The organism is Paraglaciecola psychrophila 170, from assembly GCF_000347635.1.
GTDB lineage: Bacteria > Pseudomonadota > Gammaproteobacteria > Enterobacterales > Alteromonadaceae > Paraglaciecola > Paraglaciecola psychrophila.
On record NC_020514.1, the window covers coordinates 1,384,116 to 1,499,458 of the forward strand.

Annotated in this window: 97 protein-coding genes and 4 pseudogenes (2 of these 101 cut by a window edge); 54 read left to right on the plus strand and 47 right to left on the minus strand. The window is 40.4% G+C overall.

Annotated features, from left to right (window positions below; translation table 11 throughout):
* The 3 genes and pseudogenes from C427_RS05995 to C427_RS06005 form a co-directional block, all read right to left on the minus strand.
* On the minus strand, positions 1-165 hold the 5' end (the start) of the coding sequence (locus C427_RS05995) for a YceH family protein (protein WP_007642054.1). 525 nt of this gene lie to the left of the window's left edge; 165 of the gene's 690 nt are visible here — the first part of the coding sequence; its start codon is at positions 163-165; the stop codon falls past the left edge of the window.
* 21 nt (positions 166-186) lie between these two features.
* Positions 187-1,505, minus strand: a pseudogene (locus tag C427_RS06000) (ABC1 kinase family protein).
* Between the two features lie 50 nt (positions 1,506-1,555).
* On the minus strand, positions 1,556-2,041 hold the full coding sequence (locus C427_RS06005) for a MarR family winged helix-turn-helix transcriptional regulator (RefSeq protein WP_007642056.1): 486 nt from the start codon (positions 2,039-2,041) through the stop codon (positions 1,556-1,558).
* A gap of 601 nt (positions 2,042-2,642) precedes the next feature.
* On the opposite strand from C427_RS06005, the gene proB reads away from it, so the two are divergent.
* Together proB and C427_RS06015 are read left to right on the plus strand one after the other, a co-directional pair.
* Entirely contained in the window at positions 2,643-3,749 is a 1,107-nt protein-coding gene (gene proB / locus C427_RS06010) for a glutamate 5-kinase (protein WP_007642057.1), read from the plus strand.
* Positions 3,746-4,993: a glutamate-5-semialdehyde dehydrogenase gene (locus tag C427_RS06015; protein WP_007642063.1), complete on the plus strand. Its 1,248-nt coding sequence runs from the start codon at positions 3,746-3,748 to the stop codon at positions 4,991-4,993. The genes proB and C427_RS06015 overlap by 4 nt, the downstream gene beginning before the upstream one ends.
* A 105-nt stretch (positions 4,994-5,098) precedes the next feature.
* On the opposite strand, the gene C427_RS06020 is transcribed toward C427_RS06015, so the two are convergent.
* Positions 5,099-6,433, minus strand: coding sequence for a M28 family metallopeptidase (locus C427_RS06020; protein ID WP_085949643.1), 1,335 nt, complete (start codon positions 6,431-6,433; stop codon positions 5,099-5,101).
* Between the two features lie 152 nt (positions 6,434-6,585).
* Between C427_RS06020 and C427_RS06025 the strand changes: the two genes are divergently transcribed.
* Positions 6,586-7,482, plus strand: coding sequence for a histone deacetylase family protein (locus tag C427_RS06025; protein WP_007642067.1), 897 nt, complete (start codon positions 6,586-6,588; stop codon positions 7,480-7,482).
* Positions 7,483-7,843: 361 nt separating this feature from the next.
* A complete protein-coding gene (locus tag C427_RS28745) occupies positions 7,844-8,041 on the plus strand; it encodes an SCO family protein (protein WP_226991258.1) in 198 nt (65 codons plus the stop codon).
* Positions 8,042-8,312: 271 nt separating this feature from the next.
* Here C427_RS28745 and C427_RS06030 read toward each other — a convergent pair whose 3' ends face one another.
* Positions 8,313-8,534 carry a hypothetical protein gene (locus C427_RS06030; RefSeq protein WP_007642073.1) on the minus strand — a complete coding sequence of 74 codons (222 nt, stop codon included), beginning with the start codon at positions 8,532-8,534 and terminating at the stop codon, positions 8,313-8,315.
* 124 nt (positions 8,535-8,658) lie between these two features.
* Between C427_RS06030 and C427_RS06035 the strand changes: the two genes are divergently transcribed.
* Complete coding sequence (locus tag C427_RS06035; protein WP_007642075.1) at positions 8,659-9,564, plus strand: WYL domain-containing protein; 906 nt, start codon at positions 8,659-8,661, stop codon at positions 9,562-9,564.
* Positions 9,565-9,586: 22 nt separating this feature from the next.
* On the opposite strand, the gene C427_RS06040 is transcribed toward C427_RS06035, so the two are convergent.
* On the minus strand, positions 9,587-10,138 hold the full coding sequence (locus tag C427_RS06040) for an AAA family ATPase (protein WP_007642077.1): 552 nt from the start codon (positions 10,136-10,138) through the stop codon (positions 9,587-9,589).
* Between the two features lie 277 nt (positions 10,139-10,415).
* Between C427_RS06040 and serA the strand changes: the two genes are divergently transcribed.
* On the plus strand, positions 10,416-11,645 hold the full coding sequence (gene serA, locus C427_RS06045; protein ID WP_007642079.1) for a phosphoglycerate dehydrogenase: 1,230 nt from the start codon (positions 10,416-10,418) through the stop codon (positions 11,643-11,645).
* A gap of 102 nt (positions 11,646-11,747) precedes the next feature.
* Here the strand turns inward: serA and C427_RS06050 are convergent, their stop codons facing one another.
* The 3 genes from C427_RS06050 to C427_RS26265 form a co-directional block, all read right to left on the minus strand.
* On the minus strand, positions 11,748-12,851 hold the full coding sequence (locus C427_RS06050; RefSeq protein WP_007642081.1) for a sensor histidine kinase: 1,104 nt from the start codon (positions 12,849-12,851) through the stop codon (positions 11,748-11,750).
* Between the two features lie 419 nt (positions 12,852-13,270).
* Positions 13,271-13,999, minus strand: a complete 729-nt coding sequence (locus C427_RS06060) for a 16S rRNA (uracil(1498)-N(3))-methyltransferase (RefSeq protein ID WP_034900144.1) — start codon at positions 13,997-13,999, stop codon at positions 13,271-13,273.
* A 137-nt stretch (positions 14,000-14,136) separates the two neighbouring features.
* Entirely contained in the window at positions 14,137-14,307 is a 171-nt protein-coding gene (locus tag C427_RS26265) for a hypothetical protein (RefSeq protein WP_015430573.1), read from the minus strand.
* Between the two features lie 383 nt (positions 14,308-14,690).
* Between C427_RS26265 and C427_RS06065 the strand changes: the two genes are divergently transcribed.
* On the plus strand, positions 14,691-15,440 hold the full coding sequence (locus C427_RS06065) for a mechanosensitive ion channel family protein (RefSeq protein ID WP_015430574.1): 750 nt from the start codon (positions 14,691-14,693) through the stop codon (positions 15,438-15,440).
* 79 nt (positions 15,441-15,519) lie between these two features.
* Here C427_RS06065 and C427_RS06070 read toward each other — a convergent pair whose 3' ends face one another.
* The 3 genes from C427_RS06070 to C427_RS06080 form a co-directional block, all read right to left on the minus strand.
* Positions 15,520-16,320 (minus strand): M48 family metallopeptidase, encoded by an 801-nt coding sequence (locus tag C427_RS06070; protein WP_187292380.1) that lies wholly within the window; start codon positions 16,318-16,320, stop codon positions 15,520-15,522.
* 557 nt (positions 16,321-16,877) lie between these two features.
* Positions 16,878-18,008, minus strand: a complete 1,131-nt coding sequence (locus C427_RS06075) for a FecR family protein (RefSeq protein WP_007642090.1) — start codon at positions 18,006-18,008, stop codon at positions 16,878-16,880.
* Entirely contained in the window at positions 17,995-18,534 is a 540-nt protein-coding gene (locus C427_RS06080) for an RNA polymerase sigma factor (RefSeq protein ID WP_007642092.1), read from the minus strand. The genes C427_RS06075 and C427_RS06080 overlap by 14 nt, the downstream gene beginning before the upstream one ends.
* 277 nt (positions 18,535-18,811) lie before the next feature.
* Between C427_RS06080 and C427_RS06085 the strand changes: the two genes are divergently transcribed.
* Together C427_RS06085 and C427_RS06090 are read left to right on the plus strand one after the other, a co-directional pair.
* Positions 18,812-21,439: a TonB-dependent receptor domain-containing protein gene (locus C427_RS06085; RefSeq protein WP_007642094.1), complete on the plus strand. Its 2,628-nt coding sequence runs from the start codon at positions 18,812-18,814 to the stop codon at positions 21,437-21,439.
* A gap of 113 nt (positions 21,440-21,552) precedes the next feature.
* Positions 21,553-22,959 (plus strand): amidohydrolase, encoded by a 1,407-nt coding sequence (locus C427_RS06090; RefSeq protein WP_226991259.1) that lies wholly within the window; start codon positions 21,553-21,555, stop codon positions 22,957-22,959.
* An 815-nt stretch (positions 22,960-23,774) separates the two neighbouring features.
* On the opposite strand, the gene C427_RS06095 is transcribed toward C427_RS06090, so the two are convergent.
* The 3 genes and pseudogenes from C427_RS06095 to C427_RS06105 form a co-directional block, all read right to left on the minus strand.
* Positions 23,775-24,689 (minus strand): LysR family transcriptional regulator, encoded by a 915-nt coding sequence (locus C427_RS06095; RefSeq protein ID WP_007642104.1) that lies wholly within the window; start codon positions 24,687-24,689, stop codon positions 23,775-23,777.
* A 765-nt stretch (positions 24,690-25,454) separates the two neighbouring features.
* Positions 25,455-25,911: pseudogene (locus tag C427_RS06100) on the minus strand (VOC family protein).
* Between the two features lie 13 nt (positions 25,912-25,924).
* On the minus strand, positions 25,925-27,076 hold the full coding sequence (locus C427_RS06105) for an alkene reductase (RefSeq protein WP_007642107.1): 1,152 nt from the start codon (positions 27,074-27,076) through the stop codon (positions 25,925-25,927).
* 96 nt (positions 27,077-27,172) lie between these two features.
* On the opposite strand from C427_RS06105, the gene C427_RS06110 reads away from it, so the two are divergent.
* Positions 27,173-28,096 (plus strand): LysR family transcriptional regulator, encoded by a 924-nt coding sequence (locus C427_RS06110; protein WP_007642108.1) that lies wholly within the window; start codon positions 27,173-27,175, stop codon positions 28,094-28,096.
* Positions 28,097-28,120: 24 nt separating this feature from the next.
* On the opposite strand, the gene C427_RS06115 is transcribed toward C427_RS06110, so the two are convergent.
* Positions 28,121-28,429, minus strand: coding sequence for a hypothetical protein (locus C427_RS06115; RefSeq protein ID WP_148285889.1), 309 nt, complete (start codon positions 28,427-28,429; stop codon positions 28,121-28,123).
* Positions 28,430-28,665: 236 nt separating this feature from the next.
* Between C427_RS06115 and C427_RS28750 the strand changes: the two are divergent.
* Positions 28,666-28,956: pseudogene (locus tag C427_RS28750) on the plus strand (IS5/IS1182 family transposase); the annotation flags it as partial.
* Positions 28,957-29,670: 714 nt separating this feature from the next.
* Here the strand turns inward: C427_RS28750 and metK are convergent.
* Positions 29,671-30,816, minus strand: a complete 1,146-nt coding sequence (metK, locus tag C427_RS06130) for a methionine adenosyltransferase (RefSeq protein WP_007642112.1) — start codon at positions 30,814-30,816, stop codon at positions 29,671-29,673.
* Positions 30,817-31,084: 268 nt separating this feature from the next.
* Here metK and tkt point away from each other — a divergent pair, with 268 nt between their 5' ends.
* The 7 genes from tkt to C427_RS06165 all read left to right on the plus strand — a co-directional run bounded on the left by tkt (position 31,085) and on the right by C427_RS06165 (position 39,055).
* A complete protein-coding gene (gene tkt / locus C427_RS06135) occupies positions 31,085-33,082 on the plus strand; it encodes a transketolase (RefSeq protein ID WP_007642113.1) in 1,998 nt (665 codons plus the stop codon).
* 109 nt (positions 33,083-33,191) lie between these two features.
* The gene (gene epd / locus C427_RS06140) at positions 33,192-34,202 is read left to right on the plus strand and encodes an erythrose-4-phosphate dehydrogenase (protein ID WP_007642114.1); all 1,011 of its coding nucleotides are present in this window, start codon (positions 33,192-33,194) and stop codon (positions 34,200-34,202) included.
* A gap of 44 nt (positions 34,203-34,246) precedes the next feature.
* Positions 34,247-35,410 (plus strand): phosphoglycerate kinase, encoded by a 1,164-nt coding sequence (locus tag C427_RS06145; protein WP_007642115.1) that lies wholly within the window; start codon positions 34,247-34,249, stop codon positions 35,408-35,410.
* Between the two features lie 94 nt (positions 35,411-35,504).
* Positions 35,505-36,404, plus strand: coding sequence for a fructose bisphosphate aldolase (locus C427_RS06150; protein WP_007642116.1), 900 nt, complete (start codon positions 35,505-35,507; stop codon positions 36,402-36,404).
* 115 nt (positions 36,405-36,519) lie between these two features.
* On the plus strand, positions 36,520-36,858 hold the full coding sequence (locus tag C427_RS06155; RefSeq protein ID WP_007642117.1) for a hypothetical protein: 339 nt from the start codon (positions 36,520-36,522) through the stop codon (positions 36,856-36,858).
* Between the two features lie 215 nt (positions 36,859-37,073).
* The gene (locus tag C427_RS06160) at positions 37,074-38,117 is read left to right on the plus strand and encodes a methyltransferase domain-containing protein (protein ID WP_007642119.1); all 1,044 of its coding nucleotides are present in this window, start codon (positions 37,074-37,076) and stop codon (positions 38,115-38,117) included.
* Positions 38,117-39,055: a radical SAM protein gene (locus tag C427_RS06165; RefSeq protein WP_007642121.1), complete on the plus strand. Its 939-nt coding sequence runs from the start codon at positions 38,117-38,119 to the stop codon at positions 39,053-39,055. The genes C427_RS06160 and C427_RS06165 overlap by 1 nt, the downstream gene beginning before the upstream one ends.
* Before the next feature lie 24 nt (positions 39,056-39,079).
* Here the strand turns inward: C427_RS06165 and ppx are convergent, their stop codons facing one another.
* From ppx to C427_RS06180, 3 genes are all read right to left on the minus strand, one after another.
* On the minus strand, positions 39,080-40,621 hold the full coding sequence (gene ppx / locus C427_RS06170; RefSeq protein WP_007642123.1) for an exopolyphosphatase: 1,542 nt from the start codon (positions 40,619-40,621) through the stop codon (positions 39,080-39,082).
* Positions 40,614-42,695: a polyphosphate kinase 1 gene (gene ppk1 / locus C427_RS06175; RefSeq protein WP_007642125.1), complete on the minus strand. Its 2,082-nt coding sequence runs from the start codon at positions 42,693-42,695 to the stop codon at positions 40,614-40,616. Before ppk1 ends, ppx begins: the two co-directional genes overlap by 8 nt.
* A gap of 76 nt (positions 42,696-42,771) precedes the next feature.
* Positions 42,772-43,275 (minus strand): glycine cleavage system transcriptional repressor, encoded by a 504-nt coding sequence (locus C427_RS06180; protein WP_007642126.1) that lies wholly within the window; start codon positions 43,273-43,275, stop codon positions 42,772-42,774.
* 280 nt (positions 43,276-43,555) lie between these two features.
* Between C427_RS06180 and C427_RS06185 the strand changes: the two genes are divergently transcribed.
* The 24 genes and pseudogenes from C427_RS06185 to C427_RS06285 all read left to right on the plus strand — a co-directional run bounded on the left by C427_RS06185 (position 43,556) and on the right by C427_RS06285 (position 70,055).
* On the plus strand, positions 43,556-44,233 hold the full coding sequence (locus tag C427_RS06185; protein WP_007642128.1) for a TIGR00153 family protein: 678 nt from the start codon (positions 43,556-43,558) through the stop codon (positions 44,231-44,233).
* Positions 44,234-44,243: 10 nt separating this feature from the next.
* On the plus strand, positions 44,244-45,512 hold the full coding sequence (locus C427_RS06190) for an inorganic phosphate transporter (RefSeq protein WP_007642130.1): 1,269 nt from the start codon (positions 44,244-44,246) through the stop codon (positions 45,510-45,512).
* A gap of 430 nt (positions 45,513-45,942) precedes the next feature.
* The gene (locus tag C427_RS06195) at positions 45,943-46,995 is read left to right on the plus strand and encodes an OprO/OprP family phosphate-selective porin (protein ID WP_007642132.1); all 1,053 of its coding nucleotides are present in this window, start codon (positions 45,943-45,945) and stop codon (positions 46,993-46,995) included.
* 289 nt (positions 46,996-47,284) lie between these two features.
* Positions 47,285-50,089 (plus strand): hypothetical protein, encoded by a 2,805-nt coding sequence (locus C427_RS06200; RefSeq protein WP_007642133.1) that lies wholly within the window; start codon positions 47,285-47,287, stop codon positions 50,087-50,089.
* A 162-nt stretch (positions 50,090-50,251) separates the two neighbouring features.
* Positions 50,252-52,915, plus strand: coding sequence for a TonB-dependent receptor domain-containing protein (locus tag C427_RS06205; RefSeq protein ID WP_007642134.1), 2,664 nt, complete (start codon positions 50,252-50,254; stop codon positions 52,913-52,915).
* 328 nt (positions 52,916-53,243) lie between these two features.
* On the plus strand, positions 53,244-54,011 hold the full coding sequence (locus C427_RS06210; protein WP_007642137.1) for a DUF3450 domain-containing protein: 768 nt from the start codon (positions 53,244-53,246) through the stop codon (positions 54,009-54,011).
* Positions 54,012-54,024: 13 nt separating this feature from the next.
* Positions 54,025-55,434 carry a MotA/TolQ/ExbB proton channel family protein gene (locus tag C427_RS06215; RefSeq protein WP_007642139.1) on the plus strand — a complete coding sequence of 470 codons (1,410 nt, stop codon included), beginning with the start codon at positions 54,025-54,027 and terminating at the stop codon, positions 55,432-55,434.
* 6 nt (positions 55,435-55,440) lie between these two features.
* Positions 55,441-55,965 (plus strand): MotA/TolQ/ExbB proton channel family protein, encoded by a 525-nt coding sequence (locus tag C427_RS06220; protein WP_007642141.1) that lies wholly within the window; start codon positions 55,441-55,443, stop codon positions 55,963-55,965.
* Between the two features lie 56 nt (positions 55,966-56,021).
* A complete protein-coding gene (locus C427_RS06225; protein ID WP_007642143.1) occupies positions 56,022-56,429 on the plus strand; it encodes an ExbD/TolR family protein in 408 nt (135 codons plus the stop codon).
* Between the two features lie 120 nt (positions 56,430-56,549).
* Positions 56,550-57,095: an energy transducer TonB gene (locus tag C427_RS06230; protein ID WP_007642145.1), complete on the plus strand. Its 546-nt coding sequence runs from the start codon at positions 56,550-56,552 to the stop codon at positions 57,093-57,095.
* A gap of 1 nt (position 57,096) precedes the next feature.
* Positions 57,097-58,420 (plus strand): annotated as a pseudogene (locus C427_RS28755) (tetratricopeptide repeat protein).
* Between the two features lie 460 nt (positions 58,421-58,880).
* On the plus strand, positions 58,881-59,792 hold the full coding sequence (locus C427_RS06240; protein ID WP_007642148.1) for a hydrogen peroxide-inducible genes activator: 912 nt from the start codon (positions 58,881-58,883) through the stop codon (positions 59,790-59,792).
* Positions 59,793-59,963: 171 nt separating this feature from the next.
* Positions 59,964-60,107 (plus strand): hypothetical protein, encoded by a 144-nt coding sequence (locus C427_RS26270; RefSeq protein WP_007642149.1) that lies wholly within the window; start codon positions 59,964-59,966, stop codon positions 60,105-60,107.
* A gap of 224 nt (positions 60,108-60,331) precedes the next feature.
* Positions 60,332-61,042, plus strand: coding sequence for a hypothetical protein (locus tag C427_RS06245; RefSeq protein WP_007642151.1), 711 nt, complete (start codon positions 60,332-60,334; stop codon positions 61,040-61,042).
* Positions 61,043-61,202: 160 nt separating this feature from the next.
* Positions 61,203-62,327 (plus strand): beta-ketoacyl-ACP synthase III, encoded by a 1,125-nt coding sequence (locus tag C427_RS06250; RefSeq protein ID WP_007642153.1) that lies wholly within the window; start codon positions 61,203-61,205, stop codon positions 62,325-62,327.
* A 14-nt stretch (positions 62,328-62,341) separates the two neighbouring features.
* On the plus strand, positions 62,342-64,360 hold the full coding sequence (gene prsK / locus C427_RS06255; protein WP_007642154.1) for an XrtA/PEP-CTERM system histidine kinase PrsK: 2,019 nt from the start codon (positions 62,342-62,344) through the stop codon (positions 64,358-64,360).
* 24 nt (positions 64,361-64,384) lie between these two features.
* Positions 64,385-65,743: a PEP-CTERM-box response regulator transcription factor gene (prsR, locus tag C427_RS06260; RefSeq protein WP_007642155.1), complete on the plus strand. Its 1,359-nt coding sequence runs from the start codon at positions 64,385-64,387 to the stop codon at positions 65,741-65,743.
* Positions 65,744-65,773: 30 nt separating this feature from the next.
* Positions 65,774-66,160, plus strand: a complete 387-nt coding sequence (locus C427_RS06265; protein ID WP_007642156.1) for a CidA/LrgA family protein — start codon at positions 65,774-65,776, stop codon at positions 66,158-66,160.
* Complete coding sequence (locus C427_RS06270; RefSeq protein ID WP_148285890.1) at positions 66,117-66,878, plus strand: LrgB family protein; 762 nt, start codon at positions 66,117-66,119, stop codon at positions 66,876-66,878. The genes C427_RS06265 and C427_RS06270 overlap by 44 nt, the downstream gene beginning before the upstream one ends.
* 81 nt (positions 66,879-66,959) lie before the next feature.
* On the plus strand, positions 66,960-67,796 hold the full coding sequence (locus C427_RS27185) for a PKD domain-containing protein (protein WP_015430579.1): 837 nt from the start codon (positions 66,960-66,962) through the stop codon (positions 67,794-67,796).
* Between the two features lie 72 nt (positions 67,797-67,868).
* Positions 67,869-68,045 carry a hypothetical protein gene (locus C427_RS27190; protein ID WP_007642158.1) on the plus strand — a complete coding sequence of 59 codons (177 nt, stop codon included), beginning with the start codon at positions 67,869-67,871 and terminating at the stop codon, positions 68,043-68,045.
* Positions 68,046-68,093: 48 nt separating this feature from the next.
* Positions 68,094-68,678: an Lcl C-terminal domain-containing protein gene (locus C427_RS27195; RefSeq protein ID WP_015430580.1), complete on the plus strand. Its 585-nt coding sequence runs from the start codon at positions 68,094-68,096 to the stop codon at positions 68,676-68,678.
* A gap of 289 nt (positions 68,679-68,967) precedes the next feature.
* Positions 68,968-69,183 (plus strand): Lcl C-terminal domain-containing protein, encoded by a 216-nt coding sequence (locus tag C427_RS28760; protein WP_007642159.1) that lies wholly within the window; start codon positions 68,968-68,970, stop codon positions 69,181-69,183.
* Positions 69,184-69,272: 89 nt separating this feature from the next.
* On the plus strand, positions 69,273-70,055 hold the full coding sequence (locus C427_RS06285; protein ID WP_007642160.1) for a YggN family protein: 783 nt from the start codon (positions 69,273-69,275) through the stop codon (positions 70,053-70,055).
* A 47-nt stretch (positions 70,056-70,102) separates the two neighbouring features.
* Here the strand turns inward: C427_RS06285 and hemW are convergent, their stop codons facing one another.
* Positions 70,103-71,263: a radical SAM family heme chaperone HemW gene (hemW, locus tag C427_RS06290; protein WP_007642167.1), complete on the minus strand. Its 1,161-nt coding sequence runs from the start codon at positions 71,261-71,263 to the stop codon at positions 70,103-70,105.
* A gap of 4 nt (positions 71,264-71,267) precedes the next feature.
* Positions 71,268-71,870 carry an XTP/dITP diphosphatase gene (locus tag C427_RS06295; RefSeq protein ID WP_007642169.1) on the minus strand — a complete coding sequence of 201 codons (603 nt, stop codon included), beginning with the start codon at positions 71,868-71,870 and terminating at the stop codon, positions 71,268-71,270.
* 139 nt (positions 71,871-72,009) lie between these two features.
* On the opposite strand from C427_RS06295, the gene C427_RS06300 reads away from it, so the two are divergent.
* On the plus strand, positions 72,010-73,056 hold the full coding sequence (locus C427_RS06300) for an energy transducer TonB (RefSeq protein ID WP_007642171.1): 1,047 nt from the start codon (positions 72,010-72,012) through the stop codon (positions 73,054-73,056).
* Between the two features lie 24 nt (positions 73,057-73,080).
* On the opposite strand, the gene srmB is transcribed toward C427_RS06300, so the two are convergent.
* Positions 73,081-74,343, minus strand: coding sequence for an ATP-dependent RNA helicase SrmB (srmB, locus tag C427_RS06305; protein WP_007642173.1), 1,263 nt, complete (start codon positions 74,341-74,343; stop codon positions 73,081-73,083).
* A 225-nt stretch (positions 74,344-74,568) separates the two neighbouring features.
* On the opposite strand from srmB, the gene cyoE reads away from it, so the two are divergent.
* Positions 74,569-75,468: a heme o synthase gene (cyoE, locus tag C427_RS06310; RefSeq protein ID WP_226991261.1), complete on the plus strand. Its 900-nt coding sequence runs from the start codon at positions 74,569-74,571 to the stop codon at positions 75,466-75,468.
* A 60-nt stretch (positions 75,469-75,528) separates the two neighbouring features.
* Here the strand turns inward: cyoE and C427_RS27200 are convergent, their stop codons facing one another.
* A complete protein-coding gene (locus tag C427_RS27200; RefSeq protein WP_007642180.1) occupies positions 75,529-75,681 on the minus strand; it encodes a hypothetical protein in 153 nt (50 codons plus the stop codon).
* A 213-nt stretch (positions 75,682-75,894) separates the two neighbouring features.
* Between C427_RS27200 and C427_RS06315 the strand changes: the two genes are divergently transcribed.
* Complete coding sequence (locus tag C427_RS06315; RefSeq protein ID WP_007642181.1) at positions 75,895-76,452, plus strand: hypothetical protein; 558 nt, start codon at positions 75,895-75,897, stop codon at positions 76,450-76,452.
* Between the two features lie 102 nt (positions 76,453-76,554).
* On the opposite strand, the gene C427_RS06320 is transcribed toward C427_RS06315, so the two are convergent.
* The 5 genes from C427_RS06320 to C427_RS06340 are packed head-to-tail and all read right to left on the minus strand — an operon-like array spanning position 76,555 to position 81,469.
* Positions 76,555-76,899, minus strand: a complete 345-nt coding sequence (locus C427_RS06320; protein WP_007642182.1) for a cytochrome C oxidase subunit IV family protein — start codon at positions 76,897-76,899, stop codon at positions 76,555-76,557.
* A gap of 53 nt (positions 76,900-76,952) precedes the next feature.
* Positions 76,953-77,627, minus strand: a complete 675-nt coding sequence (locus C427_RS06325; RefSeq protein WP_007642183.1) for a heme-copper oxidase subunit III family protein — start codon at positions 77,625-77,627, stop codon at positions 76,953-76,955.
* A gap of 20 nt (positions 77,628-77,647) precedes the next feature.
* Positions 77,648-78,316: a cytochrome c oxidase subunit 3 gene (locus C427_RS06330; protein ID WP_007642184.1), complete on the minus strand. Its 669-nt coding sequence runs from the start codon at positions 78,314-78,316 to the stop codon at positions 77,648-77,650.
* Complete coding sequence (locus C427_RS06335) at positions 78,313-80,040, minus strand: cytochrome c oxidase subunit I (protein WP_007642185.1); 1,728 nt, start codon at positions 80,038-80,040, stop codon at positions 78,313-78,315. Before C427_RS06335 ends, C427_RS06330 begins: the two co-directional genes overlap by 4 nt.
* Before the next feature lie 31 nt (positions 80,041-80,071).
* Positions 80,072-81,469 (minus strand): c-type cytochrome, encoded by a 1,398-nt coding sequence (locus C427_RS06340; RefSeq protein ID WP_007642191.1) that lies wholly within the window; start codon positions 81,467-81,469, stop codon positions 80,072-80,074.
* A 784-nt stretch (positions 81,470-82,253) separates the two neighbouring features.
* Here C427_RS06340 and C427_RS06345 point away from each other — a divergent pair.
* On the plus strand, positions 82,254-85,466 hold the full coding sequence (locus tag C427_RS06345) for a DEAD/DEAH box helicase (RefSeq protein WP_007642192.1): 3,213 nt from the start codon (positions 82,254-82,256) through the stop codon (positions 85,464-85,466).
* A 138-nt stretch (positions 85,467-85,604) separates the two neighbouring features.
* On the opposite strand, the gene C427_RS06350 is transcribed toward C427_RS06345, so the two are convergent.
* The 5 genes from C427_RS06350 to C427_RS06370 form a co-directional block, all read right to left on the minus strand.
* Complete coding sequence (locus C427_RS06350; protein ID WP_015430581.1) at positions 85,605-88,469, minus strand: TonB-dependent receptor domain-containing protein; 2,865 nt, start codon at positions 88,467-88,469, stop codon at positions 85,605-85,607.
* A gap of 5 nt (positions 88,470-88,474) precedes the next feature.
* Positions 88,475-88,717 (minus strand): STN domain-containing protein, encoded by a 243-nt coding sequence (locus C427_RS06355; RefSeq protein ID WP_041250444.1) that lies wholly within the window; start codon positions 88,715-88,717, stop codon positions 88,475-88,477.
* 231 nt (positions 88,718-88,948) lie between these two features.
* Positions 88,949-89,920 (minus strand): FecR family protein, encoded by a 972-nt coding sequence (locus tag C427_RS06360; protein ID WP_007642196.1) that lies wholly within the window; start codon positions 89,918-89,920, stop codon positions 88,949-88,951.
* Positions 89,917-90,477: an RNA polymerase sigma factor gene (locus C427_RS06365; protein ID WP_226991263.1), complete on the minus strand. Its 561-nt coding sequence runs from the start codon at positions 90,475-90,477 to the stop codon at positions 89,917-89,919. The genes C427_RS06360 and C427_RS06365 overlap by 4 nt, the downstream gene beginning before the upstream one ends.
* Positions 90,478-90,661: 184 nt before the next feature.
* A complete protein-coding gene (locus tag C427_RS06370; RefSeq protein ID WP_007642200.1) occupies positions 90,662-91,558 on the minus strand; it encodes an IS982 family transposase in 897 nt (298 codons plus the stop codon).
* Between the two features lie 571 nt (positions 91,559-92,129).
* On the opposite strand from C427_RS06370, the gene C427_RS06375 reads away from it, so the two are divergent.
* Positions 92,130-92,633, plus strand: a complete 504-nt coding sequence (locus C427_RS06375; protein ID WP_007642202.1) for a fasciclin domain-containing protein — start codon at positions 92,130-92,132, stop codon at positions 92,631-92,633.
* 250 nt (positions 92,634-92,883) lie between these two features.
* On the opposite strand, the gene C427_RS27205 is transcribed toward C427_RS06375, so the two are convergent.
* Complete coding sequence (locus C427_RS27205; protein ID WP_081588958.1) at positions 92,884-93,045, minus strand: LytTR family transcriptional regulator DNA-binding domain-containing protein; 162 nt, start codon at positions 93,043-93,045, stop codon at positions 92,884-92,886.
* A gap of 49 nt (positions 93,046-93,094) precedes the next feature.
* The gene (locus C427_RS27210; RefSeq protein ID WP_007634779.1) at positions 93,095-93,496 is read right to left on the minus strand and encodes a hypothetical protein; all 402 of its coding nucleotides are present in this window, start codon (positions 93,494-93,496) and stop codon (positions 93,095-93,097) included.
* Positions 93,497-94,060: 564 nt separating this feature from the next.
* Here C427_RS27210 and C427_RS06385 point away from each other — a divergent pair.
* Together C427_RS06385 and C427_RS06390 are read left to right on the plus strand one after the other, a co-directional pair.
* Positions 94,061-96,052, plus strand: a complete 1,992-nt coding sequence (locus tag C427_RS06385; RefSeq protein ID WP_187292407.1) for an alpha-amylase — start codon at positions 94,061-94,063, stop codon at positions 96,050-96,052.
* A gap of 142 nt (positions 96,053-96,194) precedes the next feature.
* Entirely contained in the window at positions 96,195-97,469 is a 1,275-nt protein-coding gene (locus C427_RS06390; RefSeq protein WP_007634787.1) for a Xaa-Pro dipeptidase, read from the plus strand.
* 210 nt (positions 97,470-97,679) lie between these two features.
* Here the strand turns inward: C427_RS06390 and C427_RS06395 are convergent, their stop codons facing one another.
* The 6 genes from C427_RS06395 to C427_RS06415 all read right to left on the minus strand — a co-directional run bounded on the left by C427_RS06395 (position 97,680) and on the right by C427_RS06415 (position 102,961).
* On the minus strand, positions 97,680-97,886 hold the full coding sequence (locus C427_RS06395) for a hypothetical protein (RefSeq protein WP_007634789.1): 207 nt from the start codon (positions 97,884-97,886) through the stop codon (positions 97,680-97,682).
* Positions 97,887-98,041: 155 nt separating this feature from the next.
* Positions 98,042-98,704, minus strand: coding sequence for a DUF6624 domain-containing protein (locus tag C427_RS06400; RefSeq protein ID WP_226991032.1), 663 nt, complete (start codon positions 98,702-98,704; stop codon positions 98,042-98,044).
* 119 nt (positions 98,705-98,823) lie between these two features.
* Positions 98,824-99,081, minus strand: coding sequence for an alpha/beta hydrolase family protein (locus C427_RS28135; RefSeq protein ID WP_201765510.1), 258 nt, complete (start codon positions 99,079-99,081; stop codon positions 98,824-98,826).
* A gap of 1 nt (position 99,082) precedes the next feature.
* A complete protein-coding gene (locus tag C427_RS28140; protein ID WP_201765511.1) occupies positions 99,083-100,990 on the minus strand; it encodes a prolyl oligopeptidase family serine peptidase in 1,908 nt (635 codons plus the stop codon).
* A 58-nt stretch (positions 100,991-101,048) separates the two neighbouring features.
* A complete protein-coding gene (locus tag C427_RS06410) occupies positions 101,049-101,705 on the minus strand; it encodes a dUTP diphosphatase (protein ID WP_007634799.1) in 657 nt (218 codons plus the stop codon).
* 32 nt (positions 101,706-101,737) lie between these two features.
* A complete protein-coding gene (locus C427_RS06415) occupies positions 101,738-102,961 on the minus strand; it encodes a multifunctional CCA addition/repair protein (protein ID WP_015430588.1) in 1,224 nt (407 codons plus the stop codon).
* A 178-nt stretch (positions 102,962-103,139) separates the two neighbouring features.
* On the opposite strand from C427_RS06415, the gene C427_RS06420 reads away from it, so the two are divergent.
* Positions 103,140-104,051, plus strand: a complete 912-nt coding sequence (locus tag C427_RS06420; protein WP_007634803.1) for an ExeA family protein — start codon at positions 103,140-103,142, stop codon at positions 104,049-104,051.
* Positions 104,044-105,066, plus strand: a complete 1,023-nt coding sequence (locus C427_RS06425; RefSeq protein ID WP_007634805.1) for a general secretion pathway protein GspB — start codon at positions 104,044-104,046, stop codon at positions 105,064-105,066. The genes C427_RS06420 and C427_RS06425 overlap by 8 nt, the downstream gene beginning before the upstream one ends.
* Positions 105,067-105,143: 77 nt before the next feature.
* Here the strand turns inward: C427_RS06425 and C427_RS06430 are convergent, their stop codons facing one another.
* Positions 105,144-106,319 (minus strand): HD-GYP domain-containing protein, encoded by a 1,176-nt coding sequence (locus C427_RS06430; protein ID WP_007634807.1) that lies wholly within the window; start codon positions 106,317-106,319, stop codon positions 105,144-105,146.
* A gap of 479 nt (positions 106,320-106,798) precedes the next feature.
* Here C427_RS06430 and C427_RS06435 point away from each other — a divergent pair, with 479 nt between their 5' ends.
* The 3 genes from C427_RS06435 (at position 106,799) to C427_RS06440 (ending at position 109,317) form a co-directional block, all read left to right on the plus strand.
* A complete protein-coding gene (locus C427_RS06435) occupies positions 106,799-106,987 on the plus strand; it encodes an AAA family ATPase (RefSeq protein ID WP_007634814.1) in 189 nt (62 codons plus the stop codon).
* 210 nt (positions 106,988-107,197) lie between these two features.
* Positions 107,198-107,335, plus strand: coding sequence for a hypothetical protein (locus tag C427_RS26275; RefSeq protein WP_007634816.1), 138 nt, complete (start codon positions 107,198-107,200; stop codon positions 107,333-107,335).
* Between the two features lie 224 nt (positions 107,336-107,559).
* The gene (locus C427_RS06440; protein WP_007634820.1) at positions 107,560-109,317 is read left to right on the plus strand and encodes a monovalent cation:proton antiporter-2 (CPA2) family protein; all 1,758 of its coding nucleotides are present in this window, start codon (positions 107,560-107,562) and stop codon (positions 109,315-109,317) included.
* Positions 109,318-109,898: 581 nt separating this feature from the next.
* Here the strand turns inward: C427_RS06440 and C427_RS06445 are convergent.
* The 4 genes from C427_RS06445 to leuC all read right to left on the minus strand — a co-directional run.
* The gene (locus C427_RS06445) at positions 109,899-111,233 is read right to left on the minus strand and encodes a M20/M25/M40 family metallo-hydrolase (protein WP_226991033.1); all 1,335 of its coding nucleotides are present in this window, start codon (positions 111,231-111,233) and stop codon (positions 109,899-109,901) included.
* 301 nt (positions 111,234-111,534) lie between these two features.
* Positions 111,535-113,064: an alpha/beta hydrolase-fold protein gene (locus tag C427_RS06450; RefSeq protein WP_007634827.1), complete on the minus strand. Its 1,530-nt coding sequence runs from the start codon at positions 113,062-113,064 to the stop codon at positions 111,535-111,537.
* 602 nt (positions 113,065-113,666) lie between these two features.
* Complete coding sequence (gene leuD, locus C427_RS06455) at positions 113,667-114,278, minus strand: 3-isopropylmalate dehydratase small subunit (RefSeq protein WP_007634830.1); 612 nt, start codon at positions 114,276-114,278, stop codon at positions 113,667-113,669.
* Between the two features lie 29 nt (positions 114,279-114,307).
* Positions 114,308-115,343, minus strand: partial view of a 3-isopropylmalate dehydratase large subunit gene (gene leuC, locus C427_RS06460; RefSeq protein WP_007634831.1) — the 3' portion only. Its footprint extends 404 nt past the window's final position; 1,036 of the gene's 1,440 nt are visible here — the last part of the coding sequence; its start codon lies off the right edge, out of view; its stop codon occupies positions 114,308-114,310.

Here is a 115,343-nt window from a genome sequence, read left to right on the forward strand (position 1 = left end):
TACCTCTGACTCACTCAGGTTCATCACTGGGTCCCGATTACTTTTTTGGTTGCAACCTAATATTAAACTATTCAGAGATAGTGGATATTGTTCAGGTGTAGTGACTTCTTTTTCGAGTAATACACCGATAAGCCGAGCCTGAATTGAGGAGAGTTGAATAAGCATCTGTGTCCTTAGAACCGCTAATTAAGCTTTATTATATGCTGAGAATAGGTTTTGCATATCTACTTTAGCTTTTAATTTTATTGCCAATAAAAATAATCCACCCAACTTACGATGCAAAAATATCGCGTTAGCCGAAGGTGTGTGTGCGTACTCTTTTTCTAACCCCAATTGCATGCCTTGTTGTTGTAACCGGGAAGACAAGTCAGAGGCAGCAAAGTCATAAGGTGATTCGCCATACAGGGGCTCGCAGGCCATATAAGCTAAATCAGTAATATTTTGCTGAACCTTTTCAGGCAAGTCCTGCCTGATTAGACCGATATCTAAGATTGCCTGACGAATTTTGGTTTTGTCATGCTCACTGGCTCCCTGCATAAGCTGACGATAACTGTTGGCCATCTGTGATGTGTAAACTCGGGTTGCTCCAAAATCTAATAAGACAATTTTCAGGGTGTCTTGATCATATTGGTAATTAGCAAAGTTAGGGTCAGTTTGTACCAATTGGAAGTCAAATAGTTCTTTAAAAAAAGACGCATTAGGTGGCTCATAACTTGATCTCGTGTTGCTTGCGGCGCATTGACCAACTGCTCTATCGGTGTGCCATCAACAAAACTCATAGCAAGAATAGTGTCAGAACTGAATTCGTTATCTAAAACCGGCATAATAAAGGCATCGTCATTTTCAATCACTGCTGCATATCGCTCTAAATATTGACCTTCAAGTGCATAATCTGCCTCATCGTGAAGTTGTTTTTTAGCTTCGGACAATAACGGTTTAATATCCAGTCCCTTAGGAAGTAAGCCCGTCATTTTTATTAAAGTCGCCACGTTATCTACATCGCTATTGATGCTTTGTTTAATACCTGGATATTGAATTTTAACCGCTAGACGTTTCAGATCTTGGGTGATGACTTTATGTACTTGACCTATAGATGCTGCAGCGATAGGTTGCAGTGGGAATTGGATAAATTTTTTCTGCCAGCTTTCGCCCCATTCTGCTTTCAATAAACTAATGAGCTCTTTTTCCGGCATAGATTTGGCGTCTGAACGCAGCCGAGCTAGTAAATCTGCCAACTCCGCAGGCAACATATCGCCCGCATCCATTGATATCATTTGACCTACTTTCATTGCCGCACCACGCATTTGCGCAAGTTGGTCTGCCACCCTCATTGCATTACTAGGCGTCAGTAATAGGTCCTTAATTTTAGGCCGATTACCTTTAACTAATTCACTGACACCTTCCGCTAGGATGTTTCCAGCCACTCGTCCTGCTAAAGAACTGAGTTTACCCAAACGACTCAATCGTCCTTTTGGTATGGAGGCTGTATCTGTCTTTTTCTGCATGAGTAGATAATCCTATAAACGCACTTATACGTTGGTCTGAGTGTTCTAGATTACTCTGGCTTGGTTATTTCCTCTATAGCGCCTACTTCTAACATTGGCGATGCATCTAACTTTTCAGCATCCATCATGGAGGCGATACGCTGCATAGTTGACATTAACTGGGTTTGCTCCCAGTCTTCAAGTTTTTCAAAACGATCAATAAAATGTGTTTGTAGTGGTCGTGGCGCATCTTTGATTACTGCCTTTCCTTGTTCAGTAAGATATAATCCCACTTTACGTTTATCTGTTACTGAGCGCTCTCTAATCACATAGGCACGTGCCTCGAGTCGATCTAAAATACTCGTCACCGTGGCTGAGCTAAGATTAATACTTTGGGCGATATCCTTAACCATATAACCGTCATGTTTATCAATTTCTTTAAGAACAATAAGCTGAGGACTGGTAAGCCCACTTTCTTTAGATAGTTTTTTTGAATAAAGATCGATAGCTCTTATAACCTTTCTTAATGAAACCAATAACTCTTCATACTTTTGCATAACACTTACCTCTAAACATCTTTGAATGGCACTTATAAAAACACTAAACCGGCGCTAAATAATGGCGCTAATGTATGAGTAATTAACCTGAAGTTCAATTTTTTATTAGATGCCAAACTTTATAAATACACTTTAAAAGTTCAATACTATCTAATTATTACGCCTTTGTACTATCTTATATCGATAATTAACTGGATTATCGATGATTAAATAGTTAGTATTCTAATCATTAGTTCACTGCGTAATTTTAATCAACTATTAATTCGGATTGAAATGAAGCTTTGAAACTAATCAAAAACATCAGTAGCTATCAAAAGTCCAGAAATAGGGCAACAACTTTTCTCGGTTGTGGTTGTGTATTTTTGCTTTGAATTGCCGATGAATTTGTAAACAGTTTTAGTACGCAAGGCTAAAAGCATATTGTCTAATAGACAAATCAACTGTCAGTAACATTGGCGGTACTCAAGTAATAGGCTAGTAACCTACCTCTAAACAGAAAAACTCTAGCGTTAGGGCTTTTCAACATAAAAAATTATTAAAAATGGCACTTATGCCTATCAATATTCACGCGTTGAACAACGCAAGGTAAGTAATTATTCACATGAATAAATTAGAATGGAAACGTATTGTCATAAAAGTCGGAAGTGCATTGATTGCGCCTCATGGAAAGGGCTGTAGTAGCCAATATCTAATTAGTATTGCGCAATTTATTATGAGCTGTCGTGCTCAAGGCATCGAGGTGGTGTTGGTGTCATCAGGTTCGGTAGCCGCAGGATCACATTTGTTCCCTGATGAGTTACAACAAACTATTCCAATTAAAAAGGCTATGGCTGCTGCGGGTCAAGCAGAGATGATGGCGACATGGGATAAATTGTTTGATTTCTCAACAGCTCAAATGCTCCTAACTCGTTGCGATTTGCGTGATAGAGAGCGCTATGTGAGTGTCAGAGAGACAATATTCACTTTGTTAGAGCATGATGTGCTGCCGATTATTAACGAAAATGACACCATCGTGACCGACAAATTGAAAGTAGGGGATAATGATAATTTATCTGCGATTGTCGCTGCGGCTGCTGACGCGGATGCCTTGATTATTTGTTCAGATATTAACGGTCTGTATAACAAAAATCCAAATAAACACGATGATGCTGTTCTGATCCCGAATATTTCAGAGATTAATGCAGATATTTTCGCTATGGCAGATGGAGCAACAAGCGCTGTTGGGACAGGTGGCATGATAACTAAGGTAGAAGCGGCTCAAAAAGCGACGTTGCATGGTATTGATACCTATATAATAAATGGTTTTACTGGATCGTCATTTACCAAGTTGCTGAACGGCGAAAATCCAGGAACGCATTTTTCCTCAGATCCCTCGCCAATGAAAGAGCATTTACATTGGATGACACACACATCGACGGCCCAAGGTGAAGTAATAGTCGAGGATGACTTTACTGCCAAATTAGACGCACACAGTGAACAACTAACTAGCGATGACTTAGTCGAGGTTAAAGGAGAATTTGCTGTAGGTGATACGATATTAGTACGTAGAAATGACGGTACAAAGTTGGCAAAAGCCAAATCTAACTACAGTAGTTGTTTGTTGAATTTTATCACTAACCAAGAAGATAAAAACTTTGCTAGTGATTTTCAGGAGCAAACGGGACCTATTATTTCAGACAAGAACGTTGCTCTGTTGGAGGCCCCATGAGCATCATAAAAACGTTAACTTTAGGCGCAGTAAAAGCCTCAAAAATATTAGCTATTTTAGAAGAGTCAGTTAAAAATCAAGTCTTGATGGCTATGGCGGTTGCGCTGCGCGAGAACAAACAAAATATCCTTGATGCGAACGAGCAAGATTTGACTCAGGCGAGACAAAATAGTTTGAGTAGTTCTATGATCGATAGGCTCACCTTAAATGATGAAAGAATTCAAGCAATGGCATCGGGAATCGAAGTCATTGCGGGTTTAGCTGACCCTGTTGGGGCTGAACGAGTTGTAAGCGAACGTCCTAATGGATTACAAATTCGCAAGATGCGTGTGCCTCTTGGTGTTGTTTGTATGATTTTTGAAGCTCGCCCTAATGTCACGGCAGATGCAGGCGCGTTGTGCTTTAAATCAGGCAATGCAGTTATTTTACGTGGTGGTAAAGAGGCTTTGGTCTCTAGCTTAGCCATCGCCCAAGTTCTACAAGATGTGTTAGTAAAATTTGATTTACCTAAAGAGCTTATTACGGTCGTACCGGATCCTAGCCGTGACTTGATGTTTGAGTTGATGCAGCAACGCGACAGTATCGATGTAATCATCCCAAGAGGTGGCGAAGGGCTGATTAATTTTGTGACCGACAACAGTAAAATACCCGTCATTCAACATTTTAAAGGTGTATGCCATCTTTACATAGACAAAGAAGCGGATCTGAACGTGGCGATGGATTTGTTAGTGAATGGTAAAACCCACAGAACGGGTGTCTGTAATGCGATTGAAGGCCTGTTGGTGGATACCTCAATTGCTCCTGAATTTTTACCGAGAGTGGCTGAAAAACTGAGAGATAAACAGGTTAAAGTGAATGCCTGTGCAGATGCCTGTCAATATTTTAGCCATGGCACTGTTCTAGCTTTAGAAGATTTCGGTCAGGAATACTTGGACTTAGAGATAGCAGTTCGAATTGTTGATGGTGCTGAAGAAGCTATGGCGCACATTGACAGGTTTGGTAGTCATCATACCGAGGTTATCTGTACTAAAAATGAATTAACTGCGAGACGTTTTCAACGTTCCGTAGATGCGTCTGTTGTGATGGTTAATGCATCTTCACGTTTTTCTGATGGCAGTGAGCTTGGATTGGGTGCTGAAATCGGTATCGCAACAACCAAGCTACACGCATACGGCCCCATGGGTGTTGAATCACTCACGACTGAGAAATACTTGGTTATGGGTAATGGTCAAATACGTGCTTAGTTTAAAAAAGACAGACTTAAAATAAATACTTAGTATAAAAAAACAGAGCGAATTAATCACCGCTCTGCTTTTTCTTAGTCAGACTTATATTTTATTATTCGTTAATTACTCGCCAAAAGCGCCTGCAGCGCCGGGAAACACGACAGGACTCTCAAACCCTTCTTCGCTGATACTCGCAACACCAAAAAAGTAATTGTCTATTACCACATTTTCTAAAGTGTACTTGGTCACATTGCCTACAAACTTGCTGTATTGCCATTGTGGTGCGTCGGTGTAGCGCCAATAAATTTTATACCCAGCAAGCTGCTTGTTTTGTTTTTTGTCTAGCGCCGCCCAGCTCAACGTAGTGCTAGGTTGAACTGCACCTTTTATTGTCACCTTTGCTGGTGGAGAAGGCGCCCACGCCATACCTGCTAACGATACCGCATTTAGTGCAGTGAGCTTAGCGGCATAATCAAAATTAACACCGTCAATCGTATCACCATATGTGACACCATTTTCGACCCGCAAATCTTGATGTTGACGGTCATAATGTTCATTGGTTTCCATAATGCGAACACCTGGATAACCTAAATCGTTGAAGGGGCGGTGATGACCACCGCGGCCGAACCTGTCTAAGCGATACACGACCATAGTATTTAAGTTAGGGATATATCGGTCAGCCATTAGATCGATGTATCGGGCTAAGTTGCGACTAGGTGAGTCCACTTCGCCACCTGTATATCTGCGGTTACGTGCTTCAGCATCCGTTTCGGTGTAGCGGGTGCCTTCGGCAAAAATACGAGCCGTGGTATTGTTGATAACGCCATTGATACCCGCAATATTGCCAATCATGTCATTATTTAAAACTGCTTTTAAACGCCATCCTTCCTTTTGCGCTGTTTCAGCTAATATTTTTCCGCCAAAAAGCCCCTGTTCTTCCCCAGCCAAAGCTGCGTAAACAATGCTACCGTTAAACTTGTACTGGCTGAGTATTCGGGCCGCTTCTAACGTGCCTGCGACGCCAGAGGCATTATCGTTTGCACCGGGTGAATCATCGGTGAAGTTCATAACATCTGAAATACGCGAGTCAATATCGCCAGACATCATGACGTAGCGATTAGGATCAGTACTACCGGTTTGCACTGCAATCACACTTATTACTTCTGTCGCATCTGGAATACGTTTTTCACCTTGAATGGTTTGTGACTGGAAATACACTTTTAGACAGCCACCACATGCTTTAGAAATATTATCAAATTCAGATTTGATCCAGCGTCTTGCCGCACCAATTCCCCGAGTGTCTGATTTTGTGTCGGACAAAGTATGCCGAGTGCCAAAGTTAACTAATTTACGGATGTCATTTTCAATTCGCTTTGCATTAATTTGTTGTTGAATGTCATGTAATTGCCCTTGATCTTTGTATCTTAAATCTTCTGCTTGTGAGGTAAATGCTAAGATACAAAGTAAATGGGCAAATAACGTGGGTAGAATATTTTTCACAATCTGTTCCTGAATGATTTATTTTTTATTTGTGGCTACTTTAACGTATTTTGACCTGATATTGTTTATTTTTAGTATTCATTATCTCAAAACTACAATTGGCTAACATTATGATCCCACTGGTATTTCATCCTATTTATAGTCAACTAGATTTGCCAGTACGGCATCGTTTTCCTGTTGAAAAGTATCAAGGGATCCGTGATGGATTAGCTGCGATGGGGGTTGCAAATGACAACTTTCACATACCAACTCCCATTTCTCCAAAAGATTTGCGGCAAGTCTTTAATCCGCAGTATGTGCAACAACTAGTAGATGGAACTCTGGATGGTAAAGCTATGCGGCGTATCGGTTTTCCTTGGTCTGCACAACTTATTCAGCGCACATTAACGGCTGTAGGCGGCACAGTTTTAACGGCCAGACTAGCTTTAGAACATGGTAAAGCATTAAATTTGACCGGTGGTTATCACCATGCATTTGCGAACTATGGTTCGGGTTTTTGTCTATTTAACGATTTGTATTTGGCCGCTTTGTCTATGTTAAAAAGTCCTAATATTGATAAAGTACTTATTTTCGACTGTGATGTGCATCAAGGTGACGGGACTGCGAAATTAGCTGAAAATAACACCCAAATTTATACCGTTTCTCTGCATGCAGAGAAAAACTTCCCATACCGTAAGCAGCACTCAAACATGGACTTCAACTTACTCAAAGGCACACAAGATAGTGAATATTTAGATACAGTTGACAGTGCTTTGCATTTGGCCATTAATACTTACCAACCTGACGCCGTCATTTATGATGCTGGGGTAGACATTCACATCGATGATGACTTAGGACATCTGCACATTACTACTGAGGGCGTATATCAAAGAGACTGCTTAGTCTTTGATACCTGCAAGCACAAAGGATTACCTATCGCAGCAGTAATTGGGGGAGGTTATCAACGAAATATAAAAGCTTTAGTAGACGTGCATCTTCAACTATATAAAGCCGCTGGTGTGATGTAGATCCAACTTCCACAATATTTGCACATTAATCCTTTATTTTGTTTGCTATCTTTTTAACTAGATTATCGATTAATAGATCGAATTGTTGTTGGCAATTAATGTAACAAGGAAGACGAGGTTATCACGCTTCAATACTACCAATCTCAAGCAAATAATACTCTCTAGTGTTTTATTTTTGTTGGCCGCTACAGTAGCTCACGCATCTGACAATTTACCTTACTACAATAGCCCAGAATTTACACCTCATTGGTTAGGGAGCAAGAGTCCAACATTTGAAGATTTTCATCGTATTCCATCCTTTAGTTTAATGGATCAGGATGGGAAAGAAGTCACTGAAAAAACTTTCTAAAATAAAATTTACGTGGCAAGCTTTTTCTTCAGTTCTTGCCCTGGCATTTGCCCTTCGATCAGAACTAAACTAAACAAGGTCCAAGAAAAATTTCTTAAGGATGCTGATGTTAAAACTCTTCAACATTCCATTAGACCCAATACAGATACGGTTGCTACACTAAAAAATACGCTAACGATAATGGCATCATCAGTGGAAAATGGCATTTAGCCACGGGTGATAGAGAAACTATTTATTCATTGGCTAAAAGTGCTTATTGACCAAAATCGACATATTCGTGGCATATACAATGGACTAAATAGTGCGTCTATAACCTATTTAATCTCAGATGTTGAGACCCTTAAAGCAGAAATGCAAACCATGGTAAATGAATGAAAGGTTCAAGATTGAATGGTACTTAATTTAAACAGTACGCTAATTAAAACAATGCCTAGGTGAATCATTTACTGCATGACATTGATCACGTACTCTCAGATTCACGTTAATAATTAGAATTCGGTGTGTTGTCTGGGTCTATTTCACCTGATACTTCATCTGGGTCCACATCATTGATTAAGAGCGTTTCGCGCACTGCTTCTATGTGCTTTAACACTGCCTGATAGCGATCACCATACTCATACTTAGTCACTTCAATAGCTTTTGGCATATAGCTAAAGGCAATCTTTAGTGCCATAAGCGCTTCTTTGTCTAATTTGTTAGTCATATTCTGTCTCGAGGTATCAAGTTGATGTTTTTTATAGACGTATACGTAGATGTAATCATAATGATTGTATTGAGTGAGAAACTCACTTATTCTTTTATGATCTAGTCATTGTGAGTCTATCCTGATGGAATACCAGATTAATTTAAATGAATTGCAAATACAAAAGAAGTTAGCAGAGTTAACCCATGCACAAGCAGACCGTTTGGCATTTATTGATTTTAGTTTGCAGTTTTTTGGTCATGTTGCTCGAACAGATTTGATCCAACGTTTTAAAACTGGGTTGGCTGCTAGTACCCGGGACTTTAGTACTTATAAACAGCTTGCTCCACATAATCTCATTCTGCGACATCAAACTAAGAGTTATCATCGGACGAATGACTTTCAATCAGTATTTAAGCATGATCCACAGGTGATTTTAACGTCACTCAGCCGTGGTTTTGGCAACGGTATTTCGACTGGTATACAGCCGTCTGAGCAATGTTTTGATGCGGTTAGGCTGATACATCCAAATGTTGTCATAATTGCCAGTATCATGCGGGCTATTCATAACAAACAAGCCATTAAGTGTGGTTATGTGTCTGTCTCGTCTGGTGAAACAGAGCGTGCATTAGTGCCTCACTCAATTATCAACAATGGTCATCGTTGGCATGTGCGCGCTTATGATCGTAAGAGCAATCGTTTTCGAGATTTTGTGGCTACCCGTTTTACTTTTGTAGATGAGCTTCAAGGACCTGTGCATGTGCATGAAGCCAGTCCGTATGATCAGCAATGGCAACAAATTGTAAAGATTGTGCTGGTTCCCCATCCTAAAATTATGCAGTCAAAGGCGATTGAGATGGATTACAATATGTCGGATGGCATGCTCTCGATGCAACTACGAGCCGCAGTTGCTGCTTATGTATTAAGACAATGGCAGGTGGATTGTTCAGCGACTCAAACCGAGCACCATCAAGGTTGCCAGTTGTCATTGGCTAACCCTGAGGTACTCGAATTAATTGAAAATACTTCTTTAGCACTAGGAGCGGGTTAGGTCCATATGATTGTGAATTGGTTTAGCGAAATGTTATGACACTATCAATGGTGTGCTGGATAATGTGCAACGTTGGTTTTTCTGATATTGAAAGTATCGACAAGCCTGGATATTGGGATAAGCGCTTGAAAATATAGCTGATTTCTTGATTAGCATATTTGTGATGTGCATCTTTTACTTTAGACCCTCTGGAGAATAAAGTATCGGCCTCATCGAAGAATAATATCCAGTTTTCTGTTTCAGCCTGTGCAACCAGTTTTGACAGGTGTTTCTCGGTTTCTTCAACGTATCTATCGACCAATCGTTGACAGTCAATAAAACAGACTGGCTGTTTAGTATGGTAAGCAAGTTGATTTAGTTGCATGACCTTATCAGCTGTGTGTTTTCCGTAAAAAACCAGCTTTGTGTCGATTTTTTTTGCTGATTTGTCTGATGCCACTTTTAATTTATTGGTGTCGTCTTGGTTTATGGCTGCGTCGCGTGTTGTTGCAACAGGCTGAGATAAGATATGGATGAACGAAGTTGAGCCATTGTGATATTCACTAAATACGGTTTTGTAGTCTGTGATTGCCACTATCATTCTCCTAGATTTATGGTTGTTTAGTGCAATTTAAGATTATTAATTTAACTATAGTCAATCCACAACTTTGCAATACGCGCTAAATTTGCACGCGTTATGGTTGGTGATGAATTGAGCCATTAAACATTTTGTGCATAAACAATAACTATAAATCCGCTTTTTTAATATGGTTTTAGTCATAATTGCCTTTCTAAACAGTCTGATTTCTGGTACTTTTCTCCTCTAAATAGACGTCCAGATGTCTCTAATTCAACCGCCAAGTGGAAATCTCATGAGCAAAGTGTCGTTGCCAAAAGAAAAAATCAAAATATTACTACTTGAAGGTCTTCATCAAAGTACCTTAGATACCCTTCATGCTAATGGGTATGAGAACATTGAGTATCTGAAAACATCACTTCCAGAAGATGAATTGATTGCCAAAATTAAAGATGTACATTTTGTGGGTATTCGTTCAAGAACGCAGCTGAATGAAAATGTTATTGCCGCGGCTAATAAATTAGTGGCAGTAGGTTGTTTTTGTATTGGTACAAATCAGGTCGACCTAGTCGCTACGCAGATACGAGGCATACCCGTTTTTAATGCGCCTTTTTCAAATACTCGTTCAGTAGCAGAGTTGGCACTGGCTCAAATTATTTTATTGTTGCGTGGTGTGCCAGCCAGAAATGCCAAGGCACATAAGGGCATTTGGGATAAAAGCGCGGTTGGCTCTTTTGAGGCGCGTGGCAAAACCCTAGGTATCATTGGTTACGGCCACATTGGTACTCAATTAAGCATTTTGGCTGAGCATCTTGGGATGAGAGTACAGTTTTTTGATATTGAAAATAAACTAGTCTTGGGTAACTCAACACAAACTAAAACCTTAAAACAATTATTAAATACTTCTGATGTTGTGACCCTTCACGTACCTGAGACAGCACAAACTCAAAACATGATCGGCGCCAAAGAGTTATCCATGATGAAAGATGGTGCAATTTTAATCAATGCTGCCAGAGGTACCATTATTGATATAGATGCCTTGGTCAATGCGCTGAAGAGTGGGAAATTATCGGGTGCCGCTATCGATGTATTCCCGGTAGAGCCAAAGTCGAATAATGAACCTTTTGAATCCCCATTGACTCAATTCGATAATGTGATTTTAACACCACATGTAGGTGGAAGTACTCAAGAAGCCCAACAGAATATTGGCATCGAAGTAGCTGGCAAATTAGCCAAGTACAGTGATAATGGTTCGACTTTGTCGGCAGTGAATTTCCCTGAAGTATCCTTACCTGAACAAACTGATCGCTCACGTTTATTACATATTCATAAAAATGCGCCGGGTGTGTTAACACAAATTAACCAAGCTTTTGCTCAAAAAGGTTTGAATATTGCGGCGCAGTATCTTCAAACCAATGAAAATATTGGTTATGTAGTGATTGATGTTGAAACTGACGATGCAGAAGAAGCATTTGAGCAGTTGCAAAAGATTGATGGCACCATCAAGACAAGAATTCTGCATTGATCGAATGTTAGTTTTTCAGCACTAATATTTAAAAACACCTGCTAAATTAGCGGGTGTTTTTCATTTTGGGCGACATAACTTTGATTCTATAAATAGCAGGAATTACACAGGAAAAGCAATCGTAAACTCTACCCCTTTGCCTATTTCAGAGCGACAGTCTATGGTTCCTCGAAGCACTTTCATCACAATGTTATTACAGATATGCATACCTAGCCCGCAGTTTTCTGTATCTCTGGCTAAGGTAAAGAACGGTTTATAAACATTTTCAATCGTTTGCGTAGCCATACCGATACCATTGTCTTGGTATATGAATACAAGTTTTTTGTTGTTTGCTGAGTCACATTCGATATTAGCTTTAATCGTTATTCGCCCATCTGTACCGGGAGCAAAGGCATGATGAGCCGAGTTCATAATTAAATTAATCAGCAGTTGGCATAATGCCCCAGGATTACTTTCAATCGTTAAGTCGGCAGGAATATCTAAGCAAAACTTATGTGGGGTGAGTTTAAGCCTAGGCTTAAGTGAGAGTAAAACCTCGCACACATAATCGCATAGCACGAACGAACGCATATCTTGACTATGTTGGTCGACTGATAGACGTTTAAACGTTTTGATTAACTCATTTGTCCTGAGTATATTGCGCTCAATAATTTGCGACGCTTCAGTAGATTCTTTTAGGTAATTGATAAGTTCAGAACGTTTAAGTTGATCATCTTGTAACTTTTCGAAACAGTTGTGTTGAATTTCACTTAGAAAGCTCGCAGCGGTTACCGTCACGCCAATAGGTGAACTTATTTCATGTGTTAAGCTAGACATCATGATGCCTAGAGCTGCCATACTTTCCATTTCTAGCAGCTGACTTTGTACTTTGGCACGCTGCTCAATAGCTTTTTTTGGTAAGATATTTATTTCTTCAGTTGTCTCTTTCTGCAACATACATTCTTGATGTAGGGCTACTTTTTTTTGTAATTCCTTCGCTTTATTTTTGGAATGATATAACAGGGCACCAGCACTCTGAATTGCCCGTTGTAACAATGATAATTCCGCTGCATCGGCATTTCTTGCGGTGTTAAACAAAGCACTAAATACTCCGCTAATTGAACCATCCTTGGATACAATTGGGGCCAACCAATTAGCAACAATACCTAATTTTTTTGCTTCTATATGCAAAGTTTGCCAAGCTCTGAATAAATAAATATCAGGCACAATACTGTGATTGCCTTGTTTAGTATTTTTACTGCAATCAGACTGAGGACTGTTTAAAAGAGATTTGATAATCTATTGTATAAAACATGGATGTGGATCCGTGCTTTTATTAAGAGTTCGGAAGACTGCTTTTTTACTATCAAATATTAATACCTGGCAATGACAGCTACCTAAAATTGTTTCTAAACAATCGGTTATTGTATTTAAACCATGGTCTAAGGGCTTACCATTTAATATGTTTTCCAGCGCACAAGCGCGCGCATCGTCCAGTATGCGCTGTGATGCTAACGCAATATTTCTGGTATTGTCTTCGTTGGAGATGAGTTGTAAAGGTTACATAGATTTTTATTATTTTTATTAGAACTACACTAATTAAATAATCCATCATATTTTGAGCAGTTGTAAAGATATCAGACTTTTTATAGATCTCCATGTATTGCCTGCAAAGCAGATATGGCAGTGATTGCAGCCGTTTCAGTGCGTAACACTCTTGGTCCCAGTTGGATAGTCTGAAATCCATTCTGTTCAGTTTGGTATATTTCTTGGTCTGAAAAACCACCTTCTGGGCCAATTAACAATCTGGCTCCAGCAGGAGGGATAGACACATGTCTAAATGCTTTTTCAGCCCTGGGGTGTAAAGTAAGACGGACTTGGTTAGTGGACGAGCTTATCCAGTCTGCAAATAAACGCGGTGTATGCAATGTTGGTAATACATTTCTGCCACACTGCTCACAAGCTGCAATTGCTAATTTTTGCCATTGCTCATGTTTTTTAGACCATCTGTCTTGACTGAGTTTCACACCACAGCGTTCGGTAATAAGTGGGGTGATTTCAGAGACGCCTAACTCCACTGATTTCTGGATCACCCATTCCATTCTGTCGCCTCGAGAAATTCCTTGGCCTAGATGGATACTAAGGGGGGATTCTATGCTAATTGAAATCTTAGAGTCTATGTGGACTACAACCTTACGTTTTGCCACTTCAAAGAGCTGGGCACTATATTCGTTCCCATCACCATTAAATAACACCACTGCTTGCCCTGCTTTAGCGCGTAAAACATTCGCCACGTGATTAGTTGCATCATCAGTCAAAGTGACATATGAATCAGTCGATAACTCGAAAGGATAATAAATTCTGATGATACGCATGTTGTTACTCGGTGAGGATTTTTGTAAATGGTATCAACAGTGTGAAAATTAAAGAAGGGATAATATTAGTGAATGACAAGCATAAGTGTATTAAGACTCTGCGGTTGGTTCAGTCCCGCCTAACTTGTAATTATTGCTTAGTTAATTTCGATCACTTCCGACGTGTCAATAGTTTGAGACGGAGTTCGCTGCTGGGCAATGGAATCAGCACCTTTTCTAGCAAACTTAGTGTTCTTCCCATTTTCTCTGGACATTGAAAAAGCGAAGAGTAAAACCAACGAGATAACTAATAAACTGACAAGTAACATTTTCAATTCCTTTAAAAATATTAGAACACTTAAGATAGACGAGTTTCATTATAGCATTAATTGTTTTTATATTTAAAACAATTGAATTAACCGATGGTACTGTGCTTAAACCTCATCTACACGAAACATAAACTAAGTAAATGACAGATTTATGAATTGCTTTAATTGAATCTAAAATTATTAAACTAGACTGTTGTCTTATTGATAAATAAAACCTTTGTATTATTGTATTATTGTAATGGAGAACTTCATCACCGTAGTCGAATTTGGTCGTAATATTTAATTATTAAAAAAGTTGGAGATAAAAATGTTTGGATTTGACACCGAAAAAATAGTCTCAGTTGATGGATACCTATGTTATCCCATGGGGAATTAATATTGTTATGGCGATCGTCATATACATTATTGGTAAGTTTATTGTTGGCATTTTAGTGAATGTCTTTGGCAAAGTGATGGCTCGTTCTGAGTATGACGAGATGCTGATTGATTTTGTCAAAGCTATCCTTAACGCCATTTTAATGCTGTTTGTTATAGTCGCTTCACTAGATGAACTGGGGGTGAATACCACCTCAATGGTGGCTATCCTAGGCGCTGCAGGCTTAGCTATTGGTTTGTCTTTACAAGGTTCATTACAGAATTTTGCGTCAGGTGTTATGTTGCTAGTATTTAGACCGTTTAAAGCCGGTGATTTTATCGATGCGGGTGGCGAAATGGGTACTGTTAAGACTATTAGTATTTTTACTACCATGATGACAACAGGTGATAATAAACAAATTATTGTTCCTAACGGTAAGATATACGGTGGCAACATCACTAACTTTTCAGCTAATGATACTCGCCGCGTAGATATGGTGGTGGGCATCGGTTACGACAGTGATTTGAAAAAAGCTAAACAGATCTTAAATGAAATGGTAGCAGCAGATGAGCGCATATTAAAAGATCCAGAGCCAAAAGTTGCGGTTTCTGAGTTGGCTGACAGTAGTGTTAATTTTGTGGTGAGACCTTGGGTTGCCTCGGCAGATTACTGGGCAGTGAAGTTTGATTTTACTGAAGCGGTTAAGTTACGTTTTGACGCTGAAGGTATTTCAATTCCATTCCCACAAATGGACGTACATGTTCACAAAAACGACTAAGCTTTAATAGTTATAGAAATGCCGCTCTAGTATTAAATAGCGCGGCATTTTTTTGTCTGTAATTGGTCTATAAATAGAGCTAAATTGTACATTCGGGTTTGTTTTTTGCCATGCGATATTGTTCCATTGCTTTGGGCATATTCTGAACTAGATTTTTGATCCGCGTAGCGGGGAGAGGGTGCGTGGATAGTAATTCTGGTTGACGGTTATCGCCACTGGCTTTAGCCATATTCTGCCATAAGTTGATTGACTGCTGAGGATCAAAGCCTGCGTTTGCCATTAAGTCTAATCCAATGAGATCCGCTTCTGATTCGTGCGTGCGACCGAATGGTAATTGAACGCCAACTTGCACTCCTAAACCCAAGCCCGCCATGATCATATTGCTACTAGATATTTCATTAGCTTTTAACAACTGATTAGTGACTTCCATTCCCATACCGATCAGAGCACTACTCGACATTCTCTCATTACCGTGTTCAGCAATAACATGACCTACTTCATGGCCAATAACAGCAGCAAGCTGATGTTGATTTTGGCTAAGCTCAATTAACCCGGTGTATACACCTATTTTACCCCCTGGTAAGGCAAACGCATTAATTTGCGGTGAGTCAAATACAACTAGCTCCCATTCTCCTGAAAACACTGATTTAGGTACATGCCGTGTTATGGCGTCGGCAATACACTTCACATATTGATTAGAAACTGACTGGCTGGAAACCTTTTGTTCTGTTTTCATACTGGTAAAAGCCTGCTCGCCCATTCCTGCTAACTGTGAGCTTGAATAAAGTTTGAGTTGATTTCGGCCCAGTGGTGATTTAGCGCATGATGATAGCAAGGTCGAGACAATAATCATTAAGCACAAGTATTGAGTACATCGCATGGAATTTTTTCTATAAGTCTAATAATCAAATAATCATACCTTGATTTGAGCAATCGATTCAGTATCTGTTTAGTTAAATTTATTTAGTAGCAGACAAGGTTTCAAGTTGAAATCTACAATCTGCACGTTTTATATTGTTGTTTTAATACTTTTATCGTTGATTTTATTATCTATATGTACCCACTCAAGCCAAGCTTACCAGTAAGATAATAATCAATTTGTTACAGTGTTTTATGTTTTTTTAAGTAAAAGTGAGGGCATTAATTTTAAAATATTTGTAGGCACGTGAGCTGCTAAAGAAGCAGTGGATAGGGTCCTAAATAATGCTCATTGTAATAGCTAGGTCAGATTTTCAGGAGTCAATCCTGACTGGTTGTTTATTGGGTTAATCAGAGTTTTTTGTCCGAGTTTATTAAAGTTTGAAACTGTTGACTTAGGACGTGAAGCCGTCGTTAGCCGTTAGAGTTATGTTAGTGTATTTTTTACCCAAACCTATCATTAGCAACGTTCACTATCAGACAGGGTTGTGCTAACAAACGTCTACCTGACACCTTGTTCTATAATAAGTCAATGCTAACTTTATTAAGGCCTTGTTTTTGAATTTTTGCTTTGCCAGAACTTTTTAAGAATTCAAGTAATGAATTTGGATCGTTACTTTCAAATATACCCGAAATTGGTAGGCGAGATAAAACCTCAGACTCAATTGATATTTGAAGGAGGTTGTAGCGATTAAACTCAAAGATTACATCTTTTAGAATATCATTTTTAAATATTAATTTGCGTTGTTTCCATGATGTTTTGTTATCTAAGTCGGCGTTAATATCAGTAGTGATGACACCATTGGGTTGAACTGACGCTTCTTGACCGACAGACACAATAAGAGTTTTTGTCGAATTAAAATCTAAATCGCTGTTATCTGCTAACCTCAATGTATCTTTTTTGATAACAAGTTTTTCATTGTTAGTCGCTTGGTTGGTCAAGGCTACTTCACCAGTAATAACGGTAAGTTCTATTTTTCCTCGATTGTTTCTAACGTTAAATTCTGTTCCTAACGCTTGAAACATCACCCCGCCAACCCATACTCTAAAGGGTTTTTCAGGATTATGAGCTACTTTAAATATTGCTTCACCTTGGTATAAATATATATTTCTAAAATGCGAATTATAGTCAATATCTATATTAGTTAAGGTATTTAAATAAACAATTGAGCCATCACTTAATGTGACGCTTCTTTGCTCACCTAATACGGTTGTATACTTGTTTGAGGTGTCTGAGTTGACGATGTTAACGTTATTTTCGGATGAATAATTTAAATCGTACAAGCTGAACAAGCTAAGTGCCACACTTGCCGCTAGAGCTATCCATACTTTGCTCATTCTTTTTTTATGAGTGTTTTTTTCTATTAACGAAGTGTTTTCCCCGACGTTATCTAGGGACAAAACATCAAAAGTTGGCACGTTTATTTTCTCAATTAATGTGTTTAATGATATTTTTTTATCGATATCAATACCTTCTAACATATCAAAAATAGCACAAGCATGTAAAAACTCTTCAACGTGTACAGGGCTTTTAAGTAACCAAAGAGTTAATTCATTTTTTTGTTTGGTACTAAGCTCGCCATCATCATGTAATACCGCCCAATGACTTGCTTGTTCAATGATATGGTTATTCTCGTTAGTATTGTTCATGATGGTCGCCCATGCTGTGTGCTTTTCGACATTCAGCAACAGCTCTTGTTAAATATTTTCTTACTGTATGAATGGAAATCCCGAGTTTATTCGCAATCTCCATATGCTTTAAGCCATCTCGTTTTCTCATCAGCAAAACTGTTTGATACATAAGGGGAAGCTCTTTAATAATTTTATCTAGATCTATGATCGCCTTTGCAGTTTCGTAGTCCATATGAGGTTCATCAGTTGAAGGGATATCTTCTACTTCTTCAAAAGGGTAAGTCTTCTTTTCAGCACTACGATCACTTTTAATTCGCGTCTCGTAGACAAGGTTTGCTGCAATACGAAAAAGATAAGCCTTTGGCTGTTCAATTAAATCAGTTCGTTCCACTCGAATAAGCCTGAGATAAGCTTCTTGTGATAGGTCTTGGGCTTGTTGTTTATTGGAAGAACGGCGAAGTAGAAAGGCAAACAATTCTTTATATGAACTATCGTATAGCCCTTTAATAAAACTGCTGTGTTTATTTATGGTCTGTTTAGTCATCAATTCTTATTTCATCAAAATATTTATAGACAAATTTATTATTGTGTTGGTTTTAGAATTAGGCTTCTTGTTTTCAAATGGGCTCAATCGGCTACATAATAGCTATATACAATAAGAGTCTTGTTAGATAAAAGTTAGGTACAAAAAATAAATAGAAATTAAATTTGTACCTAAAAATGATTTGTTGTAACTCTTCTATTAATGAGTGAATAAAACATCAAACTAAATCGATATTAAATAAAGATAAGACAAATTGCATAGCTTTAGGAGACTTAACATGAAAAAACAAGCACCAATGTGGAAAAAGAAGCCGATATTATTGTCTATTTTATTATCTTTTACAGGTAATCTCACCGTTGCAATGGAAGCCAGTGCTCAAGCACCAGAAAATCAAATTACAGTCAAAGTTGAAGCAGTCACCCTTGATGATGCATTGCAAAGTGTCGCTAAACAGTTTGGAAAACAAATTGTGTTTTTTTCCGATATAGCTAAAGGAATAAAAGCACAACCATTTATCGGCCTCCATACCGAGCAAGAAGCATTGAATATACTGCTTAAAAATACTGAGCTTCAATTTCGCTATATTAATGACAAAACGATAGCGATTGAAAAGATTGAAAGTAAAAAAAATCTAAAGGCGTCAGTGAAGCCTTTCAGTAGCGAACAGCAAAATGCATCTGACGAAAATAGTGAGAATGTATCAACATCGAATAACCAGAATGTTAATGCAAATAAGAAAGTATTAGAAAAAATTATTGTTACCGCCCAGCGTCGAACTCAAAATCTACAAGAAGTGCCAATTTCAGTTTCAGTGATTAAAGGTGATTTGCTAGATAGCATAAGTGCAAATGGTGGCGATATTCGTTTTATGTCCGCGCGAATACCTAGTTTGAAAATTGAATCTTCATTTGGGCGTTCTTTTCCTCGTTTTTATATGCGCGGTTTAGGTAATCAAGATTTTGATTTAAACGCTTCTCAACCAGTGTCATTAATTTATGATGGTGTTGTTCAGGAAAATCCTATTTTAAAAGGGTTTCCAGTCTTTGACGTTGAAAGCATTGAGGCTTTACGTGGTCCACAAGGGACGTTGTTTGGTCGTAATACCCCTGCGGGCTTAGTTAAATTCACATCTAAACGTCCTACCCAAGACTTTGAAGGATATTTTACAACGTCAATTGGTTCTTTAAACACTTGGTCTACTCAAGCCGCTATTAGTGGAGGCATAACGGATACAGTATCAGTACGTTTATCGTTATTAAACCAAACGCGCGATGATTGGATTGATACAAAAGCACCAGGATTCGAGCAGAAAAATATTTTAGGCGGTTATGAAGACCGTGCAGTCAAATTTCAAGTTTTGTATGAGCCTACTGAAAATTTTTCAGCGCTACTTAATTATCATGCCCGTGACTTAGATGGTACACCGACAGTATTCCGCGCTAGTGCAATAAAACCAGGAACTAACGACTTTCAAGCTGGTTTTGACCGTGATGTTATTTATCACGACGCAGCTCAAAGAGCTACCCAGACTGTTAAAGTCGATGGTGGAAGTTTGAAGATGGAATATGTGGGAACTGATCATACGTATACCTCTGTTACTGGTTACGAATCAGTTGAAATGTTCTCTAGAGCTGATGTTGACGGCGGTTATCGAGTGAGTAGTTTTGGTGATCCTTCCGGTTATATGGGCGAATTAGGTACAGTGCCGCGCTTCTCTGTAGAAAGTGCTGATGGTATTCCAGACCACAGTCAGATAACACAGGAATTCCGTCTTGCCTCAAACGAGTTAGGTCAATTTGATTATCAAGCCGGTTTTTTCCTTTACGCTGAAGATTTAGACATAGATACGTTGCAGTACAATGAAGATGGCAACATTAAGCGTTATTTAACCCAAAAACAAAAAACTGATGCTTGGGCCTTATTTGCTTCTGGAGATTATGATCTTACTGAAGAAGTGAAAATAACAGGTGGTATTCGTTATTCAAAAGATAAAAAAGATTATGTAGCACAACGTATAGTTTCAACAGGGAGTGATGGCCTTTTTTTTGACCCGTTTTATGCAAACCCTGAAGATTCTGCTGTCAGCTGGGATTTAAGTGCGAGTTATAAATATACAAACGATATAAATTTATATACCCGAATGTCTAAAGGATTTAGAGCACCGAGTATTCAAGGCCGTATTGTTAGTGGAAATAATCCTACGCTGAGTATTGCTGATTCAGAAACTATCCATTCTATTGAGGTCGGTACCAAGTCTGATTTATTAGATGGTGCTGCACGTGTTAATTTTGATGTTTTCTACTTTCAAATGAATGATCAACAAATGACAGCACAATCTTCATTTGATGAAGGTGCGGCTAAAGAATTATTGAACTTAGATAAAACTGTAGGTTATGGTTTTGAAGTTGATACTGAATACGCTGTCACAGCTGACTTATTAGTGTCATTAGGTCTGAGCTATAACAATACTGAAATTAAAGATAGTCAGGTGGCGATTTCAACATGTGACTTTTGTATCGTCCGTAATACAGTTAATGAAGATGGCTTAATTGGTGTGGATGGTTTGTCCTTACCTCGTGCTCCAGAGTGGATTGGCAATTTTACTCTGCGCTATAGTAAACCATTAGGTGATGGTGAATTTTATGTTTATACCGATTGGTCATACGCCAGTTCAGTACAATTTTCACTAATTGACGCAGTTGAAATGAAACAAGACCCATATCTTGAAGGTGGTATACGTGCTGGTTATAACTGGTATGTAAACGAGTATAAGCTAGAAGTCGCTGCTTTTGGTCGTAATATTACTGATGAAAGGTCGTTAATAGGAGGGTTAACGATTAATAACCTCGCGGGCATTGTGAATGATGGTAGGTTTTGGGGAGCTGAATTTAAAATTAACTTTTAAACATAGGCTTAGCCACTTACTCCCTGCTTTTATTGATGATTTCTGGTACTTATCACTATGCTAAGTACCAGAATCATATGGGTTTTTTAACGAATTAATGAAGGCTTAATAAGATGAGATTGAACTGCTTCAGCATATATTCACCTATAATTGCATTGTTTATATCAACCATGTCTTTTGCCGGACAAACGGTTGATATTCTGCTCATTAATGCACACTTACTCACTATGGACGCAAAATTAACCCAGTACCCTCGAGGTTTTATTGCTATAAAAGGAAACGAGATTGTTGGGTTAGGGCCACAGGCACAAGCAAAGCAATTCTCTGCTGATAAAACATTGGATCTTGATGGTGATTTAGTTCTTCCCGGATTTATTAATACACATACACATGTTTCAATGACCCTTTTTCGTTCCCTCGGTGATGATGTAAATGACCGTCTACATAGTTATATTTTCCCATTAGAAAAAGAGTTTGTTTCACGCGAAATGGTCTATCTAGGCGCGGAGTTAGGTAATTTAGAAATGTTAAAAGGAGGTGTGACGACTTTCGCGGATATGTATTATTTTGAAGATGAAGTGGCTAAAGCCGTTGACCAAATTGGCTTGAGAGCTGTACTTGGTCAGACAGTCATAAAATATCCGCAAGCAGACGCTAAAAACGCCACGGAAGGGATTGCTTATGCAGAAAGTTTCATCAAGAAATACCTACATCACCCCCGCATTACCCCCGCTTTTGCACCTCATGCACCTTATACAAACAGTACCGAAGATTTACAAAAAATAGCTAAGTTAGCATTGTTTTATAATGTTCCGGTGTTGACACATTTGGCTGAATCTAAGAAAGAGCAAGCTGAAATAGCTCAACGGTCTGATGGTTTATCACCTATTGCTTATTTAGATAAAATTGGTGTGTTAAATAATAATTTAATCGGTGCGCATGTCATTTTGGCTAATGAAAATGATATTACATTATTAAAAACACATCACGTAGGTGTCGCTCATAATATTAGCGCTAATATTAAATCAGCTAAGGGTGTTGCGCCTATAGTTGAAATGCTAAAACAGGGTGTTGATGTAGGTTTAGGTACTGACGGCCCGATGTCAGGTAATACCATTAGTTTAATTGATGAACTTAATCAAGTCGCAAAAATTCATAAACTGTGGAACAAAGATCGTAGTGTTATGGCAGCCGTTGATGTAATTAAGATGGCAACTATTGGTGGCGCTAAGGTGCTGAATCTTGATGATAAAGTAGGCTCTTTAGAAATAGGTAAATTAGCTGACATTATTGTTTTTGATACTAAATCACCCAATATGACTCCGATATATAACCCTTACTCAGTCTTAGTTTATTCCGCTTATGCCACTGACGTTAAACATAGTATTGTTGACGGTCAGTTACTAATGGAAAACCGTAAGGCACTGACCGTCGATGAACATGATGTAATAAAACGAGCCAATGAATTTAGTGAGAAAGTGAAAGCGTCACTAATTAGCCAAGGGAAATCAATTTTGTAAACATTACTGCTTTTTTCTTGTTGCAATTATGTGTAAATGACATGGGCATATACGTCATATCTGGTGCCACAAAACTACAGTAAATGTCCTGGCAATAAACTCAGGCTTGTCTATGGTTATTGAAAGATAAATTTAAGCGCGGTAGATGCGGCATGCACAGATATATCTAAATCTAAACACACCTTAACCATTTAAATAGAAACCATATGATTACTCCGAGCCATTTTTTCAAGATGATGTTATCAACGTTCCAAAAATTTCAAACATCATAGATATAAGCACTTTTTATAATAATGGTAAGTTCATTCATGGCCATATCTTGGTTGATATTTCGACGTAATATGGGTAAGAGTTTACGGTTGATTTTCGTAGGTATTCTATTATTTAAGATGCGTTATAGTGTCTCAATTTTTATGCTAAGGGTAATAAATAGGATAATATAGAGCGTAATAAGTATCGCAGCGGCGGATTAGATTTTTATAGTTGCGGTTATCACTGTCAATGACAACACTAGCTAGCCTGACTGCGATGCTCATAGGATTAACTGTCATAAGTGCAGGTAAGTATAGGCATCACTAGACTAATACTGTTAAGAAGAAACGTATCTTGTCCTTTCAACATCTAGTGCGACGTGTAGTAAAAAATACCTGCTTTAAATCACACAAACAGCACTTAATTAATGCTATCGAAAAACTTCAGCAAGGTATCTTGATGGCATGTGTCGAAGTTTAATCATTTAGGGGGGCTCTTTCTCAGGTTAGACGTTAGATAGGTAGAGGTGGAAATACTGCCAAGTTAATTTTTCAGTTTTTCCCTTATAGTGTTAATGCGCTTTTTCTTATCTCTTGCCTTATCCATTTTCTGAAGGGATCGTGGTGCGTACGTTCATGCCAGATCTGAGACATTTCTACCGCTGGAATATCGATCGGACATTGATAGGTGACTAAATTATCGTCAAATTGAAGCGCCAGAGCCGCAACCGGCGACATACAAACAAATAATATATCGTGCCTGTCTTTTAAAAAAAACTGTGGTGAAAGAAAGCTAGAATAGCCAGCTACAACTCGCCTACCTTTTCCAATTGACGATAAAGCTTTATCTACTCCTGCTAGCAAATCATCATTTCGCATGACGATAACATGATCACATTTGGCAAATGAATCAACAGTCATCATGTCTTCAATATTATTATTATCTTTATGCGCCAGTACAACAAATTCTATATTGCATAATTTTTGAACATAAAAGCTATCTGGGATACTCCGAAAGGAACCTGCAATGGCAATATCACAAGTGCCTTTTTCAAGTTCTTTGGCAGGCAAGGTACCAAGGGTATTAAACATCGATATTTGAGCATTTGGTGCTGAAATAGATAATGAGCCTATTACCTCAGGAATAATGAATGCCTCAGATATTTCAGTACCGTAAATACTGACTTTATCATTGCATCCATGCCAGTCATCAGAACTCATAGAAGAATATAAAGACTCGAAAGACTTCACTAATCGAATGATTTCAGGCGCATAGGCTTCCGCTTTCGACGTTATCGATAGTCCTCTTGGCGCCCTTTCGAATAAAGGGTCGCCGAATTCAGACCTTAACTTACTGAGTCTATGACTTAATGTTGGTTGGCTGAGTGACATACGCTCAGACGCCCTAGACAAGTTTCTTTCTTCATATAAAATTGAAAAAAGATGCAGCAAATTCATGTCTTTATCTTTTAAATTCATCTTTATTCTTCTTCAACTAATTCTTATTTTCATATAATAACAAATATTTGAATTTATACCGGTAATGAAAAAGGTTAAACGCTAAGAGCTAAGTGTTCACTTCTGTACCTTTGCAGTAAGCTTATACCCATCTATTTGACTTACCTTTATTATTTTCAAAGGCAATACTTTCAATAAATGCGTTTATATGAGCCTGTTCAGATTTTACTTCAATGTCCCTATTGTAAATAACGCTATTAATCACCCTCATTTAACTGCATATTTGTAGTCTGCTATGAATTAATCAAAATCTGCATCTCGGCTATCTGAAAAAATATGAATAGTTGTTAGAAACGCGGATGGATTTTGTTTATACGGCTATACGCACCTACTATCTGTCCATACATTTTGTGTGGTGTCTCTGTATTAGAGGACGCTTATGACTACGTTTTCCAATTGGATAGACACCACATCTAGTCGCTGATTACCGCCTTGTAAGCTAGGAACACCTCTGATTAAGGGGCCACTTCTTCTCCCAAGGCTTCTAATTCATCTGCCTGCATAAGTGTGTTATGCAGGCACTGCCTCAAAATAGCCATCACGCATAATTTTAGTGCGAACCAATATATCAGTATAAAACTTATGTGCTCGCTTTAAATTACTGACTTTAATACTGAAGTCATCTATTCCTTTGATGTCAGAGGTAACGGGGTTAACACTTTTAGCGTGCCATTGGTCATGGTATTAAGGCTGATAAATCAAGCTATTCCTATTGTTATACGTGAGCTACCAAGCCCCAATATTTTTCATTTCTTTCCAAGGAGAAATTGGCTCCAATGACTTATTCTTTTGGATAAGCTCAATAGAAATTCCATCTGGCGATTTGATGAACGCCATATGTCCATCTCTTGGCGGGCGGTTAATCGTAACACCCTTGTTCATCAATTCCTGGCACGTGTCATAGATATTGTCGACACGGTAGGCTAGGTGTCCAAAATTACGTCCACCATCAAGATTTTCAGGTTCACCATTTTCAGTTGGCCAGTTGTAAGTAAGCTCAAGTAACGGTGTTTTTAACGTCCGAGAGAGTTCAACATCGCCAGGTGCTGAAAGAAAAATTAAAGAAAACCTTCCCCCTTCATTCTCTATTCTATTTGTTTCGACCATACCAAGTTTGGTACAAAAAAAAGTCCAGTGTTTCCTCAAGGTTTGAAACTCGAAGCATTGTGTGTAGGTATTCCATGGTTATTTCCTATTTAAAGTGAGTCTTCTGTTTGATTCAATGTCGGATAGTCGGTGTAGCCTTTGTGGTCACCACCATAAAATGTTGTTGGGTCAGGTTGATTAAACGGTCCGTTTTGAGCGATACGTTTTGGTAAATCGGGGTTAGCGAGAAACGCACGACCAAATGTTACAGCATCAGCTTTACCAGTAGATATCCACTGTTGGGCTTCTTCGTAAGTAAATTGTCCATTTACTATTAAAGCGCCATCAAACAATGCTCGTATTGAATGCACAATATCGTCTCCTGAGCCAATTAAACCTACTTCATTTCCATGTGAGTTGGGCCTTACAATATGTAAATAAGCTAAACCTTTTCCAGAAAGCGATTTTGCTGCCGCTGTATAAAGTGCCATCGGCTCACTATCGTAACTGCCACCTGCTCCACCAATAGGTGTTAATCGGACACCAATTCTAGATGCGGGAATGACCTGAATAAGTGCGTCAACTACTTCGTTAAGAAGTCTAATACGGTTTTCAATCGACCCACCGTATTCATCCTCACGTTTATTCACAGAGTCGCGCATAAATTGGTCGATAAGGTATCCATTTGCCGCATGAAATTCGATACCATCGAAGCCAGCTTCTTTAGACATCTGAGCCGCATGTTGATAGTCCTTTATCACATTTTTGATATCCGCTTTTGTCATTGACCGAGCTTCAGGGTGAGGTACTGTAGGTCCTTGTGAATGATAGTCACCTACAAAAGCATCCCCGACAGGTGTCCAATTACTTGCAGAGACGGGTTGTCCTCCATCGGGTTGAAATACGTTATGTGATACTGCACCTACATGCCAAAGCTGATTGAAAATGTGCCCACCTGCACCGTGAATTGCATCAGTAACAAGTTTCCAACTGTTTACTTGGTCTTCAGTGAAAATTCCTGGAGTCCATGCATAACCTTGCCCTTGTGAACTTATTTGAGTGGCTTCAGATATAATCAATCCCGCGCTTGCTCGTTGCGTGTAATAGAGCGCATGCAAGGGCGTTTGTGCATGAGAATGAGCAAGTGAGCGCGAACGTGTCAGGGGCGCCATGAAAATACGATTAGGTAAAGAAAGATCGCCGATTTTTACTGGCGTCAGAAGTGTTGCCTCATTAGCAGTTGTATTAAGTTGGGATTTCATTGCTTTTCTATTTATCTAAGATTATTAATTTAATCTATTGTGAGACGCATCTAGGTATTTGTATAATCATGGTTTTAGATAGAAGGCATCCAAAAAATGAATATCAAAAGTAAAGATCTTAACTCCCTTCATTTATTTGCCATTTTATATGAGGAGAGAAGTTTAACACGTGCGTCAGCCAGAATGGCATTAAGTCAGCCAGCTTTGAGTCATAGACTTAATAAACTCAGAGAAGAGTTTGGTGATCCGATGTTTGTAAGGGCATCGAGAGGTTTAACTTTGACGCCATTTGCAAAAAAATATGCAAATCAGATAATGGGGGTTGTATCAAATGTAGAAGCATTTTATCAAACTATGCAACCCCCTGATTTTTTACAACAACGAGACAAGGTAACTATTTACGGAACTGAAATAGTAGAAGCTCTTTTGATGCCATCAGTGCTTAATATTATCGCTAGCGAAGCGCCTAATGTAAAAATCATTATGTTCAATACTAGTGGGCGATTACCTTTGAAGGAGTTAGAAAATGGGACATGTGATATTGCAATTGCAGGCTTCTTTGAAAATATTCCAACTAGCTTCTACCAAGAAAAAATAATGGAATATGAATTTGTTGTGTTAGCCAACAAGCAAAACGAACACATTGGATCAGAGCTCACTCTTGCTGCATTTCTTCAATGTAGGCATGTAATGGTTACTTTGACAGGAGCATTGAATGGGAGCATTGATACTGCTCTGGAGTCTTTAGGTGAAAAGCGAAGGGTGCTTGCTGGCTACTCGAGCTTTCTAGCCCCGCAGATTCTCTTAAGGAAACAGAAAAATATACTGTTTGTTTGTGCAAGGCCTTTGGCAGTATTAGCCGTTCAGAATAACAAAGACCTTATAATATATAATAGTCCTGCAGCATTACCTAAGATTGAATTAATCCAAGTATGGCATGAAAGAACTCATAACGACCAATTACGGAAGTTATTAAGGGAAAACTTAAAAAATATCGCATCGAAAGCCAGTTGGAAATAATTAAACGAATAGTGAGAAATATTCTTATTTATCTAGCATGTAATCTAAGTCTAGAAAACCTAGGTTAAATGATTGTAATATGTCATGAGTAGGATTTGTAAAGATATTATTAATAAGCACAAATAGATAAAACGTCATAATGTCGCCGTTGCTTACTAAAGTGATACGTTGGGCGTTGCGAAAACTATTGATCACCTTCGGGTCTAAGTTCTGGGTTTTTATGATCAAACAAGCATAATGTTGTCGCCGATTAAATCGCTGCTCCACTATCATTATATGGTCAGCTAAACCATAGAGCAAACGTGATAGCACACCATATTTTACCCCAATCAAGAACATAAACTCCCTTACTTCACGACGTGCTTGATGATTTTGTTACTGAAGATAACTCTGTTCGAGTTGAGGTTATATTGATAGATAATTTAGAACTTAAAATATGTGAATTTAAACGTGTGATTACCAAGAGCAAAGACCGTTCAGGTTATCATCCAGCCATCCTGTTAAAACTCACTATCTATGATTATCTCAATCGTATTTAATCTTCTCACCGCTTAGAAAAGAGTCATCGCAACGTTGAACTGATGTGGGTGTTGGGTCGATTAATGCCAGACTTTAAAACGATTGCTCATTTTAGAAAGGAAAATGTCAAAGGCATAGATGCTCTATGTCGTCAGTTTGTAGAGATGGGTTGTCAGATGATTATATTCTATGTTCCACTCTTCGCTATTGATGGAGGCAAGTTTAAGGCGGTCAATAACAAGGACAGTAATGTCAGTCGTAACAGTACTGTATTCGGGAAATACGCTGTTGAACATTTATTCGGTGACCTTAAATGTGGACGAGTGCGACGCTCTGCGTAATGACACGTAAACGTAATTTGTTAACCAAAATGAGTATCGATGTGCTGACATACAACTTGATAAGCGTGATATCGACAATAGGATTGACAGGATTGATATGGGCTATGCTGGGCCAGGGTAGTTATCCTTTTGAATGACGTATAAAGCATTAGAAACAGCCACAATTACCATCCAAAAGTCTATTCAAGCTCTAATCTTCAATCTCAAATAAATATTCAACACATCAACTCCCACGCTAATGATGTGAATGAAGCTACCTTAAATTGGTATTCAAAATAGATTTGTCAGAGCCTAAGTCCATCACTGCCTTTTAAGACTAGACTTTAGTGTCAGTAAAGTGTTTAAAGCTACCCTTCTGATGCGAACTAGTTTGGAATTTTAAAGTTTTAAAGTTTTAAAATTATGATGTTTAGAATTTTAGAGTCATAAGATAGGTGTTTAGTTACAATCTTTAATCTGAATAGCTCACTTTTTGATGGCATCACCTATGCCTGTGAATAACAATTTGCAGCGTTTAGTTGCGTTATCAGCAGGTTGACTGAAGAAAATAAAGTCGCCACACAGTGACGATTTTTTCAGTGTCAGGGGGCCGGTGTACTATGAGCTAGCTAGATGCCAACCATAGTTTGTGAAAATGCAACACCCCAAATTCATTACTTTAAAAATACTAAAATACAGCCCCATTTTGAGGCTATTTTGATCTGAGCTGACTCTCTAGATACTTGCTTTGAGGCGTTCAGCAACATCTGTTTTTTCCCAAGGAAATTCTTCTCTGCCAAAGTGTCCGTATGCTGCGGTGGCTTGATAGATGGGTCGCTCTAAGTCGAGCATTTTGAGTAGTCCGTAGGGTCTAAGTTCGAAGTTGTCACGAACCAACTTAACCAATAATGCATCTGAAACTTTTCCTGTGCCAAAGGTATCAATATTGATGGATGTTGGCTCTGCTACACCGATGGCGTAAGACAACTGGATTTCGCATCTGTCGGCTAATCCAGCTGCGACTATATTTTTTGCAACGTAACGTCCAGCATATGCCGCTGATCTATCCACTTTTGAAGGATCTTTGCCAGAAAATGCGCCACCGCCATGTCTTGCCATACCGCCGTAGGTATCAACAATTATTTTACGACCGGTCAAGCCACAGTCGCCCATGGGGCCGCCAATAACAAACCGACCTGTGGGGTTAATAAAATATTTGGTTTTGTTGCTAAGCCATTTTTCAGGTAATACTGGCTTAATAATTTCTTCCATCACGGCTTCACGAAGATCTGCGGTGCTGATGCTTTCATCATGTTGAGTTGACAACACCACCGCATCAATAGCCACGGGTTGATTATTTTCGTAGATAAAAGTGACTTGGCTTTTGGCATCAGGCCTCAACCAGTTTAAGGTACCGTTTTTACGTAACTCAGACTGACGTTTTACCAAGCGGTGAGAATAGGTAATCGGTGCAGGCATCAACACATCTGTTTCATTACTGGCATAACCAAACATTAAACCTTGGTCCCCTGCACCTTGCTCTTCTGGTGAGGTGCGGTCTACGCCTTGATTAATATCAGGTGATTGTTTACCAATGGCATTTAATACTGCGCATGAGTCTGCATCAAATCCCATATCTGAATGCACATATCCGATTTCTCTAACTGTTTTGCGGGTAATTTCTTCTATATCTACCCATGCCGAGGTTGTAACTTCGCCACCTACTAACACCATACCTGTTTTGACAAAGGTCTCACAGGCCACTCTTGCCTTAGGATCTTGGGTTAAAATGGCATCTAAAACTGCATCAGAAATTTGATCTGCAATTTTATCAGGGTGTCCTTCAGATACAGATTCAGAAGTAAATAAATGTGAGGTCATAAAAGCACCTTATGTCAGAGTCGTTGTACGAATTAATACGTATATTTTAACTATTCAAGTACAAAATACCAGTCTTTACTTCTAGACGTCCGAACGTCTATGAATTTTATTCTGCTAAGGTGTAAACAAAAGTCATATGAAAATACTCATTCATAGAGTATTTAAGATTGCAGTTACATGCTGGCTAATACAAAATGTATAGCTAACTAAGGTGTCTTTAGCGAACAGTTACGGATACCCATAATTATTGGATCAGTCAGGAGACCACATGTCGTCATCACGTCGAGAACTCGCCAACGCCATTCGCGCCCTTAGTATGGATGCCGTTCAACAAGCTAACTCCGGTCACCCAGGTGCACCCATGGGTATGGCTGACATCGCGCAAGTGTTGTGGGCAGATCATATGCAACATAATCCAAGCAACCCAGATTGGGCCAACAGAGATAGATTTGTATTATCTAATGGCCACGGTTCGATGTTGATTTATTCTCTTTTACATCTGACTGGTTATGCATTACCGATTGAAGAGTTAAGAAATTTCCGTCAATTGCATTCAAAAACGCCAGGTCACCCTGAATATGGTTACGCACCGGGTATTGAAACTACCACTGGACCTTTGGGACAAGGGTTAAGTAACGCAGTGGGCATGGCGATTGCTGAAAAAACCTTAGCCGCACAGTTTAATCAGCCAAATTTTGATGTAGTTGATCATTTCACCTACTGCTTCTTAGGTGATGGCTGTTTGATGGAAGGTATTTCTCACGAAGTATGTTCTTTAGCAGGTACATTAGGTTTAGGTAAGTTAGTCGCATTTTGGGATGACAACGGTATCTCAATTGATGGTCATGTTGAAGGTTGGTTTACTGATAACACTCCTGCTCGTTTTGAAGCCTATGGCTGGCATGTCATTGCCGACGTAGACGGACACGACTCTCAAGCTATTGCTGATGCGATTGCCGCTGCTAAAGCTGAAACGTCTAAGCCAACACTCATTTGCTGTAAAACTATTATAGGTTTTGGCTCACCGAATAAATCGGGCAGTCACGACTCTCACGGCGCACCTTTAGGTGTAGAAGAAATCAAAGCTGCGCGCGAATTCCTTAACTGGCCTTACGCCCCTTTCGAAATTCCTGAAGATATTTATGCCGGTTGGGATGCAAAAGCGTCGGGTGCTGCAAAAGAACAAGCTTGGAATGATAAATTTACTGGATACCAACAAGCACATCCAGCATTAGCTGCAGAGTTAACGCGACGTTTAGCCGGTGACCTACCCGCTGATTTTTCTGAAAAAGCGGATGCCTTCATTCAGCAATCACAAGACAAAGCTGAAAATGTAGCTAGCCGCAAGGCTTCACAAAATTCAATTGAGACCTTTGCTACATTGTTACCTGAAGTGTTAGGTGGTTCAGCTGATTTAGCTGGCTCAAACCTTACTATTTGGTCTGGCACCAAAGGCATTTCAGCCGATGATGCTAGCGGCAACTACATATATTATGGTGTGCGAGAGTTTGGTATGAGTGGCATCATGAATGGAATTGGGCTGCACGGTGGATTCCGTCCATTCGGCGCTACCTTCTTAATGTTTATGGAATATGCACGCAACGCAGTGCGTATGGCGTCATTGATGGGTATTCCAAATATCTTTGTGTATACCCATGATTCTATTGGTCAAGGTGAAGATGGACCTACTCATCAACCTATCGAGCAAATAGCTAACTTACGCCTTACTCCAAACTTAGCTACATGGCGTCCTTGTGATGGTGCAGAAACTGCGGTTGCATGGAAATCAGCGCTAGAACGTAAAGATGGCCCATCTGCATTAATCTTTAGTCGTCAAGGTTTGCCTGCGCAACCACGAAATGCTGAGCAACTTGCCAATGTTGCTAAAGGTGGTTATGTATTGAAAGAGTGTGCAGGTACCCCTGATGTTATCTTAATGGCTACTGGCTCTGAAGTAGGCATCACGGTTGAAGCCGGGGAGCAATTATCTGCTGCGGGTATGGCAGTGCGCGTTGTGTCTATGCCAAGTACCTCCGTTTTTGATAAACAAGACGCTGACTACCGCGAGTCGGTATTACCTAAAGTTGTGACTAAACGTGTTGCGGTCGAAGCGGCCCATGTCGATTTTTGGTATAAATATGTTGGATTGGGTGGCGCTGTTGTGGGCATGTCCACCTTCGGTGAATCTGCACCGGGTGCTGCATTGCTGAAGTACTTCGGTATCACCACAGAAGCAGTAGTGAAGGCCGCTAAAGGCTTAAACTAAAAACTTCTTTCATAACAAAGGCGCTTTTTAGCGCCTTTGTTATGAAGTATTGCTCATTAGAAAAAGTGTCAGATGGGATGGCTCATCTTGAATCAAATTAAAGAGTGTTATGTTACGAATTGCAATTAATGGTTTTGGTCGTATAGGCCGTAACGTTGTCAGAGCTTTATATGAAAGTGGCCGCAATAGTGACATTCAAATTGTGGCGATCAATGAGATAGCCGAGCCAAAAGGCATTGCACACTTGCTCAAGTACGACACGTCCCATGGGCGCTTTGGTTTTTCTGTCGATTTACAAGCAAAACGTTTGATTGTTGCAGGTGATGAAATTCTGCTGTTGCAGCATGAAAACATTGCTGATCTTCCTTGGGATCAGCTTGATATTGATTTGGTGCTCGAATGTTCTGGTGTACATAATGATAGAGCATCTGGCCAAGCGCATTTAGATCAAGGTGCTAAAAAGGTGTTGTTTTCGCAACCTTGCGGCTCAGATATGGATGCCACCGTCATTTATGGGATCAACGATCATCAATTAAAAGCTGACGACTTAATCGTATCCAGTGGCTCCTGCACTACCAATTGCATTGTGCCGGTGATCCAAGTGTTAGATAACGCTTTCAACGTGCTAAGCGGAACGATTACTACTATTCATTCCTCGATGCACGACCAACAAGTGATTGATGCATACCATACAGATTTGCGGCTTACTCGAGCAGCCAGTCAATCGATTATTCCTGTCGATACCAAGTTGGCGATAGGAATAGAGCGGATATTACCTAAATTTGCTGGTAAGTTTGAAGCTATAGCGGTGCGAGTACCCACTATCAATGTTACAGCTATGGATTTAAGTGTCACTTTAGAAAAACATGTGTGTATTGATGAAGTGAATCAAGCGTTAAAACAAGCCCGAGTAGGGCGCTTAGAGGGGATTTTAGACTACACTGAAGAACCTTTAGTGTCGGTTGATTTTAATCACGATCCTCATTCTTGTATAGTAGATGGTAGTCAAACACGTGTTAGTCACAAACAACTAGCTAAAACTTTAGTCTGGTGTGACAACGAATGGGGTTTTGCTAATAGAATGATTGATAATGCTATTGCCATGTTCAGCATCCAATAAAGCAAGTTAAGCAAAGTAACGAAGTATTATTTACAAGGTAAATTATGTCCATATTGAAGATGACCGAGCTTGATTTAGCCGGTAAAAGAGTATTAATTCGTCAAGATTTAAACGTGCCGGTAAAAGATGGCGTAGTGACCTCTGATGCGCGTATTCGAGCTTCACTACCGACTATCAAGGCTGCTTTAAAACAAGGTGCTAAAGTGATGATTATGTCGCATCTAGGTCGCCCTACAGAGGGTGAAACTGCAGCGGAACTTTCATTATTACCGGTAGTAAATTATCTAAAAGAAAAAACTGATCTGAACGTACGCCTATCGACAGACTATTTAGATGGTGTAGATGTTAAGGACGGTGAAGTAGTGGTCTTAGAAAACGTGCGATTTAATGTTGGCGAAAGTAAAGACGATGAAACCTTAGCTAAAAAATATGCGGCTTTGTGCGATATTTATGTAATGGATGCATTTGGCACTGCCCATCGAGCTCAGGCTTCTACTCACAGTGTTGGGGTATTTGCGCCAGTTGCATGTGGTGGCCCTTTACTTGTAGGTGAACTTGATGCTTTGGGTAAAGCACTACATAATCCAAAACGTCCATTGGTGGCAATAGTCGGCGGTTCAAAAGTATCAACAAAGTTAACGGTATTAGATGCCTTATCTAAAATTGCTGATCAGTTAATAGTCGGTGGTGGCATTTCAAATACCTTTATTGCTGCCCGAGGCTATAATGTAGGCCGCTCGTTACATGAGGCGAACTTAATCCCAGAAGCGAAGCGTTTAATGGACTCCTTAGATATCCCAGAAACGGTGGATGTGCGCGTCGGCAAACATTTTAATGAGTCAGAGCCTGCGGTGATAAAAGATGTCAGCGAAGTGCAAGATGACGAAGAAATCATGGACTATGGCCCACAAACAGCTGAAAACGTGGCTGCAATTTTAAAAGGTGCTAAAACTATTCTATGGAATGGTCCTTGTGGTGTTTTTGAATTTGATAATTTCGCTAAAGGTACTGAAGTGGTAGCGCGAGCTATTGCTGCTAGCGATGCGTTTTCAATAGCGGGTGGCGGTGATACGTTAGCGGCGATTGATAAATGGAATTTAAGTGACCAGATTTCATATATTTCTACTGGGGGTGGTGCTTTCCTTGAATTTGTTGAAGGTAAAGAGCTACCTGCTGTGGCAATGTTAGAAGCTAGAGCAGCTAAATAGCTAATCGGCACACGAGCTTTACATTATAATACCTTGAACTCTACGAGTCGTTAGACACATCGGCTTACAACACAATAAAAAAGGAGTGCTGCACATGGCAACACAAGCCCAACAAGATATGCTTGCAAAAATTAATAACCAAAATGGATTTATCGCTGCATTAGACCAAAGTGGCGGCAGTACACCTAAAGCTTTAGGTTTGTATGGTGTAGATGAGTCTGAGTATCAAGGTGATGCAGAAATGTTCGCTAAAGTTCATGAAATGCGCACTCGGATTATAACTTCAAGTGTGTTTAACGGCGAACGTGTATTAGGCGCAATTTTGTTTGAAGATACCTTAGATAGAGATATTTTAGGTCAAAGTACCTCTAGCTACTTATGGAACGTCAAACAAGTCGTACCTTTCTTGAAAGTAGACAAAGGCTTAGAAGCGGAAATTAATGGTACACAGTTGTTAAAAGCGATGCCTGACTTAGATAATTTATTAGCCAAGGCCAACGCACAAAATGTGTTTGGAACCAAAATGCGTTCTGTGGTTAAGCTGGCAAATTCACAAGGTGTTGAAGCGGTGATTGCACAGCAATTTGCAGTCGCTAAACAAATTTTAGCTGCTGGCCTTATGCCAATTATTGAGCCTGAAGTGGATATTCACAGCCCTGAAAAAGCGGCAGCTGAAGCCTTACTTAAAGCGTCAATCCTTAAACAGTTGGATGATTTAGCGGCCAATCAGCAAGTGATGTTAAAATTAACGTTGCCAGAGACTGCTAACCTCTACCAAGACTTAGTTAATCATCCTAAAGTGTTAAAGGTTGTAGCATTATCTGGCGGTTATTCAAGAGATGAAGCTAACAGCAGATTGACAGAAAATAATGGCATGATTGCTAGTTTCTCCCGTGCACTTTCCGAAGGTCTGAGTGCCAAACAAAGTGATGCTGAATTCGACGCAACGATGGATTCGTCTATCGAAAGTATTTATCAAGCTTCTAAAAGTTAGTTATATTTCATAATAAAAGCGGTCGGGTGTATGCCCGACTTTTTTTTGCTCGGAAGATTGAGTTGATTAGGCTATTATTTATTTTTTGACCTTCACTGGACGAGAACTGTTTAAGATGACCCACGATTTGCCACTACCTCTTTATAAAAAACTAACGGTGACATTTAGAGTTGAACCCGGATGTTTGGGCCCTGATGGTATTGAGCATATTGAAGGTTTTTGTAAGTTTGCCAAAAAAGAAGTGGCCAGACTAGACTCAGATTTTGTGCGCTGGGTCATCACTCCCCGTTATGATAAAACACTGCTCGAAACAGAATATAAAACTAACAATAAACGTCTCGATCATGACAAAGCTGAAAAATACCTAAGGGTATTTGGTAAAGAACTTGATGATTTTGAAGAACATTTGCAAGACAAATTATCGTTATTAATTGATCAATATCTTGGTCGTTAAGGACAAACTAATTTTAATCAATCACTACTCACAGGTACGGCAACCTTCACCTTTTTTAGTTAGTCACAAGGTTAGTTTTCACAAAATCACCACGAAAAGTAAGAAGATTGCTTCATTGCCGGTCTATGCAATTGAACTGATATTATAAGCAGTTTACATTGTTAGTATATTCTGTGTTTAAGACTGCTTAGTTTACCCGAGGAAATAATCACCCAATGCATGATGAAGTGAAAAACTATTATGGACGAGTGTTGCAAAAGTCTGCTGACCTGCAAACAGATGCCTGCTCGACTGAAGAGGTGATGCCCGAGTTTGTGAAGCGCGTACTGTCCAATATTCATGATGAAGTGTTGATCCGTTATTACGGCTGTGGGTTAGTGTTACCGCAAGAACTTACTGGAAAACGCATCCTCGATCTTGGCTGTGGTGCTGGTCGTGATTGTTATGCTTTGGCGCAATTGGTAGGTGAAGAAGGCGAAGTTGTGGGGGTTGATATGACCGATGAACAACTTGCGGTGGCTGAGCGCCATGTTGAGTATCACCGTGAAAAATTTGGTTATCAACGTGCCAATACTCAATTTAAAAAAGGTTATATTGAACGTTTAGATGAGTTGAATTTAGCCGATAACAGCTTCGATATTATTGTATCTAATTGCGTTATTAACTTATCACCAGATAAAGAAAATGTGTTAAAAGAAGCTTACCGAGTATTAAAGCCTGGCGGCGAAGTGTATTTTTCTGATGTTTATTCCAGCCGTCGTATTCCCAGCTATTTAGTCAATGATCCGGTACTGTACGGTGAATGTTTGACAGGTGCTTTGTATTGGAATGACTTTCATAACCTAGCTAAACAAGTCGGATTTTTAGATCCCCGACTTGTCAAAGATCGCCCTTTGGGGATTAATAATCCTGAGGTCTTAGCCCGTGTTAGCCATATTGATTTTTATTCTGCGACTTACCGACTGTTTAAAATTGATAGCTTAGAAAGTCACTGTGAAGACTATGGTCAGGCAGTGATATACAACGGAGGGATTGAACATCATCCAGAACGTTTTGTATTAGATAAACACCATCAGATTGATAAAAATAAAGTGTTTCCTGTGTGTGGTAATACCTGGCGTATTTTACAAGACTCGAGATTTAAGCCTTATTTTCAATTTATCGGAAACTTTGATCAACATTTTGGTATTTATGCTGGCTGTGGCACACCACTACCTTTTAATCTTGACAGCGAATCCAGTATTGCTGGGTGTTGCTAATGGACATTCATGCTTCCAAGTCTGTGTTGACTTCCCCGCAAAATGATACTTGGCTAGTCACACCCAATGGTAAACCTAGGGGCTATATTTATACTCATGCACTTAAAGAGCTTTGGTTTCATACAGGTACTCGTTGCAATTTAGCCTGCGATTTCTGTCTAGAAGGCTCGTCACCCAGTGATAAAAGGCTGCAATCCCCTAAACTCGAAGACATTACCCCCTATATTGATGAAGCATTAGCACTAGGTACTGAGCAGTTCTCTTTTACTGGCGGCGAACCTATGCTGATCAAAGATATGGTAGTAATATTAAAATATGCGTCTCGGTATAAACCTTGTATGGTGCTAACAAATGGCACGGCACCATTGCTCAAAAGGTTAGCGGCGTTAATTGCATTGGGTACCACCCAGCACCCTATTGCTTTTCGGATCAGTTTGGACTCACCTGATGCTAAGACTCACAACGCAGGAAGAGGTAAAGGACAATTTGAAGAGGCGCTGGTGGGAATGCGCAAATTGCATCAAGCAGGCTTCCCTGTTTCTGTCGCCAGACATATGAAAAAAGATGAAGAGCTTGAACAAGTTATTGGGCAATACCAAGCGGTGTTTAAGCTAAATGGTTTGCCTGAGGATATCAATATGGTGGCCTTTCCCGACTTTTTACCACCAGGATCATTACCTAATGTACCGCACATTACCGAACATTGTATGACCACTTATCAAACCGAAGAGCAACGGCAAGCTTTTATGTGCGCTAGCTCGCGGATGATTATCAAAAAAGACGGTAAAATGCAGGTATATGCCTGCACTTTGGTGGATGATGATCAAGACTATGACTTAGGTGCAAACCTGACCGCTAGTTTAGAGCGTAAAATCAGCATGAAGCACCACAGGTGCTACAGCTGTTTTGCCTTTGGCGCAAGCTGTAGTGAAATGTAAGTGAGGCCAAGAGCTTAACAGCACTTATTCATAGCTTAACTTAAGCCCTAATTCTTGAATATAAACACTCTCACGCTCTATATCCGCACTGAATACTGGCTTTTGCTCAAGCCATCCATTTGGGAATTGAATGGTTAATTTATCGCCTTCAGCTTTTAGCAATATTTCAGGTAAAATATCATCTTGACGTTTTATGTTAAGTAGCACTCCCAAGCGTAATAAGACTATAAGCTTATACACTTGCTCTTGAGCTAAAAGGGTGAATTCTGGAATTTCTGCCACTTTAATTTTTTTACGATAAAAGCGAGTTAAAGTAGCCAGTAAATTTTGTTGTTCCTGTCCAAATCCAGGTAATTCGATATTTTGCAATATATAACCTGAATGGCGCTGAATGCCACGGGTATTAATTTGTAAACCCACCTCATGTAATAAGGCAGACCAAGCCAGCATGTTTTTCAGCTCTTCATTGTCTATGTTCCATGCTTTTTTGCACTGCTGATGCAATTCCATGGTCGTAGCCAGCACACGTTTGGCTTGTTCCACGTCGACGTCATAACGGGTAGCTAAACTTTCAGCACTGCGCTGCCTGATGTCAGGATGGGTTAGATGCGCTCCCATTTCATATAAAACACCTTCACGCAGCGCATCTTGAGAATATTCCATTTCCTGAATATCCAAGTTTTTGAACGCGGCAATTAAAATTGCCAAACCAGCTGCAAATACTGGGCGGCGGTCATCTGTCAGACCTTGTATCTGTAAATCTTTGCTATTGCCAGCTACACAGCACAAGTCCATCAATGTGAGCAAATCAGTCAGGCACACATGGTTTTCTCTATTAGTACTATCGAGTTGAGCTGCGAGCTCGATAATAATTTTAATCGTGCCTGAAGTTCCAATACAAGTATTCCAGCCTATCTGTTTATATTTTTTATCAATCATCTCCAATTCTTGTTGAGCACAGGTAATGGCCCTATTAAACGCTTTATGTTTGAGTTCACCTTGTTTAAAAAAACGATTGGTATAACTCACACAGCCCATTTGTAGGCTGCGTAATACATTTGTATTAAATCCCTCTCCGATAATAAACTCAGTGGAGCCACCGCCAATATCGATTACAAGGCGTTGGCCTTCTTGATGATTGGTGTGGGCGACGCCCTGATAAATAAGCCGCGCTTCTTCTGCTCCTGATATGATCTCAATAGGAAAAGGAAATATCTTTTTAGCGGCTCTCAAAAACTCTTTTGCATTGCTGGCTTTTCTCAGCGCATGGGTGGCAACCACTCTTACGCAATGCGGCTCAAAACCTTGAAGGCTTTCCGCTATTACCTCTAAGGTATCTAAGCCACGCTGCATGGCTTCTTCAGATAAAACGCCGTTTGTACCTAAACCATCTCCAAGGCGCACTTTTTGTTTAACTCGGTGCAATATCTGTACTGAGCCTGCAACAATCCGTGCAACGACTAGGTGAAAACTATTCGACCCAATATCTAACGCGGCGACCTTGCTACTGTCTCTTATTTCTACGTTATCGAAGGTCGTATTAAGTACAGTCTTAGTGTTAGACATTTTTATCCTTTTCTACTGCTTTTAAATAACGATAAATTTCAGTTTGTGAGCGCAGGTTTTTACGATTTCCTCTGGTCACGTAATGATTGGTTTGTTGTTTGTCTATTACGCGGGCTTTAAGTGTGTCATTAAATTGGATGTGCAATATATCCATAATTCTGTGTTTAAGATCTTCGTCGTAGATAGGGCAGCCCACTTCAATACGAAAATCCATGTTACGAGTCATCCAGTCTGCAGAAGAAATAAACATTTTTGTGTCTCCCGCATTTTCAAATACCATCACCCTTGGATGTTCTAAAAATCGGTCAACAACACTGATCACACTAATATTCTCGCTTAAACCTTTGACCCCAGGTACTAAAGAACACATACCCCGGATAATCGCTTTTATTATGACGCCAGCCTGACTGGCTTTATATAAATCATCTATCAATAATTTGTCATCTAAATTGTTGATTTTTAATGTTATTTCAGCTTTCAGTCCTTCATTAGCATTTTGTATTTCTTGTCGTACCAAGGCTTGAATTTTGGTTCGAGCGTTGAGAGGTGACACTTGTAAATGCTGAAATTTTTGTCTTCTGTAGGGTTGTTGAATAAAGGTAAAAACCGCCTCAGCTTCATTAGCGAGTTCTTGGTTACGGGTAAATAGACTAAAGTCAGTATAAATCTTTGCAGTTTTTTCGTTGAAATTACCGGTACCAAAATGGGCATAGTTGATTAACTGCCCTTTTTCTTCGCGGGTGACGACACACAATTTACTGTGAATTTTTAACGCGTGCATACCAAAGACCACTTGCACACCGGCGTCGGTCATTTTTTTAGACCATTGGATATTTGCTTCTTCATCAAACCTTGCGCGTAGCTCAACTACCACCGTTACCTTTTTGCCATTATCTACCGCATCAATTAATGAGCTGATGACTCTGGATTGGCTTGCGACGCGATATATATTTAAGCGTATATGTTTCACACTGGGATCAAACGCCGCTTGGCGAATAAACTCAGTGACATGTAAAAAACGGTGATAAGGGTAATGCAGCAGGATATCTTTAGCGGTAATCGCATCAAATACGGTGTCGTAGTCAGAAAAATCTTTAGAGGTTAGCGCGGGTAGTTCTTGGTTTTCTAAATAAGTACGGCCCACATTTGGAAATCCAATAAAATCCTTAAAGTTACGATACGGACCACTAGAAATAAGACTGTCGAAGGAAGATATTTTTAAGCGTTTCTTTAAATCCTTAAGCATGTCGCTGGGCATTCTGCTGTCGTGCACTACACGCACAGGCTCTGCAATCAGCCTTTGTTTCATGCTTTCTGACATTTTATCGACATAACTTTCATCTATTTCATCATTAAGAGAATACTCTGAGTCTCGCGTCATTTTAAAAGAGAACGCCTCTAAGGTGTCAAACTCAATAAACCCCTTGAAAATACTCTCCAAGTTCAACCGAATAATGTCATCCAATAATATGATGTACTTCTTTTTACGGCTTTTTTCTGGCGGTATCACCACAAACCGTGACATGTTTTGGCTCGGCACTTCAATAGTTGCGTAAGCAATGGCTTTATCATCTTTGTGAATGCCTACATAAAGGTAGGTAGCAAAGTCATTTAATCTGGAGAGCAACTTCACTTTTTTGTTGAGTAATACCGGAGCGATGTGGCGTAAAATTTTATTCTTGAAATAATGACTTAACCACTGGGTGTGGTAGTCGTTGAGATCTTCTTCGCCAAGTAAAAATATATTATATCTGGCCAAACCTTTCACCACATTGGAATGAATCCGATCAAAATCTTTGGTCATACCCAAAACTTTTTTCTGGATCCTTTCCATCAACAATTTGGTTAATTCGGCTTCTTCCAGTTCGCCTTCATTCAAATGGATATATATTTTGCGTTTTACATCAGCGACTCGAACGCGATAAAACTCATCCATATTGTTTGAATAAATTCCCAAGAATCGAATACGTTCAATGATGGGATTATTGATATCGGCTGCTTCTTGTAACACCCGTTGATTAAAAGAAAGCCAACTGAGTTCTTTAGGGTAATAAATATTTGGGGTATTTGGCATACATCACTCATAAGATATTTAACGTTATCAATCGTCTATTGCTAATATGACAATTTGATGACAACAGCCGTTTAGTTTACTGGATTTCAACATCTACCATTAAATCGTTTGCTACGCCCTCTAGCCTTTCTCGTAACGTCTCGAAATCAAAATCAGCAGCAACAGTAATGGTGGCTTTAGCTTTAAATAATGTGCCCCCCCAATTAGGTGCAGTTTCGAGGAACGAATCAAATTTAACTATGTTCAGATTAAATTGACTTAATATCTGCGTTAACTCTTGCACAATCCCTGCTTTATCGTTGCCCATAATATCAATCTGTACGCTTTGTTGCTCTGCAGTGGGCTCAGTAATTCCAGGCAGTAGATGTATTTTTAGATCGGGATGTTCTGATAAAAGTGCGATAAGTGCTTGGTGATTTTCTAGGGGTAAATCTACTTGCACAAAACCTGCGAAATGCCCTGCCATATGTGAAAAGTTACTGCCTAACCAGTTGCCTCCCAGGTCATAAACCGTTTTGGCTAAATCACTTATTAATCCAGGTTTGTCCTTTCCAACTAAAGTAAATATCATGGGTTTCATAAAAGTGTCACATTTCTGTAATAGAGTTAGTTGTCAGAGCCGGATGCTCTACTAAATAGACTAATACATTCTTTATTGGATGTAAGGTCTTATTTAACAGAATTAAGTAACGAAATACCGAATATGTTGATTGCTTTAAAAATATAAAGTTTTCTATGTAATTATAATGCCACAATCAATTGTTACTATGAGTGTGACATTACAAGCGATGGTTAAATTTTGAGTGTTGAACTTAGAAATAGTCTATCGTAAACCATGATTTATATTGAAGAGAAATGTTATGCCAATAAATTCGTTCTTGGGGGTATTTGCAAAATCACCGCTTAAGCCCCTAGAAGATCACATCAATCTTGTACATAAATGCAGCCAAGGTTTATTGCCCTTTTTTAAAGCTGTGTATGCCCAAGATTGGAAAACTGCCCAAGAACATCAGAAAACCATTTCGATGTTAGAAAAAGAAGCAGATGAGATAAAACGTGAACTGCGAATTAATTTACCTATGGGTATTTTCATGCCAATTCAGCGTCAAGACGTATTGGATTTACTGACTCAGCAAGACAAAATAGCCAATAAGGCTAAAGATATATCAGGGCGTATATTAGGTCGTCAATTGGCGATCCCTGCAGAACTTCATGAGTCTTTTCTGGAGTATTTGAAGCGTTGCTTGGATGCGACAGACCAAGCTACAAAAGTGATTAACGAGCTTGATGACCTTTTAGAAACAGGTTTTAGAGGTCGCGAATTACGAGTCGTTGAAAATATGATCGAACGTTTGGATGAGATCGAAGACGATACTGATAGATTGCAAATTAGTCTGCGAAGAGGATTGTTGGCACTTGAAAAAGATCTATATCCAGTAGACGTTATGTTTTTATACAGCATTATCGATTGGGTCGGCGAGTTGGCCGATATTTCCGAACGAGTCGGTTCTCGACTCGAATTGATGTTAGCCAACTAAGAGATTTACAATGGATATAATTAACAATTACGGTTTTGTTTTAATCGTAGTCGCCGCTGCGGTTGGATTTTTAATGGCATGGGGCATCGGTGCCAATGATGTAGCCAATGCGATGGGTACATCGGTTGGTTCAAAAGCACTAACCATTAAACAAGCTATTTTTATTGCGATGATTTTTGAGTTTGCAGGGGCTTATTTGGCTGGTGGTGAAGTCACCTCAACAATCCGTAAAGGTATAATTGACTCGGCATTTTTCATCGATACGCCAGAATTATTAGTCTTTGGTATGATATCAGCGCTTTTTGCTGCGGGTATTTGGTTAGCGTTTGCTTCTTATCTTGGATGGCCAGTATCGACTACTCATTCAATTATTGGCGCGATAGTTGGCTTTGCCGCAGTCGGTGTCAGCTCAGATGCCGTAGAATGGGCTAAAGTAGGAGGTATTGTGGGTAGCTGGGTTATTACGCCGGCTATATCCGGTTTTATTGCCTTCCTCATATTTCAATCTGCACAAAAACTCATTTTTGATACAGATAACCCTTTTGAAAGTGCCAAACGTTATGTGCCTTTTTACATGGCTCTTGCTGGGTTTGTTATGGCATTAGTAACGATAAAAAAAGGCCTGAAACATGTTGGTTTACATATCCCTGCTGATCAAGGTTATTTTATTGCTATTGGTATAGCCGTGCTCGTTGGTATCGCAGGAAGGCTGTATATTCGACGTATAAAAATCGATCCAAAGACTGAAAGAGAAGCGCAATTTGCAAATGTTGAAAAAGTATTTGCGGTGCTGATGATAGTGACTGCGTGTTGTATGGCATTTGCTCATGGTTCAAATGATGTGGCCAACGCTATTGGTCCTTTGGCCGCAGTGGTTAGTATTGTCGAGAGCGGTGGCGAGATTGGCGCAAAATCCGCGTTAGCTTGGTGGATTTTACCTCTTTGGGGCATCGGTATCGTTGCCGGATTGGCATTGTTTGGCCACAGAGTGATTAAAACCATAGGCAATGGCATTACTCACCTTACACCTAGCCGCGGTTTTGCAGCTGAACTTGCAGCTGCAACTACAGTGGTTATAGCGTCTGGTTCAGGGTTACCTATTTCAACAACACAAACCTTAGTTGGCGCTGTTTTAGGTGTAGGTATGGCTAGAGGTATCGCTGCAATTAACTTAGGTGTCGTCAGAAATATCGTAGTTTCTTGGGTGATAACACTACCGGCAGGTGCGGGTTTATCGATAATTTTCTTCTTCATGATTAAAGGTATTTTTGCTCCATAGACGAACATTCTGTAGTTAACTGTACTGTTCTAAAGTAGATTAACAGTGTGTAAGCCAGCTCTAGTAGCTGGCTTTTTTATGTAAAACGTTTCATTCCAATACACCATCTTATTGCCACTTATTTGTGTCGATGGGCATTAAAAACCTCTTCTGGTTTACATACCGGTAATATCATCCTGGCTGGACCCTATTGAATAGCTTTATTTCACCTGGCCGCTGCTATTGTGCTGGCGTCTTGAGTGTTATTTAATTTAAATGGCAAAGAGTTTTTAAAAACCACTCAATAAAACTATATTAAAAACAGCTAAAAATGTAATAATCCCTGCTGTCACAAAAGTGCCACATAAATGCCACAAAAGTGTCACAAAACTGTCATCAGGAGCTCATCCGGGACATGGCAATCGACTACAACATTTAATATTGGAAAACTATGTTTATACGTAATTTGGTTACGCTGTGCGCACTTCTATTGCTACCTCATGTCTTGCTCGCCGGCGTTGTGACGACAGATGGAGATGATATCGTTGTCAATATTAAAGGACCCATCAAAATTACATCATCTGATGGTCATTATTCAGCCAAACTGGGTGGACGTCTTCAGTGGGATTACAATTATGCTGAGCTAAATGGTGTCGCTGATGAAGATGATTTTAGTATTCGTCGAGCGCGTTTGTACCTGTCTGGTAATGTCAATGACTGGTCTTACAAAATGCAATTCAATGTTGGTAACAATAATGGCGGAACACCTGAGGACTTGTATATAAGATACAATGGCTGGGGTAAACAGGCCGTTGTCACAGTTGGAAAGCAAAAAGAACCCTTCGGTTTGGAACAGTTAGAGTCATCAAAAGATATTAGCTACCTTGAACGCTCTGCCGTTACTGAAGCATATGCGCCCGGACGCCAAGAAGGCATACTCTTCAGTGGTCAGCGCGGTGGTATCACTTATGCCCTAGGCGTATTTGAAGACGACGGTGCAAACGATGGAACGGCTGTTACCGGCCGAGTGACTTATGCCCCGATCAAGTCTGCTGATCAGATTCTGCATTTTGGTGTGGCTCATAGTAACCGTGACGAAGATATCGATATCACTGGCTTAGAAGTTGCCTATGCTAGAGGACCTTACCATATTCAGTCTGAATTTATATCTTCTGAAGAAAATGACGCAAGTCGTGAAGGATTGTATGTACAGGCAGGTTGGATCATAACAGGTGAAACCAGACCCTATAAAAATGGCATTTTTAAGCGAGTTAAACCAGGTAATTCATCTGGGGCTTGGGAAGTGGTTGTTCGCTACGAAGATGGAGATGGCGCATATTCAGACGAGGAACTTGGTTCTACCGATGCGACCTCATATGGAATGGGTGTCAATTATTATTTAAATAGTTTTATACGCATTGGAGCGACTTATACTGACGCGAAAGATAATATTACTGATGATGGTGGCAGTGAATTTCGAGCTCGATTGCAAATAGCGCTTTAAACTGTCTGTAACGTTATTTAAAAATGCATGTCACGACTCCAGTGAATCTAGTTCCATTTACATTGAGTGGTAACATATCGACACAGTGAACTTAAGCTATTTAAGTTCATTTTAATCTGATACTTCAATAAGTATTTCAATCACCTTTCCGAATTTATCTAGTACTTACCTTGACTCATTATATTAAACTTTTGTGACAACTATCTAATGTAACAAAACTGTCATGCTCCTTGGTTATTCTTCTCGCGTTTTTTAATTCTTATAAAATTACTCGCATTTGGAGAGCACAATGGAACTTATGAATTTTTTCAAGGCTAGTGCAATTGCAGCAGCATTAGTTTTGGCCGGTTGTGGCGGAGATATCAATATCAGTGAAGGTGCTATTGATAACAGCGTCACAGATAACAGTGTGACCAACAGTTCTAGTGGCGATGGTGGCACCGATGAAACGCCCGTTGTAAACGATGACCGCCCAGGTGAAGCCAGTTCTTTTTTATCTTCTCAGGTTTCTACTGCTCTTGGCAAAACAGTCGACGTTCGCTCAATCTCAGGCAGGCTTGTTGCAGCTGATGCAGATGCGAGTGGCAATATCACATTGACGAACGATACAGTTTGGGCGCTTGAGGGGGCCGTATTTGTTGGTAATGATAATGCCGACTCAATTAATTTAGTGATTGAGCCAGGTACAATAGTCTTTGGCCGCAGTGGCAGTGATTATCTTGTTGTTAGCAGAGGTTCTGATATCGAAGCTATAGGTACCGCAGCCGAGCCAATCATCATGACATCTTACAACGATGTTTTAGGTGATGAAGTGCGAGCTGGTCAATGGGGGGGCGTGATTATCTTGGGTAATGCACCTTCTACCAAATGTCCACAAGATGGTACTGATTGTTCTTTGCAAGTTGAAGGTGTTGAGAGTGGTGCGGTGTTTGGTGGCAGTGACAGTACAGACGATTCAGGCACCCTTAATTATGTTGTTATTAAATATGCTGGATTTGAAATTGCACCAGATAATGAACTTAACGGCATTACATTTGGTGGTGTAGGTTCTGGCACAACGGTGGACTATGTTCAAGTTCACGCAAATGCCGATGACGGTGTGGAATTTTTTGGTGGCTCCGTCAATGCTAAACACTTAGTCCTTACCGCTATTCAAGATGATTCTGTAGACTGGGACAATGGATATAACGGCAAGTTACAGTATGTCTATATTGAACATGCTACAGATGGTTCTGATGCTAACCGTGGTATTGAAGGAGATGGTGATGGGGGGGATGGTTTAGACTTTTCGCTACCGAAGCTTGCTAACATTACTATTGTAGGAAACGATTTTAATACAGACGAATTGGATTCTGAAGGCGTGTTATTGCGCGACCAAACGGGTGCATATATTACGAATATGTTGATCACTGGTACTTCTGGTATGGGTGAGTGCTTAGAAATGGATACCGATGAGACTGTTCAAGGTAACCTTACCGATGCCGACATCACGATAACTAATTCTGTTATCGCCTGTGCTGAAGCTTTCAATTCGCCTGAAGGAGCGGTTGACCTTGAATCTTGGTTTACTACAAGCCAGTCAGGTAACCAGCTTGTAGCTTATGCGGACCGTGCAAATATAGGTTTAAATATAGATGGCACTTTAACATCTCAAAGCACACTTCTGAGTGCTGGCGGTGATCCTGCTGTTGTTGATGGTTTCTTTGATACCAATACATTTGTTGGGGCTGTTGGAACGTCTGCTAATGATTGGCGTCAAGGTTGGGCATTTGGCTTTGGTGGTGGTGAAGTGGGGGTTGTGACGTCTGTTTCTGGTTGCCCCGCAGGCACTACTACTATCGCTATGGTCGATGGCGTAACCAATACCTGCCAAGTTTCAGGTCGTATTACATCAGACCTTACTCTTACCCAAGGTAATCACTATGCGCTTTCTGGTGCGGTTTTTGTTGGTGACGATAAGTCTGACAGTGCTACATTGACGGTTGAGCCTGGTGTGGTTGTATACGGTAGTTCAGGTAATGATTATTTAGTTGTTAGCCGAAGTTCTAAAATAGAAGCCAATGGAACAGCAGCAGCACCTATTACATTCACGTCTAAGCAACATGTGTCCGGCGGTGTGATTGATGGACTGGTTAACGGTGAAGCGGGTCAATGGGGCGGCTTAGTTATATTAGGCAATGGTAACTCCACTAAATGCCCTCAAGATGGTTCAGAGTGCTCTTTACAAGTTGAAGGTGTTCAAGAAGGTGCTGTTTTTGGTGGCACAGACGACACCGACAACTCTGGCACTTTGCGTTATGTTCGCGTCATGCACGGTGGATTTGAAATTGCACCTGATAACGAATTAAATGGTATTACATTTGGTGCTGTAGGCTCTGGTACAACAGTCGAATATTTACAAGTACATAAAAATGCTGATGACGGTGTGGAGTTCTTCGGTGGTGCTGTCAACGCTAAATACCTTGTGCTAACGGGTATTCAAGATGATTCTGTTGATTGGGATAACGGCTTTAAAGGTAACATGCAGTTTGTTTTGGTTAAACACGCCGATGATAATTCGGATGCCAACCGCGGTATTGAAGGGGATGGCGACGGCGGTGACGGTGAGGCTTTCTCAAACCCTACAGTGGCGAATATGACTATTATTGGTAATACCTTTGATACAGCAGAATCTGACTCTGAAGGTGTGCTATTAAGAGACCAGACTAATGCTCAACTTTATAACTTTGTCGTAACGGGACCTGCTGGAATGGGTGAGTGTTTTGAGGCTGATTTGTCAGATGGTGATACCACCCTTGAAGCAAATATGGATGGTACAAACGACCCTCAACTCGTATTTGCTAGCTCTGTATTGGCTTGTGGTGAAAACATTAAAAACTCAGGTGATTTTGACCAAGAAGCTTGGTTTACAACGCAATCTGGTACTTCTACTGCAGCTACTCAAAGTGCTGTACTCAACGGATTTTACACCATTGATACCACTGCGCCTACTGACGTAACAACCTTAGGTACGTTCTTCTCTAGTGTTGATTTTATTGGTGCCGTTAAAGATGCGGATAATGACTGGACTGCCAACTGGACGGTTGGCCTTTAATTAGAATTTAGAGTTAGAAAGATAAATCGCTAAGTTCAAAATAAGAATACAGGTGCGTTACTCAAAGTAGCGTACTTGTTTTTCAAATGTTTAGTTTTCAATGAATTAATATCAATGTTCAGTTACATGGCTGCAAAGTAGTTGGCAGCTAATGAGGTTAAAATGAATAAGCCTGAAAATAGGTTCCGAGTCACACCAGTCACTCTTGCCGTGCTTGCTTCGTTAACACTGTCGCAAATCGCGTTAGGCCAAGAAGGGCAAGAAAACCCAAATGAAGGCGATGTGCTTGATGAGGTTGTGACAACAGGAACACGCTTAAAAGGTACGGCTACGGCTGTTATAGAGGAACGAAAAAATCAGGCGTTTGTAGCTGATATATTAGGCGCTGAACAAATATCTAGAACGGGTGATAGTGATGCGGCATCAGCTTTACGTCGTGTTACTGGTTTAACGTTAGTTGATGGTAAATTTATTTACGTACGAGGCTTAGGAGAGAGATACTCGAGCACTCAGTTAAATGGGGCGGCAGTACCTAGTCCTGATCCTACCCGTAATGTTATTCCATTGGATTTATTCCCTTCAGACATTATAGAAAGTTTATCTGTCCAAAAAGCGTTTTCACCTTCTATGCCAGCCTCTTTTGGCGGTGGTAATGTGAATATTCGCCTGAAAACTATTCCAGAAAACTTTTTGTTTAATATGTCAGGTAATGTAGGTTACAACACCGAAAATTCAGGCGATGCTTTTTCTTATAATGGTGGTAGTCAGGATTGGCTTGGTCAGGATGACGGCACAAGAGCAGTACCTAACTCGATACAGACTCGTTGGGATAATAAACAATTTTTAGATAATTTAGATGAAGACGTGGCCTTATCTTTATTAAAGGATGTGAATAGAGACTATGATCCCTTATTGAAAAGTGTTGGCCCAGATGCTGGTTTTGGTTTTTCTCTGGGTAATAGTGTTGATCTAAACGAAAACTGGCGTATCGGCTTTTTATGGACAACCAGCTACGACAACGAAACTACGGTGTCTGAAGAGTATGAGTTAGAGCAGGCAGACCGTGTTGGAGATTCCATAAACATCGTGCGTTTCTTTGATGATATATCCGTCACTGAAACGACTGTTAAATGGTCAAACATGCTTAATTTAGGTGTTGATTTTAATCGAAATCATCGTATCGATTATAGTTTGATTTTACTCAGCGATACCAGTGATGAGATCAGTGAAAGTTTTGGTAATACAGAAAACTTGAATCTTTCAGAAGGCTTGCGTATCCGCGACATTGATGTGGAATATGAAGAAAGAAAAATGTATACCAACCAAATACGCGGTATGCATACTTTCCCGTCACTTAACTTTGCAGGGCTGGATTGGAAGTATTCATTAGGCCGCTCTCTTCGAGACGCCCCTGGAAATGTAGAAGCACGTTTTGTGTTAGCGGATGCCAATGAAGATGGGTTTTTCGATACACAAAATGAAAGCTCATTGAATAACTCGACTACTGCTGCTCGTTATACGTTTCAAAATCTACATGACCGTTTAGAAAACTATGGATATAACTTTACCTATCCTGTTTCTTTAAAAAATTGGGAAATTGAAATTAAGGTGGGTGGTGACTTTCTCACAAAAACACGTAGCTCAGAAAGCCGAACATTTGATATTAATACCCGAGCATTTTCAGATAGTACAGATTTAGTGGGTAGTTCATTCTTTTCTATATTAAGTGATGAGGTATTGGCAGATACGAGTCATTTCAACACCACCGCTATTGTTCGTGATACCACTATTGCGGGCGATGATTATGTTGCTGCGCAAAAAGTCGATGCCTATTATCTGGAAGCAGACTTATTTTACAAAGGAAAATGGCGTGTTAGCGGCGGTGCTAGATTTGAAGATTTTCGGCAAGTGGTGGCACCTTTTGATCCAAGAACGAATCAAATCGACTTACCAGATGATGCAGATCGCGGCCAACTAGCATTTCAGGAAGATGATTTCTATCCAGCGTTAGCTTTTACATACATTAAAGATGACTCAATGCAGTTTAGAGCCAGTGTTGGTCAAACCGTTGTTCGACCTGATTTACGTGAGGTGTCGTCATCAACCTTTATTGACCCTCTCACCGGTTTCCCCACCTCTGGTACTCCTGGCATCGATACAACATCAATATTAAATTACGATTTACGTTGGGAGTGGTATCGCGAAGCGGGTAATAACATTTCTATTGGTTTGTTTTATAAAGATATGGATGCGCCTATAGAGTCAGTGCAATCACCAGCGCAAGATGGCCCTCCACTCATAAAAATTGCGAATGCAGAAACAGGGGAGTTATACGGTTTAGAATTTGAATTCCTTCAGGGCTTAGAATCTTTTGGTGATGGTGTTTGGGATAATATATTTTTATCCGGTAATTTGACTATTAGTGATTCAGAGATAACCTTAGATCGCCAAAATATTGTTGATCAAACAGGGTTGTCTGCGGCTGTGACTAATCTAACTCGTCGCTTAACTGGTCATTCTCAATATGTGGCAAATATGCAAGCGGGTTATGATTCAGCCAACGGAGAACATTCCTTATCTGTTGTTTACAATGTATTTGGTGAGCGAATACTTATACCGGGTATAGATGGTTTTGATGATAGTTATGAACAACCATTTCATTCTTTGGATACTGTCTATAAATATTATCCGAATTTTAATACTACCTTGACCTTTAAGGTGCAAAACCTTTTAGGTGAAAACAAAAAGTTAGAATTTGAAGATGTACTGCTGCGTTCTCAAACGAGAGGAACAAAAGTGAGTTTATCTTTGAAATACGATTTTTAGGTTATTCATCTTTCTATCAGAGGGTCACTTCATGTGGCCCTTTTATTTATATTGAATGACCATTTTTTAATATTAATTTGTAAAAAACATTTAGATAAATACTATAGGTCTTCAGTTAAATTTCCTCCCTTCATACGGCCTCAGGCCAACTATAACAAGGCATTCACAGCTCTTAATCAAAGATTAAATTAAAGGCAGATTATGTGACCATGGTTGTTGTCATTTTAGCGTCATTTATCTGTAATATTTATGTCACATACACACCTTATCCTCTGCGCAGTTTTTAAATAGCAGTAAATCACTGTTATGCAATTTAAAGGTTTGAGGTATGACACAACTGACCAAGTTATCTGCAGCATTTTTAGCCATATTTATGACGGCTGGAAGTAGCGTTGCTCAGGAAGAAAAGGCGCTTGAGCCTGCAGTTAAGAAAGCGACTGAAATCAACCAGTCTGCAGCAAAATCTCAACAAAAAATTAATAACATCACAGACCAAATTGATAATAAATTACAGCAATTTAAAGCCATCAATAAAGAAACCACTGGTTTGGATGTATACAACGGTCAGTTGCAAAAACAAATTGATAATCAAATGCAGGAAATGGATGACTTAAATGCATCCATTGATGGCGTGAGTATTATCGAACGTCAAATTACCCCGCTTATGATGCGCATGATCACTGGACTTGTACAGTTTGTAGAATTGGACGTGCCTTTTCTTGCCGAAGAAAGAAACAATCGTGTTGTTGAATTACAAGCCATGATGGACAGAGCCGATATTGCGCCGTCAGAAAAGTTTCGCCGCGTGATGGAAGCGTACCAAGTTGAAATGGACTACGGACGTACTCTAGAAGCCTACAGTGGTTTACATACTATTGATGGGCAAGAGCGTGATGTTGATTTTTTGCGGGTGGGACGTACTGCACTGATTTATCAAACCCGTGATGCTAGCTTACAAGGTACCTGGAATAAACAAACTCGTCAGTGGGAAGCCTTGTCTTCGAGCTATCGTACCCAAGTGACTAAGGGTTTACGTATGGCTAAGAAACAACTCGCACCAGACCTTCTAATGCTACCTATATCGATGACGGATTAAGGGCGTGATAAACATGAAAAAAATCCTAAAAAATTTACTATTAATAACTAGTATTAGTTTCACTTCGAACTTAGTTGTGGCACAAGAAGATAAAGCGCTTAATTTGGACGCTTTGTTAAAACAGCTTGAACAAGGCCAGTTTCAGCAAAACAAACAAAATGTTCAACGTGAGAAAGAGTTTGCCGACAAACGTTCTGAGCAAGACCAAATGTTAAGTCAAGCCAAACAGACTCGTGATGCAGCTTTAGCTACTTCTGAATCAATGGAAACCCAGTTCGAAGAAAACGAGTTTAAATTAGCTGACTTAAATGAAGCCATGAACAAACGTTTAGGCTCGTTAAAAGAGTTGTTTGGGGTATTGCAGCAAGTATCAGGTGATACCAAAAGTAAATTTCAAAACTCGATTATTTCTGCACAAATCCCTGGTCGTGCGGAGTTTTTAGATAACTTAGCCCAATCAATGGGATCCTCTTCAAAGCTGGCTTCTATCGAAGAAATTGAGCGCGTTTGGTTTGAAATGCAGCGTGAAATGACTGAGTCAGGAAAAGTGACCACATTTACAACCGACGTCATCGAAGCCGGTGGTAATAAGGTTAGCAAAGAGGTATTACGTGTTGGACCTTTTGCTTTGGCTGCTGATGGTAAATACCTCGATTACAACGGCACCACAGGTTCGGTTGCTGAGCTTGTGCGTCAACCTGCAGGTCGTTATGGCGACAGTGCTGCCGAATTACAACAATCATCAGGTAATTTAATTGAGTTTGGTTTAGACCCAACCGGTGGTTCAATTCTTAAATTATTAGTGCAAGCGCCTAGCCTCAAAGAGCGTGTAGAGCAAGGTGGAACCGTGGGTTACATCATCTTAGCTGTGGGCCTGGTTGGTTTGTTGATTGCCGTCTGGCGCTTTATTGCCTTGTTCATTGAGGGCGCTAAAGTTAACCGTCAGCTTAAATCAGCAACGTTCAAAGATAACAATTCTCTTGGCCGTGTGATGAAAGCCAAAGACGATTACCCAGAAGCCGATACCGAAGCTCTAGAGCTACACCTTACTGAAGCGATTTTAGGTGAAGTGCCTAAGTTAGGTCGGTCTCTGAGCATTATTAAAGTGATTTCAGTTGTGGCACCTTTGATGGGACTACTCGGAACCGTTTCGGGCATGATCAACACCTTCCAAGCAATCACTTTGTTCGGTACCGGTGACCCCAAATTGATGGCCGGTGGTATTTCAACCGCATTGGTGACAACTGTATTAGGTTTGGTTGTGGCCATTCCAATGACGCTTTTATACGCCATATTGAATACACGCAGCAAAAGCATTGTTTATATATTGCAAGAGCAAGCGGCGGGTGTGATTGCCGAACGTGCTGAAGCTCATTGTACTGCAGTTGCTAGCGCTGCGGCCAATAAAAGCCACAAAGCTTAATTTATTATGATTGAAATCCTTGAAACGATTCGCGATTTTACTGAAACCGGTGGGCAAGTCCTGCTGATTATCGGTGGACTGATTTTTGTTATGTGGTTAATGATTTTAGAGCGCGCCATGTATGTATTTGTCACGCACAAACAATACAAAAATGCGGTGATTGTTAAGTGGAAAGCCAGACAAGAACGTTCGTCTTGGAACGCTGAACAAATTCGCCAGGCGATGATTTCTCGGGTGTCGTTAAAACTAGGCACTGGAGTTCCAATTATCCAATCATTGGTGGCTTTATGTCCATTGTTGGGGTTGATGGGTACGGTTACGGGCATGATTGAAGTTTTTGATGTGATGGCGATATCAGGCTCGGGCAACGCTCGTTCTATGGCTTCTGGAGTGTCAAAAGCCACTATCCCTACTATGGCAGGAATGGTCGGTGCTTTGTCAGGTGTTTTCGCATCAACATGGCTAGCAAGAACAGCAAAAAAAGAAAGAGCAAATTTAGAAGATTCGCTGCGTATGGAACGTAAAATTTAGCCCTGTGTAATGGCATTTTCCACAGCACCGCAAATTGTAAGTAACAAGAGATTAATATGAAACAGCATTTTCAAAATTTGATGGACGAAGAAGAAGCAACGATTGATATGACACCTATGCTTGACGTCGTTTTTATTATGCTGATCTTCTTTATTGTGACTGCGTCTTTTGTTAAAGAAGCCGGTATTGATGTGAATCGCCCAGAAGCTGCTACTGCAGTTAAGAAAGACCGCGCCAATATCTTGGTGGCTATCAGTGAAAAGGGTGAAATTTGGATCAATAAACGCAAAGTGGATGTGCGTGCAGTACAAGCCAATATCGAACGTTTATATGCTGAAAATCCACAAGGTACTGTGGTTATTCAGGCGGATAGAAAAGCCACTACCGACGTCTTAATTAAAGTAATGGATGCATCACGTGCAGCAGGCATTGAAGACGTGTCTATTGCGGCTCAGGAGCCTTAAGTTTCCATGACTAAGAGCATGTCGCAGACTAATTCAAAGACAATGATGCCGCAGACGTTATTAAGAATAGCCCTCGCAGTCTTCTTTGCCGCGGTTGTCACTTTAGGGTTGTTCTTTTTGATGCAGTCATTAATTCAAAGTGGTGGCAGTGCATTAACTGATGCGCCCAAAGGTAGTGTGCTGGATTTTGTGCGTGTGAAGAAAGAAGAAGCGGTTCAAAAGAAAGACAGAAAACCTAAGAAACCACCCAAGCCAGAACAACCGCCACCGGATATGGCGCCACCACAAATGGATGCACCTAGCCCAGAAAGTACCACCAGTGGCATGGACTTTGGTGCTGATTTAGCCGCTGAATTATCCCTTGAAGGTGGATTAGCTTTGGAGTCGGGTGACGGTGAGTTTTTACCCATAGTGCGTGTTGCTGCTGTCTATCCAAGAAGGGCTTTGCAGCGTGGCATTGAAGGCTATGTGGATATTGAATTTACTGTATCCAAATTAGGTTCGGTAACCAATCCAAAGGTGATACAGGCATCGCCAGAAGGCATTTTTGAGCAAGCGGCATTGGATGCTACTTTAAAATATAAATACAAACCGCGCGTCGTAAATGGCGAACCCATGGCAGTATCTGGTGTGGAAGTGCGGGTTAAATTCGAACTTGGGGGCTAAAATGGCGATCAATAAATTAATACTTAAATTAGCAACACTACTCTTAATGACTTCGGTGCTGTCGTCTGGTGTGCAAGTCAGTGTTGTTAACGCGCAAGAAGTTGAAGTAGAGCGTAAAACTAAACGTGTGCCTACTTTGCGTTCTAAGGTGTACGACCAATTGTCTCGCGCCCAAGGCTTGGCCGATGCGGGTAATCAAGCAGAGGCCTTTGTTATATTGGATAATGTTAAGTCTAAAGCCAGTTCAATGAACAGTTATGAACTCGCCATGATGTTTAATTTTTATGCTTTTATTCATTACGAAGCTGAAAACTACGACCAAGCGATCGCCGCGTTTGAAAACGTAGTACAACAACAACCCATTCCAGAAACCTTTGAACAGGCAACGTTGTTTAGCCTAGCTCAATTACATATGATGCGTGGCAACTACGACAAAACTATTGCAAACATCGAGCGATGGGAAGACATTCAAAAGACCTTGTATCCATCTAAAGACATCCCCGCTAAAAAATTTGGTATTAAAAGCTCAAGCTATGTATCAAAAGCAAGATTATGCTACAGCATCTAAGTATATTAACGCGGCTGTTCTGCAAATTGAAACCAACGACTTGGGTTTCCAAGTAGACGAGCAGTGGTATGTATTACAACGAGCTGTTTATTTTGAACTTAAACAGCCTGAAAACGTTAAAAATGTTTTGCTTAAGTTAGTTAAAAATTTCGAAGCACCTAAATATTGGTTACAACTTGCTGGAATGTATGGCGAGCTTGAGCAAGAAGAAAAACAACTGGCTGTAATGGAAATTGCTGAGCAAAAAAGTTTTATCGCCACTGGCTCAGATATGTTCAATTTGGCACAACTTTACTATTATCATCAAATGCCTTACAAAGCTGCAGCTATCATGCAAAAAGCCATAGATGTGAGTAAGTTACCAGAAAATGAGCGCAACCTAACGTTTTTAGCCCAGTCTTGGAATCTTGCTAAAGAAACTGAAAAGGCGATTCCCGTGATGTTAGCGGCGGCTAAGTTATCTGAAACTGGTGAGTTATATGCTCAACTTGGCCAAATGTACCTAAATATGGACCAGTGGACACAAGCGATCGCTGCTTCACAACAAGCCATTGAAAAAGGCGGTTTACGGAATGAAGGTATGTCGCATCTGGTGATTGGTCTGGCCCAGTTTAATGTGGGTGAATATAACGAGGCTTTAACCCAACTTGCAAAAGCCCAAGAATTCGATAGCAGTCGCGGTATGGCTCAACAATGGTCGAAATTTGTTGAAGGCGAAAGAAATCAGATTGCTACTTATGCTTCAGTAGGAAGCTGAATAGACAAGTAGACAATGAGAATTCTAAAAGCGCCAATATGGCGTTTTTTTTGTTTGTTCAGCATAGCTGGCAAATCTGCTCAGTTGAAAAGAGGTATAAGAAATAAAATACCAACCGTTGCTGGTGTAAATTCATTCTGTAGCAACAGTGCTTTGGACCGCTGAAGTAAGTGTTTAAGATAGCGCTCCGCTGGCCCACCATAGAGTGCTTACCAAGTTTATAGCCGCGTATTGTTAATACAATACGCGGCTTTTTATGTTTAGGGATTGAGAATGATAATTAGAATAGTAGCGTTAATGTTGTTCATTACAACCGTCATGGCTGATATCTCAGTTTCAGTTAACAAGTGGCTTGCAAGACTGTTATTTATTATGAAGCGACTTAACTACTATGGCACTTTTATTATCTTTAAAATTAATCTAAAATACAAATATCAATCGTTTTTATAGATGGTAAAATATGAAGTGGCCTAATCTCAAACACCTTCACTACTTAGTTGTATTACATAAAGAACAGCATTTCCACCGTGCAGCCCAGCACTGTCATGTCAGTCAGTCAACACTCAGCACCGCAATTCAGAACCTTGAAGAGCAGTTTGGATCCCAGCTTTTAGAGCGGGATCATAAAACCTTTGTGTTTACGCCTTTTGGTTTAGAGTTGGTTGAGCGCAGCAAAGCCTTACTAACCGATGCCCACGAACTGGTAGATTTCGCACAAAGCGCAGGTAATTGGCAAGCAGGGAAACTTAAAATTGGAGTTATTCCTACCATCGCTCCTTTTATTTTTGAGGGGCTGATTGGTAAAGTTAAGCAACATCTTCCCGACATCACGCTGCAGCTACAAGAAGACACTACGGCTAATTTGTTAACTCAGTTAAATGAAGGGGCCTTAGACTTACTTATTTTAGCTTTACCGATGGATACACCTGGTTGTAAACAATTGGTATTAGGTCATGATCCCTTTCATTTAATCGCCCATAGTGATTTGGTTGAAACCTTACCCGTGCCGCTTAATATGTCGGATTTACCGAAGGAAAGTATTTTTCTATTGCATCAAGAACATTGCATGACAGGACACGCTGTTAGCGCTTGTGGTTTAAAACATCGGGAACAAGTGAGTTCATTGGCGGCCAGCAGTTTGTATACCTTAGTACAACTTGCCAATAGCAAATTGGGTTTCACTTTTATGCCTGAGTTGGCGATTCAAAATCATATATTAAGCACCACTCCTTTAGTTTCGATGCCTGCTGAAGATATGGCTTATCGAGAAATCGGTATGGTGTGGCGCAGCGGTACAACGCGAGTCAGATTGTTTCGTCATTTGGCTGAATTATTGGCTCCGTTAACACCTATTCCTACCTTAACCCGTTAGTTTCAATATTTTGTATAAAAGCACATATAAAATAATATTTAAAAGGAAACTTTTTTACTTTGTCCTTCGACTATGGTTTTGAATGGGAACACACCCGGCAGGGAACAAAAAAATGTTTGAGAAAACTGACGAAGAACTTATTGCAAAAGCTTTACATAGCATTAAACAAACTTGGCTGAATTTGCTGAACTGATTAAGTATGTGAATGAACAGCGTAGTGACGATCAACTTTTTTATGTATATCAACTAAATAAATTACAACAAGATATCTGTGCCCAGCCTGAGCTAATGGGTAGCGGCAACATTAAGGAGTGAAGAAGTAATCATGACGTTATCAATTAAAAACTTTAATGACATTAGCCTTTAGTAGTTTAGCGATTAGTCTGTTACAAGTTAAAAGTGATCAAACCAATATAAAAGAAGTGCGTAATGAAGTTGGTATTATGCTGAATATATTGTAAACATCGTTGAAACAACAAACGTTAAATAAAAATATTCGTTTTCGCGCCGAAGCCGCTTTTTATCTGGCAGGTTAAGGTGTGGTATTTCAAATAGACAGTGATCGACACGGAGGTCGTAGGCATGGTGGCAATTTCTTTGGATTAGACTTAGAAAGCTTGAACGGTCTTATTAATAGTCTTCCTGTCACCCCTAATTATAATAGTCGTAATGTAAAAATTAACGTAGATGAAAATGAAATTGAAAAAATGGTCATAGATTTTGTAGAGCATGGTGAACATTATGATGATGAACTCAGTGATAAAATACGTGATTTAACCGGGGAACAACGAGAATTAAGCTGGGAGAAAAGAGAATACGAATGTTCTCGTCGCGACTTAGAGTTTGAAAAGCGTAATGCTGATGTCGATCGTCATAAAAATATAGACAACCGTTTGGTTGAATTTAATAAAGGAATGGCAAAACTTGAAGTCAAAATAGCTGGTTTAGAAAAGTTTCGTAAAGAGTTAGGAACTGAGCGTAATCAAGAAATGGCGAAACGCCAAGCGGCTAAGAAAAAATTACATAACGGATCACTGGCATTATTTGAAGACACTATCGGTAACATGTTGTACAGCGAATGTGCGGGGCTGCGTTCTTTATCTGATGACGAAAATATTACTTCCTTATTATCTGATTTTGTTGATGCAGATAAAGATAGTGTCATTGGCTCTTATGATAAAATGTACGTGTTTAAACATAAATATGCGAAATCCTGTGTCACAGGGAAATCAAACAAAACACTCTGTTAAATGCGTCAAAGACTTGCCTATTTCAAGTCGGCAGGAAACTTATTAAACTAAAAAGTCAGCTTCAAGCTGACTTTTTTATTACAAACCGATAAGCTTGCTAGATCTCAGCTACATAGATCTTAATCATATGTAGCCTAATATATTTTAGTTAGGACTTTACATGACATCTCCTGTAGTGATTAGCGGTTCTGGTTTATGGAAACCCGCCCACAGTATTAGTAATGAAGAGCTGGTTATGGCATACAACGCATATGCCGATCAGTTTAACCATCAACATCTAAAAGAAATTGAAGACGGTGAACTTAAGCCTAAGCCACTTTCAAGTGCTGAGTTTATTGAAAAAGCTTCAGGTATCAAGAGTCGCTACGTCTACGTAAAAGAGGGTGTTTTAGATATTGATCGAATGCGACCAGATATTCCTGAGCGTCCGGAAAATGAATTATCTGATCAAGCTGAAATGGCAATCTATGCGGCCAAAGACGCATTAAAATCGGCTAATAAAACCCCTGAAGACATTGACGTTGTGATTGTGGCGTGTGCTTATACGCAGCGCTCTTACCCTGCGTTGGCAATTGAAGTGCAAGGTGCTTTGGGTATTAAAGGTTTTGCTTTTGATATGTTAGTAGCTTGCTCTGCAGCTACATTTGCCTTGCATCGTGCCTACGAAATGATTGCTGCCGGTACAGCCAAGGCAGTGCTAGTGATTAATCCAGAATTAACCTCGCCACAAGTGAATTATTGTGATCGTGATAGCCATTTTATTTTTGGTGATGTGGCCACGGCAATGATCGTTGAAAATGCCGATACTGCAGCTTCAGAGCATATCTTCGAAATTATGAGCACCAAAGCTGTTACTCAGTACTCAAACAATATCCGCTCAAATTTTGGTTATGTTAGCCGTGCTAATGACACCGACCCGTTTGCAGAAGATAAACTTTTTCATCAAGAAGGGCGCAAGGTGTTTAAAGAAGTGTGCCCTATGGCCGTGGAGCATATATCTGAGCATTTAGCCCGTCATGAGCTGAGTTCTGAAAATGTTTCAAGATGGTGGTTACATCAAGCCAATATCAATATGAATACGTTGATAAGTCGCAAATTGCTTGGGAAACAGCCGACCTTAGAAGAAGCTCCCATCGTATTGGATACTTATGCTAATACTGCTTCTGCAGGCTCAATCATCGCGTTTTATTTGTATCACAAAGACTTGCAATCAGGTGACATCGGTTTGCTTTGTTCGTTTGGGGCAGGGTATTCGATCGGTAGTTTAATATTAAAAAAACTATGAAGGCTTAACTCACAATGATCGCAACTGTTGGTTATGCAATCAGTGCAATTGGTTATGCCTTTCTTTTACTGCTGTTGTTAACAGTTCGCAAATCAGGATTAGCAAAGTATCTGTTAATTCTCGCCACCAGTGCGACGTGTTTATGGTCTATCGCACCGTTCCTTTTTGCCCCACTACCTGTCGAAAAGCTGTTGCTTTTCGACAATATTAAAAGCCTCTTTTGGTTACTCTTTTTAGCTTCATGCTTAAGAGATAACTTTACTAATATTGTTGAAGTATTAAGTCGAAAACAAACTTGGTTTATATTAGTTTTACCGATTACCGCTATTGCACTGCCTTACCTTGGTATGGACAAAGAATCGTGGAGGTTTTTGCTCCAGACTGTGATTGCCTTGCAAGTACTGGTGTTACTTGAAGTCATATATCGTCAGGCGGGTGAGAATAGGTGGGCTTTAAAACCCTTAATAATCTATTTAGCGGTTATCAGCGTCTTTGAATTTGTTACCTTTGCGAATGCTTTAATGGTGGACCAGATTAACATTAATTACATTGCTGCAAGGGGGTATGTCTATTCTGCTCTTATACCCTTACTGGTCTTAGCGATAAGGCGAGTTAAAAACTGGGGAGTCGAAATATATATATCCCGAGAGATAGTGATGCACAGCACACTTTTGATGGTAGCTGGCGTTTATCTATTTGTGATGGCGATGTTGGGTTACGCGGTTAATTACTTTGGTGGTCAATGGGGGGCTGCCATTCAGGCAGTGCTTATCGTTCTGTCTTTGTCTCTTTTAGTGACGTTATTTCTTTCTTTGAGTTTTCGGACTAAGATCAAGGTTTTTATAATCAAGCACTTTTTTGCTAATCAATTTGATTACAGGCATGAATGGCTCAAGCTTACACATTGCTTAAATACCAGCGAGTCAGATGGGAATGTTTACGGCACAGCTTTACGAGGGTTAATTCAGGCCATCGATTACCAAACCGGGTGTTTGATTCAAAGCCAAAATGGGGAATTGAAGGTATTGGCAGATATCGATAAACCTACTTTGAACGATGATGAACAAACTGTTTTGTTGCAATTTTCAGCCTTTTTCACGTCTAAAAATTGGATAATCGATATTGAAGAACTTAGAACAAAGCCTTATGTGTATGAAGGGCTAAAGGTTAATCACGGCCTGTTAAATAGCGTTTCTTTCCAGCTGGTGACCCCTATTTATAATGAAGAAGAATTCTGGGGCATGGCCGTTATGCAGGGTTCTGATAACACCAGTAAAAAACTTAATTGGGAATTAAGAGATTATTTGACCGCTGTGAACGCACAAATTTCGAATTTTTTGTTTCATCATCAAGCAGCACAGGAGTTGGCTGAAAATGCACAATTTGCGGCATTCACACGAATGTCTGCGTTTATTGTACACGACTTAAAAAACGTAGCGGCGCAAATTGACCTGATTTTATCTAATGCGGAGCAACATAAAGATAACCCAGAGTTTATTGCTGATACTTTTGAAACCTTGCACCATACCAAAGCTAGAATGGATAAGATGCTGCATCAGTTGTCAGAAAAAAATGCCTCACAAGGTGGAGCTGACAGCTTAGTCATTTTATCAGAGTGTGTTACCCGTGTGGTTGGACAAAGGTGTGCATCCTATTTACCCACACCTAGTGTGATCGTCAGAAGTGAAACCCCTGTGGTTTTAGATAAAGATAAGTTAAGTAACGTTATTTACCATCTTGTTAGCAATGCACAACAAGCTACCAGCGATGATGGAAAAGTAGATGTTGAAATAGAGTTATCTGACGATGAAAGGTATATGTTAATCAATATTGTGGACACAGGCAGCGGTATGAGCGAAGATTTTATTCGCACACGTTTATTTAAACCTTTTGATACTACAAAAGGTAATGCAGGAATGGGTATTGGGGCATTTGATGCAAAAGCTTACCTAGAGAGAATTGGTGGCCAGTTACTTGTGCAAAGTAGGGCAAAGCAAGGTACGATTTTCACATTAAGAATTCCTACAGACTAGGGTAAATACAAAGGATATTGAGACATGGATAAGATTTTAGTCGTCGATGACGATTTAGGGATACAAAAACAATTAAAGTGGAGTTTTTCAGGCTACGACGTTATTTTTGCCGAAGATCGCACCTCAGCAATTGCACAGTTGAGGCGTTTTGAACCTAAGGTTGTGACCCTAGATTTAGGCCTACCACCCGACCCAAGTAATGCGACTGAAGGGTTAGCCACCCTGGAAGAAATCTTGGCCTTAGCGCCACAGACAAAAGTCATAGTAGTCACCGGTAATAATGACAAAAAAAATGCGTTGAAGGCCGTAAATTTAGGTGCCTATGACTTTTACCAAAAACCAATCGACTCAGATACCATTCAAATTTTAGTCAGCCGCGCCATTAATCTGTTTAATTTAGAAATGGAAAACCGCCATTTGGCAGAAGTGGCGCCTTCGATGGACAAAATCATTGGTCAAAGTGAAGGGCTCTTAGCGGCGAGCAGAAAAGCCGAGCGTATCGCGCAAACTGATATTAGTACCTTATTACTCGGTGAAAGTGGCACCGGTAAAGAGGTGTTTGCCCGAAGTATTCATGAACATAGCCTACGTAAAGATAAAGCTTTTGTTGCCATTAACTGTGCCTCCATACCAGAAAACTTATTAGAAAGTGAACTGTTTGGTTATGAAAAAGGCGCATTCACTGGTGCCAATAAAACCACTCCAGGAAAAATAGAAACAGCGCAAAACGGTACTTTGTTTTTAGATGAAATTGGCGATATGCCGATTGGTTTGCAAGCCAAAATGCTGCGCTTCTTGCAAGAACGAGTGATTGAGCGAGTGGGCGGACGCTCAGAAATACCAGTGAACATTCGGGTCATTTGTGCTACTCATAGAGATATTCCGTCGATGGTGGCAGAGCAAACTTTTCGTGAAGATTTATTCTATCGAGTGGGTGAAATCAGTATTATTATCCCTCCTTTGAAAGATCGTGATAATGATGTGGTGCTATTGGCTAAGACTTTTTTGGTGCAATATAATGAAGAATTTAAAACCAAGATTAAGGGGTTCAGTGGTTCAGCCATCAAAGCCATGAGACAACATAAATGGCCGGGTAATATTCGAGAACTTCAAAATAAACTTAAATCAGCGGTGATCATGGCTGAGGGCACCCATATTCAGGCAGAGGATTTGAGTTTGTTGGTGCGTGATGAGGGACCTGGTATTGACACGCTTAATTTACGAGAAGTCAGAGAGCAGGCTGAAAGTCGGGCAATACGTAATGCGTTTTTGGTAGCAGAACATAATATGTCCAAAACGGCTGAACTTCTAGGCGTAACTCGGCCTACTTTATATTCTCTGATTGAAAAATATCATTTAGAAGATGTTAAAATTGGCAGCTAACAATGTTGATTCAAGTGGGGTGATTTTATAATGTCGAGAAATGACGTTATTAACTCAGGGTTGGCTTTTATTACCCTTATTGTCTTTTGGTTTTTGGGATATGGGTTAAGTCAATATGTTGATCTGCCCGCTGCATTATTGGGGTTGCTGTTATTATTCATTGGGCTGATTTGTTTGGGGCGGGTTCCCAAAGCCTTAGAATATGTGAGTCAATTTTGCTTAAGACACCTATCTTTATTTTTTATTCCTGCTTTGGTTGCCGCGTGGTTTTATGCTGAGCAATTAGGTGATAATTTTTGGCTTTTTTTGTTTGCTGTTATGCTCAGTACTTTTGTTAGTCTATGGCTAACATCTTGGCTAGGGCAACGTTTTTTTGGAGATAATACTAAATCAGTCAGTCAAGATGATGACGATTAACACCATGGATTGGCAATCCATTTTACAGCTAATTTCCTTAAACCAATTCTTGTGGGTAATGATTACAATAGTTGTGTATCTGCTGGCAGTGTCGATTTTTAAACGTTTCGCTTACAATATATTGTTTCATCCTATATTGGTCGGCGCAATTCTGATCGGTGGTATAAGTGTTGTGAGTCAGACATCTGTACTCGACTATCAACTTTATGTTACTCCAATAAGCTGGATGCTTGGACCCGTAACAGTGGCATTGGCCATACCTTTGTATAAACAAATTAGACTGATATTTGCTGCAGGCCTCAAGGGCATGATGGTGATTGTTATCGGTGGATGTGTTGCTCCTCTTATTGCGGTTGGCTGGTTAAGCTTGTTTGATTTTTCAGAGCCTGTGAGATTGTCAGTGCTGACCAAGTCTATAACGACACCTCTAGCAATGGACACCACCAACATGATTGGTGGGTTACCCGAACTTGCTGCTGCTGTTGTAGTGATTACGGGGATTCTAGGGGTGATGTTCAGCCAATTTATTTTTAAGCTAACTCTTTGCCACGATCCGCGCGCTCAAGGCCTGGCTTTAGGAACGGTATCCCATGCTATTGGTACTGCCAGAGCCCATCAGATAGATGCCAAAGCGGGGGCTTTTTCAACTATGGCGTTATGTGTTAATGGTATACTCACCGCCATTATTTTGCCGTTCGTATTTATGATATTTGGTTGAATGAGATACTTGCCAAATTAATGTCGTCCGACTGGTACAGTATCTGCACAGTGTTACCTAATATATTGCTTTAGAAGATAAATGTTTGTTCACTACCATGACTATCCAGCATCACTTTTTAACTATTTTGTGTCTCGCCCTTTTTTAATCGGGTGTTCTGGAAGTGCGCTCGACAGTGATACTGACGCGTCTAATCCAAAGGTACTAGTGAATGCTGGTGCCGACCGAACGGTTGATGAGCAAACAATTGTCATCTTAAGTGCACAAGCGAGTGGTCAAACAGATGCTTTGACATATGCATGGAGAGCATCGCCTGACATTACTATTACTCTAGATGATGCAAGTTTAAGCACTGCAACTTTTACCGCGGCGGTTACTACCGAGATATTGACTTATACCTTCACGGTTGATGTAACGGATGCAAGTGTTAACCGCGGGAATGATTCTGTTGTTTATCGCATTAACCCGATCAACATCACCCCAAGAGCTTTAATACAAGTGAGTCAATTCGAAGAGCTAGCACGCAACCAGTTCCCAGCGGGTTACGAAGTCGTTTTAGATGCAACGATGAGTTCAGATACTGATAGCTTAGATATAAACAATCCCATAGCGGCATATTTATGGCAACAAACTGCCGGTGAATCCGTATTAACCGGTATTAGTTTACAAGGCTGCAGTTTAGCTTTTACCACACCGATACTCGTTGCCGCCAATTCAGTGTCTTTTTCTCTGACAGTTACCGACCAAGAGGGAGCAGAAGATGTTGCATCCGTGACTCTGAATATACAAAGTGCAGCTAATACGTTACCTGAGGTGAATGCTGGTATCAGTCATCAAGTATTTACAGGGGAGAGCATTAACCTAAATGGTATTGCTAGCAGCACCATTGCAGCGTCCAGACCTTTAGTGTTTTCATAGCTGAATGACTCCGAAAGAGATCCACAGATTGAAAACTCCAACGCACTACAAACAGTCGCCATTGCTCCCGCTGTGACAAAAACTGAAACGGTTACTTTTACATTAAGAGCACAAGATGCGCAGGGAAATACTGCTGACGATAGCCTTACGGTAACTATAAAACCGCTGCCTATTCAACCGCTCAATGATACTAGGGTTATTTTACAAGCAACCAGTTCACAGATACTCAGCGGTTATCAAGCTAACTAGCCTGGGCAAGATGGTCAACGTGGTCAATATATTATTCATGCAAACGGTTTGTCTGAAAAAGTGGGGAGGGGCGCGCAAGGTTTCGACTTTACGCGATTAGATGAAATTGACGATGAAGTGGACGATGACACTGCTGCTTGGAGCTGCGTGCGAGATAACATTACGGGCTTAATCTGGGAGTCCAAAACCGATACCTTCACTTCAACGTTACACAGCAATAGCCAAAGTTATTCATGGTATCAAAGTGACGGTGAAGAAGGTTTTGATGGTGATACAAATGGTGTTAACACTAGCTGTTATATCAACAACTGCAACACTAAAGATTATATCGCTGAGGTTAACTCTCAAGGTTTGTGTAACTTTAGAGATTGGCGTTTGCCCACACACAACGAATTGTTATCTATATTACATCCTGGACAATCCGCAGCTCCTATGATTGATACCGATTATTTTCCACATACTATCGACGCATTAACTGCACCCGTTTGGTATTGGACACAAGATGCCAGTGCCGATGGCTTTAGCAATCAACGGGCTCAAAATGCGTGGGCCATTGATTTTGCCTCAGGCAATGATAACTTTTTAAACAAATCCACCGCTGGCAGAGTGCGACTAGTCAGGGCATGGCGATAATATGAGGTTGGTTTTATGCGGTTGATGTTATGAGAGCATTATGTTTTTTGTTTTTTCGTATGCTTTTTGGCTAGCCGCCAAACTTTGATGTAACCTTAAAAGCAGATGAATTTATAGATAACGGTGACGGCACTGCAACTGATTCATTATTGGGACTCGTATGGATGCGCTGTAGTCTTGGTCAAATGAAACGTGTACGGGTAGTGCGAGTGAATTAACATGGCAATAAGCGTTACAAGCAGCTCACGGCTACGAATTTGCTGAACAAGCGGGTTGGCGCGTGCCAAATATGAAAGAGTTAGCCAGTTTAACCGAGCGTAGTTGTGCGCGCCCAGCCATCAACGAATTCTTTTTTCCAAATACTTCCTCTGACGATTATTGGACATCCACACCTTCTGTTATTAATCCTGAACGCGCTTGGGTGATTGCTTTTTTCAACAGCAGTAACACTCTTAAAGATAAACGCTTATTTGTTTTTACGCGCTTGGTGCGAACTGCTGATTAACCTAAGTTTTACCTGTCCTATCTGATCTTATATTGCATTTTTTTTGTTTAAAGGCACACTAACACCGGTCTTATAATCAGTGAGATTTTATGCGTTTTTTAGCTTTTACGTTACTACTACTTAGCTCAATCGTTAATGCGGGCACAGATTGTGAGGTGTCGCTTAATTATGGGGTAGTAGTGAGCGAGCAACAGATAAGAGTCATTGGGCATGGTGGTCGAGCTGTGTACCAGATTAACCACCCCGCACAGCTTATTGTTCAAGGTGATTGGATTGACTTAGATGAACAACAAGAGCGAGAGCTGACTGAGCTGTCTGCTGGTATCCATCAAGTTGTGCCTAAAATGATATTATTGGCAAATGAAGGGGTTGAGCTTGCTGTAGAAACGATAGAGCAAGTGTATGGCGGTTTAGTGAAAGACGATAAAAGTCAGAGGAAACTCCAAAAATCTTTGGAACGTGTGCAAATGAGCGTCAAAGAAAAGTTTATTCGTGCCAACGACAATTTTTACATGGGCCCGGGCAGCCTTGAGCAAGTTAATGATCTAGTAGATCGCGAGCTGGAAGAACAGCTACAAGAAGCAATGAGCACTTCTGTTGGGGGCATACTCTCGGCTATTGGCGGATTAGTGGCCAACAGTGAGGGGAGTGAACAGAGAATCGCCAATATCGCTAATCAGTTAGAAAGTATTGGTGAAGAGATTGGTCAAACTGTTGGCCCAAAATCACAAACACTAAAGCTTAAAGCCCAATGGTTTTGTAATAGATTTAAAGAATTAGATAAAGCTGAAGACAGACTCAGAGATTCAATTAAAGAGCTAAAACCTTACAATGTATTGTTGACTGGCAGCAATACACATCTTGATAAATAAGCAGCTTTGTGGGGATGAGTCTCACTCTGAAGATATTTCCTTTGCAGCTAGACCATCATTTCTAATAACGTATTCAAATAACGCCTGCCTAATGCCGTGACTTGCCATTCGTTTCTCGACTCAACTAATAATCCGCGAGTTATCGCCGTTTCTAGGTTTTGTTTGGTGGCGTTATCCAAAGGTATACCAGTAAAGTTTGAATAATCAGACTTAGGGCATGGCTCAAGTAAACGAAAGCGATTCATAAAAAACTCAAAGGGTAAGTCTTGTTCAGACACTACTTTTTTATCGCTAGTATAGCGGCGGGTTAAATCCATATAACCTTTTGGATGCTTGACTTTAACCGTCCGAATTATATGGTTTTCATTGGCCAGAGTGATTTTTCCATGTGCCCCACAGCCGATACCTAAGTAGTCACCAAAACGCCAATAATTCAAATTATGCTGACATTGTTGACCGGCTTGACTGTAAGCAGATATCTCGTATTGTTCAAATCCGGCCTGCCTAAGTAACTCATCACCTTGTTCTTGGATATCCCATAACAGCTCATCCTCAGGCAATCTAGGCGGTTTTGAGTGGAACTGAGTATTCGGTTCAATCGTTAATTGATACCAAGATAAGTGCGGGGGCTGTTGCGTTATGGCCGTGTTTAAATCAAACATTGCATCTTCTAAAGATTGCTTAGGTAAGCCATGCATTAAGTCTAGGTTAAAACTATTTAGACCTATGCTTTTAGCTAATTCAGCCGCTTTAAGGGCCTGACTTTCATCGTGAATACGCCCTAAAGCGGTCAGTTTTTCTGGCTGAAAACTTTGTACACCGATAGAGATGCGCGTAATGCCTGCTTTGACATAATCAGCAAACCGCTGGCTCTCTACTGTGCCAGGATTTGCTTCCATAGTGATTTCAGCATCAGCTAACAAATTCACTCGTTTTTTCACTCCGTCTAAAAGAGTGTGAATAGCTTGTGCTGAAAACAAACTCGGTGTGCCGCCGCCAATAAAAATACTATGAATGGCTCTGTCGCCAACCAATTTAGCATCTTCGGCTAAATCATCTAATAAGTGACTGACATATTCAGACTCTGGTAACACCTGCCCTTTTTGTCCATGAGAATTAAAGTCGCAATAAGGACACTTTTGTACACACCAGGGAATGTGGATATATAACGAAAGGGGCGGCAGTTTTAAGGTAATTGGTCGTGACAAGTATTTAACCTATTTGATTTTGTAATTGGGCTAGCAGTAGTTTTAATGCTTTACCACGGTGACTCAATGCATTTTTTTGTTGGGATGACAATTGGGCAGAACTAGAGTTTTGTTGATTGACCCAAAATATAGGATCGTAACCAAAGCCATTATCACCTTGTGGCTCAGTCATGATCTCACCGCACCATTCACCTTGGCAAATAATAGGCGACGGATCATCAGCGTGACGCATATACACCAAGACACATAAAAACTTGGCTTGGCGTTTATCGTTTGGTACATCAGCCATCAAGCCAAGCAACTTGGTAATATTACTTTGATCTGTAGCATTATCCCCAGAGTATCGGGCAGAATACACACCAGGAGCACCACCTAATGCATCCACCGCCAACCCCGAGTCATCAGCAATAGCCGGTAAACCTGTATGTTCAGAAGCATGACGGGCTTTGATAATCGCGTTTTCGATAAAAGTGCTACCTGTTTCCGCTACTTCTGTTACCGAAAAGTCACTTTGGGGCAAGACTTCAATACTTAAACCAGACAACATTGCGGCAAGTTCTTTGACCTTACCTTTGTTGCCCGTAGCAAGGACTATTTTTTTACTCACATGTTATCCTTTAAAATAATGGCAATGTTAAGTGATCCAACAAATACGTTCGGTGTACTTTACTTGTAATTGCATAGATAGATATCTATCATCAGGCCATAAAACTTCACAATATAATATCACTTTTCAAGGACGTAAAATGAAATTCTCTATGATTGCCTTATCTTTCTTTTCGACGGTTCTAATCGCTGAACCTGAGCCATCATCCAACGTTGAGTGGATAGAGAGTATTATTCCGGCTGAACCTATCGAACGTGTTTCACCTAGATTCCCAACTAAAGCTGCTCGAAATGGAAATGAAGGTTGGGTCAAGCTAAGTTTTGTTGTAGATGCAAATGGAGCAGTGGTTGATCCTGTTATCGAAGACTCATCTGGCATTCGTGGCTTTGAAAAAGCGAGTTTGAGAGCGATTAAACAATGGCAATATTCTCCAGCTATCCGCAACGGAGAAAAAATCGAACAGTGCCGTAATAGTGTGCAAATGGATTTCAAGCTAGATAGAGGAATAAAGGGTGGAAGAAAACGATTTGTCAGGGAATATAAAAATGCGGATGAGGCACTAAAAACAGATAATATCGTCTTAGCTGAACAACTTATTACCCAAATGGGCGAAGGTAAGATCTGGAATAGTTACGAAGATGCATGGTTTTGGATGTTGAAGTCAGAGATTGCAAAAGCACAAGGTCAAGAAAACACTCAATTAAGCAGTCTTAGGAGAGTCGTTTATTCTAATAAAAGCAGCGAGTATGTTGGCGACCAGTATTACATTTATCTTTTACATCAAAAATTTATTTTAGAAATAAAGGCATCATTATTTTCAGATGCTTTACAGACATTTGCACAAATTGAGCAGCGTCCTGATAATGAAAAAACAGTCAGTGTCCTAGAAAAATATGCAACTCAAGCTCGACAGGTCTTAAAAAATCAAGATTTTATTGTTGTGCAAGGAGAAGTAGGTAGCAATGGTGATTGGTGGCATTCTCTTAGTCGTAACCGTTTTATGTTTAGCGATATCGCAGGTACGCTTGATACGGTAGAACTGCGTTGTGATAACAAAAGAGAAAAGTATACCGTTGCAGAATTTACCGAATGGAAAATCCCTAAAAGTTGGGGACGCTGTAAAATAATGGTGGTAGGTGACACCTTGGCGAACTTTAACTTAGTCGAAATTCGCCAAGACGCGTAATCAGAAACTTCTGACATTTTTAGTTTAGGGAGTCTTTTTCCCTCGACCTTTATTTTTGCGTTTTTTGATTTTGACGTTACGTTTGGCCTTAATCACTGCTTTTTTAGTCTTATTACTGATTTTTTTCTTAGCAGGGGGTTTAGCTTCTTTATTCGCTGGGCGCAAAGCTGCAATCACTCTACGTTTTAGTACTTGTTCGGTATAACGTTCAATTTTGGGTACTACGGCAATGTCATGAGCTTCGACTATAGAAATAGCCGTTCCTTTGTTTCCGGCACGTCCTGTTCGACCAATACGGTGCACATACACATCTGCGGTGCGAGGCATATCGTAGTTAATAACGTGGCTGATGTTATCCACGTCAATACCTCGAGCTGCCACGTCAGTGGCGATTAATATCTTTACTTCGCCTGTGCGAAAACGCTCCATGGCAGTATTACGCTTATCCTGAGGCATTTCACCTTGTAACCAAACGCAATCAATATCGATAGACTGCAACTGGCCGACCAGAGTCGCTAACCGTTCACGAGTTTTAACAAACACTATGGCCGTTTCTACTTGTGTACTCAGAATATGAGTTAACAAGTCCAGTTTATGCTTAGCGTCATCTGCAAGATGTATCCACTGGTGAATGATACCTTTTTCTTTACGACTTGAATCGGCTTCTAATTCCACCGGATCATTCAACAACTCATCAGAAAAACGGGCGATACCAGTGCCTTCTAATGTGGCTGAAAACAACATGGTTTGTTTACGCCATCGTGCTTCTGCGGCAATTTGGTTTACAACGGGAGAAAAACCCATATCCAACATGCGGTCAGCTTCATCTAAAATCAGGCATTCGATATCACGACAGTCAAAGCTTTCTTTTTCGATATGCTCGAATAAGCGGCCAGGAGTAGCGACTAATATATCCAAGTTTTTTTCTAATAAATCTCGATCAGTACCGTAGTTGATGCCACCAGTGATAACGCCGCATGCAATATGTGGCACGTATTTACTGATAGCTTTAGCTTGCTCAAAAATTTGTAACGCCAATTCGCGAGTAGGGGTAAGGATTAAAATTCGTGTCGAACCTGGTTGGCGTCTGGGGTAATCCAATATAAATTGGCAAGCAGGTAGTAAAAATGCTGCTGTTTTGCCGGTACCCGTGGGGGCAGAGGCCAAAATATCTTTGCCATTCATGGCTTCTGGGATGACCAGCGATTGAATGCTGGTAGGCTCTTTATAACCTAAGTCCGTCACCGCGTGGATCAGGTCATCGTCTAGTTCTAATTGTTCAAACATGTATGTTTAAGCCTTGTTTTATCGTTGGCTTGGGAATTACTAGGGATTATAAAGGAGTGGCGAGGGAATTGCTTATGCATTTTTAAAAGCATATACAGTGATGCGCTCTCTTGTATTCTAATATTGGCGTTTTTTATTAGGAAATGAATGAACACAAACTATGACAATTATTCAGATTTAACCTAATCTTGTGATTAGTATTGTAATCCAACCAGGTGGTGCCCTTTGATTAATAATACGTGGACACTTAAATCTCGATTTGACCTTTATTTACAATTGGGCAAGTTTAGGCTGTGTTTATTGGTGTTATTTACTGCCCTTATTGGCTACGGTTTAGGGGTATCACAACTCATTTTTGTTGAAATTTTTTGTTTCCTGTTTGGTACTTTACTTACTGCGATGGGAGCCAATGGCTTGAACCAATGGTGGGAGCGTAAACGAGATGCGCTAATGCTGAGAACTCGCAAGCGTCCAATACCCTCGGGTAGACTATCTTCTGGACACGCACTTACAGTTACACTTGTTTGGTCCTTAACAGGCATGTTGCTACTTTATTATGGGGTTAATTCATTAACAGCTTGTTTAGCATTAATTACCTTGACAAGTTACGTTCTGATTTACACACCTTTAAAGCCTTACTCTACTGTCGCTATTTTAGCTGGGGCTATCCCAGGCGCAATCCCGCCAATGATGGGCTGGACCGCTGCTACCAATCATTTTGGCGTTGAAGCATGGGTTTTAGGTTGTTTATTATTTTTATGGCAAATTCCGCACTTTATGTCACTTGCTGCAATTTATCGACAGGATTATGCTAAAGGAGGGTATCAACTGCTGCCCGACAATCCAGAAATTGAAGGCGTTACCCGCAGCATAATAGTGATTTTCAGCGTGGCATTATTGTGTGTAACCTTACTTACTCCATTTGTAGGTTTGGGTCAAAAAACATTTTTTTTAGGTGCCTTTTTGTTCGGCTTAGCGTTACTTATAGTATCAATTAGACTTTATCAACAATACTCAGTCAAAAACGCCAGACAAGTATTTCTGGCTAGCATCATGTATTTGCCTGCACTAATGACGCTTCTGCTTATTGATGAAAGATTTGTGAGTCATTATTGGTCGTTCTAAAGGAACCTATAATCATACCACCTCAAAATGTGTGTTACAGAACGACCGAGGCGCTTCAATTCAAGGCGCGTCAATGACAGAATATTCTTTTCCTCCTGAATTGTCGCAACGAATAAGTGCAGTGCCACAATCGTTCTCCATCGGGCGGGTTTTAAAGCGATTTATGTCGAGCGTCGAGCGCTGCGGTGTCCATTTTTGATTAAGGACTTGCATTACAACGTCTACAAATAGCTATCTTGCCTGGGAGGCACGCTTAACGTTTTAAACTCCAGCTGAACTCGGTATTTTTAGGTGTTACGGGCACATACTTTCAGTCCTAAGAACACCGAAATAATGTATAAATATCAAACACTGCTACAATTCAGCTATTAACATTGAATTAACGATTTGTTCGTTAATTATCTGTGTGATAGGAGAGAAAATATTATGTTAAGACATTATTACATAAGTGATGATCTAGACGACCTGGAAGCCGTTGAACTAGAACTTGAAGGAAAAGGAATAAGTACTCCACAAATTCATGTGTTAAGTGAAGATGACGCAGAGGTTGAGAAACACCATTTACATGCTATTGAAGCGGTACTCAAACAGGATGTGGTGCATTCAACAGAAATTGGCGCTGTAGTCGGTGTTATTGGCGCAGTTTTAGTATTAGGTGTTACCTATATAATCGAGTGGCATACGACCGCTGCGGGCTGGATCCCTTTTGGTTTCTTAGCTGTTGTGATCCTCGGATTTTGCACCTGGGAAGGTGGCTTGATTGGAATTCAAATTCCCAATCACCAATTTAGGCGCTTTCAGAAATTACTTAAACAAGGCAAACACATTATTTTTGTTGATGTGGACCCTGAACAAGAAACGGTTCTTTCCGAGGTTGTTGACAAACACCCTGGGCTCAAACTCGCAGGCACTGGTAATGCCACCCCAAGTTGGGTAGTGCATGGACAAGCGAAGTTCATCAAAGTGATGAAAACATTACCCTGACACATTAATACCCTGAATTTATGCCGAACTTTCATTAATTGAAAGCTCGGCTTTTTAGTTTTTACAATTTGATCTGACTAATTTTCTATTATTATCAATAACTCAACTTCCAGTAAAAAACATCAAGCGACTAAAAAACGTATAATTTGATTCGATTGCCATGATGCCGATGAACAGCGTTAGCGCCAAAGGTGGGATCAATATTGCGCAAATTAATGCCATTCTCTCCCACATCATATGCATAAAAACACTGATGATTAGTCCGGCCTTTAAGAACATGAATAGTAAAATAAGTGACCATCGCAATAGGCCTTCTAGGTGCATAAAGTCGACCATGTAGGAAAATCCACTGAGGATAAACAGCAGAACCCAAATCTTTAAATATAGACTTACAGGATGTTCTTGATGGCCATGTTCATCGACCTGAACTTGAGTGTTCTCAACCATACCGCCTCCTAAACTAACTATTATATTTTCTGATTTAATAGATTCCTGTTGAATTACCAAAGATAAAAAAGAGCAAAAATAAATACCCATACCAAATCAACAAAATGCCAATACAAACCAGTAATTTCGACTATTTCGTAGTTACCACTTTTCTCGTAATGTCCCTTTAAGATCTTGATCGCTACCGTAAATAAATAGATAACACCTATGGATACATGTAAACCATGAAAACCTGTCACCATGAAAAATACCGAACCAAATTGCACCGCACCAAATGGATTCTCCCAGGGACGCACCCCTTCAGAAATTAATTTACTCCACTCGAATGCTTGCATACCCACAAATGATAGACCTAGTAATGCTGTTATTAACATCAGAATAGCTGCTTTTGTTTTGTCCTTGCGATAGCCATAATTAACTGCCATTGCCATGGTGCCGCTGCTCGTAATCAAAATGAAGGTCATAATAGCGATTAACACCATGGGAATGTGTTGTCCGCCTATTTCCAGCGCAAACACTTCACTGGTATTGGGCCAAGGCTCAACTGCCGACATTCGCACCACCATGTAGCCAATCAAAAAACAGCTAAACACAAAGGTATCGCTTAGCAGAAAGATCCACATCATGGCTTTGCCCCAGGGAACGTGGAATGCTTCTTTATCCCCTGACCAATCTGCCACAAATCCACTAATACCCTGAGGGGGTTCTAATGTTTTTTTGTTTTGCATGAGATCATTAGATCGTATGGTCATGCTCCCAGCCCACAAAACTCAACGATCGCATTATATGTTTCTGGTTTACTGACTAATAAAGCAAATAAAACCAACCACAAGCCAAATAAGAAATGCCAATAAATCGCGCATAAATCAACATATTGACTGAGTTTTGGACTGTTACGCAGCATGGCAGCCAATGCCCCCAGCCAGGCCAACAAACCAATACCCACGTGTACAGCATGTAAGCCAGTGAATATATAAAAGAAGCTTAGAGCTGGGTTAGCGTTTACCACAAACCCTTGCTGGTATAATTGCTGCCAAAACATTAATTGGCCAGTGACAAAGGCAGCTGAAAATAAACCTGCCAAGACAAGACCGAAGCGCAAGAACAGCCTATTTTGTCGTCGAGCATTGGTTCTGGCTACTTGTAAACAAATACTCGCCGCCAACAAATAAAGGCTGTTTAACCATAGAATACTTTTATTAAACAGCGGATTGCTCGAGGTTTCTGCTAAAGGTTGCCAATCTGGATATTGTGAACGTATTAAAAAGGCAACGATAAATAGAAAGAAAAGTACCGACACCACAGTCAACAATAAGCGTAGGCCGGCTTTACGGGTCTGCTCACGTCCTAAACCTTGCTTTTGCGGTGCGCCTACTTGCTCCCAAGGTTTTTCCATTAGTGGCGTGAGGAAGCTCATAATTCACCTACCTTTTTGTCATCAACAAAATTTTGCGGTAAAAAATCCTGTTCATATCCAGGCACACTATAATCATAGGCCCAACGATGACATATGGGAATATGCTTGCCCCAATTTCCATGCCCTGGCGGGGTTGTTTCGGTTTGCCACTCAAGTGATGTAGCTTCCCAGGGGTTATCGCCAGCTGGTTTTCCCTTGAACAAGCTCCAAACCAAATTGAATAAAAATATCAGCTGAACCAGTGCCACAAATATGGCCATTACCGAAATCATGGCGTTTAAGTCTTTAGCTGAATCGGGAATGAAATCGTAATTTTCATAGGCAAAATATCGCCGAGGAACGCCTAATACGCCAAGATAATGCATGGGGAAATAAATCATGTAAGTACCCAAAAACGTGCCCCAAAAATGCAATTTTCCTAAACCGGTATGCAACATTTTCCCCGACATTTTAGGATACCAATGATAGATCCCGCCAAACACCACCAATATGGGTGAAACTCCCATTACCATATGAAAGTGGGCCACCACAAAATAGGTGTCAGAAAGAGGCAGATCCACCACTACGTTACCGAGGAATAATCCGGTTAAACCGCCAATGGTGAAAGTGGAAACGAAACCTAGTGCAAACAACATAGGTACGGTTAAGTGAATATTGCCATGCCAGAGGGTCAATACCCAGTTGTAGACTTTTATTGCGGTTGGTACCGCAATAATCAATGTCGTGGTGGCAAAAAAGTAGCCAAAATAGGGATTCATGCCGCTTATGTACATATGGTGAGCCCAGACCACAAAACTCATAACGCCTATCATGATTATGGCCCACACCATAAGCCGATAACCAAAGATATTCTTACGAGCATGCACACTAATGAGATCCGAGACAATGCCAAAAGCGGGTAGAGCGACGATGTAGACTTCTGGATGACCAAAAAACCAAAATAAATGTTGAAACAGAATGGGGCTGCCGCCTTCGTGGTCAAGTTGTTGACCCATTGACAAAATCGCCGGCATAAAAAAACTGGTACCTAATGTTTTGTCAAACAACATCATAACCGCACTAACAAATAAAGCGGGAAAGGCCAAAAGTGCTAATATAGTCGCCATGAAAATGCCCCACACCGTTAGAGGCATACGCATCAGGGTCATGCCTTTGGTGCGTGCCTGCAATACGGTAGTGACATAATTCAGGCCGCCCATAGTAGCAGCGACAATAAATATGGCTAAGGACACTAGCATCAAAATAATGCCCCAATCAGAGCCTGGTGTGCCTGGCAGAATTGCCTGTGGCGGATATAATGTCCAGCCTGCTCCAGTAGGGCCACCAGGCACAAAAAAGCTGGACAGTAATACAATTACAGCCAGTAAATAAAACCACACACTAAGCATGTTAACAAAGGGAAATACCATATCTCTGGCTCCCACCATTAACGGGATCAAGTAATTACCAAACCCCCCTAAAAATATTGCCGTTAACAAATAAATCACCATGATCATGCCATGCATGGTCACAAACTGATAATAGGCACTCGGGTCAATAAAATCAAAACTGCCAGGGAAGCCAAGCTGTAAGCGCATTAAGCCAGACAATACCAAAGCCACTATGCCAACTAAAATGGCAATCACCGAATATTGGATTGCAATCACTTTATGATCCTGACTCCATACGTATTTGGTAAAGAAGCTGCTGGGTTCATGCATTTCGTGATCTACTTCTTGTTCCATTAGTTTGCTCCGCTATGAAAGTTATACAATTTCAAAGAGTTTTAATAAATTCAATAATCGCCAATGCTTCTTGCTCGTTAAGTACCGGGGGTGGCATTACCGGAGGATAGCCCGCGACAATTTTGGCATTGGGTTGGAAAATAGACTCTTTTAAGTAAAGATCATCAACTTCGATTCTTTGTCCACTGGTTGTCTCTCGAAGTGAGCCAAATAAACCTTGCCAGCTTGGGCCTATTAATCGCGTGCCGTCCTGACTATGGCAGGCTGTACAGCCTTTTGTTTGCGCCAATTCTGCGCCAGATAACAAGGTTTTTTGTGTGGCTGTATCTTGAGTTGCTCCCTTTTCTTGGATATACGCAATCAGCGAATCAATCTCCAACTCACTAAGTGAAAGTGGGGGCATGATGGCTGCGTAGCCTTTTACCATTTTCGCATTGGGCATGAGAATTGATTCTTTCAGGTACGCCGCATCCACCAACACTTCAGTGCCATCAGCTAAGACTTGAATTTTCCCAAATAACCCCTGCCAACTTGGGCCAATGGAGTTCCCTGAAAAATCATGGCAGCCTATACAACCTTTATTTTGCGCCAGTTCTTGTCCACTTTGCGCAGCGACACTGAGTAGCTGTGAGGTGTTGTTTAGCATGGACGCGGCAAAGGTAGGTTGTGTCTGTAACCATAGATCAAACTCTTGTTGGGGCATGATCTGTACATGCCCTCGCATATTAAAATGTCCGAGACCACAAAATTCAGCACAGAGAATTTCAAACTCACCTAATTTGGTCGGTGTAAACCAAATATAAGAGATAGTTCTAGGCACCATATCCATTTTCACTCTAAATTGTGGTACATAAAAATTATGCAATACATCCTTAGAGCGCATCAACACCTTGACGGGTTTATCTATTGGTAACGCCAACCTATTGCCCAGAATCAATACATCGTCTTGGCCACTAGAATCAAGAGGATCAACACCAAAGGGATTATCAATAGAAATATGTTTAACCGCACTTTTGCCTAACTGCTGGTCAGCACCTGGAAATCGAAAACTCCAACTCCACTGTTGACCAACCACTTCGACTATATGTGCTTCCTCGGGTACTTCGACAAAATCAGAATAAACAATTAAACCAGGGGCTAACATGGCAATGATGCCGATACTGGTAATAACGGTTAGCCATATCTCTAACTTTTTATTCTCAGGCTCATATTTGGCTTTACGATTAGGATCGTGGCGATATTTGATAACGGCGAAGGCGATAAAAAAATTTACAGCGATAAAGACAATGCCCGTGATGATGAGAGTGATGGCCATGGTGTCATCAATTGCTCCCCAATTTGACGCCAGTGGCGTCATTACCCAGGGAGATAAAAAATGAAAAACAACAGACCCAATAACAATTAGGATCAATGCGACAGCAATGCTCATGCGCGCCCCTTATTATTTTTTAGTGATCCCAGCTTGGTCTCGTTTCTGCTTCCAAGCCTACATTAGGGTAATGACAGCCCCTTTCAACAATGTTTTATCTTCGAATCATTATAAACACCTGATGCGGGATACATAAATACGATCGTTAACCCTATAAATTGATTGTTTATTAATCAATCGTTATTTAGTTTAGGTGCAGTATCTGAATTATGCTAATCGAGAGATAAAAATTTTATAGATAGAAAACCTTATTTGATATCAGATACCAGATTCAAATTGTTAGTGCACAATACACTCGAAGGAACGGCGAAAAGTGTCTGACTTTCGAGGGGTGATTGAGATAAAAAGAAGGTGTCATGTGTTTCGGCGCGAATATGACAGGATGATTACTCTAAATTATGTAGTATAAAGTTGTTTATTCTAAATATAGTCACCTCATTTTGATTTTGCGTACTGTCTTGATAATTGGGAAGCAATAGAAGCGCCGTAAACCTAGTAAACCGAAACTAAAAAGAGCAAGTGTATTAGACGGCTAACAATTGGGGCTATAATAGGGTATTGCTTCCTTCAAAATGTGTGCTCTGAGTGTTTCAGAATACGCCTTTTCTTTTCTATAGTTTTAATATAAAAACAACCACAAAATTGGCTCGATGTTGATGGATGGTAAAGCTGGTGCCGAATTAAAAAAATACTTAAAAAATAGAAGGTTACAAAAATTTACTAGATGATTTATCTTGTATCATCACTTAGTCAATAGCACATAGCATTAGGCACTCGATTTAATATGTTTAACAAAACAAACTTGCAAGCAGCTTTAAGCAAACAAACTTGGGCAAAAGGATTAAGACTTTACCAATTGAATCATGTTGTTAGTGCCGCTTTAGATGAGCAGGTTCTGAGAGGCTCGGTTAGAAGTGAATCTAAGCGAAATGAAACGTATTTAACTCGTTTTGAATTCGATGAAAGTAAAAGCCGGGCTCAGGCATATTGTAATTGTTATCTTAAATATGATTGTAAACATGCTGCTGCATTGGCCCACCATTATCTTGAAAATATGCATGTTAGTTCGGCATCAAACAACATGATTGAAGAATGGCTGAATAAGTTTTCAACTCAAGAATCTTTAGTATTCCAGCAAGAAAAAGGACTGTTGTATTTTCTTAACCAGAACAGTTATGCGCCTAATGACTACTTACAACTGGGAGTTCAAAGTTCTAGCTTAAAGAAAAATGGTGGTTGGAGCCGAACTTTGACCTACGAAAATTTGGATAGCTACTTGATTAAACAACCTTATGTGGATGATCAAGATGTGCAAATTATTAGCTCCGTGATCAGAAGTCAGAATTACTCTAACGCTATTCATTCGCATAAGTTATTAAAATTGTTGGTCAGTACTGGGCGATGTTTCTGGAAGAATGGCGCAGATTTAAGTCGTCAGATTTCTTTGGGAGAGTCTTTAAAAGCAAACTGGCAGTGGCAGACACGCAGTGCAGTGCACAAGCTTGATCTTGTACTAGAAATAAATAATCCTGATATTACATTGATAAAGTCTCAGCCTATTAGTTACTACAATTCTAAAACTAATCATTTGGGATTGGTTGAAACAGATTTGAATAGTGAGTTTGATGTGCAGTTTTTGCATAGCCCGACTTTTTCTGAAGAGAAAATGCCTTGGGTGTTAAGTAAATTAGATATGACACTTGGTGATTTAGCACAAAAATTACCGAAACCAAAACTTAAAAAAGAATTTACTTTAGCCCGGCCCGTGCCGCATATACGCTTAACTACGCCGAATGAAAATCAAGCTTATAATACTCAACTCTCATTGTTGTTTGCTTATCAAGGGCATCTTGTTAGCCCTTTTAAAAAACAACCTCAATTACCCTCGCAAAAAGATGAAGCTAACATTTATCGCGATTTCGCTTTTGAAAAGATGATCATGGAGTCGCTCAAAACCTGGAAATTTATTCCTCAATTACAATCTATCACTACAAATAAAGGCTTTGATGATGGGTATATGATGATGTTGCAAGGGCGTCAGCTTAATTTATCCTTTTTACACAATCAGTTGCCACAGTTGAAAAAGCAAGGCTGGCAAGTAGAGTACGATGATAGTTTTCACTATCAAGAGTTAGATACTGATAGTGTATTTGATGCCAATGTTGAGCAAAAAGAAGGGCATGACTTTTTCTCCATTGGTTTGAATTTAAATATCGATGGTCAGAGCGTGGCTGCTTTTCCTATATTAATCAGTGCATTAGAACAACTTCCGAAAGATATTTTGCTAAACGATCAAAGCTATATCGATAATGACGAAAAGGTGTTTGTTAACCTTTCAGGTGGAAAATTTATTGCGCTGCGTTACCAGAGTATTCGGCCCCTACTTAAACAGTTTGTTGAATTAGTCATGCCTGGCGTGCTGCAAGACGATGGCACGATGCGTTTGTCACGATTTCAAGGTCATCAAACTCTCAGTGAATTAGACAACCAAGGCATTATCACCCAAGGTGCGAATAAATTGCGCCATTTGGCCGAGAAGTTACGTAATTTCAACGCGATCCAGCCAGTCCCCATTCCCAAGTTATTATTGGCGGATTTACGTGAATATCAACATCAAGGATTGAATTGGTTACAGTTTTTGCGAGAATATGAGCTGAATGGTATTTTGGCTGACGATATGGGCTTAGGTAAAACGATTCAAACACTCAGTCATTTGTTAGTTGAAAAAGAGCAAGGTCGGTTGACCGGGCCTAGTTTAATTATTGCCCCTACCAGTGTGCTATTTAATTGGGCGAAAGAAATAGACAAGTTTACGCCTAGCTTGTCTTATATCGTAATTAATGGGGCCAAACGCCAAGAGAATTTTGAAACGTTAGACCAATACGATATTGTGATCACCAGTTACCCTCTGATGCTAAAAGACGCTGAAGTGCATCAGCAGCACATTTATTACTATTTGATTTTAGACGAAGCTCACTACATTAAGAATCCTAAAACGAAACTCTATAAAGCGATGTTGACACTCAAGGCCGAGCATAAGCTATGTTTGACAGGTACACCCATGGAAAACCATCTGGGTGAATTTTGGGCTCAATTTAACTTTTTACTGCCTGGCTTTTTAGCGGGTTATCAACAATTTAGCCGTTTGTTCAAAACGCCAATAGAAAAACACAATGATCATGAGCGTAAAGTTATGCTCAATCAACGTATCAAACCCTTTATATTAAGGCGCAGCAAAACACTCATTGCGAAAGAACTTCCTGAAAAAACGATTATCATACAAACCCTAAAAATTGAGGGAAAACAAGCCGAGTTATATGAGTCTGTGCGTTTAACGATGGACTCTCGTTTGAAAGAAATCATTGCCGCAAAAGGCCTACAGCGTAGTCAAATCGAAATTCTGGATGCGCTATTAAAATTACGTCAAGTCTGCAATCATCCACAGTTACTTTCTTTGCCAAGCGCTAAGTCGATTAAGCAATCCGCTAAGTTAGAGTTTTTGATGGAAACCTTGCCAGAGATGGTTGAAGAGGGCAGAAACGTGCTGATTTTCTCGCAGTTTACTAGCATGTTAGCGTTAATAGAAACAGAGCTAGTTGCCTCTAATATACCCTATGTAAAGCTCACAGGCAGTAGCAAAAATCGCCAAGAGATAGTTGAACAATTTCAGTCTGGTAAAGTGCCAGTATTCTTAATTAGCTTAAAAGCGGGTGGAGTAGGTCTGAATTTAACAGCCGCTGATACGGTGATCCATTTTGATCCTTGGTGGAATCCTGCGGTAGAAAATCAAGCTACCGATCGCGCTTACCGTATTGGTCAAGATAAACCCGTATTTGTGTATAAGTTGATTATTGAAAATTCCATTGAAGAAAAAATTCTACAGATCCAAAATAAAAAAGCAGAGCTGGCTAATGCCCTATTATCAGAGGAGGTAAGCCAAGGTAATCTAAGTTTAACCAATGATATTTTAGATACCTTACTTGCACCATTGACTTAAATTGATCACCTTGTGGTATTCACTCATTACTCGGAATAGGGAGGGCTTTAAGGCACAGCCCTATCCAAAGTAATATTTGCTAAGTGTGGACTGTTATGGCGGCGCGTTATAAAACGTGCCACCATAAAGTGATAAGGATTAAAACTTGTAGTTAAGTTTGGTATAGACGTAACGTCCTTCAGGGGTATGAATACCACCAAATAAACCAAAACGGTCATCGGCCATAGGAGGCAGTTTATCAAAGAGGTTCTTTATGCCGAATGAGATTTTTATTCCTTGTGCTGCATCATGGGTAAAATCATAACCGATGTACGCATTGAAGCGATGCCAAGCGTCGATCTTCCAATATTCTCTATTGCCCTCACTATCCGTGATAGACGCACTCGTTTCCTCAAACTTGCCAGTGTGCTCCATGGTAAGTGCAGCTGACCAAGCTTGATTGCGCCATTTAAGAGACGAATTGGCTTTCCATTTAGGGCTGCCATTAATGCCCACCATATTACCCAGATTGGTCACAACTATCCCAAGGTCGGACAAAATATCGCTTTCTTCACCGGCTATGGTTTTGCGACTGATTAAACGAGCTGCACTAAGATTGTAGGTAAACTGGCCCATATCATTCTTGAATTTATACTCAAGTGCATAATCGACACCGCTAGATATTTGCTTATCAAGATTCAAATAGGGATCAATCACCTGAGTGATTTCACCTGATGCTGATATCCCTGTTCCTAAGAATAACTCGATGTCTTCTGGGGTTGCCTTTTCACGTTGAACGTTGGGATTAGTTTGTCCATTTTTGCGATAGTATAAATCGAGGGCTGATTGGCTTGTCGCACTTAATACGCCAATCACTCCTTCTTGTTCTATTTGCCAGTAATCCAGAGTGAGGGTTAAATTTTCAATTAATGAAGGAGTGAATACAACGCCATAACCAGTATTTACTGAGGTTTCTGATTCAAGATCGACAGGCTCTCTGAGTACTTTAATTTGATCGCCTTTACAGTTAGATAAATTACCTTCTATGAGTCCTTTTTCTAGCTTCGCGGTGCAGCGAGCATAATCGACAGTTGAGGATTGGCGGTTGATCCCCAGCAAGTTTGTCTGCACAAGATTAGGTGCGCGAAAGCCTTCTGACCAACTGCCCCTGAACATGAGATTATTGTTTACATGCCACGAAGCGGCAACTCTAGGTACGAAGGCGTTACCCACATCAGATAAGTTTTCATAGCGAGCCGCTAACTGCATATTAACGGCCTGAACCAGTGAAATATTCATGGCTTGTGACACTAATGGTAATGAAAGCTCAGCAAAGGTTGAAAATACAGAGCGGTCACCAAACACATCGTTGGTCGGACTATCACCTATGGAGTTACTTTGAGCGACGTTGCCAGAAATAGAGTCCATAAAAGGACTGGTTCCATCTAAACGATCATCTTTGTCTTCATCAAAGCTTACATATCGGTATTCTATGCCAGAGGCAAAACCCACATCACCTGCTGCCCAAGAAAAAATACTTGGATGCGACACTTTAAAATCAACCAATGCTAGTTCAGTCGTCGCATTTTTGGTTAAGTCTTGATAAAAAGTAGTAAGGGTGGTTTCTGAGTTACATGATGCGCCACAAAAAGGATTGTAGGCGTCAGGTGTGATTTTGTTGATAGAGTCTTGAAATTTACTCACTGACAGACCATTTTTGGTTTTGTCATCACTGGATGCAGTAGAATAAAGCAACGCTGTGTCATAATTCCAATCCCCTAATGTGCCTTTGAGTCCCAGCAAAGCACGATACGTTTTATTGGTGACTTTAATGTGTCGAACGTCGGCATCGGTTACCCGGTAATGATAAAGTAATAAATCAACGCCCTCATCTGGAACATCTGTACTAGCAAGACGGTTAGGATTGGCTGAGCCGTCAGCTAACGTTGTGGCGCCGAATGGGTTCCAGTATGCGTTCTTAGAAATGCTAAAGCGTTGATCGGTTAATATCCTCGCTGAATCACCATTGCGACTTGTATGAGCAACATAAGCTCCCAGCTCTCCATATAACTCATGCGTGTCATTGATGTCATAACTAAACACACTAAATATATTTAGCCGAGAGCGCTTCGAATAAAGCTCTCGTTCAGCGCCCAAGTCATGGTACATCGCATTATCTGTGGCATAACTCCAATATCCATCATCAATACAAATAGTATCAGAAACGTTGGTTAAACATCCAGAGTTGGTAGTAGGCTGTACATGAAACCTACCTGAGGAATTGGTTAACGCTGTGCCGTCTTGCAGGCCAATAGTGCCAGTGTCAATCATATCAAAATAGCCATGTCCTCCAATACTAGAACGATTATCGAAAGCACTATTGTCCTCAAAATCAGTGCCCACTAAAAAAGGAGTGCGGTCTGCAGAAGCAGCGTATTTATAGTTTGAGGTAGGTACGGCATTTCGTGAATCATATCCGGCATAAAAAGAAATATTCCCTTTGCCGCCATTTAATTCTGTTCCTGCAGAAAAAGTCAAATTCAGGTCTTTTTTGCCAATACCTATTGCTTTGCCATACCGCGCACTAAAAGCAACACCGTCATAATCATTAATCATCACTGTATTGATTACGCCAGCAACAGCATCAGCACCGTATAAGGCGGACGCACCATCACGCATCACTTGCATCTGTGCAATACCGGCTGCAGGTATTGTATTCATATTGTAAGAAACAACAGGAACAGAGCTGCTATTCTGCCAGCTTGGGTGTAATACCATGCGGCGCCCATTCACCAACATCAACGTATTTCCTGTGCCAATAGATCGAAGATTAACTGAAGCAACATCGCCTCTAAGTGTATTAACGCCACCAGTAAAGTTAGACTCGTTAAAGGCCATATCACCGGATTGGGGTAACATTCTAAGTAGCTCTGCACCGTCAGACACACCATATGCAGCTATATCATCGTTATTTAATAGGCTGATAGGAAGGGTGCCAGCGATAGGTGTTAGGTAAGAGCCCACAATGACTAATTTTTTCTACCGATTGAGTCTCCGAGGTCTTTTTTTGTATTTTTAGTCTTCTCGGTAGACACCTGTCTAGGGACAATCATGATAGAGCCATTAGTATTCATTGTTGCGGTTAAATTTGTATTCGCCAAACCTGCTTTTAAGGCTTCTAAAACTGAAGAGTGATTATTAACTGCACTTAATTGAACACTGTCTTTTAATGATTCAGGGGCCACGATGACTAAGTTATATTGTTTAGACAACGTATCGATCGCTGATAATAAAGGCTGTTTTTTAAATTAATGTTTTCATTTGCCATGACACATTGACTGCTCAAGACTGCGAGCGTGATACTGGCAGCAAGTAGGCAAGGTTTAAATGCTGTACGCATGATGTGAGTCCTATTAAATATTTACCGAGATCAGCTCGGATTCATAGGCATGACGAATCTCAAGGGCAAGTGTTTCAGTTAAAGTGAATAATTCAAAAAAGTGTCACAAACTTAGCCAGATTACGCCTTGAGGATCTTTGTTCCATTGGATTTTATGGCTGTAATTTAACGTATCTAACATTTGTTCTATTTGGTTGATGTTGAATGATGCTGTGATGGTGCGTGTTTTAAGCGAGGGATGGGTAAAAAGTATTGGCTCAGGAAGGTAACGATTTAATGTTTTAACTACATCGTCCAAAGATGTAGCGATGAAATTAAATCGTTTTTGTTGCCAGTTAGCGAATTGGCTGAGGGAAATAGAGCTTATTTCACTGTTTTGACCATTATGTCCAATAATAACTCGTTGAGCTTTGACTAAATTTTTTATCTCTTGATTATGCTCAACTTTCACATGGCCTTCGGCTACCGTTAATATGGTCTGACTCTGGCTTAATTGCACATCAAAAATCGTTCCCAACACCATAATATCACTCCCCTGAACACTTACCGTAAATGGTTTATTTGGATCTTTTGCCACGTGATATAACACTTCGCCCACAAGTTGTTGCACATTACGGCTTTTGTTGTTCAAAGTGACAGCCACCTTACTGCCTGCACCTAAGGTGATCTCGCTCCCATCGTCTAGCTTAAACGAACGTATTTCGGTCTTAGGTGCTTCATATACCTGGCTGGCAGGAGCCACGTCAAAAAAGTGTGATTTGGGTAGAATTAAAAGTAAAAATGAGGCTGCAATAGCGGATGCCCAGATAGATAAACGTTTTATTGAGGTATAGCCAGTCTGAGGAACTTGCTGTTTAATCCGATAGGCCACGTACATTTCAGCTTCGTTGGTATGACGCGTTTGTCGCCATAACATTTCCATATCACGGTAGGTTTTTGTATTTTTACTAGACGCCTGCAACCACCCTTTAAATGCCTGATAGTCTTGTGGCTGGACTTCCCCTGAATGCATCAACAACAGCCACTCCCTAGCTTGTGTTTGAGTAGCGTTTTTCATAGGAAAAAGCGTGTTCATTGAAGTTTTCTCATTTTAGAAGGAACATTATATTCAGCTTGTTTATCTTCTTCATCGTTTAATAATTCAGCGCTAATAGCAGCATATGCTTTTTCTATTGTTCGACTGATATCAGATAAAGAGTGCCCAGTTTGTTTGGCTATTGTTCGATAGCTTAAGCCCTCTACACAACTTGCCATTAGGAAGCTTTTTTGTTTTGCTGGGAGTTTAGCCATGGCATCTTCTATTAGCGAGATACGTTCACTGTCAAGTGCATCGTGTCCTGCAGATTGTTCATCAAGGGCAGCAATATTGAACTCTTGAAATATTTCATCGATCATTTTTTCTTGTTTTTTTTCACGGCGGAAGGAATCAATAACAAGGTTCCTTGCGATGGTATAAATAAATGCTTTTGGATTTTCAATAGGGTCTTTAGACATCATTTCAGAATATTTGATGAAGGCTAATTGAGCGATGTCTTCAGGATCAGGTGGACCATTACCGAAGCGTCGTCGAAGCTTGCCACAGAGTTCAGGCCAATAATGCTTATAAAATTTGCATAGGAATATTTGTGACAAAACTAATGACTAAACTCTGACTTAATTTGAAATCACTGTAGAGTGTGATTATTACAGAATAATGATACTGAGCTTTTAGGGACAGTTGTGTCTGGTTTGTTGGATCATTACCAAAATTAAAAAGTGATGCATCACCCTAATGTCTCCAAGCGAATACCACGGCTGTACCTAACCTGAGATCTGCTTAAGCGATAATCATAGAGTTCAGCTCTACGTCAGTTAAATTAAGGTTTGGCTTATTTTCTTTTAAACAATTAGCGACCAATCCCGCGAGTAAATTCAGCATAAAGCCGTTCATACTCCGATGCCTTGAGTGTTCGATATAAGAAATATTCTTAAGTTGGTCGTTTATTGTTTCAATTATATAGCGCCTTGAAAGCATGGCTCTATCCCACAACGATGTAGCTTTTGCTTTCATATTTTTGCGAACGGTTGTGATGAGACTTACACCTTTGTCTAATAAATCCGCTTCCAAAGCTTTACTCAAATAGCCTTTGTCTCCATACAATTTATCAGTCAAACCTTCTGCTAATTCACGTACGGGTTGGGTGTCATGTACATTGGCGGTTGTGACTTTCGCAGCAACAATTTCACCGTGATGATTGACGACTAAGTGGAGCTTGAAGCCATAAAACCAACCCATAGTACCTTTACCTCGTTGAGCGATACCGTCGAAGGTTTTATGTCTAGGTATTCGGATGTTATGACACACCTTGATGCTTGAAGAGTCAATGAATTCATATCCTGATGGCTTTCCTTTAAGTGATGTGAAGTAGGCACATATGGGCACAATAACTCTAGGCATGACCTCTATAAATTGTGTGTAACTCAATAAATTTGGAAACGCATTTTTGTACACAAGAGATACATACCCAAGAGAGTAGTTTTTGAAATCACGGTAATGTGACATATGAAAACTGACGACAATCGTCATGATTTCATATGTGGTCATTTGCCCTTCTCTTTGCCCTTCTTTTTGACGTTTTCGCGTACCGTCTTCAAGCAGTTGTTTACACCATTGAGGTATAAATACTTTGCAAAAATCATCGACATCACAAAACAACTCAACAAATTTACTCATGCCTGTTCCTTTTTAGATTCATCTCTTTTAGTCGAAAGTTCGGATCTTGGAACAGGCATTTGGTTTAGTTTCTTAAACAGGATTCAGGTTAACTAATATTATTTTTAGCGCACCAAACTCTGTAATGATGGCCAATAGTGACAAAATTCCATTTGTTATAGCGCAATAGAGAAAGAGGATAGCAAAACAAACCATGTCTTAATCAGGCTCCTTAATTAGAGTGGTTCCCTTAGTATTATATGTACCTGATTAGTAATAAAGCTGAGTTGTATATATTTCTGTGTTGGATAATTCATCTGTTGAGAAAAATCAAAAAAGAGTTCTGTTCAAGCAAATTCCGGTTTCTTGTTTTTAGTTGCAATCAAAATCTTATAGAAGAAGTTTTATGCACGAATTTACCCGAAGTGTTTATTCTTTTAACGTGTTTTTTCGCTAATTCATCTCTGTATTGTGATCAAATTTATGGCTTAGTCGGTAATCATAACGTGTTTAGTTTGCCTGATTAATTAATGGCATGTACTCCTAACCATAAAATTGTTTCTTGAAATCGGTTTAAATTGTGGAGAAAAAAATGAAATTTTTTATTACGAAATTTGTATCAATAGCGGTGTTGTCGCTATCCATTCTTACGACTAGTGCATTTGCAATGCATCATAAGTCAGCGAATTTAGATATTGTAGAAACAGCTGCGAGTAACCCTGCATTCAGCACTTTAGTGGCTGCAGTAAAAGCAGCAGGATTAGTTGAAACTCTGCAAGGAGAAGGTCCTTTTACCGTGTTTGCACCCACTAATGCTGCTTTTGAAAAATTGCCAGCGGGTACGGTAGAAGATTTATTGAAGCCTGAAAACAAAGAAAAACTAGTCGCTATCCTGACTTATCATGTTGTGGCAGGTAATGTTATGGCAGCAGACGTAGTTAAATTAACGAAAGCGACTACAGTGCAAGGTAGTGACATAATGATTGATACTTCAGACGGTGTGAAAGTCAATAATGCGACTGTTACGCAAACGGATCTAAAAACTAAAAATGGCGTGATACACGTAATCGATACGGTGATTATGCCTAAAATGTAATGTCCTTCAACGGTCATTGAAATAATAAAAAAGAGCAGTTAAATGCTCTTTGGTATTATTTAAAATAAAACATTTTTAATGTCTCGCGGATTTCAATTTATAGTGCAATTCATAAAGTCTTATCTAAAAACTGCATCTACGAAACAAAGTTTAGTGGCATTAAGTCGACGTAAGCCGATTGAGTTTTAACTGTTTCAGAAATACTATAATCGTTGTTTAAGCTCATTTTTATATGTTCTTGATAACTCGACTACATTGCCATTTTCAATCTTATTTCGCCATCACCACTCGGCTGATAACTAATATGATCGTTGGCTGAGAAGTTAACTGCGTAAGAGTGGTGAGTGCGACAGAAACCTTTCTCGGCGAGTCTTTTACTCAAGTTTTCGAGGGTTGAGCTTAATGGGTAAATGCGACCACCACTTTCTAGGTTAACGTAGTTGTCTGCTGTTTACATACGTTCAATATTGTCCACTTTCACTAAAAATTCTCTGTCTAGCTTTTTTATCTAGTAGATGGTCAGGAACGTTGGAGGATGATTGTGGTTCAGACTCGGCTTCTATAAGGTTGGCTTCGTCTTTAAGGCGGCCGGAGATGTATTGATATAACTGATAAAAAACTAAGAACAATCCATAACTCATGGCATCTTTGCGGTATTCGTAGATGAATTCGCGCAATATTGAGCCAAAATCGTAATTTCCACCGATTGTCCAATATACAACCTCTCTTAACACAACCATGATGCTGACGTGCAATACAGAAAACAGCAATGACGCAACCAAGTTTTTGCCTAGTTGGCTTTTTATATTAGACAGTTTGAGTGGTGAGCGTTGCCAGAACATTGCCAGTAAGGGTAATAACAATAATACGCTTATTGTGCTGGAATACTCCCAGATAAAAGGCTCTATCAGGGTAAACTCTGGGGCTCCATTACGCGTTGCTTACATCCAATCAGATGTGGCATTAATGGTGCTGTTGATAAAGAAGTAGCTGGCTATCAATAAAAAAAGGTAACGGCCTTTTGTTGCTCAAAGCGTTTAAACCATGTCAATTTTTATCCTTGTTATCCGCAGCTTGCCATTATCACATCACTACTGCTCGTTTAGTCATTAAAAAGGATTTATTTAACTTTAAAGACAAATAGGACTTAAGTAATTGATCAAATACGTTATGACCCAGATGGGCAGTACTAGGTTATATAAAGGTTCACAGGAGCTAATTATTAAATTGTCTATGAGTGTGAAACAGTATTAAATTAGCTTTTTAGTGAGTGTGTTAAATGTAAACTCAATGTTGCCAGGTTGTACATACGTATTCACTTGGCAGTTTATTTCTACATGCTCTAGTGTTGGTCCTTGGGGAAGTTTAACCCTATTTAGTACTTAAAATACTTTAATCAGGACTCACAAAAGACGGGTGTAAAGATGATGAAAATAAATAAAACACTTCTGGCTGCTGTTCTTGGCAGCACATTACTCGGGCAGCCCATTGTTCAAGCTGAACCCACCACCTTCGTTCATTTGTTTGAGTGGAGCTGGCTGGACGTTGCTACCGAATGCGAAACATTTTTAGGCCCAAAAGGTTTTGCGGCGGTTCAGGTATCGCCACCTAATGAACATATTACTACTAGCCAATGGTGGGCTAGATATCAACCGGTTAGTTATATGCTGGAAAGTCGAGGCGGTAGCCGTGCTGAATTTATTGATATGGTGCAGCGATGTGATGCGGTAGGTGTCGATATCTATGTGGATGCCATTATTAATCATATGGCCGCGGGGTCTGGCACCGGAACTGCTGGTAATAGTTTCGGTAATAAGAGTTACTCGATTTATTCACCTCAAGATTTTCATACTAGTTGTTCTATAGACAATTATAGTAACCGTTATCAAGTACAAAACTGCGAATTAGTAGGGCTAGCAGATTTAGATACTGATGCGACCTATGTTCAAGATACGATTGCGGCTTTTTTGAGTGACTTAACCAATATTGGAGTGAAAGGTTTTCGTTTAGACGCATCTAAGCATATGCCAACTGAAGATATTTCAACAATCCTCTCTAAAGTATCCGGTGCACCATTGATATTTCAAGAAGTCATTGATCAAGGAGGTGAGGCTATTTCTGCAGCAGAATATGCGAGTAATGGTTTAGTCACCGAATTTAAATACAGTGTTGAAATTGGCAATACCTTTAGCAACGGCAACCTTGCATGGCTAAGTAATTTTGGCGAAGGATGGGGGTTTATGCCAAGTTACCAAGCCGTTGTTTTTGTCGATAACCATGATAACCAGCGTGGCCATGGTGGTGGTGGCAATGTTATCACTTATGAAGATGGTCGTTTATACGATTTAGCTAACGTATTTATGTTGGCGTACCCTTATGGCTATCCAAAACTCATGTCGAGTTATGATTACAAAGGCGATACTGACGTGGGTGGACCTTCGGTACCTGTTCACAATAATGGTACGTTAGAATGTTTTGCGGATAAGTGGAAATGTGAACACCGTTATTCGTATATGTCAGGTGGCGTAGATTTTCGTAACAACACGACAAATCATTTTGCGATTTCCGATTGGTGGGATAATGGTGCTAATCAGATTGCGTTTGGTCGCGGGTCACAAGGTTTTGTTGCTATAAACAAAGAAACCTTTGGTCTAAATTCAAACGTTGCTACCTCTATGGCACAAGGCCAATATTGTAACGTGTTAAAAGGCGAGCTAAGTAGCGATAAACTAAGCTGTTCGGGTGGTGTGATCACGGTGCAACCTGATGGTTCAATTAATCTGGATGTGCCTGCTTTTGATGCCGTTGCTATTCATCACAATGCTAAGATTCAAGGTACCTCGACGCCAGATGATATTCAGCGCACTGTGTTATTTATTCAAGCACAAACACAAGGAGGTCAAAACATGTTTGTACGTGGAGGTATAGACCACAACTATGCCGCATCCAATTTAGGTTTGAACTGCACGTCAAATAATTATGTTTGTGCGATGCCAATCAGCCATAACAACCTAAACAATACCACCACCTCCTCTTGGAAAATGAACGATAACTTTCTTGATTGGTATGGAATAGAAGCGGGGCAAAGTACAGAAGCCGAGGGCACCGCACTCGATTGGACAACGGATATTTGGCCTGCAGCATACGGCCCACTAAAAACCGTAGAAAATGATGGTTATGGTCAAGAGCCTCTTAACATTTGGGGGCCGCACCACTGGATGCTAGATGTAGAGATGGATTGTAGCAAAACCGTCAACGGTTGGTTTGAACTCAAAGCTTATATTAAAAATGGTCAAGGTTGGGAAGGTGATATCCAACAAAGCAATACTCCTTACAGCTCGAATAATCATTTTGCTCAATGTGGCAAAATCAATAAATTCGACTTTAATAACAGTAATGTGGAAATCAAAGATTTTTAAGTAATAAACAGTCTTTGCTACATAAGCCCGCTAAATTGATGCGGGCTTTTTATTGCAGCCAGCATCAGCTGAATATTGAATTGGATTAAAAGTCTAGGCACAATAAGGTAAACCTCAAATCGAAAAAAGCTTGGAATTGTTTATGACCCGTTTTTCATTTATTCGTTACCTATTACCCTTGGCACTTATTTTATGCACTGGCCTACAAGCCGCGACTACTGTCATCAAAGCCGGCTATGTATTAGATGTTGACTCAGGAAAGTGGCAAAAGAACCAGCTGATTTTTATCGAAGGTGAACGTATTAGCAACATTCAGTCTGCTGGCACTGCTATTCCTGATGACGCAACGGTTATCGATTTGAGTAAGCAATATATATTACCGGGCTTTATGGATATGCATACTCATCTGATGGGCTATCTAGACAATAATTTCTACGCTGGATTGTTTCAGTCACCGCACCGAGCGGTTATTGGCGGAGTCGTTAACGCGGAAAAAACCTTGATGGCAGGTTTTACTGCTGTCAGAGATGTAGGATCGCCTGATTACATGGATGTGGCGCTACGTAACTCCATTAATGCTGGTGAAGTACCAGGGCCAAGGATAGCCGCATCAGGACCCGCATTAGGTATAACTGGCGGTCATTGTGACGATAATGCCCTCAACCATTCGTTTAAATCTAAAGCCGACGGGGTGGCTGATGGCCCATGGGCGGTGCGTGAAATGGTGCGCAAGAACGTTAAGTATGGCGTTGATTTGATTAAATTCTGCGCCACAGGTGGGGTGTTTTCTAAAGGCACAAAAGTAGGCATGCGCCAATACACTCTTGAAGAAATGCAGGCCATTGTGGATGAAGCTCACACCCATGGCAAAATAGTTGCAGCTCACGCCCATGGTACTGAAGGCATTAAGTTTGCGATTCAAGCAGGTGTCGATTCAATCGAACACGCCAGCTTTTTAGATAAAGAAACCATTACATTAGCCAAGAAAATGGGTACTACTTTTTCAATGGATATCTACAACACTGAATACACATTGTCTAAAGGTGCAGAAAACGGTGTGCCTGAAGAGAACATTAACAAAGAGCGCCAAGTAGGCACTCGCCAGCGAGAAAGTTTTACTATGGCGGTGAAAGCAGGGGCAAAAATGGTCTTTGGCTCTGACGCTGCTATTTACCCGCATGGCGATAACGGCAAACAGTTCTCACGTATGGTTAAATTCGGTATGACACCGATACAAGCTATCCAAGCCGCAACTATCAACGCTGCGCAGCTACTCAAATGGCAAGATAATATCGGAAGTATTGAAAAGGGAAAGTATGCGGATATGGTAGCGGTAAGCAGCGACCCACTTAAAGATATTGCTGTGCTTGAATCCGTTGATTTTGTGATGAAGGGTGGGGTAGTTTATAAGCAGTGATTGGCTGAAACTGGCTAGTCTATAATAATTCGACATTGGTCATTTTTTGGTGAATATCCCAACATATTTTGATTCAGTAGGGCCTTTTGAGCCCTATTGAAACATATTCCTTGCGAGTAAAACGCGTGAGTCTGCTTGCATATAACCTATGGCATATCTTTCAGTGGCAAGGTGCATTGTATGTTGTGCTTCTATGTTTATATTCACATGTTATTTGCGTTTAATATAAATAACTAGCTTTACTATCCAATAGGCTAGTAACAAATTAATGCTCGCAACAACCAACACTCCCCAAAAGTTGGGTGCTACTTGCCATTGTCCATCTGTTCCATTGACCCATTTCAGAACAGGTAGCATAGGTAGTGAAATAATATTCAAAGGCATCGCAAATCCAGCGATAAGGTTTTCAAGCCACATTGAGAGCTTGAGATTTCAAGCTCTTTTCAAAAAAGTATATTGCAACGCCCTGTGTTTATTGTGAGTCTAAATAATATAAATCAGCACGTTTTGCATTATGTCTTCTTGGTGTTTGTGAACAGCTAAAAATCACTATCAAAGGTATTTATAAAGATCTAAAATGTTTCCAAAGTTTTCTTATATTCTGCCAAAGTCGACATACCCATTTGAGCTCTTAATAAGTCTACGCTATCTGCGTTTTCAATTGGGGCAAATACAACGTTACCGTCTATCAATTCTGCCTGAGTACCAAACACCTGTTTTTTACCGAGTTTGATTGAAACGTTATCAGTAAATTGAGCTACGTCTTCTGCTGCAATAGCGTGATTGTTTAAGTAAGACTGAATAATTAATGGCAACATATCTTGTTGAAAGGCTAAATTTTTAGAGTGTTTTACTAGAACAAATGCAGCTTGAATGCCTTTCTCCCCAACCTTCTCTTTACTAGGCCAACCATGTAAAGCAATTATCTCTTTTAGAGTTTGAGAATGAACACTATCTATTTCTATGGCTAAGGATTGAAGTGTTGCAGGTGTGTTTGCTACAGCTTGTGTTTCTAAATTTTGGCGGATCTGCTGACTTTGTTGTGCCATTTTAATAAGCTGAGTTTGTAAACCTTTATCAAGCCCTCCTAGTGCTGGTAGAGAAGTAAATATTACTACTAGACATATGATTAAGCGCATTTTGGTTACACCCAAGGTTGTATTTTGACAGGTATTTTGAGGTTTTTCATTTTTGATGTTGTGTTTTTGAACATCACACTCACGCAATATAGTCATCAACTTGGCCATATCGCAGCAAACTTTAAGATACATTATTACTGTTGTTGTATAACCCGAAATTGGGTGTCCTCAAAGCAACGTCTGGGCATACTTTGAAGCATGCCCAGATTGATTAGTTATTGGTCAGTACTTTCAAATGGTATTGCGGTGCTTTTTTGCTTAGCAGGATCATACTTAGCAAACCAGCCCATAATGTTATCGGTTTTGCCTATCAAGCGGCTGGGTCGAGAAGCAATGTAATGAGGTGCACCTGGAACACGAATCAAAGCAGTATCTACTTCTAACATTTTCAATGCGGTATAGTATTGTTCTGCTTCCCACGCTGGGGTCCGGTAATCTTCTTCTCCTACCATGAGTAATGTGGGTGTTTTCACTTTATCCACATAACGTATGGGCGAGCGTTTTTAGATATGTCTCAGGGTCGGACCAAGGGTCGGCACGTATCCAATGTCTGCGAACGTACTGGCCGATATCAGCAGCCAGTGCCATAGTCATCCAGTTTATAACAGGTTTAATTGATGCGGCGGCTGCGAAACGTTGGGTTTTAGTGGTAATCCACGCGGTTAAAAGGCCTCCACCTGAACCTCCGGTAACAAATAAACGCTCTGGGTCGACGTATTTTTTGGCTACCACTTCGTCCACAACTGTCATTAAGTCATCGTAATCATATCCGGGGTAGGCTAAGTCAATGGCCAGTGCAAACTCTTCGCCATAACCGGTAGAACCCCGAGGGTTAACCCACACAGTGACATACCCTTCGGCTGCATAACGCTGGATTTCACTGGCAAAAAACGGTCCATACATAGCATAAGGTCCGCCATGAATTTCTAAAATCATGGGGTAGGTGCCATCTGCTTTAAAATCAGGCGGGAAGGCTACCCACGCCTCTATTTCTAGGCCATCGTGGGTAGATTTAACTTTGATTTCTTCAATAGGAGCCATATCTAGATAGGGCAACACATCTTCATTTAAAGCCGTTAATATCTGTTGATTTTTACCATTTAGATTGACCACGCCAACTTCGGCTGGGCGATCACTAAATCCCGCTGTAAATGCGATCATTGGTTTTTTATCTTGGCTTACAGAAAAACTACCTGCAGCATAAGGCCGACCTATTGATGCGCCACCTATGTTAGTGACTATCTTTGATACTTTGCCTTTAAGACTGATGTTAAATAAACTCAATACACCATAGTCTTCAGATAGCACCAATAAGCTTTTACCGTCAGGCGCCCAAACTGTTTGACCTATACTGCCGGCAAAGTCCTTGGCAAGAGGGCGAAAGTCAGAGCCGTCAGCATCAATTAAATACAGGTTATCTTGCTGATAAGATAAGGTTTTATCATCGTAACCTCGAAATGCAATCGTTTTACCATCGGGTGAAACAACAGGGGAATGATCTGGCCCATCTCTTGTGGTTAACGCCGTTAGTTTAAGGACGGATAAATCTAATTGGTAAATTTCACTTTCGATAGGATCGAGATCTCTATCTTCGGCTAAATTACCGGTAAGCAAAAGTTGGTTATTGTCGAGCCACTGCGGACTCGAAAGGCCCACCTCTTCAAATGTAACCTGCCTTGGAGTACCACCGCCTACTGGCAGGGTAAATATTTGGCTGGCACCGTCTTGTAAATAACCGGCCCCATCAAAGCGAAAGGCCATATCATCTATAACATTGAAAGGTTTGTTCCAATTAGCCCCTTTGGGTTGCTTAATAGGTTTAGCAAAAGAGGGTTTATCGGCCTCGACAAACATACTAAAGGCCAATTGCTTGCCATTGGGTGACCAAACTACGCTAGATGCGCCTTTATGTAATTGGGCCAGTGAAAAACTCATACCTGAATCAATAAAGACTCTGCGTAATTCCGGTTTACTGTCATGGGAGCTATTAAACACCAAGCTTTTTCCATCAGGAGACCAGCGCGGAGAAGAAGCGTTTTTGTCCGCAATTAATGGTCGATTTGTGCCAGATTTAATATCTATCACCCATAACTTGCCAGCGTCTTGGTCGGTCATTTCATCCATGCTTTGGCGCACATAAACGATGCTTTTGCCATCAGGCGAAATTTGCGGATCATTGGCGTATTCCATATCGAATACACGCTCAGCAGTAAATCGTTTTGATGGTGGCTTATTGTCTTGTTTTGCTATGACTGGAGAGGCGTTTAGACTGGCAGATAACATCAGCCAAGTGATAACTTGAAAAAATCTTCTACCAGTGCTCCTCCGTAAAAAAGTAGTTTTGAATAATTCACACAACTGTTTTTTGCGTTGGGTGCGCATTACATTCTCCTTCTGAAATTGGGTTTCAAGGTTATACTATTGAAAAAGTTATAACCTGTTAATTAGTTGGGTATCTTTGTTTTAAGCCAGCGTAAACTTTATCGCTATAGTCACTTAAACTAATATCAAGACTGTTTAACACATCGACTAGATGTTCATTATCTTCACGGCCGTTCCAAACTTTTTGGTAAGTGCCTTCTTTATAACCATGATCTTGACGGAAGAAATTCAATACGTTTTTGCCAACGTATTGGCGATACAATTCATCAGAGTCCATTTCAGCTTGCTCGACTATCTTTAAAAATAAAGGTACATCGAAACGTTTGGCGGCGCATAAGCCGGCCATTAGCTCTAAATTATCTAGAATGTCTTGTTGTGTAAATAAATAGTCTTTGCCATCAAACGTGACTTGGCTGCGGTTGGATGCAAGTTGCTCGGCGATGGTGTTGGCAGATTTTTGAATATCCCCAGTAAAACCAATGATGATGTCTGATAAAGCAAAGTGCCAGATATCCACCAGTTCCATTTGCAGTTGAGGTAAATCCTTGTGCTGCGCTTTCCACCATTTCCAGCCATGGTGCTCTATGCCTTCTACTGACTCAATCATGGCCGCCCGTAAATAAGCGTAACCTGCGTTGAGCCAATCAGGATTGACCTTTTTGTTCATGCCGTCTTGTAGCGATAACATTGTGGAGAGTTGGGGTGAGCTGAGCATAGTGACGATTGTCCTTTATTATTTTGTATTATTTAAGATAAAACTTTTAAATTTTGAATAACGCTTATGCGTTGTTGTTCGGTTTGTTCTTTAATTGCTTTGCCTTGATAGCCTTTTGCAACTATGGCTTTGATATCCACTTCTAATGCAGCCTCATAGGCTTGCCAGATATATTCAGCGTTTTTGTATTCGCTGTCTTCAAAGTTGGTTCTGCCTCTGGCATCGGCTTTACAGGTGAGCAAACAATCGGCAAACCTTTGTGGTTTGCGCCATACGTCACAGCGATTCAACATACCCAGCACAGTACTGGCTTTCAGTTCGAAGGCTTGATGAACATGGGTGTGATATTGGCTGACCATTAAACCGAGTTCGCGGCAGTCATTAGGTGATTTTAGGCGATCGCAAAGGGTGTTGATTGCTTCTAGGCCCCGCTTTTCATGGCCTGGGTGTGATGGCCAGTTTTCAGGCTCCGTGAGTCCTTTACCTAAATCATGTACCAGCGCAGCGAATCGCACCGTTAGTTTATCTGATAGCTTAACAGCCTGTTGCAACACCATCATAGTATGAATGCCGGTATCTATTTCAGGGTGCCATTTGGGCGGATTGGGAATGCCCCAGAGGACATCTAACTCAGGGAACCATTCGGCTAGTGCTTTACAAGCTCTGAGGTTTTCAAAATAAATTTCCGGATTATCTTCTAACAAACTACGTGCGGTTTCTTGCCACACCCGTTCGGCGCTGAGCGCGGTGAGTTCGCCATTAGAGACTATTGTATGCATCAAAGCCATCGTTTCTGGGGCGATACGAAACCCCAAACTGTGATAACGGGCCGCAAATCGGGCCACACGTAATACACGTAGAGGGTCTTCAACAAAGGCTGTGGACACATGACGTAAAAGTTTGTCTTTAAGATCCTGTTGGCCATTGTAAGGATCGATAATGTTACCTTGGTCATCCATCGCCATGGCGTTGATGGTTAAGTCGCGGCGTAATAAGTCTTCTTCTAGGCTGACCTTACTTGAGGCATCGCAGCTAAAACCGCTATAACCAGCGCCTATTTTGCGTTCGATGCGAGCAAGGGCATATTCTTCTTTAGTCTTTGGGTGCAAGAATACTGGAAAGTCAGCGCCAACAGCTTGATAACCTTGGGCTAACATTTGCTCAGTGGTGCTGCCTACTACCACCCAATCTTGGTCTTTTATCGGGCGCCCAAGCAATTTGTCGCGCACCGCGCCACCGACTAAATAAGTTTGCATAAAATCTTAGAATGTTTCATTGCGGGTATTATGCCTCAGACCTAGGCATTGCAGAAGACACATAGCTTAATAATCACTTTAAAATATCAACTGTCTCTTTGACAAAATCTAGCTAACTGGGTAGTTTAGCGTTGCTCCTTTAACCCTGTATATCATCCACGGACGTGTCAGACTAACTATGTATCTCAGCTATTTTGGATTATCAGATAATCCGTTTTCTATCGCGCCCAATCCCGACTATTTGTATATGAGTCCTCGCCACAAAGAAGCCTTGGCTCACTTGATTTTTGGTTTGCGTGAAAGTGGTGGATTTGTGATGTTAACCGGGGAGGTGGGCACGGGTAAAACCACGGTATCGCGTAAGTTGATGCAACAATTACCTGAAAATACTCAAGTTGCAATGATTTTGAATCCTACTTTGTCTGCATTAGAGCTGTTGGGCACAATCTGTAATGAGTTAGGTATTGAATACAAACGTAAACATGCCAGCCTAAAATACTTTACTGACCAAATTCTCGACAAATTAGCCAATAATCATGAGCACGGAGTGAACACCGTGCTGATTGTGGATGAAGCACAACATTTATTGCCTGAAGTATTAGAACAACTTAGGTTGCTTACAAATTTAGAAACTAATCGAGAGAAGTTGCTGAAGGTAGTGTTGATTGGGCAACCTGAATTACAGCAATTATTAAAACGTAATGAGTTACGTCAATTAGCTCAGCGTATTACCGCCCGTTATCATCTTTTGCCTTTAACATCTTCCGAAGTCGGTGCTTATATTCAACATAGGTTAGGCGTGGCTAATGGGGATATGAGTGTGTTTTCTAAAGCCACCATTCGTTCTGCATTTGATATCACCGGTGGTATCCCAAGAGTCATTAACCTATTGTGTGATAGGGCCCTAACGTTAACGTTTACAAAACAGTTACCCGTTGTATCACAACATATTTTTATTGCCGCAGCACAACAGATTTTAGGTGACGATGTGGTGCAACAGCGACAGGGAAAACGTTGGACTTATACCTTGTTAGGCGTGTTTTTAGTCGCAACGGCTTTAGGTTTTGCAATAGGCCAACTCAATGCATAAACAAATACAGATTCAAGATTTACAGCCAGGCATGGTGATTGTGCGGATCACAGCGCAAAATGGACCCGTCAAAATCAAGAAAGCGGGGCTGGTCACCAGCCGAGATATGGTGCAGGGCCTGATTGAAATGGGGATTCAACAAGTAGAAGTTGATCCTGACCAAACCGTTGAAGTGGAAGTTGATGCGCCAACGATTAAAAAATCAGCAACCATAAGAATGCTTGAAAGCAATAAAGTAACCCATACTCGAATCGATGATGGTTTGTCAGAGCAATTTCATCGCAGTTTATTTTTACCATCGGTGCAGGACATACCATCAGTTTGGCAGTTTTATACTAAGCGTTATTTGTTAGCCGTATTTATTGCTATAGGTGGTTTAAGCTCAGGTTGGACCTTGGCTAATTATCAGCAAATATTAACCTTACTAAGCCCCAAACCTGATATGCCAGTAGCCAATGTTTCTGCGCCAGTTCTAACGGTGGTTGCCCCTGCGACTGAGCCACGGAATAATAAAATTGAACCATCCGTTAAGGTCGATAAACCACAAAATACATACATCGAGGTAATCGAAAAAACACCGGTTCAACAAGCCGCTGCAATAGCTGATATTGAAACAGATTCTGCGCCCAATGATGTTCTAGAAACAATCACTTCAGCACCCGAACCAGAGCCTCAAATTTCTGCTGATGTTTTAGCTCGGTTCAGAAAAGCTATTACAGAAGTCGCAGATTCGCCAGTTACTCCGGTACCTATCGAAAGTGTGCCCAGCAGTGCCGATGTGCCAAGAATTGATCAGCTGCCTGCTTGGGTGATGACAAGATTACCCAGCATGGCTTTTTCGGCACATATGTATGCATCGGTTGAATCTGAAAGGTGGGTCAGGGTAAATGGCACTAGAATGGTTGAAGGCGATAAAATTGATGGGACCATTGAAATTGTTCGAATAGAACCACAGCATGTTATTTTAAATTATTCTGGGCAAACGTTTTCAATGGCTGCTCTGACAGATTGGTAATTGAAAAAATCGGTAAACTGCTGTTTGTCATGAGTTTTTAAACCCAATACCCAAGTTTATTGGGTATTGGGTTTATATTATTTGCTAAAAAATGACTGACGTAAAAAAACTGGTAAGCTAATATCAAAGTCTTCAGGTGAGACACTATCAACGATTTCATCCTCTACTTTAGATAAATCGAGTTGTGCTACTTCAGCTATTTTTGTGTTTAAGTTATAAAAAACCATAACGTTTGGGGATAGAGGGTGATGGCGACTAAGGCGCATTACCATGGCGAGTTTTCCGCTGGCCAGTTTTACCAAAGAGCCAATAGGATTGGCGCCAATACAGCCTATAAATTTACTCAACAGTTCTTTGTCTAGACCCAAACCTTCGGCCTGCATCTTTTTTAATGCATCAGCAGGTTTAAACGTATCGCGGTAGGGTCTTGAGGTAGTTAATGAATCGTAAGTATCGACTATTGCTGCCATTCTGCCATATTGAGATATTTGTTCACCCCTCAATCCGTCAGAGTATCCTGTTCCATCAAGTCTTTCGTGGTGTTGCTTAATGACAGTCAGACTAATCTCATCTATGTCTTCTATGGGTTCTAGGAGCTTTAGTGCGATATCAATGTGGCGTTGCATCCGTTGTGATTCTTGAACAGACAGACTATCGGTTTTTTGAGTTAACAATAAAGGCAATTTGACCATACCAATATCCATTAGCAAAGCACCGACACCTAGGTGTTGTAAGGTAGATTTTTCTATCTCAAGTGAACGCCCAAACATCACCATTAATATGGCGCAGTTTATACTGTGTTCAAGAAAGTATTCATCGTTATCCTTGAGCAAGGTGGTGATACCAAGGGCATCATCACACTCAAACGCTTTGTTGACAATTTCTTGCATGATATTGTTCACTTCTTCGATATCAGCAATTCTGCCATTTGCCACACGTTTAATGAGGCGACCTTGGATTGTTTTTGCTTGGTCATGAAGTATAAGTGAATGTTCTAATTGTTGGCTGTAACTTAGTCCCGAAGCATTGAGATACGTTTCACCAAGGTCATTTAACTCATCATCAGTATTAAGATGGGTGCTTTTAGCCGGATCAATTTGAACCTGCAAAATGCCCTTATCTAGAAGACTATTAATATCTTGTTGATCATTAATTTTGCCTGCCGTGGCGACAGTTATTTTTCCCGATTGTTTTATTACTTTAACAATGAACATGCCCGGTAAAAGCGCATCTATATCAACAAATTCTAGCATGATTATACTTCTGAATTAAACACAGCTCCAAGTCTTAGAGAATTTGAGTTGTCAGTCAAGTCGCATTCTCATAAATATCTTTGATTTTGCTTTATACACTAAAAATGAGACTGAATAATTAGCTAGAAAATCGCCCAATGGCATTCTCAAATCATAAAACGCTATTGACGACACTTCTATTATATATGTTATGTACACTTACACTTATTTCGTTACAAAATGTTAAAGCAAGGATCAGAACTTAAATATATCAATCAAGCGCCACATAACGAACACTGCGATTGGCATAGTGTGAAAATCACGTGTAGATTCAGACGATCCAGATTCAATATGATTTATGCGCAAGGTAAGCCTATATTAAGCAACAGATACAGGTAAGCGCTGAGGCGGCATTGGGCCAATGTATTACAAGCGTTTAACCCAGTAAGACCTATGCAGTCGAAATAATACTTCCCATTTAAGAAAGAGGTGCCAATTAGATGCAACTTATTCCAGATGTTTCTATTAAGTCAAAGAAGGTGAAGCCTAAACTGGTAATTATGATGGGCGTTAGTGGCTTTGGTAAATCTACTGTGGGCGAGCAGCTTGCCCAGTTATTAGGTTATGAGTTTATTGAGGCTGACGATTTTTATTCAGTTGCAGCAAAACAGCAAACGGCATCCTTTTGACTGATGTCATGCGTGATCCTTGGCTATGACGTTCAACTCAACATTTGTGCCAAGGAACATTAGTTGATTCGGTTTTGGCCTAAACAGGTTTGCGGCGTCGGCATCGCCAGTTATGTAGAGAGCTAGGTTTTACTACCTTATTTATTTATTCATTCTTTGACTGATTTAGGCACTATCAGTCAAAGAATGTCACTAAGAGCAGGACACTTTATGCTTGAGTCTATGCTGGTAAGTCAATTTAGCAGCATGCAGTTACCTGAATCTGAGGCTGACATCATTAGCTTAGATATCAGTGCCGATTTACAGCATATTATTGAAATGGCACATGGGGCTGTGACATTAATGTAAGTATACGGCTGGCAATTTCTGCTTAACTAGTTTCATCTTTTAGCATGGCATTTTAACCTCACTATATTAAAAATATTGTCAGTATTACTGCCATTTTCGGCATGAGTTTTGGCCAAACAGGGCTATTGACCTAGATATACAGCCAAATGTTTCCCCAAATACCACATTGAATATATTTACTATTTTCTTCACAATATTGTTCTGCATAAACTTGGGTAAATATAATGAGTGTTTTGGGTTCAGCCGTGATTTTTCTAGCCGCAACAGTCATTGCGGTACCCATTTTTAAGAAGTTCAAGTTAGGTGCGATTTTAGGTTATTTGGTTGCGGGGTTAGTGATTGGTCCGCAAGTAATGAATTGGGTTAATGATCCAGTGACCATATTACATTTTGCTGAACTTGGGGTGGTGTTACTGTTATTTGTTATTGGCTTAGAGTTACAGCCTGAAAAGCTTTGGCGAATGCGCAATCAAATTCTATTTACCGGTGGCGGACAATTACTGATAAGTGCCTTAGTCATAGCACTTATTCTGCACTTTATGATGGCATTTTCTTGGAGTATCTCCTTAGTCATAGGTTTGGCGTTGGCTTTGTCTTCAACTGCATTTGCGGTTCAGCTAATGACAGAACATCGCATTCTCAAATCGCCACCAGGTCAACAGGGCTTCTCTATTTTACTAATGCAGGATTTAGCGGTTATTCCCATCTTGCTGTTAGTTGAAAATCTCTCCACTTCAAGCGGACAATCCACTCCGCCTTGGTGGATAAGTGTATTAGCAATAGTGGCAGTGCTAGCAGTAGGCCGCTACTTAACCAACCCGTTTTTACGCCTAGTGTCTAAATATGGTAGTGAAGAAGTGATGACAGCTGCTGCGCTTCTCATTGTTATTGCCACTGCTGTAGGTATGCAGGAAGCGGGACTGTCAATGGGCATGGGCGCATTTGTGGCGGGTATACTGTTAGCTAACTCTAGTTTTAGGCATCAACTCGAAACCGAAATTGAACCCTTTAAAGGTTTGTTGCTGGGGCTGTTTTTTATCGCCATAGGCATGAACTTAGACTTAAGCTTGTTGGTGTCAAAACCGCTGTTTATTTTGTCAGCTAGTGTCATTTTAGTTTTGGTTAAAACGGGTATCATCTTTGCTATTCTCAAAATGGCTAAACAGCGTAAAACCGATGCAATACGTGTAGGTTTAATGTTATCCCAAGGTGGTGAGTTTGCGTTTGTAGTGATGGCGCAGGCGTCGGGTAATGGGTTGTTACCGTTGCAAATTAGCAGTGAAGTAACACTGATCGTAGGCATATCCATGGCGTTAACAGCCCCTTTGGTTATTTTACATAGTCTTTGGTTCAATAGCAGAGATTGTCCGGCTGTGTATGACTCATCGCCTGATCTTAACGAGCCAGAAGTATTGATTGCAGGGTTTGGACGATTTGGTCAAGTATCAGGTAGGATTTTAGCCGCCAATAATATTCTTTTTACTGCACTTGATAAAGACGCTGAACATATTGAATTTGTTAGGCAGTTTGGCAACAAAGTATTTTTCGGTGATGCGTGTCGACTGGACTTGTTGGTGGCTGCAGGAATAGAACACGCTAAGGTGATTCTGGTGGCCGTTGATGACGAGGATGATGCTCTTAAAATTTCAGAATTAGTCAGAAAACACTTTCCTGATGTAAAGGTGATTGCCAGAGCAAGAAATCGTTACACAGCTGTTAAATTATATAACCTGGGTATTAAAACCAATGTCAGAGAAGTGTTCGCTGGTGGCTTGGAAGCCGCAAACATGATGTTACAAGCCTATGGTTTAAGCGAAACCGAGGCCAATGGTTTAATTGATATCTTTGCTGCTCACGATAAAAGCTTGTTAGAAACGACTATGATGCAAAATATGGATTTTAATCAATTGATCGCAGTCAGTAAAAAAGGTCGCCAAGAATTACAAAATTTATTTGAAGAAGATAAGCAGAATATTGACTAAAATACACGCAGTGGAAGCACTGGGCAAGGGTTGGTTTATCTGGCATATTTACCATGAAAAGTTTGCTGACGATCTTTATGCAAGATTATAGAGATGCGCAGATGGTTAAATATCCAAGCCTACAAAGCCGATCTACGCGCTTATTTGATGGCTGAAGATCCTTATTCTGCCAAGCGTTAAATCTTATCTTAACAATAAATTAATTTTCTCTCTGTAAAGCGCTCGGCGCCCGACGCTCTCTCCCCTCGGTGGTGTAAGCGCTTTTAATTTTTAAACAATTTAAAAGCAAAAGAAATTTTTAACCACCGAGGACAATGAGATCACCGGGTGCCGCGCACAGAGGAAGAATAAAAGATAAAAACAAGGCAAAAAAGTTGGATGTTGGTTGTGTTGGTCTTTAAATTTTGCATTGCTTACAAAGTGAACATAGTTCTCTTTGTAAGCACGCTACACAACAACGTTGATAGCCATAAGCTTATGCAGCGAAATAATCTTTAGCGGAAGCGAGTAAACTTGCCCTGTTCCAGTATAAATACTCAATGTACAGGGCATTCTCTATTGTTGGCTGAGCCTAAAAGTTCTTACTTAAAAGAGCCTGGCCATTCGGCAGCAATAAAAGCGAAGACCGTCCATACCGCTAAATTTTGGCGCATATGCTCAGGGTTCACCTTATCAAAGGTATCGTCAGGTGTATGATGCAGATCAAAATAATCTGTTCCGTCCTGCATTAGATTCAGCGCAGGAACACCCAGCGCTGACAGAGGGATCATATCTGGACCACCTGTAGTATTTCCACTGCGACGGCTAACGCCCAGCTTACCCATTAGTCCGGCCATGGTATCAATCACATGTATTGCGTTAGGTGAGACATTACTAGACGACTGAAGCCCATAAACAGGACCTGCACCAAAATCAGATTCAGATCCAATCACATGATTAGCGATGCTGCCGTCGTCTTGTCGTGCTTTGGCATATGCGCGGGCACCGATTAAGCCCAGTTCTTCTGCACCCCAAAGGATCACACGGATGGTACGGCGTGGACGTATTATTGCGTTATCTTTGATAAAAGCGGCTGTGGCCATAGCGATAGCAACACCTGCTCCATCATCAACAGCCCCTGTTCCTAAGTCCCAGCTATCTAGATGACCGCCAATGACAACCACTTCATTCGGCAGTTCGCGACCTGTAATTTCACCGAAAACATTCTTTGTGACAATTGGACCCAGATCTTTGGTTTGGATGTTGAGACGAATTTTTGGGATGTGACCGTAGTCCATTAAACGTACCAACTGATCTGCATCAGGATTCGAGAGGGCAACAGCGGGTACTGCCGTATAACCCATGGCTACGTTGGTAGCACCGGTATGCGGATTACGATGGTCATCGGTACCGATGGAGCGGATCAGTAAAGCTTCAGCCCCTTTCTGAGCTGCGAGCTCGTGGCCCTTACTACGTGCAATGTTAGCAGGGCCATAGCCACTGCCATCTTTAAACCCTTGCATACGGTTACTGATAAAGGCTATTTTTCCCTTTAAGCTACCATCAGCCGCTTTTTCAAGATCGGCATAGCTTTTGAAATGCACAATCTCAGCTTCTAAACCACCTTCAGGCGTTGATTTTGATCGACCTAGCGCTGTTATTACCATTTTCTGATATGAAGGCAGCAAAATTTCAGCGGTTTCAAGACCACGGATCCAGCCATTCATTTCCACGTCTTCGGTATAAACTTTATCAAACCCTAGCGCTTTTAATTTACTAACGGCCCATTCAATACCCGCCTTTTCGCCAGGTGTGCCAGGGTGACGCGCGCCCACTTCTGTGGTTAGCGACTTTAAAATTTCATAAGCACTATCATCATTAATGGCCTTATCTCGCAAACTGATGGCGATGTCTTTGGTTTCTTTTGATACAGGCACAATGCTCTCATTAGCAAAAGTCGGAGCTGTCATTATGAGGGCAGCAATAGCTGCCAATTTAATCAGTTTAATAGGTAATCCCCTGTTAGTATTTTGTATTTTGAAGGTACGTTATTCTTTTTCAAACATTTGTCCAGTGCTTCCTTTCACGTTGACTATTTTACGTTCTATCTATTGAATTTTGAGCTAGTCACAGAGTTTAACCTACAATATATGTTAATCGGCTCAAATCAATATTCTAAGAGAACGAAAATTTAATGGTGTAGATGCACGTTAAATACATGAACTTTCCTATAGTAACCTAAGGCAGTCTTTGCTGCATTTGTGTCATGATTGTTTCTAACATCGGCACCTGTTTATAATCACAATGACCGGCCCCTCTTACCCAAGTAAATTTAGCATCAGAAATAGGCTCTTTTTGAGCGTTTAGCATTTCTTGATATAAGTGCATAGCGTTATTGAGATAAAAATTATCCACATCGCCCATCCATATATTCAATTTACCTTGTAACTTTGGTCCAAGGGTCTGCCAATTTTTTTCGGTGTATAATCGTAAGTCGTACTTAGTCCATTGTGTTGCAATCGTTTTATCAATTTCACCCGTTAGGGGATCCCAAATAGTTGATGGAGACCCGTCATCAAGTTTTGGTCCAAATACCGCATTCCAACCTCCCCATTGACCACCACTGTAGGCAAACGAACCATGTTTGCCCATTTGGTTTTCCATCATAATTTCATGTTTTATACTAAAAATGGTTTCACCGTCTTTTGCTCTATAAGAGGGTCTTTGCATCCCATTTTCATTTACAAAGGCATTCTCATCTTGATAAATATCTACTAACTGAAAATATTTAAAATCTACACCGTCGGCACTGAATGACCATGCGCCATTAAATAAGTCTGGATAGTAAGTTTGTAACGCCAAGCTTACCCAGCCGCCCGTGGAGCAGCCAGTGACAAACCGCGAATTGGCATTGTCTACTAAGTTAAACTGTTTTGTTAAGTAAGGTAGAAACTCTTGCCAAGTGGCTTTGCCATAAGGGCCGTTGTTTGCAGAATCTATTTGGTATGAATCACCTAATGGCGCTTCGCCATCCAAAAATACGATGACCATTTGGGGTGTGTCAGGGTTTAACCAAAACTTTTTAAATGGCTTGTTCTCATATAAATCTTGAGCTCTGTCATAGCGTGCGTGATAGCCACCAATATTAAAGATCACTGGGAAGTCTTTAAGTGGATTGTCGTAATAACTGTTTGGTAAAATTATCCCTGCTCGAAGATACATATCAGCCCCCCAAAACTCAGACAGCAATTGACTGGGCATCTTTACAAACTTTAAAAACGTGTCGCCGTCAGGCAAAGTTTCCTGTGGTAGGCGTTGATTTAAAGACAGGGCTAGCGACATATCGCTGGAACCATCGTTTATATACTCAACCACATCTGAATAGATATTTAACGGTGAGTTAATGCGTGAATCAAGAAAATCACTGTCGTAAATCGCTTGCACATACCACTTACCCGGAGGCAAGTCAGTTAATGAATCGAAAGGAAAACCTTTGGTCGATGCATCAAATGTAATGCTTTGTCCTTTTGACAACCCAGATAAGTCTTGTGAAAATAGTGGTTCAATATTTTTTGTGGGCCAAGCACTGTATAACCGTGGCTCTTGCTCCATTGAGCTTGAAAAAATAAGGTGCAGACGACCCTCTTTCTGTAATGTTTGTGAGCTTGTCATCTTTACCGAGACAGATTTTGCAACGGCCGTTTTAACGAATATCTGCGACATAGTGAAAGCAATGAGTAAAATGGCAAAGGTAAAATGGGAATGCATTTCATGAACCTATTATATTTTTTAGAGGAGATTGGATTTAGATTACCTAAATTATTTGACTTTGGCATCATCAGATTTGAATTGGCCAGAAGTGAATTACTCCGCTAGCTAAGGAAAGTGACTTGAAAACCTACTCGGTTTTTTATTATTTTTAGCTACCTAAAATTCAGTGAGTCAACATTAATCTGTGGTATTTGATGAACGCAGTATACGGCATACTCGGTGTGTCAGGAGTTACAACAGGGGCCTAGAAGGTAATCTATTCAGGCCACTCTCGAATCACAACTAACCCATCAAAACATATAATAGTGTAACAGCTATGTTTGAATTATTATCTTTGCTCGTCATTATTTTCATTATAAATCCGAGATCAATAAGAAGATATTAACGCTGCAAAAAGACAATGATAACGATTTAACAGAAGGTAGAAGTGTTGGTTGAAAGCATCACAGGGTCTTAAAAGAGTTGTGACCGATAACAATTTCGACTTATGGCATGAAATTAATCAATTGTGATGTTTTTGTTATCTGACGTTTACTAATACTAAAAAGCAGTGGAGAAATGAACGGCTCAGAGTGAGCCGTTTATATTAATAGCTGAGACTACGCTCTTTGCCATTCAGGCAAATTATTTTCAAACGCTGTGATGTTAGCGTCTAGCTCTAAGGTTTGACCAATTGCGTCTAAGCCTTTCAGCAGATTGGTTTTGTGTTGTTCTGCAATATCAAAACCAAAACTCAAGTCGTTAACTGTGACTGTTTGATCTTGTAAACTAACCGTGATTTGCGCAGTAGCATCGTTTTCAACAGCTGCAAACAATTGATCCATTTGCTCGCTTGCAAGCTGCACGGGTAAAAGTTGGTTGTTGATACAGTTACCGTAAAAAATATCGGCAAAACTAGTGCCAATCACCACTTTAAAACCATAGTCGTCTAGTGACCAAGGAGCATGCTCACGACTTGAGCCACAGCCAAAGTTTTCGCGAGTGAGCAACACACTGGCACCTTGGTGCTGTGCTTTGTTAAATACAAAGTCAGGATTAGGCACTTGTTCATGTTGGTCGAGGTAGCGCCAATCGTGGAACAAGTGTTTGCCGTAGCCGCTTTTCGTGACGGCGGTTAAAAATTGCTTAGGGATAATTTGGTCAGTATCCACATTGGCCTGATTTAGGGGCATTGCGGTACCGGTGTGAATATTAATACCTGTAGTTGTCATGATGAATTGCTTCCTTATTGCCAATCGGCCTATTGATAGTCGCGCACATCGGCGAAGTGACCGGCCAATGCTGCTGCTGCTGCCATTGCTGGGCTAACTAAGTGAGTTCGGGCACCCCGGCCTTGACGGCCTTCAAAGTTACGGTTGCTGGTGGAGGCACAGCGGTCACCCTGCTTTAGGACGTCGTCGTTCATGCCTAAACACATTGAACAACCAGGTAAACGCCATTCAAAACCGGCTTCGATAAATATTTTATCTAACTGTTCAGCTTCAGCTTGGGCTTTAACTGCTACCGAACCCGGGACCACAATCGCGGTCACACCTGGCGCCACTTTGCCATGTTTGGCGATCGCTGCTGCTGCGCGCATATCTTCAATGCGGCCATTGGTGCATGAGCCAATGAAGACATTATTAATCGTCAAATCAGCTAATTTTTGACCCGGTATTAGGTCCATATATTTAAGCGCTTTATTGGCGGAGTCTTTATCAATTGGATCTGAAAAATCACTTGGCGAAGGCACCGGTTGATTTACACCTATGACTTGCCCTGGGTTTGTACCCCATGTGACCTGTGGTGTGATATCAGCGGCGTTTAAGTGAATAACACTATCAAAAGACGCATCTTTATCCGATGTTAAACTAGACCAATAAGCCATTGCTTGGATCCAATGCTCGCCTTTAGGAGCGTATTCACGGCCTTCAAGGTAGTCGAATGTGGTTTGGTCAGGCGCAATTAAACCGGCTTTAGCACCGGCTTCGATACTCATGTTACATACTGTCATGCGCTCTTCCATTGAAAGCGCTGAAATAGCTTCACCAGAATATTCAATGACGAAACCTGTTGCGCCAGCATGACCAATTTTACCTATGATAGCCAAGATAATATCCTTAGCCGTGATACCAATAGGTAAACTGCCGTTGACCTGTACTTTCATGCTTTTGGCTTTACTTTGTTTTAGGGTTTGGGTTGCAAATACATGTTCTACCTGAGATGTACCGATACCAAAAGCTAAGGCGCCAAATGCACCGTGAGTAGCTGTGTGAGAATCACCACATACTACTGTC

Bases quoted from the DNA above. Each gene is read 5' to 3' on its own strand.
- serA (WP_007642079.1), top strand. From the start codon at position 10,416: ATGAGCAAAGTGTCGTTGCCAAAAGAAAAAATCAAAATATTACTACTT.
- C427_RS06340 (WP_007642191.1), bottom strand. From the start codon at position 81,469: ATGAGCATTGCTGTCGCATTGATCCTAATTGTTATTGGGTCTGTTGTT.
- C427_RS26265 (WP_015430573.1), bottom strand. From the start codon at position 14,307: ATGTTACTTGTCAGTTTATTAGTTATCTCGTTGGTTTTACTCTTCGCT.
- C427_RS06160 (WP_007642119.1), top strand. From the start codon at position 37,074: ATGCATGATGAAGTGAAAAACTATTATGGACGAGTGTTGCAAAAGTCT.
- proB (WP_007642057.1), top strand. From the start codon at position 2,643: ATGAATAAATTAGAATGGAAACGTATTGTCATAAAAGTCGGAAGTGCA.
- C427_RS06225 (WP_007642143.1), top strand. From the start codon at position 56,022: ATGAAACAGCATTTTCAAAATTTGATGGACGAAGAAGAAGCAACGATT.
- C427_RS06425 (WP_007634805.1), top strand. From the start codon at position 104,044: ATGCATAAACAAATACAGATTCAAGATTTACAGCCAGGCATGGTGATT.
- C427_RS06385 (WP_187292407.1), top strand. From the start codon at position 94,061: ATGAAAATAAATAAAACACTTCTGGCTGCTGTTCTTGGCAGCACATTA.
- C427_RS06185 (WP_007642128.1), top strand. From the start codon at position 43,556: ATGCCAATAAATTCGTTCTTGGGGGTATTTGCAAAATCACCGCTTAAG.
- C427_RS06240 (WP_007642148.1), top strand. From the start codon at position 58,881: ATGAAGTGGCCTAATCTCAAACACCTTCACTACTTAGTTGTATTACAT.
- C427_RS06065 (WP_015430574.1), top strand. From the start codon at position 14,691: ATGGCGATCGTCATATACATTATTGGTAAGTTTATTGTTGGCATTTTA.
- C427_RS06060 (WP_034900144.1), bottom strand. From the start codon at position 13,999: ATGCGTATCATCAGAATTTATTATCCTTTCGAGTTATCGACTGATTCA.
- C427_RS26275 (WP_007634816.1), top strand. From the start codon at position 107,198: ATGCTTGAGTCTATGCTGGTAAGTCAATTTAGCAGCATGCAGTTACCT.
- C427_RS06335 (WP_007642185.1), bottom strand. From the start codon at position 80,040: ATGGAACAAGAAGTAGATCACGAAATGCATGAACCCAGCAGCTTCTTT.
- C427_RS06090 (WP_226991259.1), top strand. From the start codon at position 21,553: ATGAGATTGAACTGCTTCAGCATATATTCACCTATAATTGCATTGTTT.
- C427_RS06360 (WP_007642196.1), bottom strand. From the start codon at position 89,920: ATGAACACGCTTTTTCCTATGAAAAACGCTACTCAAACACAAGCTAGG.
- C427_RS06145 (WP_007642115.1), top strand. From the start codon at position 34,247: ATGTCCATATTGAAGATGACCGAGCTTGATTTAGCCGGTAAAAGAGTA.
- C427_RS06300 (WP_007642171.1), top strand. From the start codon at position 72,010: ATGAAATTCTCTATGATTGCCTTATCTTTCTTTTCGACGGTTCTAATC.
- metK (WP_007642112.1), bottom strand. From the start codon at position 30,816: ATGACCTCACATTTATTTACTTCTGAATCTGTATCTGAAGGACACCCT.
- C427_RS06375 (WP_007642202.1), top strand. From the start codon at position 92,130: ATGAAATTTTTTATTACGAAATTTGTATCAATAGCGGTGTTGTCGCTA.
- C427_RS06440 (WP_007634820.1), top strand. From the start codon at position 107,560: ATGAGTGTTTTGGGTTCAGCCGTGATTTTTCTAGCCGCAACAGTCATT.
- C427_RS06435 (WP_007634814.1), top strand. From the start codon at position 106,799: ATGCAACTTATTCCAGATGTTTCTATTAAGTCAAAGAAGGTGAAGCCT.
- C427_RS06250 (WP_007642153.1), top strand. From the start codon at position 61,203: ATGACATCTCCTGTAGTGATTAGCGGTTCTGGTTTATGGAAACCCGCC.
- C427_RS28760 (WP_007642159.1), top strand. From the start codon at position 68,968: ATGAAAGAGTTAGCCAGTTTAACCGAGCGTAGTTGTGCGCGCCCAGCC.
- C427_RS06005 (WP_007642056.1), bottom strand. From the start codon at position 2,041: ATGCAAAAGTATGAAGAGTTATTGGTTTCATTAAGAAAGGTTATAAGA.
- C427_RS28140 (WP_201765511.1), bottom strand. From the start codon at position 100,990: ATGCGCACCCAACGCAAAAAACAGTTGTGTGAATTATTCAAAACTACT.
- C427_RS06325 (WP_007642183.1), bottom strand. From the start codon at position 77,627: ATGCAAAACAAAAAAACATTAGAACCCCCTCAGGGTATTAGTGGATTT.
- C427_RS27200 (WP_007642180.1), bottom strand. From the start codon at position 75,681: ATGCAAGTCCTTAATCAAAAATGGACACCGCAGCGCTCGACGCTCGAC.
- C427_RS27185 (WP_015430579.1), top strand. From the start codon at position 66,960: ATGTTTGTTCACTACCATGACTATCCAGCATCACTTTTTAACTATTTT.
- C427_RS06330 (WP_007642184.1), bottom strand. From the start codon at position 78,316: ATGAGCTTCCTCACGCCACTAATGGAAAAACCTTGGGAGCAAGTAGGC.
- prsK (WP_007642154.1), top strand. From the start codon at position 62,342: ATGATCGCAACTGTTGGTTATGCAATCAGTGCAATTGGTTATGCCTTT.
- C427_RS06285 (WP_007642160.1), top strand. From the start codon at position 69,273: ATGCGTTTTTTAGCTTTTACGTTACTACTACTTAGCTCAATCGTTAAT.
- C427_RS06400 (WP_226991032.1), bottom strand. From the start codon at position 98,704: ATGACTATATTGCGTGAGTGTGATGTTCAAAAACACAACATCAAAAAT.
- srmB (WP_007642173.1), bottom strand. From the start codon at position 74,343: ATGTTTGAACAATTAGAACTAGACGATGACCTGATCCACGCGGTGACG.
- C427_RS06025 (WP_007642067.1), top strand. From the start codon at position 6,586: ATGATCCCACTGGTATTTCATCCTATTTATAGTCAACTAGATTTGCCA.
- epd (WP_007642114.1), top strand. From the start codon at position 33,192: ATGTTACGAATTGCAATTAATGGTTTTGGTCGTATAGGCCGTAACGTT.
- tkt (WP_007642113.1), top strand. From the start codon at position 31,085: ATGTCGTCATCACGTCGAGAACTCGCCAACGCCATTCGCGCCCTTAGT.
- C427_RS06180 (WP_007642126.1), bottom strand. From the start codon at position 43,275: ATGAAACCCATGATATTTACTTTAGTTGGAAAGGACAAACCTGGATTA.
- C427_RS06395 (WP_007634789.1), bottom strand. From the start codon at position 97,886: ATGTGGCTTGAAAACCTTATCGCTGGATTTGCGATGCCTTTGAATATT.
- C427_RS06200 (WP_007642133.1), top strand. From the start codon at position 47,285: ATGGAACTTATGAATTTTTTCAAGGCTAGTGCAATTGCAGCAGCATTA.
- C427_RS06035 (WP_007642075.1), top strand. From the start codon at position 8,659: ATGGAATACCAGATTAATTTAAATGAATTGCAAATACAAAAGAAGTTA.
- C427_RS06015 (WP_007642063.1), top strand. From the start codon at position 3,746: ATGAGCATCATAAAAACGTTAACTTTAGGCGCAGTAAAAGCCTCAAAA.
- C427_RS06205 (WP_007642134.1), top strand. From the start codon at position 50,252: ATGAATAAGCCTGAAAATAGGTTCCGAGTCACACCAGTCACTCTTGCC.
- C427_RS06220 (WP_007642141.1), top strand. From the start codon at position 55,441: ATGATTGAAATCCTTGAAACGATTCGCGATTTTACTGAAACCGGTGGG.
- C427_RS06095 (WP_007642104.1), bottom strand. From the start codon at position 24,689: ATGAATTTAAAAGATAAAGACATGAATTTGCTGCATCTTTTTTCAATT.
- C427_RS06195 (WP_007642132.1), top strand. From the start codon at position 45,943: ATGTTTATACGTAATTTGGTTACGCTGTGCGCACTTCTATTGCTACCT.
- prsR (WP_007642155.1), top strand. From the start codon at position 64,385: ATGGATAAGATTTTAGTCGTCGATGACGATTTAGGGATACAAAAACAA.
- C427_RS06450 (WP_007634827.1), bottom strand. From the start codon at position 113,064: ATGCATTCCCATTTTACCTTTGCCATTTTACTCATTGCTTTCACTATG.
- C427_RS06420 (WP_007634803.1), top strand. From the start codon at position 103,140: ATGTATCTCAGCTATTTTGGATTATCAGATAATCCGTTTTCTATCGCG.
- C427_RS06390 (WP_007634787.1), top strand. From the start codon at position 96,195: ATGACCCGTTTTTCATTTATTCGTTACCTATTACCCTTGGCACTTATT.
- C427_RS06215 (WP_007642139.1), top strand. From the start codon at position 54,025: ATGAAAAAAATCCTAAAAAATTTACTATTAATAACTAGTATTAGTTTC.
- C427_RS06320 (WP_007642182.1), bottom strand. From the start codon at position 76,899: ATGGTTGAGAACACTCAAGTTCAGGTCGATGAACATGGCCATCAAGAA.
- C427_RS06085 (WP_007642094.1), top strand. From the start codon at position 18,812: ATGAAAAAACAAGCACCAATGTGGAAAAAGAAGCCGATATTATTGTCT.
- C427_RS06230 (WP_007642145.1), top strand. From the start codon at position 56,550: ATGCAGTCATTAATTCAAAGTGGTGGCAGTGCATTAACTGATGCGCCC.
- C427_RS06315 (WP_007642181.1), top strand. From the start codon at position 75,895: ATGTTAAGACATTATTACATAAGTGATGATCTAGACGACCTGGAAGCC.
- leuD (WP_007634830.1), bottom strand. From the start codon at position 114,278: ATGACAACTACAGGTATTAATATTCACACCGGTACCGCAATGCCCCTA.
- C427_RS06150 (WP_007642116.1), top strand. From the start codon at position 35,505: ATGGCAACACAAGCCCAACAAGATATGCTTGCAAAAATTAATAACCAA.
- C427_RS06165 (WP_007642121.1), top strand. From the start codon at position 38,117: ATGGACATTCATGCTTCCAAGTCTGTGTTGACTTCCCCGCAAAATGAT.
- ppk1 (WP_007642125.1), bottom strand. From the start codon at position 42,695: ATGCCAAATACCCCAAATATTTATTACCCTAAAGAACTCAGTTGGCTT.
- C427_RS06210 (WP_007642137.1), top strand. From the start codon at position 53,244: ATGACACAACTGACCAAGTTATCTGCAGCATTTTTAGCCATATTTATG.
- C427_RS06190 (WP_007642130.1), top strand. From the start codon at position 44,244: ATGGATATAATTAACAATTACGGTTTTGTTTTAATCGTAGTCGCCGCT.
- C427_RS06345 (WP_007642192.1), top strand. From the start codon at position 82,254: ATGTTTAACAAAACAAACTTGCAAGCAGCTTTAAGCAAACAAACTTGG.
- C427_RS06030 (WP_007642073.1), bottom strand. From the start codon at position 8,534: ATGACTAACAAATTAGACAAAGAAGCGCTTATGGCACTAAAGATTGCC.
- C427_RS06370 (WP_007642200.1), bottom strand. From the start codon at position 91,558: ATGAGTAAATTTGTTGAGTTGTTTTGTGATGTCGATGATTTTTGCAAA.
- C427_RS06070 (WP_187292380.1), bottom strand. From the start codon at position 16,320: ATGCGATGTACTCAATACTTGTGCTTAATGATTATTGTCTCGACCTTG.
- C427_RS06430 (WP_007634807.1), bottom strand. From the start codon at position 106,319: ATGCTAGAATTTGTTGATATAGATGCGCTTTTACCGGGCATGTTCATT.
- C427_RS06075 (WP_007642090.1), bottom strand. From the start codon at position 18,008: ATGAACAATACTAACGAGAATAACCATATCATTGAACAAGCAAGTCAT.
- C427_RS06155 (WP_007642117.1), top strand. From the start codon at position 36,520: ATGACCCACGATTTGCCACTACCTCTTTATAAAAAACTAACGGTGACA.
- C427_RS06110 (WP_007642108.1), top strand. From the start codon at position 27,173: ATGAATATCAAAAGTAAAGATCTTAACTCCCTTCATTTATTTGCCATT.
- C427_RS06410 (WP_007634799.1), bottom strand. From the start codon at position 101,705: ATGCTCAGCTCACCCCAACTCTCCACAATGTTATCGCTACAAGACGGC.
- C427_RS06265 (WP_007642156.1), top strand. From the start codon at position 65,774: ATGTCGAGAAATGACGTTATTAACTCAGGGTTGGCTTTTATTACCCTT.
- C427_RS06105 (WP_007642107.1), bottom strand. From the start codon at position 27,076: ATGAAATCCCAACTTAATACAACTGCTAATGAGGCAACACTTCTGACG.
- C427_RS06415 (WP_015430588.1), bottom strand. From the start codon at position 102,961: ATGCAAACTTATTTAGTCGGTGGCGCGGTGCGCGACAAATTGCTTGGG.
- C427_RS06080 (WP_007642092.1), bottom strand. From the start codon at position 18,534: ATGACTAAACAGACCATAAATAAACACAGCAGTTTTATTAAAGGGCTA.
- ppx (WP_007642123.1), bottom strand. From the start codon at position 40,621: ATGTCTAACACTAAGACTGTACTTAATACGACCTTCGATAACGTAGAA.